Origin of the sequence: Marinobacterium sp. MBR-111 (assembly GCF_040547585.1) — a bacterium.
Classification (GTDB): Bacteria; Pseudomonadota; Gammaproteobacteria; order Pseudomonadales; family Balneatricaceae; genus Marinobacterium; species Marinobacterium iners.
In genome coordinates this window covers 1-115,343 of sequence record NZ_JBEPQA010000008.1, presented here as the reverse complement: position 1 = coordinate 115,343, position 115,343 = coordinate 1, and the positions used below count along the sequence as shown (strand labels likewise).

Here is a 115,343-nt window from a genome sequence, read left to right as displayed (position 1 = left end):
TTTTTCCGATCGACTGCGCTCGGAGTGATCTGTATAAGTATAATAACTTACGACTACCAGGCACTTCGGAAGCGACTTTTTTAATCCAGGGCGCAGCAGAGGCCATTTTTCTCGATTCATCATGAAAAGAGTCAAGAAAGGTTTTAACCTCATCGGTTGTCAGCAGCTCACCTGAATAAAAACCATATAATTCTTCCACATCGGGCATTACTATAAGCTCACGTAAAAGCCCCATAGTAAACCGCCCGATTCCACTCATATCATGCGCAAGAACGCTGAGATTAACCAGAATTTTCATTCTGCCCCTCTGGCAGGAGTACAGCGCCCATAAATATCCGTAAATCTTACGATATCATCTTCACCAAGATAATGGCCAGACTGCACTTCAATCACTTCAAGGGGAATTTTCCCGGGGTTTTCAAGCCGGTGCTTTACTCCTACAGGAATATAGGTAGATTGATTTTCAGTCAGTATCTGCTCTTTATCACCACACACGACGTGAGCCGTTCCCGACACAACGATCCAGTGTTCAGCTCGATGGTAGTGCATTTGTAATGACAACTGCTCGCCAGGCTGTACTGTTATCCTTTTTACCTGATACCGATGGCCGGTATCGATGGTGTCGAACTCTCCCCAGGGGCGCAGAATATGAGTATGGTCTGAATATTCACGCCGATTTTCGTTTTTAAGCCGTAAAACGACGTCTTTCACCTGCTGGGTGTGGGTTTTGGCCGCTACAAGTATTGCATCTTTTGTTTCAACCACGATGCAGTCTTCCAAACCCAGTGCTGCCACGTACCGGTGGTGTGCATGTACCAGACTATCCTGAGTATCCAGCAGGCACACGTCACCTACCGCGCTATTCCCATGGTCATCTTTTGGGCTGATATCACTCAGGGCGCTCCAACTGCCGATATCATTCCAGCCTGCATCCAACTCCACTACATATGCATTGTCTGTTCGTTCCATAACGGCATAGTCAATGGAGTTTTCGGGGCAGGCAATAAAATGCTCAGCATTGGGGCGAATAAAATCTGGATCAACCTGGGCTTTTGCCATTGATTTTCGGCACTGATCAAGCATTTCAGGCTCATATTTCTGAAGCTCGTCCAGATACACTGAGGCCTTGAACATGAACATTCCGCTGTTCCATAAATGTTTACCGCTGCTCAGGTAGTGTGTTGCGGTAACCAAATCCGGTTTTTCTGCAAAGCTGGAAATATGCCACACAGCATCACACAAAGATTCGCCTTTGCATATGTAGCCGTACCCTGTTTCGGGACTTTGAGGTGAGATACCAAAGGTAACCAGGTGACCTTCAGCCGCCAGTACACAGCCGGTTTCCAGCGCAGCAAGTAGCTCTTCGGGGCGTTCGAAATGGTGGTCAGCCGACAGAACCAACAACACAGGGTCACCCTGCTCGACCAACGATAACGCGGCCAGTGCTACAGCCGGGGCTGTATTGCGCGATGCAGGTTCAAGAATAATTCGGCTAAAGAGGCTTTCGTGGCGAAGCTGTTCGGCCACCTGAAAACGATGCGACTCGTTACTGACGATCAAGGGCGTGTCATGTTGTACCGGCCCTAACCGTAAGAGTGTTTTTTGCAGAAGTGTATGACCACTGCCATCCAAATCCAGAAACTGTTTTGGCGTATTCTGACGTGACAGGGGCCAGAGCCGGCTTCCGCTGCCGCCTGCCATGATAACCGGTGTGAACATGTTAAGTCCTGAAATTGATGAATTCACTGCAAGAGGTTAATGCCCGCAAACATGGCAAATCCGTTGCACCTGAAGCATGCTACTGTGCGCGTAGGGAATATAAACTTCAATATTTGTTAAGTCAGCACCACTTTTTTATCGTGGCGACAGTGCGGTTTAAGCTGTCAGCAAGCGGCTCAAGGCAATCATGTTTTTCAGCCTGCTGCGAAAGTGTAGCTCTTGCTTGCCGAATGGGTTCACTTCTTTTGCGACTGCGCAGATCATCTTCGCTGATGTCATACTGGTCACACACTCGGCTGATCAGGTCATCGACCGTTACCGTTGAGGGTTTCACCGTTTCGACAACTGCCGAATCGGGTTGTACCTGAGGCTGCGCTTTTGGCTCAACTTTTGTTTGGGCCGGCTGGAGATGCTTAATAACTGAGCGCTTGTGTATCTCAAGCAAGGCTTTCAAGTCAGCGGATATTGTCTTGCTGCTGTTCGGTGCATGAGCAGCCGTCCACAAAGTGACACTCCGCGTCTGCCCACCTCCGGCAAAGTTGAGTTTAAGCGGTTTGATAACCTCAAGCTCTTTAAGCTCTTGCATCAGTTTTGCCGTTGCGGCAAAAGAATTCTGAACAGGCTTTATTGCCTGTATTATTTGATTCAGCCTTTGTGTCGGCTTACCCCGTGAGGTGATCAGCTTTTCACCGTCAGCCGCAAAATGAGGTGCATCAGGGTATAGTGTCAAACGATTGTTTTTGCCGTCGTTCGTCCAGCCAAACGGGTAAAGTCGTATCACATCAGGCAACACTCCCTGCCATCGACCTGATGTGTCCAAAGCGCTTTTCTGATGGCTTCTCATCAACATACACAGAGAGGGAGTGCCGTCATCTGAACACGAAAACAGTATGGGGTAGTCTTGTGCGACTTGAGAAGCCTCGTCAGCATGTATTGGCAGATACAACAAACCAGCCGCAAAGCTATAGTTTTGGGTCGGCAGGAACTTCAGATGTTTGTGTCGCTCCAGCGACAGGACTTCTGCCCGTGCAGCGTTGCGCTGGATTGCTTTTGGCGTATTCAATGTCTGCTCTCTCTGCTTCAATGACTACACTGTTCAACTTGTCAAGTTTACAGATAGCCATTAAGCGAGTCCAGCGCACATAAAAACCCCAAGCTGCTGCTAAGACATACAGCTTATATCAGTTAGCAAAAACCGGATGCCATCACAGCATCCGGTTTTTATACACTAACCACCCGATATCGAGTGGCAGGACAGGCAATCAGACTTCCAGGAAGTCCAGAATACCTTCGGCGGCCTTGCGGCCTTCATCAATCGCGGTCACGACCAGGTCAGAACCTCGCACCATGTCACCACCGGCGAACACCTTGGCATTGCTGGTCTGGAATGCGAAGCGACCCACTTCCTGCGGCTGAGCCACTGTTTTGATACGACCGTCTTCGTGCAGATCAATACTGAAGTCCGCAAACCAGGGCGCCGGGCTCGGACGGAAACCGAAGGCAACCAGCACAGCATCAGCAGGCAGGACTTCTTCAGAGCCCGGTACCACTTCAGCGCGGCGACGACCGTTTTCGTCAGGCTCACCCATCTGGGTTGCCACAACTTTAACGCCTACAACCTTGCCGTTTTCGCCCACGACTTCAACCGGCTGACGGTTGAACAGGAACTTGACGCCCTCTTCGCGCGCATTTTCCACTTCGCGCTTGGAGCCCGGCATGTTCTCTTCGTCACGACGGTAGGCGCAGATGACCGATTCGGCACCCTGGCGGATAGAGGTACGGTTACAGTCCATGGCGGTATCACCACCACCCAGCACAACCACTTTCTGACCCTTGACGCTAATGTATTCAGACGGGTCCTGCTCATAGCCAAGGCAGTGATTCACATTGGAGATCAGGAACGGCAGCGCGTCATGCACACCGTCCAGATCCTCACCGGGGAAACCGCCTTTCATGTAGGTGTAGGTGCCCATACCCATGAAAACAGCGTCGTACTCATCCATCAGCTGCTGCATGGTCACGTCCTTCCCTACCTCGGTGTTGAGGCGGAACTCGACACCCATCTCTTCAAAGATCTGGCGGCGACGGCTCATGACACTTTTTTCCAGCTTGAACTCTGGAATGCCGAAGGTCAGCAGGCCGCCAATCTCGGGGTAGCGGTCAAACACGACCGGCTTAACGCCGTTACGGACCAGAACGTCGGCACAGCCAATACCGGCAGGGCCTGCACCGATCACGGCAACCTTCTTGTCGGTCCACTCGACATTGGACATGTCAGGTTTCCAGCCCATGGCGAAGGCGGTATCGGTGATGTATTTTTCTACCGAGCCGATTGTGACGGCACCAAAGCCGTCATTCAGCGTACAGGCACCTTCACACAGGCGGTCCTGCGGACATACACGACCACACACTTCCGGCAGCGAGTTGGTCTGATGACTCAACTCTACCGCTTCCATGATGTTCCCCTCGGTCACCAGCTTCAGCCAGTTGGGGATAAAGTTGTGCACCGGGCACTTCCATTCACAATAGGGGTTGCCACACTCCAGGCAGCGGTGCGCCTGGGAAGAGGCATCCTTGGGCTGGAACGGTTCATAAATCTCGGCAAACTGCTGTTTGCGAATACCGGCCGGCACTTTTTCCGGCCCCTGACGGCCAACGTCAATAAACTGAAAATCGTTCTTCAGACGGTCAGTCATTTTACCACCTCGTCCGATACCCGCCGCAGGGGCAGGTACCGCAGTTAGTCTTTCTCTGTGCTTACTCGGGACGCACACGCACTGTGTTCAGGAGATCATTCAGACTTGCAGCCTTGGGCTTGATCAGCCAGAACTTGCCGCAATAGTCATAGAAGTTATCCAGAATCTCCTGACCCCAGGCACTGCCGGTTTCGGCCGTGAACTCCTCAATCACCGAGCGCAGGTGGTTCTTGTAGGACTCCATCTGCTCGGTCGCAATGCGGTGGATATCCACCAGTTCATGGTTGTACTTGTCGACAAAGGTGTTATCGCGGTCCAGTACATACGCAAAGCCACCGGTCATACCGGCACCGAAGTTGTAACCGGTCTCGCCCAGTACTGTCACCATTCCCCCGGTCATGTACTCACAGCAGTGATCACCGGCACCTTCAATGACGGCATGGCAACCGGAGTTACGTACCCCGAAGCGCTCACCGGCACGGCCGGCCGCAAACAGCTTGCCGCCCGTTGCACCATAGAGACAGGTGTTGCCGAGAATGGCGGTATCCTGGGACTTGAACGTTGCTTCAGCAAACGGACGTACCACCACCTTGCCACCGGCCATGCCCTTGCCGACATAGTCGTTGGCATCGCCTTCCAGCAGCAGATGCTGGCCACCAGCGTTCCAGACGCCGAAGGACTGGCCGGCATGACCACGGAAGCGGAACACGACCGGCTTGTCTTCCATACCCAGATTGCTGTGATGACGCGCAATCAAACCAGATGTGCGCGCACCAACGGAGCGATCACAGTTGGTAATTTCAAGCTCCCATTCGCCACCGGACTTGCTCTCGATCGCGGCCTGCGCCAACTCCAGCATGCGGGTATTCAGGCTACCCGGATCGTAAGGCTCGTTACGCGCCTGCTGGCAGGTATGCGGATACTCTGCCGGTACACCGGCCGTGCCGATGATAGGTTCCAGATCCAGATGATTCTGCTTGTCGGTTACACCCGGCAGAATTTCCAGCAGGTCAACACGGCCGATCAGTTCGTCAAAGCTGCGTACGCCAATCTGAGCCATCAGCTGACGGGTCTCTTCCGCCACAAAGCGGAAGAAGTTTTTCACCATTTCAACGGTACCGCGGAAATGCTCATCACGCAGATCCTTACGCTGAGTGGCAACACCTGTCGCACAGTTGTTCAGGTGGCAGATACGCAGGTATTTGCAGCCCAGTGCAACCATCGGCATGGTACCGAAGCCGAAGCTCTCCGCACCCAAAATGGCTGCCTTGATCACGTCCAGACCGGTTTTCAGACCACCGTCTGTCTGCAGGCGAATCTTGCCACGCAGGTGGTTGGCACGCAGTGCCTGATGCGCATCGGCCAGACCCAGCTCCCAGGGGGAGCCCGCATAGTGGATGGAGGTCAGCGGAGATGCCGCCGTACCGCCGTCATAACCGGAGATGGTGATCAGATCCGCATAGGCCTTGGCCACACCGCAGGCGATGGTGCCAACACCCGGACGGGAGACCAGCTTGACGGAAACCAGCCCTTCCGGGTTGATCTGCTTCAGATCGAAGATCAGCTGTGCCAGGTCCTCGATCGAGTAGATATCATGGTGCGGAGGCGGTGAAATCAGCGTCACACCCGGCACGGAGTAGCGCAGGCGCGCGATCAAGGCATTCACCTTGCCGCCCGGCAGCTGGCCACCTTCACCCGGTTTGGCACCCTGGGCCACCTTGATCTGCATGACATCAGCGCTCATCAGATACTCCGGTGTAACACCGAAACGACCGGATGCAACCTGCTTGATCTTGGAGCGCTTGTTGGTGCCATGGCGGGCAGGGTCTTCACCACCTTCACCGGAGTTGGAGCGACCGCCCAGCTCGTTCATTGCCACCGCCAGCGCTTCATGCGCTTCCGGCGACAGCGCGCCGAGAGACATGGCGGCGCTGTCAAAGCGCGGGAAAATGTTTTCGATCGGCTCAACCTGATCCAGCGGGATGGGTTTCAGGCCTTTCTTCAGGCCCAACAGGTCACGCAGGGTCGCAACACCACGCTGATTCACCAGCTCGGCGTAACGCGCATAAGCATGTTTGTCACCGGTGGTAACCGCTTCATGAATGGTTTTGACCACATCCGGGTTGTAGGCATGGTACTCAGCGCCATGCACATACTTGAGCAGACCACCCTGCTGAATCGGCTTGCGTGCACTCCAGGCCTCCTGCGCCAACAGCGCCTGCTCCTGCTGGAAGTGCGTAAAGCGGGCGCCTTCGATACGGCTGCACACACCACGGAAGCAGAGATCGACCACTTCACTGGACAGGCCAACGGCTTCAAACAGCTGAGCGCCACGGTAGGAAGCAATGGTGGAGATACCCATCTTGGACAGGATCTTCAACAGGCCCTTGTTAATGCCCTTGCGGTAGTTCTCGTGCGCCTGCAGTGGCTCCAGCGGCAGCTCACCGGTGCGGCAGAGATCGTTCAGCACGCGGTAGGCCAGGTACGGATATACCGCCGTTGCACCGAAGCCGAACAGCACGGCAAAGTGATGCGGGTCGCGTGCGGTACCGGTCTCAACAATCAGGTTGGTTTCGCAACGCAGGCCTTTTTCAACCAGATGGTGATGCACGGCACCGGTTGCCATGGCGGCATGGATCGGCAGTTTGCCGCGCTGCAGATAGGCATCGGTCAGCACCAGCAGTGTCACACCGTTGCGAGCAGCATCTTCGGCCTTGGCACACAGGTCACGCAGCGCCTGTTCCAGCCCGATCTCAGGGTCATACTGCAGATCCAGGTCAAGCGAGTCGAAGCCATCCAGCTTGCATTTGCGCATGAACTGGAACTTGCTCGCCGACAGCACCGGGGTCGTCAAAATCAGGCGACGCGCATGCTCAGGCGTTTCTTCGAACACGTTCTGCTCGGCACCTATACAGGTTTCCAGCGACATCACGATCGCCTCACGCAGAGGGTCGATCGGCGGGTTGGTTACCTGAGCAAACTGCTGACGGAAGTAGTCATAGGGTGAACGAATACGGCTGGACAGCACTGCCATCGGCTTGTCGTCGCCCATGGAGCCAACTGCTTCCATCCCGGTCTCACCCAGTGGGCGCAGGATCTGGTCACGCTCTTCAAAGGTGACCTGATACATCTTCATATGCTGCTTGGTTTCTTCCGGCGACATTTCGCGGAACGATTGCGACTCCTCCTGGAAGCTCATGGTCTGTTCCAGGCGAATCGCATTGTCCTTCAGCCACTGCTTGTAGGGCTGCCCGGACTTCAGCTTGTTGTCCACATCCTTGGTGTGCAGCACTTCACCGGTCTGGGTATCAATTGACAGGATCTGACCCGGCCCGACACGGCCCTGTGCCACAATATCTTCCGGCTTGTAGTCGAACACACCGATTTCAGATGCCGTGCAGATGTAGCCATCGCGGGTCATAACCCAGCGTGACGGACGCAGACCGTTACGATCCAGCATGCACACCGCATAGCGACCATCGGTCATGACCATACCGGCCGGACCATCCCAGGGCTCCATGTGCATGGAGTGGAAGTCATAGAAGGCACGCAGGTCGGAGTCCATGGTTTCAACATTCTGCCAGGCTGGCGGAACGATCATGCGCACGGCACGGTACAGATCCATACCCCCTACCAGCAAGAACTCCAGCATATTATCCATACTGGACGAGTCGGAGCCTGTGGTATTGACGATCGGCTGCAGCTCTTCAATATTCGGCAGCATTTCGGTCGAGAACTTGGTACGGCGCGCACGGGCCCAGTTACGGTTGCCATCAATGGTATTGATTTCACCGTTGTGTGCCAGGAACCGGAACGGCTGTGCCAGCGGCCAGCGTGGTGCGGTGTTGGTTGAGAAACGCTGGTGGTAAGTACAGATAGCCGTTTCGAGGCGCGGGTCGTTCAAGTCCTGATAGAACACCGGCAGGTCGACCGGCATCATCAGCCCTTTATAGGAAAGCACCTTGTCAGACAGGCTGCAGATGTAAAAATCGGGATCATCGGAAAGCGCGATTTCAGCCTTGCGACGTGCAGTAAAAAGACTGATTGCGAATTCACGCGGGCTTTTGCCGTTGGGATGAATAAAAATTTGTTCGATCTGGGGAAGGGTATCTTTAGCGATAGGACCAAGACAGCTGTCATTGGTGGGGACTTGTCTCCAGCTCAACACTTGCAACCCTTCGGCCTGCAGCGCTGAGCCAAGTTGCTCGCGGGCTACAGACGCCTGCTGCGCCTCAGGAGACAGAAAGACCATCCCCACTGCATAGTGTTCGCCCAGCTCGACGCCCAGCTCTTCGGCAGCAACGGTTCGCAGGAAACCGTCCGGTTTCTGCATCAGCAATCCACAGCCGTCCCCGGTCTTGCCATCAGCAGCAATACCTCCGCGGTGTGTCATGCACGCCAGTGCCTGGATCGCCTTGTCCAACAGATCATGGCTGGCCTGACCCTGCATATGGGCCATCAGGCCGAAACCACAGTTATCCTTGAACTCCCCGTGGCGATAAAGACCTTTATTCATACGCCGACCTCGCTAAAACTCTTTTAAATCAAGAAGTTATCTAACTTCCTTTCTCCCGCTGATCAAATTGTGGGCAAAAAGGGGAAGCAATTCTACCTATGGAAGAGGTCGGACTCAAGAAAATTGTTGCCAATATTGCACCATGATAGTGCAAAACAGCAAAAATAGTTGCATTATGCGCCCTATATTAGGGCACATATAATTACAGCCAGGATACCCCCTTGCTGCAGAATTACTTTTTGCGGATATCCGCCTTTACCCCGGCAATCGAGCGTGCCCAAGGGCGGAGTTTACGCAGGGATTCGGGCAAACCTGCCACTGCGTTGGTTGCCGCCGCCCGGTCAGCGTACTGACCATACACAACCACATGCCAGGGGGCACCCTTGAAAATAGTCTGGAAATAATAGAACCGCTGTGGCTGCTCTTGCGCCTGAATAAAGTCTCTGACGCTGGTTTCTGAACGCGCACCCATGACCTGAAGGGTGTAGCCCTGCTCCGGCCAGCCAAGCAGTTCTTCTTCTCTCAACCATTGCTGGGCCACACCACCTGTTTCGGCCACGATTTGTGGTTTTGGCTCTGGCTTGGGTTCCGGTTTTGGTTCTGGTTTTGGCTCTGGCTTGGGTTCCGGTTTTGGATCTGGCTTGGGCTCCGGTTTTGGCTCTGGCCTGGGCTCCGTCAGAGCCGGGGGCTCGGATACAGCCGATCCATCCGAGACAACACTTACATCAGTTCCACCTTGTTCTGCATCGATTGCCGCAACTTGGCTTTCAGGGCCAACTGCTGTAACTGATTCAGTGTTTTCTGATGCTCGATCTGGCGCAGCGGGTGACGGGTACTCCTGAGCATTCTCAAGTCGCGGCTGAGGCTCCGGCCTTACAGGCAGGGGAAGCGTAATTCTCTCCGCCACCACTGGAGTACTATCCTCATCAGGAAGGTACTGCCAGACAGCGACACCAAACACCAGTAGAAGCACCAGAATGGCCGCACTGATATGCCTGGGCGGCAGAAGCAGCCGGTTGTTGCTGCCTGGAGACTTCAAACGGCCGCTACGCAGCAGCTCAATTACCTGCTCACGCAACCTCCCGGGGTACCCTTGCGAGCGCTCAATCAGCGCTGCAAACTGTCGCTTCCCCAGATCAGTGCCGTCATCAGGTAACAGGGACTCGACAAAATCAGCCGACTCATCCGGGGTGAACGGTTCAAGCCTTTCCACATGCAGGTGGCTTTCCAGCTGTTCAGCCAACCCGAGCCCCCGAAAACGCTCTTCAAACTCTGTAGTACCGGTCAGCAGAACTCGCGGCGGAACCCCTTTTTCAAAGGTAGCAAAGTTCACCAGCAGCTCAAGAGCGTTATTGGTCAGAAAATCGGCATCATCTATCAACAGGATCAACGCCAAACCATCTTCACGCAGTTGGCGCGCCAACACATGCATCTGTTTCAGGCGCTGTCGATTATCAGCTGCAGATTCAAAGTCGAGAGCACCCGTCAACTGTTGCAGCAGACTGGTCACATCAGTTGTTTCATCAAGCTGCAGCCTGACGGCACGCCCCAAAGTCCTGTTATCATCAGGCACAAGCTGTTCAAGCAAGGCTGATTTACCAACACCGTTTTCACCAATAATCAACATGACAAAATCGGAGAAGCGCACCAGGTGTTGCAGCTTATCCCTCTGCTGCAGGCGAGATTCCGGTTCATAGTAATGGGTCGGGATACTCATGACGTCCTGTCCTGTTATCCGATCCGCCCCAGTGACTGGCCACAGATCAGAGTTTGTTCAAGTTTGTTCGCAGCAAAGTCAGCCGTTACGACACCCTGTCCAAGCTGCTGCAACAGAACAAGACGCAAGTTTCCATCAATCACCTTTTTGTCCACCGCCATCAGCTCTATAAATCGCTCACAGCTCATCGTTTCGGGTGGTGCGACAGGCAACCCTGCCGCTATCAGAAGGCGTTCGACACGGGCAAGCTCTGCTTCGCCTATCCAACCCTCTCGGGCTGAAAGGTTGGCGGCCATCAGCATCCCGGCCCCAACCGCTTCACCGTGTAACCAATTACCGTACCCTTGGTCGGTTTCGATGGCATGGCCGAAGGTGTGCCCGAGATTCAGCAGCGCCCTGATACCTGACTCTCGCTCATCCTGCGCTACAATCTCAGCCTTGATTTCACATGAGCGATAGATGGCGTACGCGAGCGCTTCAGGATCACGTGCTCGCAGCGCCGGCATGGCGGACTCCAACCAATCGAGAAATTTGGCATCATGAATCAAACCGTACTTGATCACTTCCGCCAGACCGGCAGACAGTTCACGCTCCGGTAGACTGCCAAGTACATCTGTCGCCGCCAATACAGCCTGAGGCTGATGAAAAGCTCCGATCATGTTCTTGCCAAGTGGATGATTTACGCCTGTCTTGCCACCAACAGACGAGTCGACCTGCGACAGCAATGTCGTAGGCACCTGGATAAAATTCACGCCTCGCTGGTAACTCGCCGCCGCAAAACCGGTCATATCACCCACAACACCACCGCCCAACGCAACCAGCGTAGTTGTTCGGTTATGCCGTTTTTCGAGCAACGCATCAAAGATTAGATTGACATGCTGCAGATCCTTGTATGCTTCACCATCCGGCAGGATTACGCTATCCACCTGTTTACCCGGAAACTGCTGCAACAGCGCGTCAAGATAGAGCGGAGCAACAGTCTCATTGCTGACCACCATCACCTGGCGGCCGTTGACATACGGTAGCAGCAGGTTTTGCTGCAACAGACCCTGGCCGATAAAAATGGGATAACTGCGGACGCCAAGATCGACCGTCAATGTCTGCATGAGAACAGTCTCCGGAAACAGAGTGAATCAGATTTTTTTCAGCGGCTGCTGTCGCTTCAGGAAACGAATAATATCATTTACCACGCCACGTGGGTGACGTCGATCAGTACGAATCAATAGATCGCAGCAGTCCCTGTAAAGCGGGTCACGCTGTTCAATCAGTTGCTCCAGTACAGCTCGCGGGTTTTCTGTCTGCAAAAGAGGACGATTGCGGTCTTTTGCAGTACGCTCCAGTTGCTGCTCAATTGATGTCTGCAAGTAAACGACAGTACCTCTGCCTTGCAGGTTCCGTCGGTTAGCCTCACGCAAGACAGCACCACCACCGGTTGCCAGAATGATGTCATCTAACTGGGTCAGTTCATCAATGGCAGTTTCTTCACGTTGACGAAAGCCCTCTTCGCCTTCGACATCGAAAATCCACGGGATATTGGTTCCGGAGCGCGTCTCTATTTCACGGTCAGAATCGTGAAATTCCAACCCAAGCTCTTGAGAAAGCAAACGCCCTATGGTGCTTTTGCCAGCACCCATAGGGCCAATAAGGAAAACGTTCAAATTTTTACAACTCTGTTCTTATCGTCTGAGCGACTCTCGGATCATCTCGGGAGTAATAAAGATCAAGAGTTCGCGCTTTTCAGCATTGTTCGAGCGGGTTTTGAATAGATTACCAATGACTGGAATATCACCCAGCACTGGGGTCTTCGAAACATTGTTTCTTGATTCAGTCTCAAGAATACCTCCGAGCACCAGTGTTTCGCCATCGCCAACAACAACTGTGGTAGACAGCTCCTGCTTGTTGATGATGATGTTATCAAACAAAGTGCCACCTAAAGAGTCCTTATTAATCAGAATATCCATGGAGATTTTCCCACCAGGAATAATTTGAGGGGTAACTTCCAATTTAAGCACAACATCCTTGTACTCAATCGAAACAGTGCCATCCTCTGTTTTCTGAACAGGAACCTCTTGACCCGCCTGAATGATGGCTGTTTTGCCATTCGTTGTCAGCACTTTCGGCTGAGACAGGATATCAACCTTATTGTCAGTCTGAAGAGCGGACAACTCTGCCGACAACAGTAATGAATTGTTAATAAACCCAATAGCTATCGAAGATTGCGGTGTCACCCCCATATCTACCATCAGATTACCAGGAATAGTATCTGTCGAGTCGACAAAAGGTGTTGAAGGTGCGTTTGGTGACCCACCTATCTTCCACTGATGGTTATCACCGCCGCCGACAACACCAGCCCCCCACCGGATACCCAACTCCTTGGTATTGTTCACCTCTGCTGTTACGAGCCTCGCTTGTACCATAATTTGCTCAATTTCAACATCAAACCGCTTAATGGTACGCCTTATTTGCTCCATCTGCTTCGCAGTGTCGCGGATCATCAGAAGACTGGTTTCATCATCTGCAACAACGAACCCCCTTTCAGATATCAGTTGCGCTTCTGTTAAACGCTCCCGAATTTCAGAGGCCTTGCGATAGTCGATCTGGATAAAATCAGTCACTAAGGGTGCGAGTTCTTTCTCCTGCTGCTGGCTCTGCATTTCCAACGCTTCACGCTCAGAAATCTCAGACGCAGTACCCACAAGCAATACATTACCTGCCTCACGCTTATCCAAACCTTTGGTTTTCAGCACAATATCCAGCGCCTGATCCCAAGGCACGTTTTTCAAACGCAGCGTGATACTTCCTTGAACATTATCGCTGACCACCAGGTTCTTCTCGGCGACTTCGGCAATGATCTGAAGCACCGTGCGAACTTCAACATTTTGGAAGTTCAGGTCGATTTTCTCGCCGGTATAGGGGAACAAATTTCGCTGCTCATCCTGCTCCTGACGGGTAAGAGGCTTGAAATCCACAACCAGCTGGTTACCACTCTGATATGCCATATAATCATAGGGCTCAGCCGAAGGCTTGATCAGGATAGTGGCATTTTCGCCCTTCACCATCGAGTCGATGAACAACACTGGTGTAGCAAAGTCCTGTACATCCAGGCGCTGCTCAAGTGCATCAGACAGCCCTGCACCCAGCAGATTTATAACGACATTATTACCCTCTTCAACGATATCAAGGCCAGACTGAGAGTCTGTTAAATCAATAGTCACTCGACCACGATTGCCATCGATGCGCTGAAAGTCGATGCCCCGGACTCGGGTGCGATCATCTGCTGCTGCCGGCATGCGGGCCCCTTCATGCGGCACAGCTGCTGGCGCTGCAGTAATTACTGGCGCACTGGTTCCGCGTACGATATCTGCACTCTGACCACCCAGTTCAATAAACAGACTGTTGTTTTCGGTATAGGTTTTGTAGCTGGCAGAACCCGTCAGGTTGGTAACGATGCGCAGGCGCCCGTTGGCTTCTGCAAAGTGCAGGCTGTCAACATCACCTGATTTGACAGAGAGCATCTTGCGTGCCATTTCATTACGTGCGCCCCAGAAGTCCATCACTAGCCGTGGAGGGCTCTCGATCATGTAGGCCTTGGGTACCGGTGGCGGAACATCAAAATCGAGCCGTACTTCTACCTTTTTACCGGGCAGAGAGACGAAGGAGGCACTCTTCAGTGCTGCATCCTGGGCCTCTGCCGTACGCCCAATGAGGGCCAGCGCCAGCACACTCAGCAGGAGCCAGAAACAAGCCTGGCGTCCGGTCTGCATCCGGTGGTTTTCGGTCCGTCTGTATGTATTCACGGTCTGCATCCTTATCAATCCTGCTCTTCAATATTCAGAGTACGGGGACGTTTCATCCAACCGCCTCGTCCGTTGGAGATAATTTCTACAAGTTCCAGCCTGCGCTCGCCAACCGAGACAATTTCACCATAGTCATTGCCTAGGTAGTTGCCAGTTGTAACCCGATGCACCTCATTGTTAGGGTCCTTGATCAATGCCCACAAGACTTCGCTCCTCGGAACGGTGATAGTACCTACCATCGTCAGCTTATCCACAGAGAAGCCTTCCAGGTACTCCTTGGGCCGTTCGGCATCAGGAGCAAGGTTATCTTCCGCCGTAAAGTCTCGTTCAGAGCCATCGTTTCGAATCAGTGGCCTGAAGGGGTCCCGAAGACTTGCCCCCTCATACACAAAGCTTTCATAGGGCTTGAATGTTGGAAGAGGTTCGACCTTGCCACTGGGGTTCGCTCGCTGCTCCTGGGTGTAACGCTCCAAGTCTTCGGTGTCATCCACCCAAATACAGCCTGACAAAGGCAACAACAGCAACAGGGTCAGCCCAAGACGCACTACCTGTCCTTCCTTATTTCGTATCATCATAGCGGTATGTCTTCGCGCTGATTTCCATGGTCAAACCGTTATCTCCGCCGGGTTTGAGCGAAAAGTCGTGCAGTGTGACAATACGTTTGATCGCAGCCACACCGCTGACAAATTCACCCATCTGGTGATAGTTGCCACGCACCAGAATGCGTATGGGCAACTCGACGTAGAACTGTTCGCGCTTCTCAGGCTGCAAGGCGATCAAGTCAAACTCCAGACCCGCTGAGCGCCCTATTTCAGTAATGTCTTCCAGCAGACCGGGTACCTCTTTGTCAGTCGGAAGCTGCTTCAGCAGCTCGGCGAACCGACTCTCCACATCCGCCATCTGTTTGCGCAAAGCATCAAGGCTGGCGACCTGAAAAGCCTTGCGCTGATATTCCTCTTTCAGCTCCTGCTCTTTGGTCATTTCACGCTCCACGGCAACGTGCTTATCCTTGATCAGTACGTAAATGCCAGCCCCCACAATAATGGCAAATACAAGAATGTAGACAATAGCCTTGATACCAACGGGCCAGTTACCCGCCTGATTGACATCAACATTATTGACATCAAAGCCTTGGAAGGCTTTTTTGAGACCGCTCATTTGCATCAGTTGGCCTCCTCTGCTTTCGGGCGGGTCATACCTGCCTTCATATTGAAGCGCTTCAGGCCTTCAGACTTGTCGACTCGGCTCAAGTCAGGTTCGCTGAACCAGATTGACCCATCCAAGCGTCGCATCAAGGAAGATACGTCATTGTTATCTTCAGCAAGGCCATCGATAGTAATAACCTCTCCTCGGCGCACAAGACTCTGGTAGTAGATGCCGTCTGGCAGCACCCGAACCATTTCATCGAAGTTTCGCACTATAACCGGGCGATTGCCCTGCAACTGCTGGATCGCATTGAGTCGCTCCAGAAGACGTTCACGCTTGGCACGAAGCTCTTGAATTTCCTTGATTTTCTGGTCCAGCTTGACGACTTCGGCACGGAGGTAATTGTTACGCACATCCTGCCGATCAGCTTGAAGGTCGTAGTAGTAACTGACGCCCAGCACGACAACCACACCGAGCAGCGCCGCACCGACCATATTGCCGATAAAACGCTTCTGCAGCTTTTCGTTGCGTTCTTCGCGCCAGGGTCTTAGGTTAATACGCGCCATACATAATCCCTGTGATCCCTAAATTTCGAAGCTTCGTTGAGCCAGCCCGCACGCCTTCAAGAGAGTTGGGGCATCCTTTTCCAGTCGGGCCGTATTGATCTTGGGTCCGATCTGCATGGTATCGAAAGGGTTGGCAACCCGTGTTGTCACACCGATCTCTTCTTCAATCATTTCGGACAACCCCTTCAGACCTGAAGTGCCACCAGCCAAGTAGAGCTTACTCAGCTGCCCCTGGGAACCGGAGGAATAATAAAACTGCAGCGCACGCGACACCTGTTGCACCACACTCTGACGGAACGGCAAAACCAGGATCTCCATGGTTTCGGCGTCGAGCTTTCCAGTACTGAGGAGCCTCTCAACTTCAGCCACTTCAATACCCTTATGCTGATGGACCATATTGGTCAGATCATTACCGCCGAACGCCTGCTCGCGGTTATAGATGATGCGATTGCCACGAAACACATTGAGCGTCAAAGTGGCTGCGCCTATATCAACCACTCCAACAACGGCATTCGCGTCTATTTCTGACTCAAGCAAAGGCAACGTGCGTTCAATAGCATAAGTGTCGATATCAACCACTGCACAGTTCAGACCTGAGCCGTTAATGGCATCTTCACGACTATCCACATCATCACGACGACAGGCCACGAGTAGTATTTCGTTCAGCCCAGGAGCCTTGTTAACTGGACCGAGCACTTCAAAGTCCAACGCAACCTCGTCCAGCGGGTAAGGAATGAACTGGTCTGCCTCAACCTGTACCTGATCCTCTAGGTCCAAGCCTGCAAATGCATTACTTATCTCAAGACGCTTGGTTATGACAGCGGAGGAAGGCACTGCAGTAACGGCGTGCGTCAATCTGACGCCACACGTCTTGAGGCCACGCTCAATTGCATCCGATACTGCCGAAGGGATCTCCACATTACCATCAACGACCGCCGTAGGTGGCAACGGCGCTATCGCATAGCCTTCAATCTGATATGACTGTCCATGTTTTGTGAGTGCTACCAACTTGACAGAAGAGGACCCGATATCCACTCCCACCCAGCCAGCAGACTTTTGCTTGAATAAGCTGAGCACGACATTTTCCTTATATCAATCAGGTGAAGTCCCGCAAACGCTAACAATGTAGCCTGATTCGGGCGCGATTTAAACTGTCGGTTTACTGTAGACCAGCTGGCATACACCTATATAATGACCCAGCTCTATTTTTTTACCGAATTTTTCTAAGGTTAGCATGCGAATTTTAAGCCGCTTGTTCAAATGGTTCCTCATCTTGTCGCTGATCGGCGTCCTTCTTGGCACCGCCGCACTTGCAGGAGTCTATTACTATTTCAGCCCGCAATTACCGGATGTGCAAACTTTACGCGACGTAAAGTTTCAAACGCCACTACGGATCTTCTCGGTCGACGACAAACTGATCGCCGAATTCGGCGAGAAAAAACGCGTACCGGTCAGCTACGAGCAGATCCCGACCGACTTCGTTCACGCATTACAGGCGGCTGAAGATGCACGGTTTTTCGAGCATTTCGGCATCGACATCAAGGGTTTGAGCCGGGCAGCCTTTCAGTTAGCCTCAACCGGTGCCATCCAGAGTGGCGGCTCGACCATCACCATGCAGGTGGCGAAAAACTTCTTCCTCACTCGCGAACAGACATTCAAACGCAAGTTTATCGAGATTCTACTGGCTCTGCAGATCGAAACCAAGCTCAGCAAGCAGGAAATCATGGCGCTCTATGTAAACCAGATTTATCTGGGGCACCGCGCCTACGGCATCGAAGCAGCCGCCAACACCTACTATGGATCGAGCATCGACCAGCTCAATTTGGCTCAGCTTGCCATGATTGCCGGTCTTCCCAAGGCTCCCTCCGCGTTCAACCCGATCACCAACTCTGCTCGTGCAACCACCCGACGCGACTGGATTCTGGGACGAATGCTTGAGCTGGGCTACATTGACAGCACACGACACGCCGAAGCCATCGCCTTTGTGGACAATGCACGCTACCACCGCAGCGATATCGAGCTTGATGCCCCCTATATTGCCGAGATGGTACGCCAGCAACTGTTTGAGCGGTATGGCGAAGCACTGTATACCGATGGCTACCGCGTCTGGACAACGGTGTACAGTCACCAGCAACAGGAAGCGACTGATGCTCTGCGACGGGGACTCCTCGCCTACACCGATCGTCACGGCTACCATGGTGCTGAAGCCAGCCTGGATCTAGACAGCCTCAGCAGTGAAGCTGACCAGCTCAACCAGCTGCGCCAATACCCCACCTTTGCTGGCCTGGAGCCAGCATTGGTCAAGTCCGTGACGAACAACTCCGCTCAACTGCTGCTGGGTAGCGGCGAGCCGGCCGAACTGAAATGGGACGGCATCAAATGGGCACGCCCTTTCCGCAGCGTACACTGGACCGGGCCGGCTCCCCAAAAGGCAACCGACGTACTTTCGGCAGGCGATATCATCCGCGTGATGCCCGATACCGACGGCACGTTGCGCCTGACCCAAATGCCGCAGGTTCAAGGCGCTCTGGTCGCCCTGAACCCTCAGGATGGCGCCATACGCTCACTGGTTGGCGGCTTCAGCTTCTATCACAACAAGTTCAATCGCGCGACTCAGGCCTACCGCCAGCCAGGCTCCAGCATCAAGCCCTTCTTGTATACCGCTGCGCTTGAGAACGGCTTCACACCCGCCTCCATCATCAATGATGCCCCTATCGTGTTTCACGATGTAAGCCTTGAAGGCAACTGGCGCCCTGAAAATGACAATGGCGAGTTCAACGGCCCCATGCGCCTGCGCGAAGCCCTGTACCGATCACGCAACCTGGTATCGATTCGCATCATGCGCGCACTGGGTATCGAACAGGCCCGTGAATACATGCTCAGGTTCGGCTTCGAGCCCGATAAACTGCCTGCCAACCTCTCACTCTCGCTTGGCAGCGCCAGCGCCACTCCATTGCAGATTGCACGCGGTTATGCTGCCATTGCCAATGGCGGCTATCTGGTAGAGCCCTATCTGATCGATAGAATCGAGAATGCCGAAGGCGAAGTGCTGGAGCAGGCCAATCCCGTAACGGTATGCCACAACTGTGATGCACCCAACATCGAAACCACAACTGCAACAGCGGTTTTGACCGATACCTCCGAGCCAATGCCTGCTGCAGCATCACAGGGCTCTACAAACGCACCCACACCTGTTGCACCTCGCGTCATCAGCGAGCGCAATGCATTTCTGATCTACGATGTGATGCGCGACGTAATTACACGTGGCACTGGCACGCGAGCTCGCGTCCTGGAACGCTCAGACCTGGCAGGCAAAACCGGTACTACCAATGAGCAAAAGGACACCTGGTTCAGCGGTTTTAGCCCCGACCTGGTAACAACAGTTTGGGTTGGCTTTGACCAGCCATCTCCTCTTGGGCGAGGCGAGTACGGCAGCAGTACTGCCCTGCCGATCTGGATCGACTATATGGAAGAGGCACTTGCCGGGCTGCCTGACCGCCCTCCCGCGGCACCCGAAGGCGTTGTACGCATCGCCATAGACCCGGCCAGCGGCCTGCGTGCCTGGCCCGGTCAGGACAATGCCATTGGCGAATACTTCCGCACCGAAGATGTTCCCTCAGAGACAGCCCGCAGCCCTGAGCAGCAGATGCAGGCACCACCGACCGAGGCCATCTTCGGCTATTAGAACAACGCCTGCATTGGACATAAAAAAACCGCCTACTGGCGGTTTTTTTATGTCCGTATTCAATCCGTGATCAGATGTCTTTCACGCTCTGAATCGGGTAGTGCGAGGGCATCGGCAGACGCGCAACACCTGTGTCGACAGCGGCTTGGGCAACCGCATTGGAGATTGCACCCAGCAGACGCGGGTCAGTCGCCTTCGGCAGGATATACTCACGACCGAATTCCATCTCCATAAGGTTGTAGGCATTCAGCACTTCCTGCGGAACCGGCTGCTTGGCCAGATCAGCCAGCGCACGCACGGCTGCCGCTTTCATCTCTTCGTTGATGGCGGTTGCACGAACGTCCAGCGCGCCACGGAAGATGAACGGGAAGCCCAGCACGTTGTTCACCTGGTTCGGGTAGTCGGAGCGACCGGTTGCCATGATCACATCAGAGCGAGTCGCGCGCGCCAGATCCGGCTTGATTTCAGGATCCGGGTTGGCACAGGCGAAGACGATCGGGTTATCCGCCATCTTCAGCAGGTTTTCCGGTGACAACAGGTCCGGACCAGACAGGCCTACAAATACGTCAGCGCCGGTGACGGCATCTTCCAGCGTGCGCTTGTCGGTCTCGGTCGCGAAAGCGGCCTTTTCAGGAGTAAGATCATCACGACCCGAGTGGATAACACCCTTACGGTCGATCATGTAGATATTTTCGACCTTGGCACCCATATTGATCAGCAGCTTCATGCAGGCACTGGCAGCAGCACCGGCACCCAGACACACGATCTGCGCATCCGCCAGTTTCTTGCCGGCCAGCTCCAGTGCGTTGATCATGCCGGCAGCGGTTACGATCGCTGTACCGTGCTGGTCATCGTGGAAAACCGGAATCTTGCAGCGCTCGATCAATACGCGTTCGATCTCGAAGCACTCTGGCGCCTTGATGTCTTCAAGGTTGATGCCACCGAAGGTTTCGGCAATGCGCGCAACAGTATCGATGAACGCCTGCGGGCTTTCTGCATCGACTTCGATATCGATGGAGTCAATACCGGCAAAACGCTTGAACAGCAGCGCCTTGCCTTCCATGACCGGTTTGGAAGCCAAAGGTCCCAGATCACCCAGCCCCAGAATGGCGGAACCGTTGGAAATAACAGCAACCAGGTTGCCTTTGGCGGTGTAACGGTAAGCCGCATCAGGGTCCTTCGCGATTTCACGCACAGGCTCGGCCACACCCGGAGAGTAGGCCAGAGAAAGGTCGCGGGAAGTCTCAGCGGAGGTGGTAAGCTCTACACTGATCTTACCCGGACGAGGGAACTCGTGGTAATCGAGGGCGGCTTGTTTAAAATCTTGAGACATGGTTGCTGTTTCCAACTAAGGTTGTAAATAGACGGTCTTGCATCATATATAAAAGCCATATAGACAACAACCGCACTTTAGGCGATGCAAATATAGACTTCAGTTGGCCTGAAGGTGCCGGTCTGCGGTAATTCTGAGCAGCCAGCGCTGCTGGCCATGACTCAGCCGATTCTGCCGCTGCAGGCGATCCTGTACCCAGCCACGCGCTTCGATCCGCTTGCCCACCTGCATTTGAGCATGGTCCATCCCAAGCGCTTCCGGCAAAAACAGGGCCAGGTGATCATCCAGATCGATGTAGTAACCGGCACGGGCTTGAGTGATTCGACTGATACGCCCACTGACCAGTGCAAAACCGGACTTATCAATTTCCATTGCAGCACGAGGCGCGCGCTGCCACACACCTTCAGATGCAATGCGTGCAGGCGTTTCTGCGCTGAAAAGACAATCGGCAAGACGGGTATTGGCACCCACAGCCAGAGCAAAGCCCAGCCCCTGCTGCAGCATTCTTTCCGCTATCAGCTCATCGCGCCAATACAGGTGTGCCAGCAACCGGCCATAGCGGTCCTGACGCTCAACCCCGGGCAGAATGTAGACCTGCTGACCCTTTACGCGCCGCTCAAGCCAACGACCCGCCTCACGCGCACCGGGCTGATCAGGGCGCCCGTCACGCCCGATTTCAGGTGTATCAATCCCGATCAGCCTCACCCGCTGCCCTGACTTCAGACGGACAGTATCTCCGTCATATACGTGCACGACTTCGGCATCAAAGCCACCCGGCAGCAGCGGGCATTGTGCCCAGGCCGCAGGAGACAACAGAAGCCAAAACGCGGATACAAAAAAGGCACCCACATGGAGTGCCTTTTTTGATGTGCGCTGGCGCAGTCGATTAAGACTTGAAGCCACGACCACCGAAACGCTTCTTGAAACGGTCAACACGGCCGCCGGAAGTCGCTTCCTTCTGCTTGCCGGTGTAGAACGGGTGGCACTGGCTGCACACGTCGACCAGCATGTCCTGACCCATGGTAGAGCGGGTGTTCATCACGTTGCCGCAAGAGCAGGTGATGGTAACTTCGTTGTATTCCGGATGGATACCAGCTTTCATCTTGAACCTCGATAAAATTGGCGTGCCGCCACCCGGTCGTATTCATTGACGCCAGGCACCGCACATTTAATAGTCAGCGCTCCAATAGCAGAGCACCGCGATGCTTACAGTTAAGGCGCGAAATTATACGCAGCCGACCCTCTGCGAGCAAGCCAATTCGCGCGCACCGTTCAACCATTCCCAGTAACGCTCAAAAGCCCTAGACTCGGGGCCACAGCATTGCCGACCGACACCCTTCACTGACAGGACCCCGATCTTGATCTACCGCGTCGCCATTCCAACGCCTCTGCACAGGCTGTTCGACTACCGACCGCCCCTGAATGAGACCTGCGCCCAGCCGGGCTGCCGAGTACGGGTCCCCTTTGGCCGGCGCGAGGCCATTGGCATTCTGGTTTCAATCGAGCACACCAGTGAGTTCCCCCTCGACAAGCTCAAACCGGTCAGCGAGGTTCTGGACCAGACGCCGGTATTCAGTGATGATCTGTTTGCGCTGGTGCGCTGGGCAGCCGGCTACTATCAACACCCTCTTGGCGATGCGCTGCAACAGGCCCTGCCGGTGCTGCTGCGCCAGGGCCAACCTGCACGTTTTGCGCACCAGACACTGTGGCACGCCGCACCCGATGCAACACTGGAGGCCATCACTGCGCGCGCGTTCCGCCAGCGAGAGCTGCTGCAACTGCTGCTGGAACACCCCGGTGGCATCAGCGCAGATGCTCTGCGTGCCGAGGGCGGTGATCCGGCACTGCTCAAATCGCTGCAGCAGAAGGGACTCGCACAATCATTTGAACATCACCCGGACCTGCCGCATGCTGACCTCACCGACGGGGTTATCCGTGAAGCGCCACTGACACTGCATGATGAGCAGGCACAGGCGGTTGAGGCCATTCGAGCGGCACAGGGTTTCAGCCCTCTGTTGCTTGAGGGCGTCACCGGATCAGGCAAGACCGAGGTCTATCTGCAGGCGATTCAATACTGCCTTGAGCGCGGCCAGCAGGCACTGGTACTGGTGCCGGAGATCGGCCTGACGCCACAGACCCTGTCCCGTTTCAAGGCACGTTTTCGGGTGCCTGTACTGGCACTGCACTCCGGCATGACCGACCGCCAGCGCCTGGATGCCTGGCTTTGGGCACGCGAAGGCAGCGCCCGCATTCTGATCGGTACGCGCTCAGCCATTTTCACGCCCCTGAGCCGTCCCGGCCTGATCATTGTGGACGAAGAGCATGACAGCTCGTTCAAGCAGCAGGACGGCTTTCGCTACCATGCCCGCGACCTGGCGATTTTCCGTGCCAACCAGCTCAAGATCCCCGTTGTACTGGGCAGCGCCACTCCGTCACTGGAAAGTCTGCAGAATGCACGCAGTGGTCGCTATCAGCATCTGCACCTGACCCGTCGCGCCGGCAATGCCACCCCTCCCGTATTCAAACTGCTGGACATTCGACAGCAGACGCTGGACGCTGGCCTCTCGGCAGCGCTGATCAGCCAGATCCGATCACATCTTGACCAGGGCACCCAGGTGTTGCTGTTCCTGAACCGACGCGGCTTTTCACCGGCGCTGATCTGTCATGACTGTGGCACTCCGGTCGACTGTACCCGCTGCGATGCGCGCATGACCCTGCACCGTCAGCCCCCTCACCTGCATTGCCATCACTGCGATCGTCAGACACCCATTCCACGCTCTTGTGCTCAGTGTGGCAGCAACCAGCTGCGACCCGCCGGCAGCGGCACCGAGAGGGTAGAAGACCGCTTGCAGGTACACTTTCCTGACATCCCCGTATTGCGGGTCGATCGCGACAGCACTCAGCGCAAGCACGCGCTGGAGCGAATCATGCAACAGGTACATCAGGGCGAGCCCTGTATTCTCGTGGGCACCCAGATGCTGGCCAAAGGGCATCATTTCCCCAAGGTAACGCTGGTAGCAGTGCTGGATGCGGATGCGGGTCTGTTCAGCGCGGACTTTCGTGGCATGGAAAAAACCGCCCAGTTAATTCTGCAGGTCGCCGGCCGTGCCGGTCGCGCCGATCACCCCGGTGAAGTAGTACTGCAAACCCTGCATGCAGAGCATCCCATGCTTAATACGTTGGTACACGCCGGCTATGAAGCCTTTGCCAGTGAGGAGTTGCGGCTGCGGCATGCCGGATACCTGCCACCCTTTTCCCATCACGCCCTGATCCGTGCCGAAGCCAACCGACAGGGGCTGGCCGAGAGCTTTCTGATCAGCCTGCGTGAACTTGCTCAACAGCAACAGCTGCTGCCCCAGGGCGTGCAGTGCATCGGCCCTTTTCCCGCGGTAATGGAAAAGCGTGCCGGCCTGTTCCGCGCCCAGATGCTGATGCAAAGCCCGCACCGTCCCGCACTGCAGCATGCGTTGCCACTGCTGACCGGGCTGATGCAGGCACACCCTGAGGCACGCAGGGTACGCTGGAGTATCGACGTTGATCCGATTGACAGCTACTGATTGGCAATTAACCACAGCGAGGCCGTATAATACTCGGTTTATTGCATCATTCTGATCTTCGAATCCAGCCAGAGTACCCCAATGAAAGAACAGATTGCCCAGTTGATCGAAACGGCACTTGCCTCCCTGATAGCTGACGGCACCCTGCCGGCCGATATCGCTCCGAGCATTCAGGTGGAGAACACCCGCGACAAGTCGCACGGTGACTTTGCCAGCAACATCGCCCTGACTCTGGCCAAACCCGCCCGACGCAACCCGCGAGAGCTGGCACAGCAGATCTGTGACGCACTGCCGACCTCCTCCAATGTCGAAAAAACCGAGATTGCAGGCCCGGGGTTCATCAACTTTTTTGTCAGCCAGGCGTCGATCTTCACCGTTGTGGGTGACATCCTTGCGCAGGGCGACGCGTTCGGTCGTGGCACTCCCGACTCAGGTCCGCGCATGCAGGTGGAGTTTGTATCCGCCAACCCAACCGGCCCGCTGCACGTAGGCCATGGGCGTGGCGCGGCCTACGGTGCCACCGTAGCCGATCTGCTGGAAGCGGCAGGTATCGAGGTTGAGCGCGAATACTATGTCAACGATGCCGGTCGCCAGATGAACATCCTCGCGGTCAGCATCTGGCTGCGCTATCTGGAACTGAACGATCAGGAACTGACTTTCCCCAGCAACGGCTATCAAGGCTTCTACATCCGCGATATCGCCCATGACCTGTTGAAAGCACATGGCGACCGCTTCAATGTCCCCGTTGCCGAGCTGTTCTTCGACATCGTTGCCGATGAACCTGCCGGTGGCGACAAGGAACTGCATATCGATGCCCTGATCGAGCGCGCCCAGCAGATGCTGGCTGATGACTACGATCGTGTCTTCAACGCCGGTCTTGACGCTATTCTGGGTGATATTCGTGAGGATCTGTCCGAATTCGGTGTTGATTATCAGGTCTGGTTCTCCGAGCGATCTCTGACCCACAGCGGCGATGTTGAGCGTGCACTGGAGCAACTGGAAGCGAGGGGCTATCTGTATGAGCAGGAGGGCAACCTCTGGTTCCGTTCCACTGACTTCGGAGACGACAAGGACCGCGTGGTCAAGCGTGCGAATGGTCAGACCACCTACTTTGCCTCCGACATCGCCTACCACATGAACAAGTTCGAGCGCGGCTTTGACCAGGTGGTAAACATCTGGGGTGCTGACCACCATGGTTACATCACTCGCGTAAAAGCGGCCATTCAGGCGCTGGGCTACGATCCCGAAAAGCTGGTGGTCAAACTGGTGCAATTCGCCATCCTCTACCGTGGCAGCGAGCGTGTACAGATGTCTACCCGCTCCGGCTCTTTCGTGACCCTGCGCGAGCTGCGCAATGAAGTGGGTAACGATGCCTGCCGCTTCTTCTATGTGACCCGCAAGGCCGATCAGCACATGGATTTCGATCTGGAGTTGGCCAAATCCGAGTCCAAGGACAACCCGGTGTACTACATTCAGTACGCTCACGCCCGTGTCTGCTCGGTACTACGCAAGCTGGAAAGAGAAGGCATGGCCTGGGACCAGGCCGCCGGCCTTGAAGCACTGGAGCGGCTGGAGAGTGAAACCGAGAAGGACCTGGTAATGCAGCTGGGCAAGTACCCGGAAACCCTGCAGCATGCCGCACTCAATTTCGAGCCGCATGTGCTGGCCAACTACCTGCGCGACCTGGCAGGTGATTTCCACACCTGGTACAACGGCCACAAGCTAATCATCGATGACACCGAGTTGCGTAACGCCCGCCTGACGCTGAGCGTTGCCGTACGTCAAGTGCTGGCCAACGGCCTGAAGCTGCTGGGTGTATCTGCACCGGAGCAGATGTAAGCATGGCGAAACAGGACTACGGCCAGAAACGTCGCAGCGGCAGCAGCGCCAGTCGCAAGCCGGCACGCCAGCCAGCACCGCGGCGTGCACCTCCTCCGCCACCACCCCGGCGACTACCCTTGGGCCTGACGCTGGTTACTCTGGCGGTGGTAGCCGGGCTGGCTTATCTGCTGTACTTCCTGCTGAATACGCCTCCGGACGCTGCCGCACCGGCAACAGAACCGGCCACCAAAGCGGTTCAGCCAGTACCTGCCAAACCGGCAGTCAAATCCGAGCCCGTGCCGGTGGTCGAGCCGAAGGAAAGCCGCTTCGAGTTTTACGAGAAGCTGCCCAAGGCAGAAATAGTGGCACCCAAGGTCGAGGCCTACAAGTCAACGCCCAAGGACGCCGTTATGGAGCACCGCTATCTGCTGCAGGCAGGATCCTTCCGCGACCCGGCCGATGCCGAAAGAATGCGGGCACGGCTGATCCTTGAAGGCCTGCCGGGTGTACGTACTGACCGCAGCGAAGGCAGCAACGGTACCTGGTATCGAGTACGCATCGGACCGTTTGATAACCGTACCGCCATGAACCAGGCCAGCAACCGACTTGGCAAGCTGAGCATCATCCCGATGGAAGTCCGGATCGACTGATCCGGGCTTCCCCCTTGAAATCCGCCCGCATGCATCCATATCTCTTTCAATTATCGGGCTGAAGGATTTTTTCTGTTATGACAACGATAGTATCAGTACGCCGTGGCGATCAGGTTGTGGTCGGCGGTGACGGTCAGGTCTCACTTGGCAATACCGTAATGAAAGGCACTGCACGCAAGGTCAACATGCTGGCCAAGCACAAGGTCATCACCGGCTTTGCCGGGGGCACTGCCGATGCCATCACCCTGCGCGACCTTTTTGAGCAGCAACTGGACAAACACCAGGGCAATATTGTCAACGCCGTGATTCATCTGGCGCGCGAATGGCGCTCCGACCGGGTTCTGCGTCGGCTAGAAGCTCTGATGCTGGTGGCCAATCACGAAAAAACCTACCTGATCTCCGGCAACGGTGACGTGATCGAACCGGAAGACGGCGTCATCGCCATCGGCTCCGGCGGCAACTATGCCCTCGCTGCCGCCCGTGCACTGGTGGACAACACCGATTTGAGTGCCCGTGAAATCGTGGAAAAAAGTCTGCATATTGCAGCCGGCATCTGTGTCTTTACCAATGACAACCTGACCATCGAAACCCTGGCCAACAGCCGCGAGGAGAAGTGAATATGTCCAACATGACCCCGCGCGAGATCGTGCATGAGCTTAACCGCCACATCATCGGTCAGGACGATGCCAAGCGCTCTGTCGCCATCGCGCTGCGCAACCGCTGGCGCCGCATGCAGCTGAATGAAGATCTTCGACCGGAAGTAACGCCAAAAAATATCCTGATGATCGGCCCCACCGGCGTGGGCAAGACTGAAATAGCCCGCCGCCTGGCCAAACTGGCAAACGCTCCGTTCATCAAGGTCGAAGCCACCAAGTTCACCGAAGTGGGCTACGTGGGCCGTGACGTGGAAACCATTGTGCGTGACCTGACCGAGATGGCCGTCAAGATGGTGCGCGAGCAGGCGATGGAACAGGTGCGCTTCCGTGCTGAGGAAGCCGCTGAAGAACGCATTCTGGACGCCCTGCTGCCGCCAGCCCGCCCGACCGGTTTCGGTGACGAACCGCAGCCGAGCAAGACCGACAGCGCCACTCGCCAGGTATTCCGCAAGAAACTGCGTGAAGGCCAGTTGGATGACAAAGAGATCGATGTCGAAGTGGCTCAGCCACAGGTGGGCGTCGAGATCATGGCACCTCCGGGCATGGAAGAGATGACCAGCCAGCTGCAAAACATGTTTTCCAACCTGGGGCAGGAGCGCAAAAAAAGCCGCCGACTGAAGGTCAAGGAAGCGTTCAAACTGCTCACCGACGAGGAAGCCGCAGCTCTGGTCAAGGAAGAAGAGACCAAGCAGAAAGCGGTCGAGATGGTGGAACAGAACGGTATCGTGTTCCTCGACGAGATCGACAAGGTATGCAAGCGCTCCGACAACGGCAGTGGTGACGTCTCACGCGAAGGGGTACAGCGCGACCTGTTGCCGCTAATCGAGGGCTGCACCGTCAGCACCAAATACGGCATGGTGAAAACCGACCATATTCTGTTTATCGCCTCCGGTGCCTTCCATCTGGCACGCCCGTCCGATCTGATCCCCGAGCTGCAGGGCCGCCTGCCGATTCGCGTCGAGCTGAATGCTCTGACACCCGAAGACTTCCGTCGCATTCTCACCGAACCCAAGGCCTCATTGACCGAGCAGTACAAGGCGCTGCTGGCCACAGAAGGGGTCAGTGTCGATTTCAGCGATGACGGCATCGCCCGCATTGCGGAGCTGGCGTTCCAGGTCAACGAGAAAACCGAGAATATCGGTGCGCGTCGTCTGCACACCATGATGGAACGACTGCTGGATGAGCTGTCCTACATGGCCTCCGACAAGTCGGGTGAAACCGTTCTGATCGATGCCGCGTATGTGGATGAGCAGCTTGGTGAACTCAGCCAGGATGAGGACCTGAGTCACTATATCCTTTGACAACCATCTGTAATGACACGACCGGGGCTGCTGAGCCCCGGTCTGCCGGAGCCCCACCATGATCGTACAGGTTCCCCTCCCCTCCGATATCCGCCTGCACCTGAAGTCACGCACCCTGGAGCTGGTCTATGCCGATGGTACTTTTGAACTCACGGCCGAGTTTTTGCGGGTACACTCACCCTCTGCCGAAGTGCGAGGTCACGGTATCGGCAACGGCGTACTGCAGACCGGCAAAAAACATGTGGGTATCAAAGGTGTTGAGCCCGCTGGCAACTATGCACTGAAAATCACGTTTGATGACGGTCATGACTCCGGGCTGTACACCTGGGAATATCTGCATGATCTGGCTCATAATCAGGCTGACTACTGGCAGCGCTATCTGGAGCAGCTCAAGGCTGCCGGCGCCTCCCGCGACAACGGCCTGATCGCACGCGGTTAAGTGGCAGCCAGCGGCGTGCGACAAACGCCGATACGCGGAGTAGAATGATCCCATCAGAGTAAACGTCGGACAGAACAGCATGTCAGAGCAGAAAGAGAACAAGACCACTCACTTCGGCTACCAGGATGTACCCGTTGAAGAGAAGGTAAAACGCGTGGCCGATGTATTTCACTCGGTTGCAGGCAAATATGACCTGATGAATGACCTGATGTCCGGCGGTGTTCATCGTCTATGGAAACGCATCACGATCGATCAGAGCGGTGTGCGCCGGGGCCATAAGGTGCTGGACATTGCCGGCGGCACCGGTGATTTGACGCGCAAGTTTGCCCGCATGGTCGGCCATGAGGGCAAGGTTGTACTGGCCGACATCAATGATTCCATGCTGAAGGTGGGCCGCGACAAGCTGCTGAATTCAGGCGTGGGCGGTAATGTGGAATATGTTCAGGCCAACGCCGAATGCCTGCCGTTTGATGACAACACCTTTGATGTCATCACCATCGCCTTTGGTCTGCGCAACGTGACCGATCAGAATGCGGCGATCGCCTCCATGCTTCGGGTCCTCAAACCCGGCGGCAAGCTGATGATTCTGGAGTTTTCCAAAACCAATAACCCGGCTTTTACCAAACTGTATGACTTTTACTCCTTCAACATCCTGCCGCAGATCGGCAAGGTGGTTGCAGGTGATGCCGACAGCTACCGCTACCTGGCCGAATCGATCCGCAAGCATCCAGATCAGGAAACGCTCAAGGGGATGATGGAGCAGGCCGGCTTCGTCAACTGTCGCTACCAGAACATGACCGGCGGCGTGGTCGCGCTGCATACCGGCATCAAGCCCTGAGCGGAGGTCTCTGCATGGTAACGGGGATGATCGGTGCAACCCTGCTGACACTGGCAGAAGAAAGTCTCAACCGGATTCTGGCTCAGGACCCGGTAACCCTGCAGCGACTTGCAACCCTGTCTGGCCGCGAAATCGCCGTTCATTGCACCGCTCCCGAATTTCAGGTCTATCTGCTCCCTCACGCACAGGGCATCGACCTGCTGGGGCAAAATGCCACGGCAGCCGATGTTACTCTGCACGGCTCGGCACTTAACCTGATGCGCCTGCCCTCGGCCGGCAATGCGGTTCTGTTCGGGCAGGGCGTTCGTATCGAGGGCGACAGCGGCCTGGCACACACACTGCAGCAAATTCTGGCCGATAGCCAAATCGATTGGGAAGCCTGGCTTGGAAATCTGATCGGCGATACGGCGGCACATCCGCTGGCACAATTGATGCGCAATACCGGTCAGCAGCTGCAGCGCACGGGCTCAGGCTTCATGCACAGCCTGGAAGAGTACCTGCACGAAGAAGCCCGATTGCTGCCCACACGAGTCGAGATCGAAATCGCACAGGACGAGGTTGATGCCCTGCGCGCCGCCACTGACCGACTGGACGCCCGTATCAGCCGACTTGAACGGCTGCGTGCCTCAGCCAAAGACTGACCCGCCTCGATGCCCTTCCCGAGACCCTTTGCATGAACAGGGCAATAGCCGGTAGTGATCGCCTTAGCGCACTGGATGCACTGCGCGGACTCGCTGCATTGGCCGTGGTGCTGTTCCACTACATCTACTGGTATGACCGTCTCTATGAGCATGACTTTACCCCCTGGGCACTGGTTGAAGCCGGTCGCTACGGGGTACATCTGTTCTTCATGCTCAGCGGTTTTGTCATATTCATGACCCTGGAGCGCACCCCGGCCCCACATCTGTTTGCCATGGCTAGGGCCTTTCGCCTGTTGCCAGCACTCTGGGCAGGCATAGCACTTACCTTTGCCAGCGTTCACTGGCTGGGGCCGGCAGACAGAGCAGTGGGACTCGGCACGGCACTGCTCAACACTACCCTGCTGCATGAGTACCTGGGCCTTGAACATGTAGACGGCGCCTACTGGAGCCTTGTGATCGAAGCCACCTTTTACGTCTGGATCGCACTGCTGCACTACGGGGTGCGTGACTGGAAGCGTATTCGTCCAGTGTTATGGGGATGGGTGCTGATCAGCTATGCAGCGGTACTGACATGGAAACAGATACCTGACAGCCTAGCGCTCATCCTCAAGGATTTGCTGTTCACTCGCTACGCTCCGCTGTTCATCAGCGGCATGCTGATCTACCGCTGGTACCGTCATGGCCGCCCAAACCTTGCTGAGCAGGCACTGCTGGCACTGGCGATAGGGCACAGCCTGCTCAGCTACAAGACACCATTCAACCTGGTTGTATTTGCCAGCTACGGCATTTTCATGCTGGCCGTAATCGGGCGGCTGGACTGGCTGTGTCGAGCTCCCCTGCTCTGGCTGGGACGCCTGTCCTACAGCCTGTATCTGGTGCACCAGAACATCGGCTACGGCATTATCTCTGCCGCCGACCGTGCAGGATTGCCCGGCTGGGTGGGAATTATACTGGCGCTGGTCGCGGCCGTTGGATTGGCCATGCTGATTAACCGGCTGATCGAACAACCGGCTCTCAGTTGGTTCAGAGGGCGATTCCGCCCCCATGCAGAAGCGGAAAGCACCGGAAGGGTTTAATTCAGAAGGGTTTGACCACAACGAAGATCAGAATTGGGATGAATATCAGCAGCGGCAGTTCATTATAAAGTCTGAAATACCGCCCGCTGCGTTTAAGCTCACCGCGCTGCATCTGTTTCAGATAGGCACGACACCAGAAGTGGTAACCGATCAGAAAACCGACAAACAGCAGTTTCGCGTGTAACCAGCCACCGCTCCAGCCATATCCCAGCCAAAGCCAAAGTCCCAGCGCCAGTGTAAACACGGCCATGATCGTCATGAAACCATAGAGCTTGCGCGCCATGATCTCCAGCCGGGATACATCCTGCCCGGCTTCACGCCCTTCAACGTAGTGCACGAAAATACGCGGCAGATAGAAAATACCGGCCATCCAGCTGGTCATTGCCAGTATATGAAGCATTTTGTACCAGAGCATGATGTCTCCTTGATTGATCCTGCCACTATCTGAACATGCGCCGCCGTACGGAACGTATCAGTGATTGTTGACCCGGGTATCGACCCGTAAAAGATCAACCAGTTCCACCCGCAGTTCGTCGCCCGGTCGTACCGGCCCAACCCCTGCCGGCGTACCGGTCAGCACCACATCGCCTGGCTGCAGCGTAAACCATTGGCTGATGTAGCTCAGCAGCTTCAGCACAGGAGTGAGCATCCGGGCGCTGTTACCATCCTGACGCACCTCACCGTTGACGCTTAAACGGATCTGCACATCGGTCAGATCACCGGCTGTCGCCGGCGACAGAAAGGCGGACAGTGGACAGGCGCCATCAAATGCCTTTGATTTCTCCCAGGGATGCCCTTTCTGTTTCAGCTGGTCCTGTACTTCACGCAGGGTCAGATCCAGCCCTACACCAATACCGGCAATGGCACGTTGGGCACGCTGTTCATCCGCCTGAGTCAGAGTTTCGCCAATCAGCACCGCCAGTTCAGTCTCGAAATGCACGGCGCCCAAACCGGCAGGAATATCGAAGGGCTCTTCCAACGGTACCAGCGAGGTGACCGGTTTGATAAACAGAATCGGCTCGGTCGGCACCGGGTTGTTCAGCTCTTTGGCATGGTCGGCATAGTTGCGTCCGACACACACCACCTTGCCTGTGGGTAACTCAATCAGGCTGGCATCGGCGTTGCGGTGTTGATAACTCATTTCGTCTGCTCCGGCTGGACATCTAACGCAATCTTAGCAGAATCACGCCCTGTCTCGACCGCCGACTTAAGTGATCGCAACCATATACTGAGCCCGAAGGTCAGCAACAGGATCAGCCATGAGCCCAGAATAACGCCTGGCCAGCCGAGCCACTCCCAGAACGGGTTCAGGTAAAAGCCACCAGCACTGGCGCCGCTGTAGTAAAACAGCAGATAGAGAGAAGAAGCACTGGCACGGGCACGTTGTGCATTCTGACTCACCCAGCTGCTGGCACTGGAGTGAGCAAAGAAAAAACCGAAACTATTGACCAGCAACCCCAGCACGATCATCAACAAGGAGTCGACCAGTGTCAGCAACGACCCCAGCATCAGGATCAGGGTACCCGCTGCCATACAGACCGGCTGCGACCAGCGCTGCCCAGCCCTGCCCGATATGGAAGAGCCGAACGTGCCGCTCAGGTAAGTCAGAAACAACATGCCCAGAAGGCTTGCCGGCAGGTTATAAGGCGCATCGGCCAGTACAAAGGTGATATAGCTGTACTGATTCACGAAGATGAAGAAGTTGAAGCCGCCAATCAGGTACGCCAGCAACAGCAGTGGGTTACGCAGATGCCCGCCCAGATCAGCCGCCATCTGGCGTGGCCGCAGCGGGCGCGGCTCAAAATGTTGCGACGGTGGCAGCAACAGGGCAAACAGCAGCAGACAGATGATGCTCAGCAGTGTCATGACCAGAAATGCTTCAGACCAGCCCAGCCAGTCACCCACAAAGCCACCTATCAGGCGGCCGCTAATCCCGCCAAGACTGTTGCCACCGATATAGAGCCCGACTGCCAGCAACATCGCCTTGCGGCTGAACTCATCTCCCATCCATGCAATGGCGATAGCCGGCAGGCCTGCCAGCAGTATCCCCTGCACTGCACGCAACACCAGCATGCTGGTGTAATCTTTGGTAAACGACAGCAGCAGTGTCAGCAGCGTTGCGCCACTCATGGTTAACAGCATGATCCAGCGACGTCCCAGAGCATCCGATAACGGCCCCCAGAACAGCAATGACAGCCCCAGCGTCAAAGTGGTGACGGTAAAGGTCCATCCCGCCGCCAAAGGTGACACATCAAATGCCTGCGCCAGCATCGGCAGCAGCGGCTGGGTCACATAGACATTGGCAAAAATCATGAACGACCCCAAACAGAGCGCCAGTGTGGCACGCCAGAACAGGGGATTGCCGGACTCGATCATGCAGTACTCCAGATGGTAAAAACTGGTGTCACCCTAACAGCCGGGATATGATCAATAAAATATATAGTTATTATCCAATACATAAGAAACTCTTATATGGATGTCCGCAGTCTACGTTACTTCATGACCGTGGCTGAACTGGGCGGCTTCAGTGCTGCTGCCGAGCAGCTGCATGTCGCTCAACCCGCCGTCAGCATGGCGATTCGCAAGCTGGAACAGTCGCTGCAACTGCAGCTGTTTCATCGCAATGAACGCCGTGTCAGCCTCACCGATGAAGGTCAGGTGCTGCTGCGTCATGCCCGAGCCATTCTGCAGGCGGTACGGGATGCCGAGCGCGAGATGCATGAGCTGCATGCGCTGGAACGCGGTGAAGTGCGCGTCGGTGTGCCCGGTATGTTGGGGTCCTATTACTTCCCGCCCATTTTGATGGCTTTTCGCCATCGTTACCCACAGCTGCGGCTGGAAGTGGTTGAAGCCGGAACGCGGCAGCTGCAGCAGATGATTCATCGCGGCGAGATCGATATGGGCGTCATCGTGGCGGATACGCCGCCGGATGATCTGGAAACCCACAGTTTCTTCCAGGCCCAGATGATGGCCATCATGCCGACGGATCACCCATTGGCCACGCGTAACAACATCAGCTATGACGCCTTTTTCACTGAGGAGCTGGTCCTGTTCAAGGAAGGATACTTTCACCGTGAAGTGATCGACCGGCTCAGCGCCGAAGCCGGCGTCAGCCCCCATATCGGTTTTGAAACCAACCTGATTCCATTGATCAAACAGATCGTCAGCCACGGCTTTGGCATCACCACCCTGTTGGAGATGGTAGTAGCCGACGACCCACAGCTGATCGCCTTGCCCTTTGAGCAGCCGGTCTGGCTTGATCTGTCTTTGGCCTGGCGTAAGGGCCATCTGCTGTCACGTGCCAACCGCACCTTTGTCGATTTCGTATTGGAGCAGGCCGGCAACGGCTGATGACAGCCGCTGCCGTCAGGATTATCATGCTGTCCCATTATCCCGGCCTCATGGCCTCTGTTTTAAGGAGAGCACATGCTCAGCACCAACAGCTACTTCGACGGCAAGGTCGTCTCCATCGCGTTTGAAACTCCTGCAGGCCCCGCCACATCCGGCGTCATGGCCACCGGCGAATACACTTTCGGTACCAGCCAGAACGAGCGCATGATTGTCACCGCAGGCGAGCTGATCGTGCGCCTGCCGGGCAGCGAAGAGTGGACCTCATTTCCGGCCGGAACCGAGTTCAACATCACGGCCGGCGACTCCTTCGACCTGCAGGTCAAGACACCGACCGCCTACCTTTGCTACTACAGCTGAGCGTACCGGAGCCGGTCTGTCCGGCTCCCTGCTGCATTTTCATTCAAGCACGGCTGAATATTTTTCCCGCCTGCAACGCACTGTCCCGGCACACAAGCGGTGCAGGTTTATGCTAGAATCCCCGCTTTAATTTTCCCGGCTGGTCGACTTACCGCCCAGCTGCAGCATGAGTCACAGACGATGAGCAAAACTACTTCTCTGGATAAGAGCAAGATCCGGATTCTGTTGCTGGAAGGCGTGCACCAGTCCGCGATCGACACGCTGAACGCGCAGGGCTACACCAACATCGAATTCCACACCGGATCACTGCCCGAAGAAGAGCTGATCGAGAAGGTGCGCGACGCCCATTTTGTCGGCATCCGCTCCCGCACCCAGCTGACCCGTAAGGTATTCGAAGCGGCCGAAAAACTGGTTGCCGTGGGTTGCTTCTGCATCGGTACCAACCAGGTCGACCTGCAAGCTGCCACTGAAGGCGGTATTGCGGTATTCAACGCGCCCTACTCCAACACTCGCTCCGTGGCCGAGCTCGTACTGGCCGAAGCGATCATCCTGCTGCGCGGCGTGGCCGAAAAGAACGCCAAGGCACATCGCGGCGTGTGGCTCAAAAGCGCCAACAACTCCTATGAAATCCGTGGCAAGAAGCTGGGTATCGTCGGCTACGGCAGTATCGGCTCCCAGCTGAGCGTGCTGGCCGAAGGCCTGGGCATGGATGTCTACTTCTATGATGTCGTCACCAAGCTGCCGCTGGGCAACGCCAAACAGGTCAGTTCAATGCCTGAACTGCTGGGCATGTGTGACATCGTCACCCTGCATGTACCTGAACTGCCGTCGACCAAGAACATGATGGGCGCCACCCAGTTTGACCAGATCAAACAGGATGCGATCTTCATCAACGCCGCACGCGGAACCGTGGTCGATATTGATGCCCTGTGTGAAGCTCTGAAAGCCGGCAAACTGCTGGGCGCCGCCATCGACGTATTCCCGGTCGAGCCGCGCACCAACAATGACGAGTTCATCAGCCCGCTGCGTGAGTTCGACAATGTGATCCTGACCCCGCACGTGGGCGGCTCCACCATGGAAGCACAGGAAAACATCGGTTATGAAGTGGCCGAAAAGCTGATCAAGTACAGCGACAACGGTTCTTCCATCACCTCTGTCAACTTCCCGGAAGTGGCACTGCCGGAGCATCCGAACAAGCACCGCCTGCTGCACGTACACGAGAACATCCCGGGGGTGCTCAGCCAGATCAACACCGTGTTCTCCGAAAACGGCATCAACATCTCCGGCCAGTACCTGCAGACCAACGACAAGGTTGGCTACGTGGTGATCGATGTGGACGCTGACTACTCCAAACTGGCACTGGAAAAACTGCAGCAGGTCAACGGCACCATCCGCTGCCGCCGCCTGTTCTGATCATCTTTCCGGTGCTGTTTTGAAAGGCAGGCCTCCTCGGCCTGCCTTTTGCGTTTGGAACGTGTTCAACCTTAACCACCTTCCCTGCCACACCAAACCGTGTCACAGTCAGCTAAAATTCACTGAGTCACGCTAGAATGCTCGAAAGGGCATTGTGCCTTCCTGTTCCTAGACCCTGTGCGGACTTCCTGGATGATCCGATCAATACTGCTGACGCCGATAGTGTTTCTTCTGCTGGGGCTGGCCACCTCTCTTTCGGCGGCAACGCCAGAACTGGTAACGCAGCTGGAAAGACAAATTGAGCAGCTCAGCCAGGATGAAAGTGGCCAGCCCCCATTGCGCGATATTTATCAGCGCACCCTGAGCGCCATCAAGGATCAGCAGCAATATCAGCAACGTGCCGAAGCCCTGCAGCAGCAGCTCGAACGTCAACCCGCCGCACTGGAAGAACAGCAAAGCCAACTGGAACGTCCCCTTACACCGATCGACATGCAGTCATTGCAGGCTCTCGATACGGTCAGTCTTGAGCAACGCTTGACCCTTAAGCGGGCCGCTCTGCTGCAGCTGGAGCAGCGCCGTGACCAGCTGTTGCAGCAGACAGAACTCAATGAGCAGAAGCTGGTGTCCCTGCGTGAGCAGCTGGCAGACTTGAAACAGACATCACCTCGCATTCCTGACTTTCCCGGTGACGGCGACCGCCAGCTGACCGATGCACGTCTGCAGCTGAAAAATGCACTGCAGGAACGCCACAACAGCCAGATACAGGCACTGGAGCTGGAGTTGCTGGCACTGCCGGGTGAAAGCGAACGCGCCCGGCTGGAACTGCGTCATTTGCAGCAGCAGCTGACCGCCGAGAGCGAACAGCTGACGCAGATGCAGCAGCTGTTGGAGCAGAAGCGACAAGATGAACTGCAAAACACCCTGAGCAACCTGATTCAGGCAGGTGCCGAAGCCACGCAGCCCGGGCCGATACGGGAGTTGATCGAGCGCAATCGCGAACTGACCGAGCAGCTGGGGCAGCTCAACGAGCGCAGTGCCGCCGCTACCCGCAGCCGCAATGCGCTGGAGCAGGAGTTGAACCTGGTCAGCCAAAGTCTCAAAACCGTCCAGCAACAGCTGGAGCTGGACAGTTACAGCGCCAGCTATGAGTTGCGCCGTTTCACCCAGTCCCTGTCACGACCGGTCGACACGCTGTCCACACGGCAGATGCTGAATTCCTTACGCCTTGGCAGTCTCGACTTCAACCGTTTGCGGGCACAGCAGGATGCACAGACCAACACCGAACAGGCTTCCCTGTCCGCTGCACAACAGCAACAGCTGACGCAGCTGCAAGCCAGTCAGGAAAACCTGCTCAGCCGGATACAGGAGCGCCGGCAACAACTGATCGGTGAGTTGTCACAACTTCTAACCGTTCAGGAACAGCTCAATGAGCGTATTTCACAGGCTCGAGGCCTGATTGCACGCCAGTTGCTGTGGCTGCCGGTGGTCACCCCCATATCTGCCTCCTGGCCTGGGCAGGTTGTCTCCGGCTTCAGCTTGCTGTCACAGCAACTGAAGCCCATGCCACAAACCGCGGTTTGGAATGAGACTCCGCAACTGGGGTTGAGCGTGATCATGTTCGTCATGAGCCTGTTGTTGGCATTCTGGCTGCAGCGCTATCAGCGCCAGAATCGCGCCCGCTGGGTACGCGAGCTGGGCAACGTAGTGCATGACCGTTTTGCCCGCACATTGCGTCTGTGTCTGCTCGCTCCTTTGATTGCGGCCCCCTTGCCGCTGCTGTTGATTCTGTTACGCGAACACAGCCTCAATCCATCGCACCCCGATCACTTTGCGCTGCAACAGCTGATGCTGCTCTGGGCTGCCAGTCTGCTGTTGTACGGCACTGTACTGCAGTGGCTGAGGGTCCCTGATGGCCTTTTCTGCGGTCATTTTGCAACCCCCGAAGCGCTTGCCAAACGCCTGAAACGACAGCTGCATCTGCTGTTCTGGCTTGGCACCCCGTTACTGAGTCTGTGGCTGCTGATCGACAGCTACAACTCTCCCGAACTGCAAACCGGTCTGGGGCGGCTGATCTTCCTGCTGCTGACACTTTCCCTGATTCTGTTCTGGCGCGGTATCTGGCGTGTCAGCCATGAGTTGAATCAGATGACACAGGGCCGACGCTGGTGGCAGAGCGCCCACCTTTGGATCGCGATGTTGATTCTGTTCAACATCGCCATGTTCCTGCTCGGTGTCTGGGGCTATATCCTCACCGCACTGTTCTTCATGCTGATCCTGCTGGTGGTGATTCTGCAGGTGCTGGGCGCCTTTCTGGTGTTCAAGCTCGGCCTGCGCTGGCTGTTGATCGCCGAGCGCCGTCTGGCGTTTAGCCGCGCCCGCGCTCGCAGGGCCGAGCTCGTGGCCGCACGCGAAAACAGCGAAGACAACAGTGCACCGCTAAAGGAAAACTATCTTGATCTGCAGACCATCTCCGATCAGTCTCGGATACTGCTGAAAAGCCTTACCCTGCTGCTGCTGGGCATCATGCTGTGGCTAACACTGGGCGACTTCCTGCCGACACTGCAGGTACTGGAAAGTGTACAGCTCTGGAGCAGCCTCTCTCAGCAGGGGGCGGAACAGATACTCACCCATGTCACGCTGCGTGATCTTATCCTGGGGTTACTAGTGCTATGGATCAGCATTATGGCGGCCCAGAACCTGCCGGGGCTGCTGGAGCTGCTGGCCCTGCGCCACCTCGATCTGACACCCGGTACCAGCTACGCCATCACCACCCTGCTGAAATACACCCTGATTCTGGTTGGGGTGCTGGTTGCCATCAGCCAGTTCGGGCTGGAATGGGGCAAGCTGCAATGGCTGATTGCCGCTCTGGGTGTGGGTCTGGGCTTTGGTTTGCAGGAAATTGTGGCCAACTTTGTCTCGGGCCTGATCATCCTGTTTGAAAAACCGGTCCGGATCGGTGATACCGTCACGCTGGGCAATGTCACCGGTACCGTGTCACGCATCCAAATACGCGCTACCACCATCACCGACTGGGACCGCAAGGAGGTGATCATCCCCAACAAGACGTTCATCACCAATCAGCTGATCAACTGGTCACTCAGCGATGCCATTACTCGGGTCGTAATCAAGATCGGTATCGCCTATGGCAGCGACGCGGAGCTGGCCGAAAAACTGCTCCTGGAAGTCGCGCACAACAACCCGCGCGTGCTTGATGATCCAGAACCCGATGCCTATTTCAGAGAGTTCGCCGACAGCAGCCTGCAGATCGATCTGCGCGTATTTGTCAGCACTATGTCCGATCGCATCCCGGTTACGGATGAGCTGAACAAGGCAATCAACAAAACGTTCAATGAAAACGGCATCGAGATCGCGTTCCCGCAGCTGGATGTACACCTGCACCGCGCCAAGCCGACCCCAGGCCCCGAAACTGCCTGAGCTGCAGCGGAAGCGAGTGCATCAACCGGCCTGCGGGCCGGTTGTTCTAAATTTACGACAAGCAGGGGGCGGTACAGTGCAGATGCACACATACCGGAATACACACTGACCGTCTTGTAAAAAAACAACCAAACATTCGCGAAAAACTGTCAACAACCCGCGATCTTTCACTAAAACCCCACCATTGAGCCACTTCTTCATACTTTAGGCGCAAACGCGGGACAGGCGCGTTTTTTTGCGCTATTTTCGCAATGCACAATCCTTTGATGGACAGTTATTCCTGCTGCTGCCGGACTGCACCGGAGCAGATGATTCAATCAATTGGGGCAAGAAGATGAGCCAACGGGTACAGGTCGGTGGCCTGCAGGTCGCCAAAGAGCTTTACGATTTCATCAACACTGAAGCACTGCCGGGCACCGGCGTCGAGGTGGAGCAGTTCTGGAGCCGCTTCGACAGCATCGTGCACGACCTCGCACCGCGTAACCGTGAGCTGCTGGCCAAACGTGATGCCTTGCAGGCACAGATCGATGCCTGGCACCGCGACAACCGTGGCACTGCCTTCAGTTTTGATGCCTACAAATCCTTCCTGCAGGAGATCGGGTATCTGCTGCCCGAAGGTGAAGACTTCACCGCCACCACCGAGAACGTGGACCCGGAAATGGCTACCATGGCCGGCCCCCAGCTGGTCGTACCGGTGATGAACGCCCGTTACGCACTGAACGCGGCCAACGCCCGATGGGGTAGCCTGTACGATGCACTGTACGGCACCGATGCCATATCGGAAGCGAACGGTGCCGAGAAGGGGCAGGGCTACAACCCGGCTCGTGGCGCCAAGGTAATCGCCTTCGGTCGTGACTTCCTTGATCAGAGCGCCCCGCTCAAGGATGCATCGCACAAGGATTCGGCCGGCTACAGCATTCAGAACGGCCAGCTGTGTGTTGTGCTGCGTGATGGTGGTGAAACCGGTCTTAAGGACAGTGCCCAGCTGATCGGCTACAACGGCAGCGCCAGCAACCCGACCGCCATTCTGATCCAGCACAACGGTCTGCATTTCGAAATCCAGATCGACCGCGACAGCCAGATCGGCAAGTCCGATGCCGCCGGCGTCAAGGACATCCTGATGGAAGCGGCGCTGACCACCATCATGGACTGCGAAGATTCGGTTGCCGCCGTGGATGCCGAAGACAAGGTACTGGCCTATCGCAACTGGCTGGGGCTGATGCAAGGCACCCTGACGGAAGAGATCCAGAAAGGTGACAAAACCTTCACTCGCCGCATGAACCCGGATCGCGAGTACACTGCTGCAAATGGCGGCAGCCTGGCGTTGAAAGGCCGCAGCCTGATGTTCGTGCGCAACGTGGGCCACCTGATGACCAACCCGGCCATCATCGACCGCGACGGCAACGAGATCCCTGAAGGCATCATGGATGGCGTGGTCACCACCCTGATTTCACTGCACGATATCAAGGGCAACGGCCCGTTCCGCAACGCCACCACCGGCTCCATCTACATCGTGAAGCCGAAAATGCACGGCCCGGAAGAAGTAGCCTTCGCCAACGAACTGTTCAGCCGTGTGGAAGACGCCCTTGGCCTGCCCCGCTTCACCATGAAGATGGGCATCATGGACGAGGAGCGCCGCACCACCGTCAACCTGAAAGAATGTATCCGTGCCGCCAAGGAACGCGTGGTGTTCATCAACACCGGCTTCCTCGACCGTACCGGTGACGAGATCCACACTTCTATGGAAGCCGGCCCGATGATTCGCAAGGGCGACATGAAAGGCGCGGCCTGGATCAAGGCTTACGAAGACTGGAACGTCGACACCGGCTTGGCCTGTGGCCTCAGTGGTCGTGCCCAGATCGGCAAGGGCATGTGGGCGATGCCTGATCTGATGGCTAACATGCTGGAACAGAAGATCGGTCACCCGCTGGCCGGTGCCAACACCGCCTGGGTTCCGTCCCCGACGGCCGCTGCCTTGCACGCCCTGCACTATCACCAGGTGGACGTGTTTGCTCGCCAGCAGGAGCTGAAAAGTCGCACCCGCGCCAGCCTGGACGATATTCTGACCATTCCGGTGGCACAGAATCCGAGTTGGAGTGCCGAAGAGATTCAGCAGGAGCTGGACAACAATGCTCAGGGCATCCTCGGTTACGTGGTGCGCTGGGTCGATCAGGGTGTGGGCTGCTCCAAGGTGCCGGACATCAACGATGTGGGCCTGATGGAAGACCGTGCAACCCTGCGTATATCCAGCCAGCACATTGCCAACTGGCTACACCACGGCATTTGCACTGAAGAGCAGGTGATGGAAACCCTGCAGCGCATGGCTGCGGTGGTAGATCGTCAAAACGCCGGTGATGCCCTGTATCAGCCGATGGCGCCCAACTTCGATGACAGCATCGCGTTCCAGGCTGCCTGCGAACTGGTGCTCAAGGGTTGTGAACAGCCCAGCGGCTACACCGAGCCGGTGCTGCACCGTCGTCGTCTGGAGCTGAAGGCCAAGCAGGCCGGCTGATCCAGCTTCAATCGTGCATGCAACAAAAGCCCCGCAGGCGAGAGTCGGCGGGGCTTTTGTTTATGAATAAACGCTATGCCTGATCAGTCCCTGAACTTGTCATGGCAGGCCTTGCAGCTTTGTGCCACACGCCCCAGCAGCGGCCTCAGTTGTTCGCGCCCCTGCCCCTGTGAAGCCGCTTCATTCAATGTCATCAGGCGAACCTGCATCTCACTCATCAGGTTGTCGAAGCGCGATTTTGCCTCCCATATCTGCCATGACGCTCTTGTTTCCACGTGGCTGCTTCGACCGCTCGCCGGATCCGTGAAGCCTTCCCCCGTGAGATGACTGAGGAATACCAGCCGTTCAGAACGCTGCGCGAACTCTTCGGCATCAAACGCCACCCGCCCCTGCGCCATCGCGGCCAGTGGCCCAAGATTCCACTCCATCGCCGTGAACACACCCTGGCGGTACTCAATGGCGGCGTCCAGATCCGACTCGGCCATCACGGGTGGTATCGACACACCCAACACCACACCCAGCAAGACAGCTTTAATGTTCATTCGCTTCACCTTAAATCGCACGATCAAAATACAGATCTACACCACCCAGCTCGGCGACCTCCTGCAACCACTGTTGCAACCGTGGCGGAAACGTCAGGCCTTTCACCATCGTGAGATACTGCAACGGCGGAAAATTCATAACATCGTTCCAGCTCAAGGTGTGGCCTTGCTCTGACGGCAGCGTTAACGGCGGCAGTTCCGCCAACACACGCTCGATAACAGCCTTATGCGCTTCGGTTTCAGCCAGCGCCTGCTCAAAGCTGTGCCCCAACATCGCTTCCTTGTTGTGACGGAAGTAGTCCCGCGCCGATTCAGTTGCGAAGGTTTTCATACCGATGTGAGTCACTCGGGGAAATGTCAGCGCCCAGCTGTGCGCCTGAACCGGCTGCAGCCGAGGCTGGATCGCTTCAGCCAGTTGCAATGGGCGCAGCGTTTTGGGCCCGTCCCCCAGCTCATCCAGCAGCTTGGCAATATCCATGCTCTCACCTATGGCCACACCCTGATGCTCAAAGATCGGCACCATCTTCTTGCCGATCAGACGCTGGCAGCTCGCCTCATCATCATTGAGCAACACCACCTGCTCAAGATCGCTGACCTGTCGGTAGTGCGCCACCATCAGGGTGCGAATGCAAAAGGGGCAGTGGTCGTAAACGTACAATCGTGACACAGGCTATCTCCAAGGCTACACAAACGCGTTATGCTGAGAGTATATCCGAGCGTTGAGCCAATGACCCCACAAGGGAGTACAGGGATACCCCATGAGGATTCGCATCACTCACCAAAGAATCACACTGGTACTGCAGCTGATACTGTTGCTGGAGGCAGTGCTGGCCGTCTGGAGCCAGCGCTGGTTTACCGCCTTTCTCAGCAGCATGATCATTCTGATCACACTTCTGCCACTGGTGTTTGAGCGCCGTTTCAGAATTCATATTCCACCGGATCTGCAGCTGGCCGCAATCTGCTTTGTGTTTGCATCCCTGTTTTTGGGTGAGATTCGTGATTACTACACCCGCTTCTGGTGGTGGGATATGGCGCTGCACACGCTTTCCGGCTTTCTGCTGGGAATTGTCGGCTTTTTGCTGGTGCACATCATGAATGAGATTGATGACATCCATGTCCATATGAAGCCCGGCTTTGTCGCCTTTTTTGCCTTTATGTTTGCCCTCGGCATGGGTGCGCTCTGGGAAATTCTCGAGTTTGCCATGGACTCCCTGCTCGGCATGAACATGCAAAAGCCAATGCTGGGGGACCCCTCCGGATTGACCGACACCATGTGGGACCTGATCGTGGATGCTGTCGGCGCACTGGTCATTTCCATACTGGGCTGGCGCTACTTGAAAAATCCGGGTCAGAAATCGCTGCTTGAACGCTGGATCGACGCTTTCGTCGCCCGCAATCCGCAGCTGTTTCGACGCTAGATCCAGCCCAGCAGCTGCCACCAGAGATAATCCAGTGGCAACAAAACCACCACCGTCAGCGCGGCCAGAATCAGACACAGCCGAGCGGCATGCCCGATTGAGATCCCCGCCAGCGGCATCGCCATCATCAGTGGCACGGATTGATAGGTGAACACGATGGTCGAAAAGCCAAACACCTGGGTCATCAATACCGCCTCCAGGCTGAAACCCGTCATCTGACTGATCTGCCCGGCTAGCGGGGTCAGGGTAGCAGGCACTCCCGCAAGGGTGGCTACCACCCCGGTCAGCATCGCCGCCAGCGACAGGGAGAAAAAGTTGACCGCATCACGGCCCGGCTCCAGCGGCAACCAGTCGAGCACCCGTTCCCCCACCACCTGGCTGATCTGGCTGTAGTTGATCAAGCTGGCAATGCCCAACAGCCCGGCCACAACCAAAATCGAGCTGATATTCACCTTGTCATTGAAACTCTTGGGCGACACCATTCCCACGCCGGGCAGCAACAGAACGGTAGCCGCCGCCAGCCCGATCCAGGCCGCCGAGATGTGGTGTATGGAATCTGTCAGCCAGAATCCGAGCGTTGTCAGCATAATCAACATCAGTCGGCTTTCTCTGAAGCTGAACCCTCCGTTACGGCTGACCGGCGCTGTGCGCCGAGGGGTATCCGGATACAGCAGCAGGATCACCCCAATCAACAGCATCGCCTTCAACAGACCCAGCACCGGGAAATGCAGCAACAGATACTCGGTGAACATCGGCGTCCATCCGTGGATACTCTCGGCTGAACCGATCATGATCATGTTCGGGATATTGGCCGGAAGAATTGCAAAGGTGGGCAGGTGACAGCCAAAGGCCGCTGCCAGCAATACGCCGTAATGGCCCTTGCTGCCTCTGGCAAAACCGCAGTTTTCAGCGATCGCCAACGCAATCGGGATGAAAAGCACCACACGCCCCACTGAAGAAGGCATCACAAACCCCAGCAGCACTCCCATGAAGACGATGCCGGTAATCAGCTGTGCATAACTGCTGTCCAGGTAACGAGTGAAGCGGTCAGAGATGCGCCGTGCCAGGCCGGTTTCCGCTATCGCGATACCGATCACCAGACCTGAAAAAATCAGCCAGCAGGCTGTCGAGGTCAGGCCCGAAAAAACGACTTCCGCCGGTGCCAGCGACAGCAGCATGGCCAGCACCAGTACCAACAGAGCACTAACGAACTCCGGCAGTGCACCGGTGGCAAACAGCACCATACCCGACATAATCAGCAGAGCCGACAGCTGCTGCTGGCCGGTAAACAGCTCTGCAACCGGTGTGAGCAACAGCAGAGCTGACAGCAAGGGGATCAGGATCAGTGCAATCAGTTGTGAGCGCTGCAGAGGGATGGTCATGTTAGCTCTCTATCCGGTGACTGGACTCTGGTGATTGTGACAGAGAAGCGCTAGAGTTTAAGTCGACAAATTGACAATCAATATAGAATATCGGACATATAAGCCTGCGTCATACTCTTGCACCCACACGTTTTCGGTCAAAACTGGGCATGATCGTCGACCCGGCGCGGCCGATACTCGGCTTGCATGACCTGATCCTGAGCAACTTTGAGTTCGATTTTCACAGCCATCCCCGTGGTCAGCTCGCCTATGCCGCCTCTGGCGTGATCAAGGTCCATACCGACAATGGCAGCTGGATCGTGCCGCCCTCTCAGGCCGTATGGATACCCGGCGGTATTCGCCACTCTGTAAGCCCGGAAGTTACCTCGGAGCTTCGTCATCTGTTTATTGATCCCTCCTGTCTTCACCGCTTCCCCCACCAGTGCAGTGTGGTCGAGGTTTCACCCCTGCTGCGCGAACTGATACTGCGTGTAGCCGATTTCGGCGAGGATTACCCTCCGAACAGTGCAGCCAGCCGCATTTGCGCTGTCATCCTCGACCAACTAGAGGCACTGGAGCCGTCACGGCTTCACCTGCCCATGTCCAGTGACCGCCGCTTGCAACGCGTGATGCAGCACATGATTGACCAGCCTGAGACCGATACCCGTCTCGGTTACTGGGCCACCAAAGTCGGCGCCAGCGAGCGCACCTTGCGGCGACTGTTCATTCGCGAAACAGGCATGACCTTTCAGCAGTGGCGTCGCCAGCTGTTGCTGCATGAAGCCGTGGACCGTTTGGGGCGGGGTGAGTCGGTCATGAACGTGGCGCTGGAGCTGGGCTACCGCAGCCCAAGCGCTTTTGTGGCAATGTTCAGGAAAGCGTTGGGGAAATCACCGGGGCAGTATTTCAGAGGGGTATGATCAAGGGCCTGCCCTGCTGGCAATCGAGCTTCACTGTTTGGTGCGGCACAAATTCCGATTGACCCTACCCCGCATTGTGATACCGTACTAGTACATGAATACAATCCACTTGAATGAGCTGCTCGATCACCTGCTGCAAATGCGGAGTCGGGACTCCCTTGAAGAAGCCCTGCGCGATCTGCTGACTCCGGCTGAACTGACCGAGGTCTGCAACCGGCTGCAGATTCTGCGCATGCTGGAAGCCGGCGTGCCGCAGCGGGAGATTGCCAAGCAGCTCGGCGTCGGTATCGCCACCGTCACTCGCGGGGCGCGTGCCCTGAAGATCAAACAGCAACAGAGGCTAACATGAGCCAGAAACCGGCCCGCATCACACTGCCGCGCAAGCCACATTACGTCACACTGGCGGCAGACATCGACTTCTTTGGTCTGTTCAAGAAGATTGAGAAACGCTTCGACAACTGCTTCATGCTGGAGTCACTGGGCGAGGAGAGCTTCATCTCGCGCCACTCCATCATCGGCTTTGATCCGAAGCAGATCCTCTGGGCTACCAAAGGCGAGTTGCATGTGCAGGGCCGCGACGGTGAAGTACAAAGCTACGCCAGTGACAACCCCTACTATCTGCTGCGCGAGATCGTGCCGCAGAACATCATTTCGCGGAAGTATGCCGGCGGCCTGACCGGCTATATCGGCTACGACTGCATGAACTACTTTGAGCCAAGCCTGAACCTGCAACACAGCGACATGTTCGATGTGTTCCGTTTCGGCGTGTTCAAGGATGGCTTGATCCTCGACAAGATGACCGGCGAGGTGATCTATTTCCACTATGATGACAGCCGCATGGCGATGATCGAGCAGATTCTGGCCGAACCTGCAGTGGAAAACGGCCCGCTGACGGTAACGCCCATGGGCGAAACCATGACCCAGGCCGAGCATGCCGCTGCGGTGATGAAGGTGAAGCAGGACATCATCGACGGCAAGATTTTCCAGTGCGAGGTGGGGTTCAAGAAGCGCTTCCGTCTGGAAGGCGACAGCATCAACCTGTACGAACAGTTGCGCGAGGTGAACCCCTCGCCGCAGATGTACTACGTCAAATTCGGCGAGCAGAAGCTGATCGGCGCCAGCCCCGAACTGCTGTTCCGTCTGCGTCAGGGCGAGATGGAAACCTTCCCGCTGGCCGGTACCACCAAGCGTGGTGCCAACGCGGTGGAAGACACCCAATACGCCCGTGCTCTGCTGAACGATCCGAAAGAGATCGCCGAGCACAACATGATCGTGGACCTGCACCGCAACGACATAGGCCGCGTGGCCCGCTTCGGCACGGTAAAGGTGCGCAGCCTGATGGATATCAAGCGGTTCAGCCACGTACAGCACATTTCCAGCGAAATAGTCGGCATTATCGCTGAAGATCACGACATGTTCTCGGCACTGGCCAGCAACTTTCCTGCCGGAACTCTGACCGGTGCGCCCAAGATCGAGGCGATGAAGATCATCGATGATCTGGAATCGGACGGTCGTGGTCCCTACGGCGGTGCCGTAGGTCACTTCTCGTTCAACGGTGACTGTACCTTCGCCATCCCTATCCGCACCGTATTCGCCAACGGCGAGAACGCCTACGTGCAGACCTGCGGCGGCAACGTCTATGACTCCAACCCGGAGGACGAATACGAAGAGATCCGGCGCAAGTTCGCCGGCACCAAGAAGGTTCTGGATCAGTTCACCGCGGAGGCCAAGGCATGAAGGTCTATATCATCGACAACTACGACTCCTTCACCTACAACCTCTACCAGTATATCGGCGAGATTCTGAGCACCGAGCAGCATCAGGGGCGTCTCGACAGTTTCGAGATTGTGGTCAAGCGCAACGATGAAGTAACCCTGACCGATTTACGTGCCGCCGCGCCGGACCGCATCATCATCTCCCCAGGGCCGGGCTCGCCGGAAGACCCGGCCTACTTTGGCGTCTGTGCCGAGATAATCCGCGAGCTGGGGCCGCAAATCCCGTTGCTCGGCGTGTGCCTCGGCATGCAGGGCATCGTGCATGTGTTCGGCGGCAAGGTGGTCAAGGCGCCGCTGCCGATGCACGGCAAGATCAGCCCGATCCGTCACACCGCCGAAGGCGTGTTCGCCAATACCCCGGATCAGCTGGAAATCATGCGCTATCACTCCCTGATGGCCGAGGCGGAAAGCCTGCCGGAGTGTCTGGATGTGACCGCCGTGGTGGGCGACCTGCCTGTGGACAGTTTCACCGACCATGCCCGCATCCATCAGGGCGGCGACTTCGAGATCATGGGGGTTCGCCACCGCGAGTACCCGATACACGGCATCCAGTTCCACCCCGAATCCTTCGCCACCGAAGGCGGCAAGGAACTGATCGCCAACTTCCTGTTTCAGGCCTGAGCCTGCCCCCGCCACTCCGTCTGGGTCTTGTGACTCGACGGGGTGGCCCAACCCCCCGGTTGCTGCGTAAGCAGGCACACCCGTCCGGTTTACATCCGTTTTGAACAGTACGGCTGAGCGTCCTTCCGCGCTACACTCAGGTTGTTACGCATGCCGAGAACAAGGAGTATTCGTGCAACCAATCATTCAAATCCAGGGCATCGGCAAGACCTATGCTTCGGGATTCACTGCACTCAAGTCGGTCGATCTTGAGATCCACCGCGGCGAGATTTTCGCCCTGCTCGGGCCCAATGGCGCTGGCAAAACCACTTTGATCAGCATTATCTGTGGCCTGGTCAACGCCAGTTCCGGCAGGGTATTGGCCGATGGCGTGGATATTGTCGAAGACTACCGTCGGGCACGCAGCCTGATCGGGCTGGTGCCCCAGGAACTGACCACCGATGCCTTTGAAACCGTCTGGGATACCGTCAGTTTCAGTCGCGGCCTGTTCGGCAAACCCGCCGACCCCGCCTACATCGAAAAGATCCTGCGCCAGCTGTCGCTGTGGGACAAGCGCCGGTCGATGATGCGGGCGCTGTCCGGCGGCATGAAGCGCCGAGTGATGATCGCCAAGGCGCTGTCCCACGAGCCGAGCATTCTGTTCCTCGACGAACCCAGTGCAGGCGTTGATGTGGAGCTGCGCCGCGACATGTGGGAGATCGTGCGCGGACTGCGCGACAACGGCGTGACCGTGATCCTGACCACCCACTACATCGAGGAAGCCGAGGAGATGGCCGACCGCATCGGCGTCATCAACCGTGGTGAACTGATGTTGGTCGAGGAAAAGGAGACGCTGATGCAGCAGCTGGGGCAGAAACAGCTGCACCTGTATCTGCAGACGCCTTTGGCGGCGCTGCCCGAGGGGTTGCATGCTTTCAACCTGACTCTGAGCGAAGACGGCAGCCAACTGACCTATACCTTCGATGCCCATCATGAAACCAGCGGCATCGCCGAGCTGCTGCGCAACCTCAGTGCCGAGGGTATCGATCTCAAGGATCTGCAGTCGCAGCAGAGTTCACTGGAAGAGATCTTCGTCAGCCTCGTCCACCGACCGGAGCAAGCCCAATGAATTTCAACGGCATACGCGCCATCTACAAGTTTGAGATGAACCGCACCCGACGCACGCTGATGCAGAGCGTCATCTCCCCGGTGCTGTCCACCTCACTGTATTTCATCGTCTTTGGCACGGCCATCGGCTCGCGCATGGGCGAGATCGACGGCGTCAGCTACGGCGCTTTCATCATCCCTGGCCTGCTGATGCTGTCACTGCTGAGCGAGAGCATCTCCAACGCTTCCTTCGGCATCTTCTTCCCCAAGTTCTCCGGTACAATCTACGAGGTGCTGTCGGCACCGGTATCACCGCTTGAAATCATCACCGGCTATGTCGGTGCCGCGGCGACCAAATCGCTGATCATCGGCACCCTGATTCTGCTCACGGCGCGATTGTTCGTCGACTACAGCATCGCCCATCCTTTCTGGATGCTCGCCTTCCTGCTGCTGACCGCCCTGACTTTCAGCCTGTTCGGCTTCATCATCGGCATCTGGGCCAACGACTTTCAGCAGCTGCAGGTGATCCCACTGATGGTGATCACACCGCTGACGTTCCTCGGTGGCGCCTTTTACTCAATCAACATGCTGCCCGAACCCTGGCAAACACTGACCCTGTTCAATCCTGTGGTCTACCTGATCAACGGTTTCCGCTGGGCCTTTTACGGCGTCGCCGACGTGCATATGGGCATGAGTCTGGGTATGACGCTGATGTTCCTGCTGATCTGCCTGACAGCGGTCTGGTGGATCTTCCGCACTGGTTATCGTATCAAGCCGTGACAGGCTGAATTTATTGAGCGGTGGATTGCGCGGTTTCAGTACACGGCTAGTGCCGCCAACCACCGGCGTAGTAACATCAAACCTCAATTCACCCTGAACAACATTGGAGCGTTGCAGATGAGCATAACCCTGGCCCCGACCCTGACACTGGCCAACGGTGTCGAGATGCCCCAGCTGGGCCTCGGCACTTGGCCGATGAACGATGCCGAAGCCGCCGAAACGGTTACCACCGCACTGGAGCTGGGCTACCGCCTGATCGACACTGCCGAGAACTACCAGAACGAGCGTGGTGTAGGTCAGGGCATTCGCAACGCTTCTGTGCCGCGTGATCAGGTGTTCGTAACCACCAAGTTCAACCGCGAGTGGCACGGCTTTGAGGGCGCCAAAGACGCCTGCGAAGCGAGTCTGAAACGGCTGGAGCTGGACTATATCGACCTGCTGCTGATCCATTGGCCCAACCCGGATCAGGACCGTTTCGTAGAAGCTTATCTGGGACTGGTAAACCTGCTGGACCGTGGACTGGTGCGTGCCATCGGCACCTCCAACTTCAAGCCGGCTCACCTGCAACGACTGCTGGATCTGGGTCTGAAACCACACCTGAACCAGATCCAGCTTGACCCCTATCATCGTCGTGATGACCTGATTGCGCTGCACCAGCGCCACGGTATCGTCACTGAGTCCTGGCGCCCGCTGGGCTGTGGCAATGCCATGTTGGCAGACCCCGTCATTCTTGCCATCGCGGAGCAACACCAGCGGACACCCGCCCAGATCGTGCTGCGCTGGGCAGTTCAGCAGGGCTTTGCTACCACAACCAAGTCATCCAATCCGCAGCGCATGGCCGACAATCTGAACATTTTTGACTTCAGCCTGACGACCGAAGAGATGTCCAGCTTGAACAGCCTCGGTCACGATGATCCGGATATGCTCGACGCAGACCATTTCGGTCACTGACCCTCTGCAGACCGCCTTTGCCTGCCGCAGGCGGTCCCTTTCCTGCAACCTTCGTCACACACTGTCGCTTTTGGCCTGTTAATTGCTGTATGCCTCATAGGCAACGGCTAACAGATCGCCAGCTGCACTTTTACAGGGCACGGCTGACGCTCCATGCCGAAAGAGCACCAAAGGTGCACATACCGCGCACGCATCAGCACCATCAGAGTGCGTCGCTTCTGCATGATAGGCAGGTCAGGCTATGACGATGGATTGGAAATCGTATGACCCGAACGGGTACTTTGATGAACTGGTAGGCCGAAATGGCAGCATTCGCCCCCCTGCACGGCAACTGATCCACTACCTTGAGTCCCTTCCTCCTGAAGAGATCGAATCGCGCCGCCAGATGGCAGAGGCCACCATTCAGGAGATGGGTGTCAGCTTCACGGTCTATACCGAGGAAGGCAACATCGACCGTGCCTGGCCGTTCGACATCGTGCCCCGCACCATTTCGGCCAAACAGTGGCGTACCACCGCCGCCGGGCTGGAACAACGCCTCAAGGCACTGAATCTCTTCATCAATGATCTCTACCATGAACAGCAGGTCCTGAAGGACGGCATCATCCCAGCCGAGATCATCACCGAATCGCGCAACTTCCGCCCCGAGTGCATCGGTATCACACCACCACTTGGTGTGTGGGCGCATATCTGCGGTACCGATCTGGTGCGTGACGGTGACGGCGAGTTCTACGTGCTGGAAGACAACCTGCGCGTGCCATCCGGCGTGTCTTACATGCTGGAGAATCGCGCCATCACCAAACGCGTCCTGCCCGAATTGTTCGAAAAGGACGATATCCTGCCCATCGACGGTTACTGTGCCAGCCTGTTCGACATGTTGGCGTCCCTGTCGCCCCGGGATGTCCGCAAGCCCGTCATCGTGGTGTTGACCCCCGGCATCTTCAACTCGGCCTACTTCGAGCACGCATTCCTTGCCCAGCAAATGGGAATCGAGCTGGTAGAAGGGTCAGACCTGATGGTCGGTGACGATGATTGTGTCTATATGAAAACGATCAGCGGCCCTGAGCAGGTAGATGTCATCTATCGCCGTATCGATGATCTGTTTCTGGACCCGTCCGTGTTCAACAAGGACTCCGTACTGGGCGTTCCCGGTTTGATGCGCGCCTGGCAGAAAGGCAAGGTCGCCCTGGCCAATGCGCCCGGTGCCGGCGTGGCCGATGACAAGGTTGTGTACGCCTACGTGCCCGAGATCATCCGCTATTACCTCAACGAAGAACCCATCATCAAGAATGTTGAAACCTTCCTGTGTGACGACCCAGAGCATCGTGCCTACGTGCTGGAGAATCTGGACAAGCTGGTAGTCAAGCCCGCCAATGAGTCCGGTGGCTACGGCATGCTGGTGGGGCCTCACTCCACCAAGAAGGAACAGGCCCAGTTCGCCAAACTGATTCAGGACAACCCACGCAACTACATCGCACAGCCCACTCTGGCGCTTTCAACCGCCCCCACGCTGGTCGATAACGGCAGTCTGGAACCGCGTCATCTGGATCTGCGCCCTTTCATCCTGCAGGGACGCGACACCTACGTCACCACCGGAGGACTGACCCGCGTCGCCATGAAGAAGGGCTCACTAGTGGTGAACTCCTCTCAGGGCGGGGGAAGCAAGGATACCTGGATTGTCGATGGGGGGGAGGAATAAGCCATGCTGTCAAAAGTTGCCGAACGTCTTTACTGGGCCGCCCGCTATCTGGAGCGTGTTGAAAACACGGCCCGCCTGGTCAGTGTCTATGACAAGCTGCTGTTCGATTTGCCACGAGAGGTCGATATCAGCTGGTATTCCTTGGTCGAGCTCAACAGTGCCAGTGATCTCTTCAGTGAGCGCTACCGCATTCGTGACGAGCACAACGTGGTCAAGTTCATTCTGGCCGACGATACCAACCCCAGCTCAATGCTGTCGGCGCTGCGTATGTTGCGTGAGAACATCCGCACCAGCCGCGATGTACTGCCGGTGGAAAGCTGGGAACAGATCAACGAGCTCTACCTGTATGCCCAGAACAACATCCGTCTGGGCATCAATCGCAGCAAACGCTACGAATTTCTCGACCAAGTCGTCAGTCGCTGTCAGATGCTGTTCGGCATGCTGTCCGGCACCATGAGCCACGACGCACCTTGGCAGTTCGTCAAGCTGGGGCGTGATCTGGAGCGATCCGATATGACCACGCGCATTCTGGATGCCGGTGCCGCGGCCCTGATCGCGGCCAACGGCGATGCCAGCGTCAACCTGCGTCAGGTGGTCTGGGGTAACGTACTGCGCTCCGCCAGCGCCTATATGAGCTACCGCCGCAGCGTTCGCATGTCGGTCACCGGCCCGGATGTGGCCTGTTACCTGCTGGAAGATGCGCACTTTCCGCGTAGTGTCGAGGCCTGTCTGACCCAACTGGAGATTTCCGCCGGCAAACTGCCGCAGGGGCATCACGTGGTGGAATTGATTCGTGAGATCAATCCCAGCGTCTATCCGATCACAACCGAGGCAGATCTGGGCCCGGCGTTTCGCAGCTTTCTTAACGATCTGCAGATACAGCTCTGCCAGCTCAGCAACCGGATTTCCCAGACCTGGTTTCCTGCCTGAGTCTGCACAGAGGCCCTTATCGTGACCATACGCATAGCGATCAACCACGTTACCGAATACCGCTTTGATCGTCCGGTGAGCCTGTCACCGCATCAACTGAGGCTGCGCCCGGCCCCGCACAGCCGTACCCATATTCACGGCTATACGCTGCGCATCGAGCCGGAAACGCACTTCATCAACTGGCAACAGGACCCGTTCGGAAACCATATCGCTCGCCTGGTCTTCCCGGAGAAAACGACGTCACTGAAGGTTGAGGTCGAGGTGATTGCGGACATGACCGTGATCAACCCATTCGATTTCTTTGTTGAAGAGTATGCCGAACACTATCCGTTCAGTTACGACAAGGCACTAGAAAAAGAGCTTCAGCCCTATCTGGAAGTGACAGAAAACGGACCTCTGTTGAGTAAATGGGTTAAATCAGTATCACGTGAAAAGACGTCCATCATCAATTTCCTGGTCAGCCTGAACCAGCGGCTGGAGCAGGAGATCGACTACGGCATCCGCCTTGAGCCTGGCGTACAGACACCGGAAGAAACTCTGACGCTCAAGAAGGGCTCCTGCCGCGATACCAGCTGGCTGATGGTACAGATACTGCGCCAGCTGGGACTGGCCGCCCGCTTTGCCTCGGGTTATCTGGTGCAGCTGAAGCAGGATCAGGAGGCACTGGATGGCCCCTCGGGCGCCGCACAGGACTTTACCGACCTGCACGCCTGGTGCGAGGTCTTTATCCCCGGTGCGGGCTGGGTTGGTCTCGATCCAACTTCAGGGCTGTTCGCGGGTGAAGGGCACATACCACTGGCCTGTACCCCATCTCCCGAGTCAGCCGCACCGATGACCGGCGCGTCTGACACCTGTGAAGTGGAGTTCAGCTACAGCAACAGGGTCACCCGTATTCACGAAGATCCCCGTGTCACCAAACCCTACAGCGATGACCAGTGGGCGGCCATTGACGCGTTGGGCCAGATGATCGACCGGGAGCTGGAGGCCGGTGATGTTCGCCTGACCATGGGGGGCGAGCCGACCTTCGTATCCATTGACGACATGGATTCGGCACAGTGGAACATTGAAGCGCTGGGTGATGACAAGCTCAGCCTGGCCAAGGATCTGCTGCTGCGGCTGCGCCGCCGTTTCGCGCCCAACGGTCTGTTGCACTACGGACAGGGCAAGTGGTACCCCGGTGAGGAGGTCCCGCGCTGGGCGCTGGGCTGTTTCTGGCGCACGGATGGAGAGCCTCTGTGGCACGACACCGAGTTGCTGGCACGCGTTGACCGGGATTATGGCCACGGGCTGGATGAGGCACGCCGCTTCATGCACACCCTGTGTCGCAATCTGGGGCTACCCTCGCGCTATCTGGTCGAGGCGTTCGAAGACAGCCTCTACTATCTGTGGCAAGAGCAACAACTGCCCGCTAACGTGGACCCGAAAACGTTCGACCTCAAGGACGACATGGAACGTAAGCGTCTGGCACGCCTGCTAAGTCGTGGTCTGGACACGCCCACTGGTATGGTGCTGCCGCTGGGCTGGAATTACAGCACTCAACGCTGGCGCTCAACACCCTGGCCGCTGCGCAGCGAACAGCTGACCCTGATTCCGGGAGACTCTCCGCTGGGGTTCCGTCTACCGCTGGGCAGCCTGCCAACGGCGGCAGAAGACGAACTTTACTTTGAGCCCGATGCAGACCCCTTTGCCGAAAAGGCTCCGCTGCCCGGCTATCGTCCTTTTGCCGACATGACGTCGGCGGCACAGCCCAACCCGGCTGACAGCCGCCAGATGATGGATATCCCGGCCGATCAGGAAAGCGACAGCGAGACACCGAGGGTCTGGACCGATGTTCTACGCACGGCACTGTGCATTGAAGCCCGCGAGGGACGTCTGCACCTGTTCCTGCCACCGATCAGTCATCTGGAACATTACGTAGACCTGATCAACCATATCGAACACACCGCGGCCGAACTCAAGCTGCCGGTGGTCATCGAGGGCTATGAGCCACCGCGTGATCCCCGCCTGCAAAAACTGCTGGTCACACCTGACCCCGGCGTTATCGAGGTGAATATCCACCCGGCCAGCAGCTGGCAGGAGCTGGTGGACAACACGACCGCTCTGTACGAAGAGGCACGCCTGGCCCGACTGGGCACCGAAAAATTCATGCTGGATGGTCGCCACGGCGGTACCGGTGGCGGCAACCACGTCACACTGGGCGGGGTGACACCCGCCGACAGCCCGTTGCTGCGCCGGCCTGACCTGCTGCGCTCGCTGGTAACCTATTGGCAGCATCATCCCAGCCTGTCGTATCTGTTCTCGGGCATGTTCATCGGCCCGACCAGTCAGGCGCCCCGTGTGGATGAAGGCCGTGACGAAGCACTTTACGAGCTGGAGATCGCGTTCCAGCAGATGCCGGATGGTCTGGTAGAACAGCCCTGGCTGGTAGACCGGTTGATGCGCAATTTGCTGGTGGACATCACCGGCAACACGCACCGCTCCGAGTTCTGCATCGACAAGCTGTATGCAGCCGGCTCGGTATCGGGTCGTCAGGGCATTCTGGAGTTCCGCGGTTTTGAAATGCCGCCGCATCCACAGATGTCGCTGGTCCAGACTCTGCTACTGCGCGCGCTGGTCGCTCGCTTCTGGAAACAGCCCTACCACAAGCCACTGGTACGCTGGGGAACTGAACTGCACGATCGTTTCATGCTGCCGCACTATGTGTGGTCAGACCTGAAGGATGTGGTCAGGGACCTGCAGTATCACGGTCTGCCGTTCCAGCTGGAATGGCTGGCGCCGTTCGAGGAGTTCCGCTTCCCTCACTACGGCCGGGTTCAGATCGATGACATGGAGCTTGAGCTGCGCTGGGCGATCGAGCCCTGGCATGTGCTGGGCGAGGAAGTGTCCAGCTTTGGCACCGCGCGTTACGTGGACTCGTCAGTGGAACGACTGCAGGTACGCTTGAGCGGCCTGACCGAGGGACGTTATCTGCTGGCCTGCAACGGTCGCCGCGTTCCCCTCAGGGCAACCGGGGTACAGGGCGAATACGTGGCCGGCATCCGCTATCGTGCCTGGAGCCCGCCCTCGGCCCTGCACCCAACCATCGGCGTGCATGCCCCACTGGTGTTTGATGTGATTGATAGCTGGAACGGTCACTCCATCGGTGGCTGCACCTATCACGTCAGCCATCCGGGGGGACGCAGCTACGATACCCAGCCAGTCAACGCCTTCGAGGCCGAGGCGCGTCGGGTCAATCGCTTCCACAATTACGGCTACACGCCGGGCCCTGTTACGCCGCCGCCATTTTACGGCGCTCTGCGTGAATTTTTCCCGCATGATGTGGCACCACGCCCCATGGCACCACCGCTGGAGGAACTGCTGGCCGAGTACCCGCATACTCTCGACCTGAGGCGAAGTTCTTGAACTGTGCAAAAAAACACCTATGATGCCCGCTGACTCCAAGCCAGAGGCCCCTGTACAGTGGCAACCGACAATTTGACTCCGCCGCCGTCGCCTGAACCGCTGCTGCAGTATGCACCGCGGGACGGACGCTTTGATGAGGCGTTTGCCGCCGACAGCCGTATCCGGCCTCACTGGCAATATGTACTGGATGCCCTGAGCCGGCTTGGCATCGCAGGGTTGCAGAACCGTCAGCACAAAGCACAACGCATCCTGCGTGACGATGGTGCCAACTACAACATGGTGGGCCAGCCCCAGAAAACCCGTGTCTGGGGGCTGGACCCGGTACCACTGCTGATCGGCAGCGAAGAGTGGAGCCGAATTGAGGCGGGGCTGAGCGAGCGGGCCGAACTGTTCGATCTGATTCTGCGCGATCTGTATGGTCCGCGTGAACTGATCCGCAACCGCATACTGCCGGCGGAGCTGATTCTGTCTCACAGCGGTTTTTTGCGCGCCTGCCAGGGACTCAACATGCCGGGCGAGCAGCAGCTGATCCTGCATGCGGTGGACATGGTGCGTGGCCCTGACGGCCAGATGCAGGTCGTTGCCGATCGCACTCAGGCTCCAAGTGGTGCCGGCTACGCGCTGGAAAACCGCACCGTGATGTCACGCATCTTGCCAAGCCTGATCCGCGACAGTCAGGTGCATCGCCTTGCCCTCTTCTTTCAAGCACTTCGACGCAAGCTGAACAGCCTGGCGCCCAATGGCGGCACTCCCAGAGTCGTCATTCTGACCCCCGGGGCCTACAGCGAAACCTATTTCGAGCACACTTACCTGGCCAACTATCTGGGGTATTCGCTGGTACAGGGAGGCGACCTGACCGTACGTGATGGCTTCGTGTGGATGAAGTCCCTGGATGGCCTGCACCGCGTAGACGTCATCCTGCGTCGCGTGGATGATATTTGGTGCGATCCGGTCGAGCTGCGCGGCGACTCCCATCTCGGCGTGCCCGGGCTGCTGGAGGCTGTTCGTGCCGGCAATGTGGTGGTTGCAAATCCGCTGGGTTCGGGCATTCTGGAAAATCCGGCCCTGCTCAAGTACATGCCACGCATCAGTGAATTTTTCCTCGGTCATCCACTCACCCTGCCCAGTGCCCGCACCTGGTGGCTGGGTGATCCAGCCGACCGTGAGTATGTTCTGACCCACCTGCCGGAATTGATCATCAAACCCACCAGCCGCCGCCCCGGACAGCAAAGCGTGTATGGAGCACAGCTGGATGAAAAGGGACTGGCACACTGGCATCGTGAACTGACCCGCAACCCCGCTCAATGGGTCGCACAGGAAGCCAATCTTCCATCGACATCACCCACTCTTCAAAGAGGTGGGCTGCGCCCCAGCCCAACGGTACTGCGCGGCTTTGCCGTAGCCGACGAAGGTTCCTACACCGTGATGTCCGGTGGTCTGACGCGAGTGGCCAGCTCTGACCGGCAGATGGTGGTCAGCAATCAGCTCGGTGCCACCAGCAAGGACACCTGGGTACTGGCTTCTGAGCCTCAGCGCCTGACCACGCTGCGAGAGCAGCAAACCTCTCTGCTCAGCGGCGAACAGAGCAGCGATCTGCCCAGCCGTGTGGTTGAAAACCTGTTCTGGATGGGACGCTACTCAGAACGCGCCGAGTCAGCCACGCGGCTGCTGCGTACCACCTTCATGCAGCTGAACAGCGCCAGCACTCTGCCGGACAGCGTGCGACACCAGCTGTTGCAAAGCGTGACCGAAGTCACGGGCACACAGCCTGGTTTCAGCCCACAGGACCCACAGACCTTCGATGACCCTGAAACCGAGCTGCTCAAAGTCATTCTCGACAGCGGCCGCTTCGGCAGCGTCTGCAGCAACGTACAGGCCATGCTCAGCTGTACAGAAGAGGCCCGCGAAATGCTGTCCGGTGATACCCACCGAGTCCTGAGCGACTTGAGGGACACCCTCAATGATCTGCCGGCTCAGCTGCAACCGGACAGTCTGGCAGCCCCTGAAGAAGCGTTGGACCCGCTGATTACCAGCCTGCTCGCTCTCTCAGGCCTGAGTCAGGAAAGCATGATTCGTGGCTTTGGCTGGCGCTTCCTCGAAATGGGCCGACGCCTGGAGCGTACCCTGCAAACCACCCTGCTGCTGCGCGCCCTGCTGGTGCCGGTACTGGACGACGATGCCGAAGAACAGCTGCTTGAAGCCGCCCTCATGTGCGGCGAAGTGCTGGTCACCTACCGTCGCCGCTACCGCAGTCAGCCCGAGCTGCGCAACGCCCTGGTGCTTCTCCTGCTTGATCGCAGCAACCCGCGCTCGCTGCAGTATCAGCTGGACCAGCTGACTCAGCATCTTTACGAATTGCAGGGTGGTGCCTCAACGTCTCTGCTGAGCGAAGAGCGCCGCACATTGCTGGAGGCCCGTACCCTGCTGCAGCTGTCCCGTGCCGAGCAACTGGCCGAGCTGGATGATCAGGGACAGCGCCAGGCTCTGGATACGCTGCTCAGCCAGCTGTTTGAGCGTCTGACGGCAACCGCCACCCTGATTGCCGGCCATTACTTTGAGCATCAGCGCAATCCGCAGCAGCTGGTGAATACCCGATGGGGTGACGAGGAATGATCTACCGTATCCGCCACATCACGCGCTACACCTATGAGCAGCCGGTCAGCCAATGCTTCAACAAGGCACATCTGCTGCCGCGCAATACGCCCTCCCAGCGCTGTCTGGACAGCCGTATTGAAGTGACGCCCAAGACAGGCTGGCTGCGCGAACACCTGGACTATTTTGGCAATCGCTACTGCTATTTCATGCTGCAGGAACCGCACAAGCTGCTCGAAATCGACATCACCAGCCGCATCGACGTGAACCCGGGACAGCCGGAAAGTGCGCTGGACCTGGGCTGCAGCATCAGCGAGGCCCGTGCGCGCATCGATCTAGCCGCTGACGAAGAGACCCTTCTGGCGCGGGAATTCCTGCTGGATTCACCCATGGTTCGCGCCAGCAAGCAACTGCGTGAGTATGCGGCGCCGAGCTTTGCCACCGAGCGCACCCTGCTGTCAGCCGTTCGCGAGCTGACCCAGCGCATCTATGAAGACTTCACCTACGACCCGGAGTTTTCCACAATCGCCACGCCACTGCATGATGTGCTCAGACACAAACGTGGTGTCTGTCAGGACTTTGCCCATCTGGCGATCGGTTGTCTTCGTGCGCTGGGCTTCCCGGCCCGCTATGTCAGCGGCTATCTGGAAACACTGCCGCCCCCCGGTCAGGAAAAGCTGGTGGGGGCCGATGCCTCTCATGCCTGGTTTGCCGTGTATTCGCCGGGTGATGGCTGGTTTGAGTTCGACCCCACCAATAACAACATGCCCGCCGGGCAACATATCGTAACCGCCTGGGGCCGCGACTATGCAGACGTTACGCCGCTGCGCGGCATCATATTTGACGGTGGCGGCGAACAGACGCTGGAGGTTTCGGTGGATGTTGCCCGCCTGCCGGGCTGATCAGCCCCTGTTGCCGGAAGCTCGTTGTCCGTCGCTTGCCACAGCGGAGCTCAGTGCGATACTGGATTAATACGCCCAAACTGGCTAAGGTGGGTGGAAAGTAACCATGGCTGCAAGGCATGCTCAACGGTTCAATGCATAAACATCAATGGCGACTCTCGATCGGCCAACACTGGTCGCGCAGTATCCGTGGTATCGCCATCCCCCCTCCCCGCGTCAATGGACAGATCTGATCTGGCCACGCTTGCTCACATCTCCACTTTTTACGGCTAGGACATTGGCTCGGCATCACATGCCGACTGCTCTTGGCCCCTGTGTGGCTGGCCAGATCACTCACCCAAGGTTTCAATTTTCACCTGACATGAGTTGTCTGCCTTATGAACGCTGCAATCAAGAACACCCGAAAAACCATGACCGCCGGCGAAGCCATGATTGAATCCGCCGTTGCCAACGGTGTGGACACAATATTCGGCATTCCGGGGGCGCAGATTTACCCCCTGTTCGACGGCATCTACAAGCACGACCTTGACCTGATCGTGCCCCGCCACGAACAGAGCGCCGCCTACATGGCGATGGGTTACGCCAAGTCCACCGGCAAGACCGGCACCTTTGCTGTAGTCCCCGGCCCCGGCATCCTCAACACCACCGCGGCCCTGTGTACCGCCATGGGCAACTGCAGCCCTGTGGTAGGTCTGACCGGACAGGTACCGACGTCCTTCGTCGGTCAGGGTCGAGGCCATCTGCATGAACTCAAGGATCAGGCCGGCACCCTGAAATCAATCATCAAGGACGCCTTCTCGATCCATCAGGCTGCAGACACCGCTGCGATCATGAACCGGGCCTACGAGACCGTGCGCACGGGGCGGCCGGGACCGGTGACGGTGGAAATGTGCTGGGACACCATGGCGACTGAAAGCGAGTTCGCCTCGCCCGCCCCGGTCACTGCCCAGCCGCCCGCGTCCGAGATCAGCCCCGAGTCACTGAAATCGGCTGTCGCAATGATCGCCAAGGCACGCAAGCCGATGCTGATGTGCGGTGCCGGCGCCCTGCACGCCTCCGAAGAGGTCACCGCGCTGGCCGAGCTGCTCAATGCACCGGTCACCGCCTTCCGCAGCGGTCGCGGTGTCGTCGCCGAAGATCATCCGCTGGGCCTGTCCGCCGTCGCCGCACGCCAGCTGTGGGATGACTGCGACCTGCTGATCGGCATAGGTTCACGTCTGGAGATGCCCTACATGCGTTGGGGCAACTACATGCAGTATGAACGCAAGCCGAGCAGCGGCCCCCAGCTGATCCGCATCGATATCGACCCGGCACAGATGGAGATTTTCAGCCCGGACCTGGGTCTTGTGGGCGACTCGGCGCAGGTGTGCCGTGCGCTGCACGACCAGCTGCTGGACAAGGTATCCCCTAACCCGGATCGGCTGGAACAGATCGCGCGCGCCAAGGCGGTGGCCTGGAATGCGTTGCAGAGCGTACAACCGCAAATGGCTTATCTCGATGTGATCCGCCAGGTGCTGCCGCGTGACGGTTTCTACGTTCCCGAACTGTCCCAGATGGGCTTCACCACCTGGGTTGGCGGCCTGCCGGTGTACCAGCCACGCACCTACGTTGAAGGCGGTTTCCAGGGTACCCTGGGATATGGCTTCCCCACCGCGCTGGGGGTGAAAGTGGCCAACCCGGACAAGGCCGTGGTCTCCGTCAGTGGTGATGGTGGATTCATGTTCGGCGTGCAGGAACTGATGACCGCCGCCGAATTCAACATCGGGCTGGTCAGCATCGTGGTTAACAATCGCTCCTACGGCAATGTGCGCCGCGATCAGCAAATGGGGTTTGGCAGCCGCTTCAGCGGCTCCGAGTTGAAGACACCGGACTTCGTCAAACTGGCGGAAAGTTTCGGGGTACGCGGCTACCGCGTCGACAGCCCCCAGGCTCTCAAGCCGGTCCTGGCCAAGTGTATCGAACTGAACCAGCCCTGCCTGATCGAAATCCAGTCTGAGCGCGGCCTGGAAGGCTCCCCCTGGCCGTTCATCCATCCGCAGGGACCGCTGGAGTCCGTCTGATACCTTGAGCCAAACGACTCCCGAGCCCGCCGGCAGGCCTTTCAGGCCTGTCGTTGGCCCTGGGCGCAACTAGCGAGGTGTTTTGCGGCCGGTCAACATGGCGGCCGTCCATCGTCCCTGGGTTACCGAGGCCTGCACCAGCTCTTCAACCAGCTCGGCAATTTTTTCCGACAGGAAAGAAGGTTTGCTGTTGCTGCGTTCGGCCAGATATAACGTCCGGGTCGGCTCGGGGTTCACAATCCGCCGCACCACCAGTTCTCCCCTCTGCAACTGTTCAGAGACCAGGACCTGAGGCGCAACGGTACAACCGATGGCCGCTTCCAGCCCGCCGATGGTGGCGGCAACAGAGGCCAGACGCACCGTACTGGCCCGTTCCAGCGAATGCAGCAGTTGCGGTTTATCCATCAGGGCACGCGAGAAGGTGCCACTCGACAACAGCATCAAGGGGTAGCGCGTCAGGTCCTTGAATTCCAGCGGGTCGGGGGCATCGCCCAGCAGACTGGGATGGCCGATGAAATAGAGCTGCTCATCCAGCAACGGCTTCTGCCGGATACGCTCATCCTGCGGCGGATTATACAGCAGCGAGAACTCGCATTGTTCCGTCACCAGATGATCAAACCCGAGTCCCGAAAGCGCTTCCTTCAGCACCAGGATAACGGCCGGATAACGCTCCCGTACGGTTTTCATCAGCTCAACGCCAATCACCTTGATCACGCTGTATGGCATCCCTACCGTGATCTCGCCGGACAACACCTTGCCACCACTTTTGACATCATCCTCGGCCATAGTCAGGCGCTTGAAGATATCGATCGCATGCACGTACAGGCGCTCGCCGGCAGCCGTCGGATCCATGCCACGGGGACGACGTTTGAACAGGGTCGTGCCCAGTTCATCTTCCAGTCGTGACAGATGATGGCTGACGGCCGACTGGGCCACGTTGCAGTGATCCGCCGCATGGGAGAGGTTGCGGAGTTCGTAGATCGCGACGAAGTATTTCAGCTGTCTCAGGTCCATGGTTCTTTTTTTTAGATGGCATCGTTATGAATAATATATTTTTAAGATTCTAGGTACGACGCTATAACTTGTCCATCAGTCAACTGGAGACAGGTATGAATAACAATAAACCCCTTTCTGGAGTCCGCGTCGTTGAAATGAGCCATATGATCATGGGGCCATCCTGCGCCATGTTCCTGGCTTTCATGGGTGCCGAGGTCATCAAGATCGAGCCGCCTGAAGGTGACAAGACCCGCAACCTGACCGGTATGGGACGAGGCTTTTTCCCGACATTCAACCGTGGCAAGAAATCCGTCACCCTCGACCTCAAGGCTGAATCCGACCGCGCTCAGCTGCACCAGTTGCTGGCAAGCGCCGATGTTTTCATCGAAAACTTCCGTGACCAGTCCCTGGAAAAAATGGGGCTCTCCCCTGCCCAGCTGCAGGAGAAACACCCCGCTCTGGTCATCGCCTCCTGCAAGGGCTTCCTGCACGGCCCGTATGAAAACCGTACCGCCATGGATGAGGTTGTACAGATGATGACCGGCATGGCCTACATGACCGGCCCGACCGGCAGACCGCTGCGTATCGGTTCGTCCGCCAATGACATCATGGGAGGCCTGTTCGGCGCTTTCGCCGTCGTATCCACCCTGCTGGCGCGTCAGCGGGACGGCAAGGGGCATGCGCTGCGTATCGGCCTGTTCGAGAACTGCCTGTTCCTGGTCGCCCAGCACATGGTCCAGTTCGACCTTGAAGGTACCGAAGAGCCGCCGATGCCGGAGCGCAATTTCTCCTGGCCGGTGTACGACATCTTCGACACCAGCTCCGGCAAACAGATCTTTATCGGCGCCGTGACCGAAGGCCAGTGGCGCGCCCTGTGCAAGGTACTGGGCCTGAAGGAGCTGCTCGACGATGAGCGTCTGCAGAACCGCCCCGACCAGATCAAGGCACGCAGTTGGACCATCCCGCTGATCGCCAAGGCTGTCGCTACCCAGTCTTTCGAAGACCTGGCCGTTGCGCTTGAGGAGCAGGGGCTGCCGTTCTCTCCCATTTCTCGTCCAGCCGAAATGTATGACGACATTCATGTAAACCGCCCCAACGGCCTCTTTGTATCACACGATCAGGAGCGCAGCTTCCGCGCCCCGGGCCTCCCTGTCGAGATCGATGGCAACCCGTTCCTGCCGGACAATCTGGATCTGCCCGAGATCGGGGAGCACAACGCCGAATTTTTTACCCCTAACCCGGCACAGGCCTGAGCAGGAGTCACACGCATGAGTCGCATAGAGACCCTCTACCCCAAAAACCGGGTTACCATCCGTGAAGTCGGCTTGCGCGACGGCATCCAGATGGCCGAGGTTTACCCCGATACCGAGCAGAAAACGCGCTGGATCAAGGCCGAATATGACGCTGGCGTACGCCATTTCGAGATCGGTTCTTTTCTGCCGGCCAGCCGTTTCCCCCAGTTTGCCGACATCCGCGAGATCATCGACTATACCCACAGCCTGCCCGGTGCCGTAGCCATTGCCCTGGTACTGAACGAGCGTGGTATAGAGGACGCCCTCAAGGCCAATGTGGATGAGCTGACCGTAGTCATGTCTGCCACAGAGGAACACAATCAGGCCAATGCCCGTCGCAGCCGCGAAGACAGCATTCAAGCGATCCGGCATGCGGTTGAACTGCGTGACAGGATCAACCCGAAAGCGGTGATCAATGCGGGGATCTCAATGGCCTTTGGCTGCTCCATTGCAGGCCAGGTCGACCCCGATGAAGTAGTCCGCATTGCCCAGGCCTGCCTGGATGCAGGTGTGGACAGTGTAGGTTTAGCCGACACCGTGGGATACGGCGGGCCGGTAGAGGTCAAAGCCGTGTGCGAGCGCATGACCCAGGTGCTGTCCGGGATTCCCTATGTCGTACACCTGCACAACACCCGTGGCACCGGCCTGGCCAATGCGGCGGCGGCACTGGAGGCCGGCGCAACCATCTTTGATGCCTCCCTCGGCGGTTTGGGCGGCTGTCCCTTCGCCCCGGGCGCAACCGGTAATGTGGTGATTGAGGACCTGGCCTATCTGACCGAGAAGATGGGATTCGCGACCGGTATCGACATTGATCGACTGGTCCAGGCCCGCGCACTGATCCAGGAGAGCATGCCGGACGAGCCCATGTACGGCGATATCGCCAAGTCAGGTTTACCCAAGAATTTTGCCTATTGCTCATGATGCCCGAACTCTGACGGGCCAGCCGAACGTTCATACGCGAGACGATAATAAAACCCAGGAGCGTAACCATGAAAACAACAATAACCACATCCTTGCTGAGTGCCTCTGTCCTGTTCTCAGGAGCAGCTGCTGCAACCGAAACCATACGCTGTGCGCATCAGTTCCCGCCCACACACACCATCGGCCAGGCCATTGACAAGTGGGCCGCCGAAATCGAAACCCAGTCCAAGGGTGAACTCAAGGTTGAAGTCTATCCCGCCAACAGTCTGGTTTCCGCCAAGGAGGTCATCCCTGCCGTTGCCAAGGGAGATATCGAGTGCGGCTTTGCCATCAACTTCAGTTGGGGGCGTACCCTGCCGGCCATGCTGGTGACCACGGCACCCTTTGCCTTCAGCGACGTGGAAGTATGGAAGCGATGGCCCACCTCCGAGGCAGCACACTTCCTTGAGCGCAAGCTGGAAAGCAAGGGGCTGAAAAACCTGACCTGGATGTTCCAGACCAATACCTCGGTGTTCACCACCAACGGCAAATTTCTCAACACTCCGGCAGACTTCGAGGGCGTCAAGATCAGAGGCGTAGTACCTCCGTTCAATGCCGGGCTGGAAAAGATGGGCGCCTCACCGGTCTCCATGTCCGGCGGAGAAGTCTACCAGGCGCTGTCCACAGGGGTTATCGATGCGGCCCTGACCGATATCGCAGCCGCCGTCAGCCGCAAGTACTACGAAGTACAGGATCATATGACGGTATTCCCGATCATTTCGGTGTACGCACATGGCTTTGCCAATCCTCGCTGGTACAGCAAGCTTTCGGACGAAAACAAGCAGGTATTGCAGGCAGCGGGTCTGAAGGGGGCTGAGTGGGCTCTGGAACTGTCCGAGGAAGCCGTTGCCGATGCGCCACAGCAGTTGCGTGACAAGGGCGTCAACCTTCACTACGCCACCGCCGAAGAACAACAGGCGCTGTCCGACGTCATGCTGCCGGCGTTCAACGCGTCCTTTGCCAAATGGGCCGGTGATGATACCGATGAGTTGATCAAGCTGATCGAAAAGCTGCATTAAACCCCCCGGGTGGTCACGGACATGAACATGTTATTCATTCTGCTGCGTGTATTACCCAGACTGGGAGGGGCACTCAGTGCCCTTCTCATTCTCGTGGTGCTTGCACTGATCAGCTACGCCGTACTCATGCGGTACTTCTTCAACGCACCTTTGACCTGGTCGGACGAGATGCTCGGATACCTGATGGTAGCGACGGCGTTCCTCGGTCTGAGTTCGGTGTTGCTCGATGACCGGCACATCGCGATCGACCTGCTGACACCCCGCTTTTCAGGCCCGGTGCAGAAAGTCTGCAACCTGTTGGGGTATGCGGTCGTGTTTAGCGTGGCCGCTGTCTTCTTGTATGCCTCTTGGGAAACTCTGAGCTTCAACCGCGACTTCGGGCTTTACTCGGTGGGCGAATTGGATGCTCCCATCTGGGTGACACAGATTCCCATGGCCATAGGCTCGGCTCTATTGGCACTGGCGGCCGCCACCAAATTTCTTGAGCGTCTGTTCAACATCACCCCGGAGAGCCGCTCATGACCACGATCCTGATTTTTGTCGGCCTTTTGGCACTACTGCTGGCCGGCGTACCCATTTTTGCGGCCCTGGCCGCAACCGGCATCGCCGTGCTGGCCTTTTTTGGTGAAAATGTTACCGCCATCGGTGATACCCTCTATGCCACCATGGACAAGAGCATCCTGGCGACCATCCCTCTGTTTGTCTTCATGGCACAGGTGATGATCCGGGGGCACGTGATCGACGACCTCTACCAGTTTGCCCATAACCTGATCGGCCATATCAAGGGCGGTCTGGGCGTGGCAACCGTGCTGTCCTGTACCATTTTTGCATCCATCTCCGGCTCCTCAGTGGCTACCGCCTTGTCTATCGGCTCCAGCGCTATCCCACAGATGGAAAAGTACGGTTACCAGCGCAAGTCAGCGCTGGGGGTTGTCGCCGCCGGTGGTACTCTGGGGATTCTGATCCCGCCCTCGGGCCCGATGATCCTCTACTCCATCGTCACGGACGCCTCCATCGGTGCGCTCTTCCTCGCGGGCCTGATCCCCGGGTTGCTGATCGCTCTGCTGTTCTCGGCGTACTGCGTTATCAGTGCCTACCGGGGCAAGATGTCTTCACCCGAATATCCGGGTCATGCCACCGTGCTGCAAAGTGCCAAAAAGGCGTTCTGGGCGTTAATGATGCCGCCGTTCGTCATGGGCGGTATCTATCTGGGCGTTTTCACCCCCGGTGAGGCCGCTGCAGCCGGCTCGTTCTATGCTTTGATCGTCGCCACCTTCATCTACCGCCGTTTCCGGTTCAAGGAACTGAAACAGTCGTTGATGGAAACCATGCAGGTCTCGTTGATGGTGTTTGCCATCATTCTGGGTGCCCACATCTTCGGGCATGCGATCACCATCATCCGCCTGCCGGCCGAAATCGCCGAGTGGGTTATCGGTGTCGGTTTCTCCAAGTGGGGCTTCATCCTCATGGTCATGGCCATCATCTTCGTGATGGGCATGTTCCTGGAATCGATCGCGATCATCCTGATCACCACACCGATTCTGCTGCCAGCCATGGTCGCGCTGGATATTGACCTGATCTGGTACGGCGTACTGCTGATGGTGAATCTGGAACTGGCGATGATCACCCCACCGGTGGGCATGAACCTGTTCGTGATCAAGGGCATCACTCAGGCTCCGCTGTCCGAGGTCATTTCAGGCTCGATTCCCTATGTCCTGCTGATGCTGGCAGGCCTGGCGCTGCTGATCCTGATCCCCGATATTGCGACTTTTCTGCCCTATGGTGCCGGGTATGGGCAGTAACCCGAACTATCACCTCTGGAGGCTCTCGATCGGCCAACACTGGTCGAGAAGCATCCGCGGCCTCGCCATACCGCCCCCCTTACCGGTCGAACTTTGCTGATTCTGGCCACTTTGGCCAGCACCTATAGACCTGAGCGGAACACCCGCCACTGACCCTGCCCGACACGCATGACGTGGCGGTCGAGCTGCCCCTCGGGTCCGGGAAGAGAACCCCTCATACGAGTATAAATATCATGACCAACATGACCGGTGGCGAAGCCATTATCGAATCTGTCGTCGCAAACGGCGTGGATACCATTTTCGGTATCCCCGGTGCACAGATCTATCCCCTGTTTGACGGTATCTACAAACAAAAGCTCAACCTGATCGTGCCACGCCACGAACAGGCCGCCGCCTACATGGCGATGGGATATGCCAAATCGTCTGGCAAGACCGGTACTTTCGCCGTGGTCCCCGGCCCCGGCATTCTCAATACGACGGCGGCGCTCTGCACCGCGATGGGCAACTGTAGCCCGGTGGTCGGTCTGACCGGCCAGATTCCCGGCAGTTTTCTGGGCAAGGGGCGCGGCCACCTGCATGAACTGAAAGACCAGCCCGGCACCCTGAGATCGATTATCAAGGATGCCTTCAGCATTACCGATCCCCGGCAGACCGAGGCTGTCGTTAACCGGGCCTATGCCACAGCGGCACAGGGGCGACCGGGACCGGTCACCGTGGAAATGTGTTGGGACACCATGGCGGCACCGGCCGAATTCGAACCGCCTGCTGCGGTTGTACCGACAGCTGACACGCCGGACATAGACCTGGACAGCCTCGCAGCGGCCGCCCGCATGATCGCCCAGGCCCGCAAGCCGATGATCATGTGCGGCGCCGGTGCCCTGCATGCGTCCGAAGACGTCTCCGCACTGGCCGAGTTGCTCAACGCTCCGGTAACAGCCTTCCGCAGTGGCCGCGGCGTGGTAGCAGAAGACCATCATCTAGGCGTTGCTTCACTCGCGGCTCGCCAGCTGTGGGATGACTGCGATCTGCTGATCGGTATCGGGTCACGGCTGGAGATGCCCTACATGCGCTGGGGCAACTACATGCAGTACGAGTCCAAGCCCTCCAGCGGCCCCAAACTGATTCGTATCGACATCGACCCGGCTCAGATGGAGACCTTCGCTCCGGACCTGGGCATCGTCGGTGACTCGGCCCATGTGTGTCGCCTGCTTGTTGACCGACTGCAAAGTCTGGTTTCTCCCGCCCCGGATCGGCTGGACGAAATTGCCCGCGCCAAGGCAGTCGCCTGGAATGCATTGCAAAAGGTCCAACCACAGATGGCCTATCTGGATGTCATCCGCCAGGTACTGCCGCGTGACGGCTTTTATGTGCCGGAGCTGTCCCAGATGGGCTTCACCACCTGGGTCGGTGGCCTGCCGGTGTACCAGCCACGCACCTTTGTCGAAAGCGGTTATCAGGGCACTCTGGGGTACGGTTTTCCGACGGCACTGGGCGTGAAAGTCGCCAATCCGGATAAGGCTGTGGTATCAGTCTGCGGTGATGGCGGCTTCATGTTCGGCGTGCAGGAGTTGATGACGGCGGTTGAATTCAACATCGGTGTAGTCACCATCGTGGTCAACAACCATTCCTACGGCAACGTCCGCCGCGACCAGGAAATGGGCTACGGTGGCCGTTTCTGTGGTTCGGAGCTGCAGACCCCGGATTTCGTCAAGATGGCCGAAAGCTTCGGTGCCCGTGGCTACCGTGTCAGCACCCCGGCGGAACTCAAGCCAGTACTCGCCACATGCATCGAACTGGATCAGCCCTGTCTGATCGAGATTCAATCTGAACGCGGTCAGGAAAGCTCCCCCTGGGAGTTTATCCACCCGCAGGGCACCCTGTAATCAGCGCCGCCAAGGGAAGACCAGCATGAAACACTATCCAATGATCCTTAATGGCCACGCCATTGACAGTAACGACCACCTGCCGGTGGTAAACCCTGCAACCGGTGAAATCTTTGCCACCTGTGCCCGGGCCAGTGATCACCATGTCGATACCGCCGTCCATGCCGCCAAAATAGCCTTCGACGCCTGGTCAAAACGGCCGGATGCGGAACGCAAAGCGCTGATCCACCAGCTCGGCACCCTGATTGAACAACACAAGGACGAACTGATTGAACTGGTCGTCCGCGAAACCGGAAAACCGGTGGTCGGGCTGGGTGGCGCAGGTGCCACCATGGAAGTAATGGGAGCCTCGGCCTGGTCTCATGTCACCGCCGATATCGACCTGCCGGACGAGACCATTCAGGATGACGAAATGGCACTGGTCGCGGTGACACGCAAGCCGTTAGGCGTGGTGGCCTCGGTCACGCCCTGGAACTGGCCACTGCTGATCGCCATCTGGCACCTGATTGCCGCCATCCGCGTCGGTAATACGGTAGTGATCAAACCTTCGGAGTTGACACCGCTGGCGACAGCCCGTTTCGTCGAACTGGCCAACGACGTCCTGCCACCGGGTGTACTCAATATCGTGATGGGTGAAGGCAATATCGGCCAGCGCCTGACCTCGGCACCGGCCGTCAGCAAGGTGGTCTTCACCGGCTCCACCGCCACCGGGAAGCGCATCATGGCATCGGCGTCCAACAGCCTTAAGCGGCTGGTGCTGGAACTGGGTGGCAACGATGCCGCTATCGTGCTGCCGAACACTGACCTGGACCGCGTGGCCGATGATATTTTCGCAGCCGCTTTTCACAACAACGGCCAAACCTGTGCCTGCCTGAAACGGCTTTATGTGCATGAGCGGCAGTACGATGAATTGTGCCAGCGTCTGGTAGCCATTGCCCGCGGCATCAGGGTCGGCAATGGACTGGACGCGGATACGGAACTCGGCCCGGTTCAGAATGAGGCCCAGCGCCGTATCGTTGAAAATCTGGTTGCCTCAGCAGTACGTGAAGGCGGTCAGGTTCTGTGCGGCGGTGAACGTGGTGAAGGCGCGGGATACTTCTACCTTCCAACCCTGGTAGCCGGCCTCACCAACGGCTGTGAGCTGGTCGATCAGGAACAGTTCGGCCCGGTGCTGCCCATCATCCGTTACGCTTCCGTCGAAGAGGCGATCAAGCTCGCCAACGACAGTCCCAACGGGCTGGGCGGTTCCGTCTGGGGGGATGATCTGGTGGCTGCCGAACAGGTGGGCCGCCTGCTGGAGTGTGGTACTGTCTGGATCAATGGCCACGGCGGGGTGCAACCGGATGCGCCCTTTGGTGGTGTAAAAGAGTCCGGATTCGGGGTCGAGTTTGGCCGCTACGGCCTGGAAGAGTGCACCTCTATCCAGACCGTCAAAATTCACCGTCAGTAATCGATACAGGCTGCCCACCTGGCGGCCAGGCCCTTTTACTGGATATCCAATCGAGCTGAGAAGAGTTAACCATGGCGATATATGAATACGACAGGCAGCGCCCCGAGATGGACAGTGATACCTACGTGCACGAGCAGGCCACCCTGATCGGACAGGTCAAACTGGCCCCCGGCGCCAGCGTCTGGCCACAGGCGGTCCTGCGCGCCGACAACGAGCCGATCCATATTGGCACCGGCAGCAACATTCAGGACGGTGCCGTGCTGCATACCGATCCGGGGTATCCACTCAACATCGGTGCAGGGGTCACCATCGGCCATCAGGCGATGCTGCACGGCTGCACCATCGGCGACAACTCGCTGGTCGGCATCCAGGCGGTGGTTTTGAACGGTGCCAGGATCGGCAAGAATTGCCTTGTCGGCGCCGGAGCCCTGGTTACCGAAGGCAAGGAATTTCCGGATAACTCGCTGATCCTGGGCAGCCCGGCCAAAGCGGTCAAAACCCTGGACGACCAGGCGATCCAGGCACTGCGTGACAACGCCCGACATTACGAGGACAAGTCGCGTGCCTATCCATCGCTGTTGAAGCGTCTCGACTCGCCAAGCTGATCCCGCCACCAGACGTTGGAGGCGAAGCCGGTTCCGATTCGGCTTCCCTCTCCTCCCGACTCACGATGTCCCCCTGCTCTGACCTCACCCGACCAGTTTGACCGGTCCTGACACCCTTTGGCAGCCATGGCAAACAGCGTTACGACAAAAAACATGCCTCTCTATATGATAATAATTTGTATTTGAATTTAGATTTTTAGCCTTTATCATAGCCTATCAAACGTTGCTGCCCCCATCTGGAAACAAAACCGTTCCTCACCGGTGTCATCAACGTCGACACCAGCAAGACAACAACAGGCATAACAATGGCACAGGATTTTTCCAAACGACTGGCGGCAGCAGGTCTGTCTTTCCCGCTTATGGCAGGCAGCGGCCTGGCACTGGCCAACACTGAAACAGAACCGGCCCGCATGAGCCAGGAAACGCTGGTAATCACCGGCTCCGGTGCCCAGGTCCATCTGACCGACGAGTTTGCTGGTGGTCAGGTGGCACGTGGCAGCCGTAACGGCATTTTGGGCAATATCGACTACATGGACTCGCCGTTCAGCAGCACCGCCTACACGGCGGATTTCATCGACAATCAGCAGGCTGGCAGCGTCGGCGAAGTGCTCGCACGCGATCCTGGTGTCCAGCTGACCAAAGGGTACGGCAACTTTCAGGAAGTCTACATGTTGCGTGGTTTTCCGACCTACTCGGATGACATCACCGTCAACGGTCTGTACGGCATTCTGCCGCGTCAGATGCTGTCCACCGCCATGGTGGAGCGGGTCGAGGTGTTCCGCGGCTCCTCTGCTTTCGTCAATGGTGCGGCTCCCGGTGGCAGCGGTGTCGGCGGCTCGATCAACATCATTCCCAAGCGTCCGGGTAACCAAGCGATTACCGATCTCAGCCTCGGCTATGAAGATGACACCCGTTACACCACCGCCGTCGATGCTTCGCGTCGTTTCGGTGAGGATGAACAGTGGGGCGTCCGGGTCAACGGCCTGACCACCAACGGCGAAGGTTCAATCGAAGATGAAGACCGCTCCCTGGATGCGCTGTCGCTGGCCACCGATTATGAGTCCGACAATTTTCTGATGAACGCCAACCTGGGCTATCAGAAGGATCGTCTCGACACCCCACGGCCGCAGGTAACTCCGACCGGTGCCCTTCCCGATGCCCCGGATGCCGACAGCAATTACGCTCAGGACGGCACCTACTCCGAAGAGGAGGACCTGTTCGGTACCCTGCGCGGCGAATGGCAGCTGTCCAATAACGCCTCCGCCTGGATCGCCGGCGGCTTCCGCGAAAGCGAGGAGCACAATGTTCTGATGAACCCCAGAAGCACGGCTAATGGCACGCTGAGCGGTTACCGTTTCGACAACGCTCGTGAAGACTCCGTCCGCTCTGCCGATGCCGGTATACGCCTGTTCATGGATGGCGAACTGGTGTCACACGAATTTGTCGTCTCGGCAGCCATTAGCCGTCAGGAAGTGCGCAACGGCTGGAACTTCAGCAGCTTCACCCGCTCACCGATGGGCTCTCTGGACGCTCCGGATACCGATAACCTTCCCGCGATGACCCCATTCTACCCCGGCGGCAGCCTGGATAATCCCCAGCGTGACGAAGTCTCCATCCAGCGCAGCCTGGCCCTGGCCGATACATTGCGCATGCTGGACGACCGCCTCGCCCTGACCCTGGGCCTGCGTTACCAGGATCTGGAGACACGTGACTACGACATCAACACCAACGACGCCCTGTCCGAGCAGTCCGCACACGCCTGGACCCCGGCGCTGGGTGTGGTGTACGCCCTGAACCCGGAAGTTTCCCTGTACGCCAACTATGCGGAAAACCTGCAGAAAGGCTCATCGGCCAGCTCAACCTATGGTGCCCAGCCTGTCACCAATGCCGGCAGCATTCTCGATCCCTTCCGCGGCGAACAGATGGAAGCGGGTGTGAAGCTGGATCTGGGCAACCTGGGTGCTACCTTCAGCCTGTTCACGGTGAACCGCCAGAACGGCATCTATCGTGACAACGGCAACGGCAGCTACACCTTTACCAATGACGGCGAACGCGTCAGTCAGGGCGTGGAGATCACCACTTTCGGCGAGCCCGTGCCCGGCCTGCGCCTGCTGGGCGGCCTGACCTGGATAGATGCCACCTATGAAGATACCCAGGACGGCATTAACGACGGTAAAACGGCGATCGGCGTGCCCGAATGGCAGGCCAAGTTGTCCGGCGAGTACAGTCCTGCCAGCCTGAACGGCATCACCTTTGATGCGGGCCTGATCTACACCGGCAGCCAGCAGGCCGACCTGGCCAACACGCAGAAGATCGATGCCTGGACCCGAGTTGATACTGGTGTGCGCTATGTCACCCAAGTGGGCCAGCAGCAGCTGACCCTTCGAGCCCGTGTCGAAAACCTGTTCGACGAATCCTACTGGAGCAGCGTAGGTGGTTCGGGTGACAGCTATAACTACCTGACGCTCGGCAGCCCGCGTACTCTTTCACTCAACGCCACCCTGAGCTTCTAAGCGGTACTGAACATGCACTATACCGCCATGCAAACCTGGGCCTGGGTGCACAAGTGGAGCAGTCTGGTCTGCACGGCATTTTTGTTGATGCTGTGTCTGACCGGGCTACCGCTGATCTTCCATGACGAGATCGATGAATTCTTTTCCCCGTCCGATTGGCAGCCCGCCAATCCGGGGGCGGAGCTGATGTCGCTGGACCAGATTGTCCGCATTGCGCAGGACAACCGCCCCGGAGAACGGCCGCTGTACCTGAGTTTCGATATCGACCGGCCGGTGGTCAATGTGACCACCGCACCGCCAACGGACAGCAACCAGCCGGACTTTCACCTGATGCCCTATGACCTCACCAGCGGCGATCAGGTCCCCTTTCCGGAAGATGCCAGCTCGGCAGTGATGCACTTCCTGTTGCAACTGCATACAGACATGTTCCTGGGGCTGCCGGGCATGCTGTTTCTGGGATTTATGGGCCTGCTGTTTGCAGTCGCCACGGTCTCGGGCATCGTGCTCTACGCGCCGTTCATGCGCAAGATTCCGTTCGGGACCCTGCGACGTGAAAAGTCCCGCCGACTGCTCTGGCTGGACTATCACAACCTGCTGGGCGTGGTGACGATTGTCTGGGCACTGTTGGTCGGTCTGACCGGGGTGGTGAACACTCTGGAGGAACCGATAATCGATGGCTGGCGCAACGCCGAACTGGATGACCTGATCAAGCAGCATCAATCCGTCGAAAGCATCGAGCACTGGGCCTCGGTGGATGAGGCCGTGGCCAGCGCCCTGACGCTGGCACCGGATATGGAACCCCAGTTCATCGCGTTTCCCGGCGCACGCTATTCCACGCCCGGGCATTTCGCCGTGTTTCTGCACGGGCGCACGCCGGTGACCGAACACATCATCTTGCCAGTACTGGTCAACGCCCGTACCGGCGAAGTTGAAGGGCGCCGCGAGATGCCCTGGTACGCCAAAACTTTGGCCCTGTCGGGGCCGCTACACTTTGGCGATTACGGCGGGATGACGCTGAAAGTGATCTGGGCTCTGCTTGATCTGGTCCTGATCGCCGTGCTGATTTCCGGCCTCTATCTCTGGCTCAAACGCGGTACTGGCCGCTCCAAAGTCACAAGCGATCTACAATCACTTGAGGAACAAACGGCATGATCTGGCGAATCTTTGGCTGGCCGATCATCATCGGCCTGGTGTCCGCCGCCGGCTTCGCCACCACTCTGCTGGCCAGCTCGGAACAGGATCTGCTGCCGGCACTGGCCTGCGGCGCGGGACTGCTGCCGATACTGATCTTCCTGTTGCGCCAGCCCCCACGTCGCTAGTCGGTACCTGCCGGGTCCCTCACTCCTCGTCGTAGCCCTTGAGCAGGCGACGCAAATACCAGAACAGTCCCACTGCCAACAACGGCACCAGCAGGCTCAGCCCCAGCGACAGCTGGCGTTCCAGTTCGGTATCGCCCAGGATGTTTCTCAGCGTACGGTCGATCAGGTCGAAGGCGTAGTAGGTCACCACGATGACGGTGAAGCTTTCCAGTTTGGCCTGCATGCGGATCTGACGACGGGCACGCTTGTTCAGCCCTTCCAGCAGGTCCTTGTTCTGCCCCTCGATGGAGAGATCCACCTGAGAGCGGACCAGGTCGGTGGAACGGGCGATTCGCTTCGACAGCCGTTCAATACGTTCACCGGTCGCCTTGCAGGTACGCCGGGCCGGGTCCAGCCGCCGATCCATGAACTGCTCGATGGTCTGAATCCCCTCCAGCCGTTCCTCGCGCAGCTCTTCGATGCGACTGTACATCAGGGCAAAATAGGCTTCTGAAGCCGCCAAACGGTTGGCACTGCGGGCGGACAGATCCTCCACCCGCGCCGCCTGCTGCATCAGCTGGTGTATCAGCTCTGCCGGTTCACGGCGTGCTTCGGCAATCGAGGCCACGGTTTCCGCCAGTGCCTGATCCAGCGCGGTCACCTCGGGCATCACCTCATTGCTCAAGGGCAGTCCCAGCAATGCCATATGCCGGTAGGTGTCGATTTCACAAATACGCTGCAACAGCCGCCCACAGCGGTAGTCGATCATCTTCGGCTGCTGCAGCACCAGCACACGACTCATGCGACTGTCAGAACGTTCACGAAAGTCAGTGAACACCTGTCCCGCCGCCCCCATCACCGAGGAACCGGACACCTGGTGATCGTTGAAGTGCTGCTCCAGCAACGGCTCCGGATCAGTTCCTACATCGGGTTGGCAGATCACCTCCACACCACAGAGATAGGCTCCCGGTAGCTGTTCGCGTTCCTCATCGGTGAAGGCGGGAGGTTCTGTGGTTGCCAGCGCATAGAGGGTCAGACTGTAAAATTCGCCATGCGGTTCAAAGCGCAACGCCCAGCGGTCATTCCGCGTGAAGAAAAAGCCTTCGCTATTCTGCGGCAACGGCAGGCTTTTCAGGCTGGCCAGCTGTCGTACACTGCGGTTCACCGCTTCCTCTGCCACACCCTCGTACAGAATTGCCTGGTGACACAGCGCCAGTGGGCCGCTGAGTTTATGAAACGGGCGCGCATGGACTTCAGCAACGATTTGGTCACGCAGTGAATGGTCGTGCATACTGGCGAAGCTCCCGGACAGCAGGGTGAAAGTGTTAACAGGCAGCATACCAGACACGGATTAAGGAGTTATGCACGGATGTCTTTGGATGAAACGCACACCCTGCAAGACTGAGCACCAGGTTATACACGGGTCCCTACAGCCAAAACTAGACACTTGGTCTAATTATTCCGATAATTCGTGCATCCGTTACAGAACGAGCCCACATGAATTTGACAACACCCGAACGCCCGGCACGCCGCCGCGGCCGGCCACCCAAGAACAGCGCCCGCCCCTACTCCGAAGTGCGCCAGGCACTGGTTCAGTCGGGGCTTGCCATGCTGACCGAGAAGGGCTACAGCTCCGTCGGTATCGACGAGATCCTGCGTTCTGTCGATGTCCCCAAGGGGTCCTTCTACCACTACTTCAAGAGCAAGGAAGAGTTCGGCCAGGAGCTGATTGGCGCCTACGGTCAATATTTTGCCCGCAAGCTGGACCGCTTTCTGCTGGATGACGCCTTTGCACCGCTGCAACGCATCCGCAACTTCGTGCAGGATGCCAGCGAGGGCATGACACGCCACCAGTTCCGACGTGGCTGCCTGATCGGCAACCTGGGCCAGGAAATGAGCCTGCTGCCGGAGTCCTTCCGGGGACAACTGAAAGCGGTGTTCGAGGACTGGCAACAGAGAACAGCGGACTGCCTGAGAGCGGCTCAGGCATGTGGCGAGCTATCGACCGCTCAGGATTGCGACCAGCTGGCCGAGTGGTTCTGGATCGGTTGGGAAGGCGCAGTACTCAGAGCCAAGCTGGAGGCGTCACCCGAACCCTTACAGCGCTTTGCCAGCGGCTTTTTCCAGCTGCTGCAGCCCGGTGCCGATTAAGCCGTCACTGACTCAGTTCCACTTTGAAGGGCCGCTGACAGAATTTTGCGAGAGACTGGCCACGCTCTTCCATTTCGCTGAGCGCTCTTTTGCGCATCAGGATGACCCGTTGTCCATCGTCCATGATCACAACCAGACTGAAACCATGTCGCTCGAGAAAGGTTTTAGTCACGCAAAACCCCGCAATCCGATCCAGCGGCAACTCTGACCGCGCAATGGGATACAGGCTACTGAGATGATGCGTCAGCGTCCCCTTGTTCTTGTCGATCAACAGGTAATGACGCACACACAATCCATGCAAGGCCAAAGTCGCTACCAGGGCCCAGCTCAGAATAACCGGAAACTCACTGGAGAGGCCCAGGTACACCATCAGCAGTGCCGCCAGCATGAATGGAATCGCGACAATCCGGAGTTTGCGCGTCAGAACAAGCTTACCGATATTAGGTGACGACGACGTCCAGGCACTCATCCTAGGCCCCTCCCTTGTTCGCAAGCAGGCTCAATATCACACCCAACACAAGAAAGACCGGGAAAGGCAGTGCCAGCTTGAGAAATATCCGCTGATCCCAAACAGAAGCGTATTTCGTCTGGGCGTCCGTGATGGAGGCACTGGATTCGTACTCAGCTCTACTGTCAGCCAAGGGAGATTTGGAGCCGTGAGCGACCTTTTCAGGATCTGCATCGTTAAGTGAGCTCGTTTCCCGTTGGCTTTGAAGTTCAATTTCTTCTGGCCACTGGGACACGCGATCAAACGCGGGCACAGCGAAATACTGGTGAATGAATCTTGCCAGCTGACGCGTCTCGTCGAGGCTGCCGATGGTGTATTTTTGACCGGCAATCTCAAGCAGGCAGCCTTCCGAGAGTTCCGCGATGGGCGCGACCACCGCACGCTGGTTTGCCAGCGCCCCTTGCGACTGCACGGATCTGCCAAGCCCCCACCAGGACTTTTCAAGTTGTATCGTACGACCGGCAGCATCCAGCACCAGGTGTCGTCGTACACCCAACGCAAGAGCCGTAAAGAAGATGAGAAAAACAGAAGTGCCGATGTAGAAAACCTGCTCGATGCCATCAAGCACGACCGACATCAGCAAGGATCCCAGCAAACAGACCAGCGCAATAGCACCCCAGATAATCCACTTCACTTGGCCTGAGGTTCTGAAATAGAACTGGTTGTCAGACGTTCGCTTCAGGTGCATTCGAGCACCCTTGCTTAACGCGAGATAGTCCGCCTGTTGCGACATAGCCCTTCCCTGAGTCATTGATGGTCACATTCTGGCCGAGCATCTTAACACGGGATCGCCCTGTCAATTCACAGGCCTGATTGATCTCCTCAATGTCAGCAGGCGATGACTGAAGCGACTGGCTTTATAGATCGCGATCTGTCCCCGGACTCATCCAGCAATGCTCGCAGCGACTGACATATCCACCAAAAATGAAGATCACCAGGCGCATCCTGCCCCTGGTGAATCAACTCAGCGCGGCTGGCGACCGAGGTTGTAGAACTCGGCATTCGGGCGCATGCTGGTCACGTTGGCCATACGGTTCGACAGGCCGAAGAAGGATGATATCGCCGCGATATCCCAGATATCGTCCTCGTCAAAACCCTGCGCCTTGAGAGCCGCAAAGTCCTCTTCAGCCACCGCGTAAGCCTGCATCGACACCTTGACGGCGAAATCCAGCATCGCCTTCTGACGTTCGGTGATATCAGCCTTGCGATAGTTGACCGCCACCTGATCGGCAATCAGCGGGTCCTTGGCCCGGATGCGCAGGATGGCCCCGTGGGCCACCACGCAGTACTGGCACTGGTTCAGGTTGCTGGTCGTCACCACGATCATTTCACGCTCGGCAATCGTCAGATTGCCCGGCTTTTCCATCAAGGCATCATGGTAGGCAAAGAAGGCACGAAATTCCTCCGGCCGATGTGCCAACACCAGAAACACGTTAGGAACAAAACCGGCCTTTTCCTGCACCGCCAGAATCCGCTCACGGATATCTTCCGGCATATCAGACAGCTCCGGCACCGGGAAACGGCTGATGGCCTGTTGTTTCACTTCACTCATTACGACTCTCCTGATTGTCGGGACTCGATTGTCGGGACTCTCATCCCTGATGATTACTCGCCGGCAACCGGCACTACGATGCGGCCGCGGATCTGGCCCTTCATCATCAGCGCGGCCTGATCAATCACCTGCTCGAAAGGCACATCGGTGATCAGGTTTTCCAGCTTGTTGATATCCAGGTCCTGTGCCAAACGCTGCCAGGCTTCCAGACGTTCGGCCTTGGGAGCCATCACGCTGTCAACACCGACCAGCGTCACGCCACGCAGAATGAACGGCGCCACTGTGGCCGGGAAGCCCATACCGGCCGCCAGTCCACAGGCCGCCACCACACCACGGTATTTCATCGCAGCACAGACGTTGGCCAGCACCTGGCCACCGGCCACGTCGATGGCACCGGCCCACTGCTCTTTCGCCAGAGGACGGCCTTTCTCGCTGTACTCGGCACGGTCTACGATGCTGGACGCTCCCAGCATCTTGAGGAAGTCGGCTTCTTCCGGGCGACCTGTCATGGCCGCCACGTCGTAACCCAGTTTTGCCAGCACAGCCACGGTCACACTGCCGACGCCGCCAGCGGCACCAGTGACCAGGATCGGGCCATCTTCAGGTTTCACGCCCTGTTTCTCCAGCGCCAGCACACAGAGCATCGCCGTGTAGCCGGCAGTCCCCAGCCCCATCGCCTGACGCTCAGTAAACGGCGCCTGCAGCGGGATCAGCCAGTCGCCCGGCACACGGACTTTCTCGGCCAAACCGCCCCAGTGCTTCTCGCCCACGCCCCAGCCGTTCAGGACCACATGATCACCTGGCTTGAAATCCGGGTTGTCAGACGATTCGACCACGCCGGCAAAGTCAATGCCCGGCACCATCGGGTAGGACTTGGCGATCGGCGCACTGCCGGTCAGCGCCAGCGCATCCTTGTAGTTCATGGTGGAATACGCCACCCGCACGGTCACGTCGCCCTCGGGCAACTGGGCATCATCCAGTTCCTTGAAGGCAACGGTCTGCTGGTCTTCTGCCTTGTCGAGTACGATCGCTTTGAACATAGATCCTCCTGCGGATTGAGCATTTCGGCCGGGCGGCCATAATTAGACGACTGTCTAATTAATGCCAGTAATCAGTCTTGCTGTCCACCTATTTTGGACACTTTCATGCGATTGTGCATAACCGATGTTGACGATTTTGGATGTTTGCACTAATTTCTGTAATGACAGAAATAAATGAAAGGCACCATCATGCAGCTCAGTCCGACCATGCAAACCTTTATTCTTCACTGGGGAGAGATGGGCTCTCGCTGGGGGGTGAACCGTACCGTGGCACAGATTCATGCGCTGCTCTATTTGGCTGGCGAACCCCTGACAGCTGAAACCATTACCGAAACGCTGGGTGTGGCACGCTCGAATGTGAGTACCAGCCTGCGAGAGCTGCAGTCCTGGGGACTGGTTCATACCTCCCAGAAGCTGGGCGACCGACGCGACTATTTCGCCTCTCAGCAGGATGTGTGGGATATCTTCATGACCATCATGGAAGGCCGCAAGCAACGCGAGCTGGACCCAACGCTGACCACCCTGCGCAGCTGCTCGGTTGAAGGCAAGGAAGACAGCGAAACACCCGCCGAGGTACAGGCTCGTATCGATGACACCCTTGAGTTTCTGGAGCAGCTGATCAAGTGGTATGGCCAGATGAAATCGGTCGACCGCAATACGCTGATCAAGCTGATGAAACTGGGTGCCCGTGTGCAGAGCCTGATGAGCAAGTAAAAAATTTACCCGTTTATTTCTGTTTTGACAGAAATAACAAAAACCACTACGCAACGGATCTGCACTGGAGGTACCTCATGCGTGTACTGCTGACCGGCGCCACCGGCTTTATTGGCCAACACTTGCACCGCGCATTGTTGGCAGAGGGACATGAAGTGGTCGCCTGCTCCCGTCAGCGCCCTGACCTGCCGTGCCTGGACTTTTTCCCCTGTGATTTTTCACACGACCTGAGTCCCGAGGACTGGCTTTCCCGTCTGAGCGGCCTGGATGCTGTCATTAATGCGGTGGGCATTATTCGGGAGCGCTCGGGCCAGCGTTTTAATGCCCTGCATACGCAGGCCCCCAAGGCCTTGTTCGGCGCCTGTGCTCAAAAGGGCATCACCCGGGTCATTCAGATTTCGGCCTTGGGAGCTGATGGGCAGGCCGAAACCACCTACCATCTGAGCAAGCGGGCGGCCGATGACTTTCTGGCCCAGCAACCACTGAACTGGCTGATTCTACGCCCTTCTCTGGTGTACGGACCCGGCTCTGCCAGCAGTGAACTGTTTGCCGGCCTTGCCGCACTGCCGCTCACGCCTCTGATCGGTGACGGGCAACAACTAGTGCAGCCAATTCATATCGATGATCTGGTCAAAGCGGTGCTGACCGCCCTTACTAACCAGGCGCCTTCTCGGCAACGGATCGATTGTGTCGGCCCCACAGCCCTGAGTTTCAAAGACTGGCTCAACGGCTGGCGCCAGTGGCTGGGTAAAGTCACCGCTCCATCGATACGAGTACCCTTCATCCTCGCCCAGTCAGGTGCCCGTGTGTGTGCACCCTTCAGCCGCCTGCCGGTGGATACAGAGAGCTTGCAGATGCTGCAACGGGGTAATACGGCCCCGGTCGAACCCTTTAAGCAGGCATTTGGATTTACGCCTCAGCCATTCGAGCACAGCATCGAACAGACGCCAGCCAGTCGTGCCGAGCGCCAGCAGGCCGGGCTATTCTTCCTCTGGCCATTACTGCGCTTGAGCCTGGCCTTCATGTGGATCTGGACAGGGCTGACCTCGGCCCTTTGGTACCCAGTGGATGAGAGCTATCAGATGCTCGCTGCAGTAGGCTTGTCAGGTGTCGCCTTGCCCATCGCTCTCTACGCTGCTGCGCTACTGGATACGCTGCTGGGATTGGCGCTGCTGCTGAATTATCGGCTTCGGCTCGTTCTGCTGTCCCAAGTCGCCATGATGCTGGGGTATAGCCTGATTCTCACCTTTTGCCTGCCCGAATTCTGGCTCCACCCTTTCGGTCCAATCAGTAAAAACCTGCCACTGATTGCCGCCAGTCTGATGCTGTATGTTCGCGAAGGAGACGCACAATGAGTATCTATTTAATCCTGAAATCAGCCCATATCCTCAGCGCTTTTCTGCTGTTCGGCACCGGTCTGGGCAGCGCTTTTTACAAGTACATGAGCTACCGCAGCGGACAGGTTCCCGCCATTGCCGAAACCGACCGGTTGGTGGTGCTGGCCGACTGGTTGTTCACCACCCCGACCATTCTGATTCAGCCACTTACCGGTGTGGCGATGTTGTGGGTTATAGGCCTGCCGATCACCACCCCCTGGGTGATGCTTACCTTCGCCCTCTATCTGCTGGCGGGCCTGTGCTGGTTGCCTGTGGTGTGGTTGCAGCTGAGGATGAAAGCGCTGTCCCGGCAGGCGGCTGCGGATAATGCGCCGCTGCCGGACAGCTACCATCACTACAGCCGCTACTGGTTCTGGCTGGGGGTGCCCGCCTTTTTAGCCATGGTCATCGTAGTCGGATTAATGGTGTTCAAGCCGTACTTCTGACGACAGATACCCGCGATCAGGCACTCTCGACCGCAAGCGTTTCACTGGACTCACGATGCCCCAGCTCTCTGACTGTCGCAGCCCAGCTCTCGCGCTCTGCTTCGCTGGAGAGAATAAGCGAGCCGAAAAGACTGTGTTCAACGGGCGCTACGCCACAGAGCTGCAGGGTGTAGCGTCGCAATTGTTCGGGCACAGGAGCGGCCTGCTGTTCCAAATTACTCCAGCAGGAAATTGCGCTGGCCTTCCCCTTCCAGTGCCTCGGCGTCACCGGATTCGTCTTTCAGCTCGACACCAGAGAGTTTGCGCCGCAGGGACTCCCTGACCAGCCAAAGCAGGCGTTCGGCCGCATCCTGCGGCGAGATACCGGCCGGACGGATATTGGAAATGCAGTTGCGTGCGGCATCGGTCAAACCGACGCGCGGGTTGTAGGTGTAGTAGATGCCCAGACTGTCCGGCGAGCTGAGCCCCGGTCGCTCACCCACCAGCAGAATCACTACTCGACTGTCCAGCAACTCACCGACTTCGTCCCCCACCGCGACTCTGCCCTGCTGCACGATGCAGACCGGTGATCGGGTCAGTCCTTCAGCCGCCAGGCGCTGATCCACTTCGGCCGCGACCCGTGCCGCATGACGCTGTACCGCCGTGGACGAAAGACCATCGGCGATCACGATGGTCGCATCGCTGGCGGGTTGCTGTTCGCTCAGCTGTTTCAGCAAGGCCGCCGAGTCGGCATCCAGCCGTCGTCCCTTGTCCGGCCGTTGCAGGTAGGTTGCGCGATCCTCCGCCTGACTGTGCAGCAACAGGCTCTGCAGCCCGGCCTCCGCCAAGTCAGATTGAAGCTGCCTCACATCCAGCGGGATATGTACGGCATCCCGGGCGCGGGCATGGGCCTGCTGGAACTCCAGCTGGGGCGCCGTGGGCTGGCTGATGCCACTGCGACCCAGCCCGATGCGGGCATCGGTATGGCGGCGCAGGCTGGCCCAGCTGTTGGATGTTACGATCTGATGTTTATCCACAGGATTCTTTTCCACAATCAGGCCTCCTTACAACCGGTCCTGAAGATGGGCAAAGGGCGGCGGCAGCGTCGAACCGCTGGCCAGCCGATTGTCCTTACCGAAAATGCCCATCTTCTCCAGCCAGGCGGCAAACTCAGGTGCCGGCGGCTTGTTCAGTACCTCACGCACGTAGAGGGCGTCGTGAAACGAGGTGGTCTGGTAGTTGAGCATGATGTCGTCAGAGCCGGGTATGCCCATGATGAAGTTGATACCGGCCACGCCCAGCTGGGTCAGCAGCATGTCCATGTCATCCTGATCCGCTTCGGCGTGGTTGGTGTAGCAGATATCACAGCCCATCGGCAGGCCCAGCAGCTTGCCGCAGAAGTGGTCCTCCAGCCCGGCGCGGATGATCTGTTTGCCGTCGTACAGGTACTCGGGGCCGATAAAGCCGACCACGGTATTCACCAGCAACGGATCGAAACGGCGCGCCACGGCATAGGCGCGGGTCTCGCAGGTCTGCTGATCGACGCCATGATGGGCGTTGGCCGACAGCGCGCTGCCCTGACCGGTTTCGAAGTACATGACGTTCTCGCCCACGGTGCCACGCCCCAGCTCCAGTGCCGCCTTGTGCGCCTCATCCAGGATCGACAGGCTGATGCCGAAACTGTCATTGGCCGCCTGAGTACCGGCGATCGACTGGAACACCAGATCCACCGGCGCGCCCCGATTGATCGCCTCCAGGTGGGTGGTGACATGGGTCAGCACGCAGGACTGGGTCGGAATTTCGTAGCGCTGGATCACGTCGTCGAGCAAGTGCATCAGCCGGGTCACTGCATGGTAGTTGTCGGTGGCCGGGTTGATGCCGATCACCGCATCGCCATTGGCATAGAGCAGGCCATCCAGCACGCTGGCGGCAACGCCGGCCGGGTCATCGGTGGGGTGGTTGGGCTGCAGCCGCGTGGACATTCTGCCGCTCAGACCGATGGTGTTGCGAAAGCGGGTGACCACTTCGGTTTTCTGCGCTACCAGAATCAGGTCCTGTATTCGCATGATCTTGGACACGGCGGCCACCATCTCCGGCGTCAGCCCCGGCGCAAGTGCGCTCAGGCTCTCGCGGTTGGCATGATCGGACAACAGCCAGTCACGGAAGTCACCCACCGTCAGATGCGCCACCGGCGTGAAGGCGGCAGCATCATGCGTATCGAGAATCAGCCGGGTGACTTCGTCCTGTTCATAGGGGATCAGCGCCTCGTTCAGGAACTGTTTCAGCGGCACTTCGGCCAGACAACGCTGCGCAGCCACCCGCTCGGTGGCGTTCTCCGCCGCGATGCCCGCCAGACAATCACCGGAGCGCAGCGGCGTCGCCTTTGCCATCAGGGTTTTCAGGTCCGGGAAACAGTATCGAGTCTGGCCGATATCGACGTGATAGTTCATGCGATTTACCCCGCCGTTGCCCTGATCGACTGTTCAAGCCGATCCAGAAACAGGTCCGCTTCAGCCCGTGCAATACAGAGCGGCGGACGGATTTTCAGCGTGCTGCCGGTCTTGCCTGCGGCACCGATCAACACACCGTTACGCTTGAGGGCATTGATGACCGCCGTGGTCCGGGCCGCATCCGGCGCGCCATCCCGGGCCGGGTTGCACAGGTCAAGGCCGATGAACAGACCCGCACCCCGCACCGCAGCCACCTCCTCAAAGGTAGACTGCAGTCCCTCAAACTGCTGCTTCAGGTAATCACCCTGCTGACGGGCATTGGCGATCAGTGCTTCCTCTGCCAGTACATCCAGCACCGCCATACCGGCAGCCACCGCAACGGTCGAGCCGCCGAAAGTATTGAAGTAGCCCACATCCTCATTGAGGGCAGCCAACAGCTCTTCCCGCGCTGCCAGCCCGGCCATCGGGAAGCCGTTCCCCATCGGTTTGCCCATGGTGACCACGTCAGGTGTCACCTGGTGACGGGCAAAGCCCCACATGCCTGTGCCGGTGCGACCGAAACCGGGCTGTACTTCGTCCGCAATCAACAGCGCGCCCTGAGCCTGCAGCCATTCAACTGCCGGCTTGAGGAAACCCGCCGGGTCGGCGTAGACACCATCACTGGAGAAGATCGAATCCACCAGCAGCGCTGCACAGCCGTACCCCAGCGCATCCAGACGCGCCACACCGGCGCGCACCTGATCGGCAAACCAGGCGGAAGGGTCGGCCTGCTCAGGCATCTGCGAAATCGGGATGACATGTACATGCTCAGGCAGCGAGCCTTTTTTGAAGGATGAGGGCGACACCTCGGTCACGGCTGAGGTGTTGCCGTGGTAGGCCGCCTCGGTAACGATGATGCCCTGATGCCCGGTCCACTGACGTGCCAGACGCAGGGCCATATCGTTGCTTTCACTGCCGGTACACATCATCACCAGACGGTTCAAAGGCGGTGGCAGCGTGGCCAGCAGGCGCTCTGAATACCGGTGTATGCCTTCATGCAGATATCGGGTGTGTACATTCAGCGTGCCCATCTGCTCGGCCACTGCCTGCACCACTCTTGGGTGACAATGCCCGACAGAGGGTACATTGTTGTACACATCCAGATAGCGCTGCCCCTGATCGTCAAACAGCCAGACCCCTTCGCCCCGAACAATGTGCAAGGGTTCCTCGTAGAACAGCATTGAGGTGGGGCCAACGGTTTCCAGACGCTTGCGCACCAACGCCCCGATTCGCTCATCGGCCTGCTGAAGACGGTCGAAACTGAACGCATTCTGATCCAGAATTCCACGGATATCGCTCACGGTAATGTCTCCTCGCTTCAGCCATTATTCTGTAGATACTGTCGGGCCAGCTGGGCCGTCCCTTCAATGTAACCATCAATCAAGCCCTGTGCCGCCTCGCTATCGGCATGCGAGGCCAGCCAGGCACTGAGCATGATGCGCCGGATCATGACGAAGGTGTCCAGCATCGCTTCATCCGCCGCGGTAAATTCGGCGACCGAGCGATAACCCTGTACCCAGGCCTTGCGCAGCTGCGGGATGATCGGGTCCAGCTCGTAGAAGCTGATCGCGGCTGCAAAGTCATAGGCATACCAGCAGAAGCCGCTGTCATCGAAGTCAATGATCGACAGTCGGTCTCCGTCCACCAGCAGGTTGGCCAGACGCAGATCCGCATGCACCAGCCCATAGCGATCAGCGCTCTGCCCATAGTCCATAATTGCCTGCTCAATGTGCCCGATCGCTTGATTAATCAGGGCTTCATCACCCGACGTCAGCCCCGGGGCATCACGCCAGTCGCCCCACAGGCCGTCAGGGGCGATCATGGTGTCCAGATTCCAGCGCTTGCGCACGAACCAATCCGGCGGCTGCCAGTCTCGGCTGTGCTGATGTAGCCTGGCCGTCATCGCCCCCAGCTTCTCGAACCAGTGGGGCAGGCTCTGCCCAACATCGGGCTCGGCCCCCTTCACATGCTCAAAGCCCACGGCAAAAAAGTCGCGCCCTTCGGCATTCAGGCTGATAACCGGACTGCCGTTCTGGGTCTCCAGCGGCGATGGTGTATGGATCCGCCCCGAGGCACGCAGGTCATTAATCCATGCCAGTTCGGATTCAATTTCCTCACGTACATGATAATCAGGCCGATGCACGCGGATGATTATTTTTCGATCCGTGTGACGATCACGGGAAATAAAAGTGGCATTTTCAGACGTCGTCAGTAAATCGATATGAGCGTCAGCCGGCATCTGCCAATATTCAAGACACTGCCCCAGTTCTAACCTGAGAGTATTCACCAGAGTATCGGTATACATCTGATTATCTCCATCCTGTAAAAACATTTACTGCCAGAAAACCCGCACCCAAAGGTGCGGGCCAGATATTCAGGCGCGAGAAGTATCAGCCTGCAGCGGCAACTCAGCTTCAGGCAGGTGAACACCGTCCATTTCATCAAGATCGTGTTCCGCATCGAGAATCAGTGCCAGCTCCTCATCGGCGGATTTAGCGACCAAATGACGTCGACCGTAGGCGAAGAAGTAGACGGCACCGATGACGAACAGCACCAGGGTGTAGTTGAAAGCGCGCGGATCAAAGGCGTAGACACCGGTCATCGCCACCAGCGACAGCACCAGCGCAATGGATGAGGTGAAGATGCCACCCGGGGTCCTGTAGGGGCGCTTCAGCTCGGGACGGCGCAGACGCAGCAGGATATGGCTCAGGGCCATCAGTGCGTAGGAAATGGTCGCCCCCACCACTGCCATGCCCAGAATCAGGTCACCCTCGCCGGTCAGTGAGACCAGAAAACCGAAGATGCCCGGCACAACCAGCGCCCAGGTCGGCGCCTTGCGCTTGCTGGTCAGGGAAAGCTCCTTGGGCAGGTAGCCGGCACGAGAGAGGGCGAACACCAGACGGCTGTAGCCGTAGATCACTGAGAAGAAGGAGGCGATCAGACCGGCCAGGCCCAAAACGTTGATCGCAGTCGCCAGGCCACTGCTGCCGGTTGCCTTGAGCGCATCCACCAGCGGTACACTGCTGCTGCCGATCACATCAGCGCCGGCGGCACCCGCCAGCAGGAACATGACCAACGCCGCGGTGAACAGCAATACAATCATCGCGCCGATGATGCCCTTGGGCATGTCACTAGCAGGGTCGCGCGCTTCTTCCGCTGCCAGAGGCACCCCTTCCACAGCAAGGAACAGCCACATGGCAAACGGCAGTGCGGCCCAAACGCCATACCAGCCGAACGGAAGTATTTCACTGGCACCGGCCGCATCGGTCGGCGCGATATTGAACAGGTTGGCCGTCTCAAAATCACCGATCAAGGCAATCGCCGTGGCCAGAATAGCCACCACCGCCAATCCGCTGATTACCATCATGGTTTTCAGCGCCTCACCGACACCGGCCAGATGGATGCCGATGAAAATGGCGTAAAACAGCGCGTAAACCCAGGGACCGTTGATCCCCAGCAACTCCTCAACGGCAGCGCCGATGAAGATCACGATCGCCGCCGGTGCCAGTGCGTACTCAATCAATACCGCCAGCCCCGTGAGGTAACCCCCGGTAGTGCCCATGGTCTGGCGGGCAAAACTGTAGCCGCCGCCAGCCGCCGGAATCGCCGCCGACATCTCGGCCAGCGAGAGCACCAGCGCAAAGTACATGGTCGCCATCAGTGCGGCCGCGATGGCAAATCCACCCCAGCCCGCTTCAGCAAGGCCAAAGTTCCAACCGGCAAAGTCGCCGGATATAACGTAGGACACCCCAAGACCTGCCAGCAGGACCCAGCCCGCAGTCCCCTTTTTAAGCTGGCGCTTGGCCAGATAGTCCTGATCGATTGTATTAGCCATGAGCATTCCCCTGATCAATAACTATTTAAATTGTCGATGCCCATTCCCTTTCGCTGCCTCCCAACGAAAGGGAATGGATATTGCTAGCACTTTCAGCGTAACGAGAGCGTGCAAGCGCCAGTTATCAAAAATTGGCAAATGTGCATGGGCAGGAGTGAATACGATGGTGCGGACTTGGCAGAATCAAAATACGGCGTCCATACTGGATCGAAAAAATAATAAAGAGGCCAAGGTGCACCAAAATAAACAAAAAGCACCACAAAGGTGCATATCCGTTTCAGATGACATTAATGAGCAGGCCTTTCATCTGACCGACTGGAGTCAGGAATATAACCAGTACAGCAGCGGCCGTTTTCAGGGCCGTGTCGAAGAGTGTCAGTTTGACGGTATCCAGCTGATCAACGAGTACACCAATCAGGCATTACATCAGCACTGCATGGTCTGGCCTGATGCCTTCTGGCTCGGCATTCCGACCAATCGTGAACACTTTCGCATCAACGGCCAGTCCGTCGAGCAGGAAGATCTGCTCTGGCGTCACGGCAGTACCCCCTTCGAACTGGTGACTCCGGCAGACTGCAACATCTTCAGTATTGTGGTTCAGCAAGAAGAACTGTTCGGCCTGGCCGCGCGCCAGGGCATCGCTACTCAGTCCAGTGTCTCCGGTGGCAACCCGCGTCTGCGCGGCAGCCGACATCAGATCGAGGAGCTGTCGCTGCTGGTCACACGGATACTGGCAGCAGCCGACGAGGGCATGGATACCGAAATCCACAAGGACCTGCTGATACAGCAACTGCTGAACCTGCTGGACACGGCAGAAGTTAACGAGCGGGTCATCCCCAGTTACCGGCATCGCAAGGCGGTCGTGGATCGAGTGCGGGAATATGTGGATGCAAAGGGTGATTTGCCGGTCACAATGACGTCTCTGTGTGACCTGGCCTGTGTCAGTCGGCGTACCTTGCAGTACAGTTTTGAAAGCATTCTGGGTATCAGCCCGGTGCAGTTCCTGCGTGCGACCCGCCTCAACCGGGTACGTCGCAAATTGTTGTCTGCCGAAGGCACCTCAATCTCCGATGCAGCCGCCAGTCAGGGCTTTTACCATCTGAGCCAGTTCGCTACCGACTACAGACGCCTTTTTGGCGAGCGCCCCTCAGAAACCCTCAGACGTATCGCCCACTGAAAGCCAAGGGAGGCCGAAGCCTCCCTCTTAACGGTTTACAGGTGTTTGTCGAACGCCTCTTTCTCGTGCTTCATAATGCTGGCGTTCAGAAACAGATAGAGCCCTACGGCAGCAGCCAGACTGATGGCAATGCCGGTTGGGCTGTCAGCGAACGTGAAGTAGGCGGATACGTTTTCCCAGCTGGTGATTGGACTTGAAAACATGATGTGCTCCTCGGTGCCATTCGCACCCTTGTTGACTCATCTTTCGTTCATGGGGCGCTGCCAAGACAGCGCCATTTCAGTGAAAGCTCAGACCAGTTTTTCCTGACCCGGCTCCAGCGTGTTCTCGATGATCGCCTGTGCCGGCAGTGACTCTGGGTAGGGCTTGGCCGGGATTTCGACCAGGTCCAGACCGAGCACTTCGACCTGAGGCGGTACACGCAGGGCATTCAGTTTCTTCAGCACGTAGGAGATGCCCCAGCCCGGAATGAAGCCGGTCAGTGCCATCACGATGCCACCAATCAGCTGCCCGGTTAGAGTAATATCAGGCAGGTCACCCACATTCGGGTAAGAAGAGGCAAACACACCGACCATCACGACACCGTAAAGGCCACAGAAACCGTGTACTGCCACCGCACCCACGGCATCATCCACGCCCATCTTCTCGATCATGCGGCCCACAACCGGCATCAGTGCACCACCGCTGGCGGCGATGACAAAGGCCAGACCCGGGTAGTAGAGATCCAGCCCCGCAGCCACGGTGATGATCCCTGCCAGGCCACCGGACATGGTCCAGAACGGCTCACGCGAGGTCAGGTAGGCACCGATGACACCACCGGCAAAGCCCATCAAGGTGTTGAAGCCGAACGCGGACAGGTTGGTCGGGTTGCCATAGATCGTGGTCCAGCCGGTATCACCACTATTAAAGATGATGCAGCCACCCAGGAAGCCAAAGAAACCGACGATGATCATCATCAGGCCGATCAGTGACATCGGCAGGCTGTGTGGCGGGATATACATCGCAACACCGTTCTGGAACTTGCCAACGCGCGCACCCAGGTTCATCAGCACACCCAGCGCGAAGAAGCCGGCAACCCCATGTACCACACCAGACGCACCCACATCGTGGTAGCCCAGCTTGGTCAGCAGCCAGCCATCCGGGTGCCAACCCCAGGCACCAGCCAGAATCCAGACAGCGGAACCAAGAATGGCCGCCAGGATCAGGAAGGCACTCAGACGGATACGTTCGATCACGGCACCGGACAGGATCGAGCCGGTGGTAGCACCAAACAGGGCGAAGGCGGCGAAGAAGATGCCGGTACCCATATCCTTAACGTCAGGCCCCATGCTCACACTCCAGGGCAGCGCCGCAGAAGCATCAATCGGAATCAGGCCGTTCGGGAAGGCATTGTAGATCCACCAGCCGAAGAAGTAGAAGGTTGGAATAATGACCGAAAGGGTCAGAATATTCTTCATCCCTGAGGTCAGGGCGTTCTTGACGCGGGAAGCGCCAATTTCATAGGCGAGGAATCCGGCATGGATCATGAACATGATGGCAGTACACCACCAGTAGAACACTTCCACATTCATCGCTTGGTGCATTTCGAAAGTCGCCTTGAGCGACTCCACGGTTTCCACAGTCATAGGCTTGTCCTCGTTTATGCGGAAAGGGTCCGCTTTTGTTTGCTGCGTCGCAGCATATAAGCCCGAACATCCTTGCTCTTCAGTGATATTTATTTCCTGATAAGAAAAAGCAAACCATGTGCCAAAAGTATCCACAACCCATAAAATATAGAAATAACATTTATAAGATATTGTTTTATAACGTTTTAAAAACAATTAACTCTTGAGTGAAAAATTATTTTCTCGGATAAAACACCCTGTGGATAATTACCGTGCTTTATACGAGGGCTTTTCGCACTTGCGTGCACCCGTATTGTTCATTTAGTAGCCAAGCACAAAAAAAGCGCCCACAAAGGCACTGCTGTCCCATAGTTTTTGATCATAAAGGGATCCTCATTTGAGGGTCCCTTTTTTCTGGCTTTAGTGGAGGAGGATTAAGCAGCGCCCACAAAGGGCGCTTTCATGAAAGATATTTTCAGGGGTATCAGCTTCTCACTTTGATCCGCTCCGGATCATGGAAAGGCAGTGCCTGAACCTGAGCCGGCAACCGCTTCTGCAGTCCGTCCAGCTGACCCACTTCCAGTCGGGTACCCGGTTCAGACCAGGCGGGCTGAACCCGACAGAGTGCAATCATTTTGCCCAGCAAGGGCGAGGCCGTTGCGCTGGTTATCTGACCAACCGGCATGCGCCCGTCGTACACCAGATCACCGTGGTGAACAGGCTCATTGCCATCCAGCACCAGCCCCACCAGCTTCTGCCTGCTCTCAGGCGACTGCCGCTGCAGCGCCGCTCGCCCGCTGAAGTCTTCTTCCTTGGTTTTCATCGGCACGGTGAAGCCGATGCCGGCCTCGTAGGGGTTGGTCTGGTTGCAGAATTCGTGCTCAGCAAAGATCAAGCCCGCCTCGATTCGCAGCATGTCCAACGCGGCAAACCCCAGTGGCGCCAGACCATGGGGCTGGCCGGCCTGCCAAATCGCATCCCATACCGCTGCGCCGTCATCGGGATGACACCACACCTCAAAACCCAACTCACCGGTGTAGCCGGTCCGCGAAACCATCAGCGGTATGCCTTCCGGCCCGCCCAAACGGCCAATGGTGAAGTGGAACCACTTCAATTCGCTCACCGGTGTCCGGTTTTCCGGCTGCCAGATCAATTCCGACAGCAGCGCTCGGCTGTTGGGCCCCTGTACGGCCAGGTTATGCAGCTGGTCGGTCGACTCACGAATACTGACCCGATCTCCGCGCTGGGCGGCCAGCTCACGCAGCCAGGTGCCGGACCAGGGATCGCCGCATACCCAGCGGAAGGCCTGCTCCCCCATGCGGAACAGCGTGCCGTCATCCACCATGCCACCGGTCTCGAAACAGGCGGCCGAGTAGACAATTTCACCCACCGCAAGCCGGCGCACATTACGGGTCAGGGCATACTGCAACAGCGCTTCGGCATCGGGGCCAACCACTTCGAACTTGCGCAACGGCGACAGATCCATGACAGCGACGGACTCACGACAGGCCAGATATTCGGCACGCGCGCCCCAACCTTCAAATTCGGTCGGCACCCAATAGCCGCGGTATTCATCAAAGTGCTTGGTCAGTTTCGAAGTACGGCTGTGAAACGCGGTCTGTTTGGTCATGCGCGGCAACTCCTCAGGCACCACGCGATGGGCAATGGCGCGCTCGAACTGGTTTTCCGCGCCATAGACGCGGACATGGATATCGGTGGGTATCCAGCCATTGGCCGGATCGATGTCATCAGGGCAGGCTGAAGACGCGCATATCAGGTCCCGATTCGCGCGCAGCAGGACGTAGTCACCGGGACGCGACCAGGGCTCATCCATACCTACCGTGCCGCAGGGCTCGATCAGCGTGTTGAAGAAAAAATTGATGGCAGGCCAGCCAGCGCGGGGCGCCACGCCATACTCCCTCAATGCACGGTTGAAATTGTCCGTACAGCTGACATGACCGAAGTAGCCACTGTCCTCGTAATACTTGGGCGTGCAGGCCAGCAGGAAGCTGTCGTGGCGACCGACCGTGTCCTGTACCAGCTCCAGCATCGGCTGCAGGCGGTTGTCGGCAAATCGTGAGTACAGCCCCGGCTGGGGCAAGGCGTGTCCCGCCAAGGTCCGTGTCGCCACCGCATCCAGCGTAATCTCTTCGCCTCTTTCCAGCGCCTCGGCATCGAAGGCGATGAAGTCGGAGCATTGCTTGCCCGCCACATCAATAATCTGAATCCACTCACCCGCCTTGACGCGGTATACACGTGCGCTGCTGTGTGGGACATGCACCTCCTGCACCGGCTCACTCAGCGGATCGGGCAGCTCAGTCATCTCGCCCGGCAAACGCCAGAAGGCAACATTCAACTCTGTCGCAGTGGTTTGCTCCTGCGGCATCATGTCAGCCCCCGGCGCAGCCAGCACCAGATGGATGGCCCCTGTACGCTCCGTGGCTTCAATCATGCACGGCAACTGATCGGCATCCAGATGAAGCCCTTGTTGCAGATGGGATTCCGTCACGCCCCATGCCAGCAATCTTTGCCGCAGCCTGTCACCCGAAGGGCGAGACTGTTGCAGCTGCGCTTGCACCTCAGGCATACCGGACGTGGCCTGTCCCAACTCCAGACGCTCACGCGCCGAGCCGGGGCCTTCATCAAGCATGAACAGCTCACAGCACTGCCCTTCGTCCGGACTGTCAATCTGCAACCGCTCACCCGGCAACAGTGTTAACCGTATTGCCTGTTGCGCCGCGATACGCTTGCGGCTCGTAGCCGGCGGCTCACCCGTGATCAAATGATCATGAAATTGCGTGTTCATACCTTCACCCCTGGCCACTCACATTCACATGGCCTGCGCCACCGTTCGGTGCACAGGCCGGCGCCATGCCCTGTTGTGTGGCTCTTTTCCCATCGGAACAACGGCGCCGGCCACATCAACCATGGGTAAAAATTCTTTACCTGTAGTGACTTTCGGGCAATTCATCAAAGGAGCTACCTCTGTAGGGGTAGACCTTAATATGCTGGCATGATCCGTGCATTTTCACTCACGTTTAGACCCAATTCGAACAGGAGGATGGCGTGACGGTTAGTTTTTCACGCTGGTTCGGGCGCGTTCAGGCAGGCGGAAAGGCTGAACAGCCGCGGTATTATCCACAACGCGAACTGTTGCACCGGGTAAGCCTGACCCTTGTTCGCTGTCCGAACCTGGAAGACACCTTGCCCGACCTGCTGAGTCAGGTGCTGCTGGACGCCGGCTGCTCAAGCCCCGTGTGGCTTGCGTGGCGCGTCACTGCCGATGTGCACTGGTCCCTCAATGGAACCGGGCCCCAGCCTTCCCCGCTTGAAACCGCCCGACTGAAATATCAGCTGGACCTCGCCACTCGTGGCAACCGATTCCAGCTGCAGCCCGAAGACACTCTTGCCCGGCATGAAATCACGGGGCTGCGCATCCCCGACAGCGAAGGCGGTCTGCAGCTTTGGCTGTTGGCTCCCCTCTCTCTTGCCACATCAGGCGAAGACCGACGACAGTTGCTACGTGATCTTGGTCAGGCGGTGCATGCCGGGCTCGACATCAGACTGGAACACGAACGGCAACTGACCGCCCTGCGCCAGGAAGTACAACAGAACCTGGCCGCCAGTTTGCACGACTCCGTCGCCCAGCAGCTTTGTTATCTATGCCTTCAAACCGGCCGTCTTGAACAGCAGGCCACTCAGCTGTCAGCGGATCAGCTGCAGGAGCGTCTGTCCGATATCCGGTGTCAGACCCGTCAGGCCTACCGACAAACACGGGAATTGATCAGCAGCGCCCGCATCCGCCTGCAGCACAGCCTTCATCAGGAGCTTCTGTGTGCCGTTACCGATTTCGAGCGCAACTCCAGTCTGCTGTTTGAGCTTGATAACCGCCTCACCGGATACCCTTTGCCCGAACCGGTTGCCGTGGAATTGCTGCTGATCATCCGTGAGGCGTTGAGCAATGTGGTCCGGCACGCTCACGCCCAGAAAGTCAGGATTCAACTGCTGCCACATGGCAAGAACGGATTCCATGTTCATATTCAGGACGATGGTCAGGGACTGCCGGCACAACGCAACGCCGACAGTTTCGGTCTGGGCATCATGGAGGAACGCGCGCGTCGCATCGGCGCTCGGTTCCGTCTTGAGTCCACCCCCGGCAACGGGACCTGCATCGAACTGATCGCCGAGGAACTATGCCCATGACAGACGTCAACGTAATGCTGGTGGATGATCACCCGCTGTTTCGACGGGGGGTTGCCGAGCTGCTGCAGGACAGCGGCCATTTCCGTGTGACGGCCCAATTCAGCCACCCCGATCAAGTGCTGGAGGCGGTGAACGACTCCGTACCGGATCTGGTGCTGCTGGATCTTCACATGCCCGGCCAGAGCGGCCTTGAATTGCTGCAGGCAATCAAGGAGCGCCACAGCGGCGTCAAGGTTGTGATGCTGACGGCGTCCGATGACCCGACACATTTGATGGATGCCCTGCGTCTGGGGGCCGAAGGCTACCTGCTCAAGGATACGGAGCCTGGCCTGATACTGGAGCGGCTGGAATCGATCCTTAACGGGCAGCTGGGTCTTGATGACGAGATGATGCTGTTATTGCGCGAGGGTTTGCGTCGACAGGACAGTCTGCAGGATACCGGACGTTCGCTCCCAACCAGCGCTTCCCCAGCGGACGAGCACTGGTATGCAACCCTGACCGAGCGAGAGCGTGAAACCCTGGTCTGGATATCACGCGGCCTCAGCAACAAGTTGATCGCCCGCGAGATGGGCATCAGTGACAGCACCGTCAAGGTGTATGTCAAAAGTCTGCTGCGCAAACTGCACCTGCATTCCCGACTCGAACTTGCCGCATGGGTGCACACTAATCCACTGCCGGATAACATCCTATGCTGAGCCAAATGCTGGATCTTATTCGTCCCTCGGGCCGATCTGCACAGGCGAGCGGATACGAGCCTGAGTACGTATTGAACAACCTTGAAACAGCCATTTTGGTCATCGATGCCAATGGCCGCATTCTGCAGGCCAATCGATGCTGGAAGGAACTGAGCCGTGGCAACCTCAGCATGCTCTTTCACGAGTACCTGCACCCGGGCGACCGTGCTCAGTGGCAACAAGCATTGATCCGGCTGGAGCGTTCGGTCTGCCTGCGACTGCTGACCACCGAACAGCGCACAAGCCGCTGGTTTGAGCTGAAACTCTCGGCCCTGAACCCGGAGACGGGCTGGCCGCTCACCATAACCTTGCTGGACATCAGCGAGCGCATGGACGAGTCACGCCAGCGGGAGGCGCACTGGCGCAGCCTGCATCAATTGCTGCAGCACCTGCCCGCGATGCTCTACCGAGGACGCAACAATCGTCACTGGACCATGGAGTATGTCAGCGCAGGCTGTCGTGAACTTACGGGGTACAGCCCGGAGGTACTGACCAACCAGTCTTGCCTCAACTACGGCGACCTGATCCATCCGGATGACTCCGGCCCTGTCTGGGAGCAGGTTCAGGAAGCCCTCAGCCGATGTAGCGAGTTTGAGCTGCACTATCGGTTGCAGCATGCGGATGGGCATTTTGTGCCGGTCAGCGAGAAAGGCTGTGGGCTGTATGCCGACAACGGCTCAATACTGGGGGTTGAGGGTATTGTCGTAGCCTTTGCCACCCCACCGGACTACCCCCGAATTTAACCCGACGGGGGTACCTTCAACGGGGAATTTTTCCCAACGGTTCACGCGGGTAATTTGGTTATCAAGGGTCACGCTGATGTGGCCGCTCTGATCCCGACAACAGGATTCTGTGGAGATAACCATGAAGAAACGCGTAGCCATTATTGGCGCAGGCCCGAGCGGTCTGGCCCAACTGCGAGCCTTCCAGTCAGCCGAAGCCAAGGGTGCCGACATACCCGAACTGGTCTGTTTCGAGAAGCAGTCCGACTGGGGCGGCATGTGGAACTACACCTGGCGCACCGGCCTGGACGAAAACGGCGAGCCGGTCCACGGCAGCATGTACCGTTACCTCTGGTCCAACGGCCCCAAGGAATGCCTGGAATTTGCCGACTACACCTTCGAGGAGCATTTCGGACGTCAGATCGCCTCCTATCCGCCGCGCGAAGTGCTCTGGGACTACATAAAAGGCCGTGTCGAAAAGGCCGATGTACGCCAATACATCCGCTTCAACACCCCGGTGCGTAACGTTAGCTATGACGACAGCACCAAACTGTTCACGGTTGCTGTCCATGACCACAGTACCGACACCACCTACAGTGAGACCTTCGACTACGTGGTCTGTGCCAGTGGGCACTTCTCCACGCCGAAGATGCCGGAGTACGAAGGTTTCTCCACCTTCGGTGGCCGCGTCCTGCATGCGCACGACTTCCGTGATGCATTGGAATTCAAGGACAAGGATATTCTCATCGTCGGCGCCAGCTACTCGGCCGAAGATATCGGCTCTCAGTGCTACAAATACGGTGCACGCTCCATCACCAGCTGCTACCGCACAGCGCCCATGGGCTTCAAATGGCCCGCCAACTGGGACGAAAAACCGGCGCTGACCCACGTCGACGTGGATACTGCCTACTTCAAGGATGGCAGCAGCAAAAAGATCGACGCCATCATCCTTTGCACCGGCTACCTGCACCACTTCCCCTTCCTTGCCGACGACCTGCGCCTCAAAACCGACAACCGCCTCTGGCCGCTGAATCTCTACAAGGGCGTAGTCTGGGAGGACAACCCGCAGTTCTTCTACGTGGGCATGCAGGACCAGTGGTACTCCTTCAACATGTTTGATGCCCAGGCCTGGTTTGTGCGTGACATTATCCTTGGCCGCATTCCGCTGCCCGCCAAAGAGGACATGACTGCCGACAGTCTGGCATGGCGCGAGCGGGAACTGGCACTGGAAACCGCTCAGGAGATGTACGAGTACCAGGGTGCCTACATCCTCCACCTGATCGAACAGACCGACTACCCCACGTTCGACATTGATGGCGTCAACCGCACCTTCCTCGAATGGAAGCAGCACAAGAAGGACAACATCATGACCTTCCGTGACCACTCCTATCGCTCACTGATGACCGGCACCATGGCGCCCCCGCACCATACCCCCTGGCTGGATGCACTGGACGACTCGATGGAAGCCTACCTGGCCGACGCTCCGTTGCAGGAAACCTCGCGCAAGGCCAGCTGATTATCCACCCGGTGCTGGCCTGGCCGGCACCGTATAGAGGACTCTGACATGAGCAACACCCCCGTTACCCGTTTGCCCAACCGCCAGGCCAAGTCGATCACCGACCCCTTGCCGGGTTGGACCGCCGTGGCCGGTGACCCCAGCATGACCACCTGGATCGAATACACCACCGATGACGGCAGCATGATCAGCGGCTGGTGGGAAGCCACCCCCGGTACCTGGCATGCCAAATATGAGAGCTGGGAATTTATTCATCTGATGGAAGGCTCGGCGATCATCACGCCAGAAGGCGGCGAGCCCGTGGAAGTAGGCCCCGGCGACGCCTTCGTCATTGAAAAGGATTTTGTTGGCACCTGGGAAATTACCGCCCCGATCGTGAAGCACTTTGCGATCAAGCTGAAATAAGCGCTCACCTGTTAAAGCCCGACCGCCCGGCAGCAGGACCACACACCTCTGCCGGGCACCCTTACACTTCGTTGTTCCTCTCTTATGTGCCGCTTGGCTGAAACCCCTGTGCCTCTAATTCTGATCCAATACGACCACACACCGGTTATTGGCAAAAGCCCCCTTTGCACTGAGAGTTCAACGGGTCATTGCAACACTCAGCACATTACGAACGGTAGCGGGAATTGGCCAGTCATTCCGAGTACCACGGTACCTGTGGACAAGCTGCCTTAAGTTTCTGTGGTTACATACAGTGTATTGAAGGCCTTGAGCCGATGGTGCTTGTTTTGTCACGTGACTGTGCTTATTTGTGACTGGCAACAGGCGGGAAAATCGTTCAGTATCAGGAAACTATGGATCGGCCGTTGCAGGATACTGCGCACGGCATAGCTGCAAAACGCGCATGCTCGTTTTCACCGGAAGAGAATGACTGTGATATCTCGATTTATCCATTCTCTTCAGGTACCTACAACAGCTCTACAGTCTTCGACTGAGAGCAAATATGCGCATGCGCAGTATTCTAAGGAAGCTGCGAATAAGTCCGCCGCATGGGATAATGCCCGCTGCATACGATTGAGGACGCACCGATGGATCAGCAACTTACATTCGCGGACAGCGAGTTCAGCAACAAGCGCCGTCAAACCCGCAAGGAAAAGTTTCTGGGCCGAATGGACAAGCTGATCCCGTGGGCGCGTCTCGAAGCCGTCATCGAGCCTCACTATCCCAAGGCTGGAAACGGCCGTCGACCGTACCCCTTGTCCACCATGTTGCGCATTCACTGCATGCAGCAGTGGTATAACCTCAGTGACCCCGCCATGGAAGATGCGCTGTATGAGATCGCGTCCATGCGGCTGTTTGCTCGATTGTCATTGGACAAGGCCATCCCCGATCACACCACTATCCTGAACTTCCGTCATCTTTTGGAGCGCCACGGTCTGGCTCGACAGATTTTTGAAGAGGTAAACCAATGGCTGTCTGAAGCCGGAGTTCTGCTGAAAGAGGGCTCACTGGTCGATGCCACCATCATCGAAGCTCCCAGCTCCACCAAGAACAAAACGGGCGAACGCGATCCCGAGATGCACCAGACTAAAAAAGGGAATCAATGGCACTTCGGGATGAAGGCTCACATCGGGGTTGATGCCCGCACCGGCATCACGCACAGTTTCACGACAACTGCGGCCAATGAGCACGACCTTAATCAGGCCGACCAGCTTCTACACGGTGAAGAAGCATTCATCTTTGCTGATGCGGGTTACAGGGGCGCCGAAAAGCGAGACGAGCTGAAAGATGTCAGTGCGGACTGGTACATCGCAGAACAGCCAGGGAAGCTGAAGACACTGAAAAAACACCCTCGGATCAATAAGGTCAGAATCCGCACCGAGTATCTGAAAGCCAGTATCCGTGCGAAAGTTGAGCATCCGTTTCGGATCATCAAGTGCCAGTTTGGTTTTGTAAAAGCCCGCTACCGTGGCCTGAAGAAAAACGACTGCAAGTTGGCCATGCTGTTCGCGCTGGCCAATGTTGTGCGGGTGGATCAGATGTTGAGAGCACGGGGTTAATCCGTCTGCACTGCCTGAAAAGGTGGTTGCAGCTGGTTAAAAAGGGCTAAAAGTGTTGAATTTTCGCCTCTGAGGCGGTGACAACGACATTTCAGAGCCTTGGATCGGGCTTATTCGTAGCTACCCAAGGTTCCTATTGGTTGCCACAATAATACGCACATCAACTATGCGCTCCTCTGTAGAGCCTACAGGAGTAAAGCTGCCATCTTGAAGTACCCGTAGTAATCGAACTTGGGCTTCTAGTGGAAGCTCTCCGAATTCGTCCAAAAACAGGGTGCCACCATCTGCTTGATCAAACACCCCTGGCTTGCTGGTTGTTGCACCTGTGAATGCACCTTTGCTATGGCCAAACAAGGTGCTATCAATAAGCTCCGAAGGAATTGCGCCGCAATTCAAAGATAGGAAAGGCTGCTTTGAGCGTGGGCTGGTGTTATGAATAGCCCGAGCAAATAGCTCCTTGCCAGTGCCTGTTTCACCATGAATCAATACCGGCACTTCTCTCATCGCAAGAATCGCTGCACGCTCCTTCAAACGTTCCATCTGAGGATCTTGGGTGATTATGTGGTCAAACGCAGCCGTAGAAGGAGCCTCACAAGCAATAAGGCTCGTCAGGCGATCATCCAGAGCGTCAGCAACGGACGGTAAAAAGTCAGCAGCTATGTCGAAAGGAAGCTCAACGACTTGAACTCCCTGCTGCAGGGACGATTGCAAAAAACGAACTCGATACTTCGTCTTACCCGTAAGGATCGAAACTGACGTCATTGCGGGCGTGCCCGACGTCAATTGAATATAAATCGGTGACCTTGGGTGCTTCTCTACGATGTCAGAGAGCGTGGCATCCAAGACTTTGTAGATGTCAGCAAAGTGAATGGGGCTCTGAAGCTCAGCCTGAACGGAAACGAATTCCGTCCTGAAACTTTCTTTTAGCCGATGTAGATAATTTCTCACCTCATCCAGCGGTTGGTTATGAAGCAAATAGGCATAGCTGAAGTCCTGGTGGCGAAGCACACTGGCTAACGGCCCATCAATAACCTCGTCCGAACCACCTCTGATGTCTGCAGTGCCAATCCAAGATACAAGAACGTCAGCCATGTTAGATAAAGTATCTTCTGTAGATATAAAAAATTCATCATCAGGCATTTCTGCTCAGGAAGCAATGTGCGTACAGGTATGGCTTCAGGATCACTAGACTACTACTGACGAATGCCGATGGGAAATTTTACGGATTTCCCCCTGGCGAACTATGCTTCTGAATACTGGTCTGGTATCGGTGTTCAGAATGTCTCTCCAAAACTTCCCCAAGGCTTTACCTGACGAACTACTCGGTAGTGTTCTAGCTCGAAGCGTTCATCAACTGGGCGTTAAAGATGACAAGGTGGCACTTAAGCTGCTCTTTGGCTCCCGAAATGTAGTTCCGTCTGGGTTGATGCAGGGGCACATCGATATGCTTCTGGAGCATGTAGGGCATATTTGGCCAATATCATCATCAGAAGTCATTCAGCGTCATTCACTACTTCCGCTATTCAGGCCTTTCTCTACTCATGAAAAGTACAGCAAATTGCTTGCTGACCTTTGCTCTGGACGAATGAATTTTGGCATGTTGCGTTCGGGTATCAACGCTTCGCGTCTAAAATGGACAAATACCTTCAGAGTTTGTCCCGTGTGTTGGCATGAGCAGCGGGCAGAATACGGTTTTGCAGTTTGGTCTCGTGTCTTGCAGTGCCCAGGTGTGGAATGCTGCCCAGATCATAAATGCCTTTTGGTTGATAGCAAAATATCAATGCCGTCAGAGCGGAGGCATGAGCTGGTTGGAGCTCATCAATACCGACTAGAGTGCTCGCTGGCGGTTGCAGCTGAACAAAGGTTAGTACAGGTTGCTGACTGCATTAAGCAGCTCCTGGATTTGAATTATCCGTTTGTTACTCCTGGCCATTGGACGGGTTTCTACCGTCAGATTGTTAAGGACAAGGGTCTGGTATTGGGCGGCCGCGTTGATCATGATGCTATACGTTCCGAGGTATTGTGCTACTGGGGGGAACAGCAACTTGAAAGATGGGGCCTCGAACTTTCAGGTGACTCAAACTGGTTGTTGTCCATGTTTAGAACGCACCGACGACCCTTCAATTATCTCCAGCACTTGGTTGTATTACAGGCGTTTGAGCAGCCTACGAATCTCGAAAGGCTGTTTCAGCAAGTAGCATCATTTCCTGCTGAGCCATTAGCGCGCAGGCATTATGAGAATAGCCGGGCTGATTACAGTCGCCAGGAGTACAGGGAAATATGGAGGCAGCTCCTCGCTGATGCATCATCTTTGAAAAGCATTAGATCTTCTGCCGAAGGGGCAAGAGTCTACTCGTGGCTGTATCGATATGACCGTGAGTGGTTGATGAAAAACAAACCTGCAGCGATGGCTAGGAAGCCACGTAATCATATCGACTGGACTGCTCGTGATCGTGACTATGCACGCCGTATATGCCGCCTGGAGAGATCGTTGCGGCATCAAATTGACGGCCCGAGACGATCACAGGCTTGGTATCTTCGCCAAATGGGTCTGAAGAGCTCCTTTAGGATGAAATCTCATCTTTTGCCGCTTTGTAGATTGCTTCTTAATCGTTATGCTGAGTCCGTTGATGAGTACCAAACGCGTCGTCTTGCGAGCTGTGTGCTTCGGTTAATGGAAGAGAAAAAGGAATTCCAACTGTATGAAGTTGAACGCCTTGCTGGGCTCAGTAAAGAGCGGTGTCGAAAAGCTGCAAGGCAAATTATCCGAGATCATATCGCCTGCTGGTCGGGCATTGCGCAAGTTTCCAGCAGACTCCAAGCTTGAAGCTGTTCGGGGGATCTATTCCCGCAAGTTACTTGGGCTTAGGCAACAGGCGGTAGTGGATGTTAAGTTTGAGCATCATCCGTTAACGGCAGTGCCTATTGAAGTAATCGGTATGTTGGTGCCGGGCAGCAAATTTAAAGATAAAAAGAGAATCCCTCCCAAGGACTCCCAGTCTCGATCAATCAGCATTGATAGGGTCGAAGAAGCCGTACTCCTTGATCATGAGTATTGGCACAGAGTTCATTCAATGGATGGCAGCAGTTGCCTCATTCGCAGTATAGAGCTGGCTCGGGTTTTGTTTTTCCATTCGCCTCATCTGATTCGCTGTGCTCTTCGGCCAAATGGAATGGATTCATTGGTTCGGATTGGCCGTGGTGATGAAGTCATTGAAGTGAGTTTCACAGAGATGGCTGACTTTCCTGCCTCACAGCTACACAATAAGCGAATTCAGTCTCATTTATCATGGCTTTTTCTGTCCCAGTCAGCCAAGCAGTCCTTCGGTAGTATCTACCAAGAATGGGTGATGTCAGATGAAGAGAGATGGATGTTCAGGTTTTCACCTCCGCCGATGCATGGCTGGCAAATCTCAGTCATGAGGTGTGCCCATAGCGTTGACCCGTTTCTTGAAAAAGTATCCGAGATACGTACAGTCAACGTAGAAGATTTCTGCCTACAGCAGAAAGTCATTTTTCGTCACCCGAAACTGCGTTATCCAGTGACTCTTGATGAAAGCCGCAAGTCACGCAAACGCAAACCCACAGACGAACATCCGGAGCTTGATTTACCATCAGTGCCAGGTATGGCGGAGGGCATGCACCAGGTTGATGATGGTAATTTGAAATTCAATATACCTTCTGGTCCCATGACGGAAGTTGATGGTGGCCTACCAAGACCCGAAGGGTCAGGGACCCGCGAAGCAGAGGCAGGCATTTCACAGTCAACGGGGGCAGGACCTTCTGAGCTGGATGGCGATGCCCAAGAGTTGAGCCTCCGCTTGAATCAGGAGGCTGATCCGGAAGAAGAACAACAGCCTGATGAACTGATTGCGAGCGAACCCACAGGGCGTTTTTCAAACTTTGAAAAAGCCATCAACATCTTGGTTCATGAATGTAACTACGAGCTAACTGGTTCAATCGGCTGCTACGAGTTTCCTTTACCAAAGACACGTAGCAAAAAGATTCTAAGGACAGAGGATGGCAGACCCATACAGTACTACTTGGCAGGCCTTCGATGTAACGATCTGTCCATATGCATCTTGGAGGCTGACGTTGAGAGCTTGCTAGTACATGAAGAAGCTAACCCAGAGTCCGTTAGTACACTTCTGGCTATTGTGCGAGGGGAGCCCACGCAGTCAGTGTCTCGTATAGTGCAGTCATTTTCTGACAGTGGAGTGACTTGGAAAGAGTCTGACTTACGTACACATTGCCTAGTTTTTCATCGTTGCGATCATCCTAAACGATACCGGTCAGTGGATACAGAGGTGGCTGGCAAGATCACCAGGCAACGTGTTCCGCGAGAAAACGATGTATTTCTTCGATCTTGGGTGGACATCCTGCAGAGAGGCATTCAGAAAATCACTCAGAAATACAATGATGCACAGAAAGATTCAGATATCAGGGAGTAGAAGTGCCGGTCTGCAGTCAAGCTTGGCTGCGATCTGATATAGCTTCTCTACAGTGATGTTTACCTCCCCCCGCTCAATGCGCCCCATGTAACTGCGGTCTACACCGCAATCGAGTGCCAGACCGTCTTGAGAAATTCCGAGCTGCTTTCTTTTGGCTCTGATGTTTGCCCCTAGCTCCTTAGCAAGTGTACTCATGACTACTCCACTAAAAGAGGAGTAATCTTTACCTTTGCGGCTTATATTGCCACGGATTATAATCCTCATTTTGACTTCAGAGCTTCACTATCATGTCTTCTTCTATCGTTTTGGATCAGGTTCTCTATGGGCTCCTCATGGAAGAGGAGCTGCGCGGTTTCACTGTCCTACAGCTCAGGCAAGAGTATGCCGACAGAGTTAACCTTAACGGTGTAGGACTCCCCAGGCTCCGGGTCTACATCTACGATCAGGTCCGCCGACTGGAAAGGGTTGGATGGGTCAAAATTGACCATGAAAAAAAGAAACGAAATCAGCTGTTCCATGTGTTGCCTAAGCCTGAGCATGTAACTGTGAAAACGCAGTCCCCATCTTTGGGGATGAAGGTGAAAGAACCAGCCGAACTGGAAATGACGATGCCTCCGCATCAACCAAGGAAAACAAGCGACCAAGTTGAAATAGTTGCTCCGAATCTGGGTGACTCCACTGAGAGGCTTGAGGGGCAGCTTAGAGAGGCTAAATTGGACTTCTTGACGGCTTTGGGTGAGACCGAGAGCTACAAGAAAATTATTGATGATATGCCGGAGTTACGTGATCGGTTGGCAACTGACCTAGCTAGTGCCAGAGATAAAAGTACAAAGTTGCTTGGTTGTATTCGTGCACTTGAGACGGCGATCAAGAGACTGGAGGCAACAGCGTGAGATTGCGTGATTGGCAGAAAGAATGTGCAGATCATGCCATGCAGCGGTTTGAACTCAGTTCTCACTATTTCTGCCAAGCGACCCCTGCCGCTGGCAAAACCATACTGGCTGCAGAAATCGCTTCTAGGCTCTTAGGCAAGCAGAATATCGATCTCGTCGTCTGTTTCGCTCCATCTTGTCAGGTAGTAAACGCGGTTCAGCGCACTTTTGAAAAAGTACTAGGCCGATCTTTTGATGGGAGAATAGGTGCGGCAGGTGTAGCTGTGACTTACCAATCATTAGATCATCAGGGGGCATCATTTTGGCGTTTGTTCGATCAATACAGGGTATTTGCCGTATTTGATGAAATTCATCATTGTTCCGCAGGATCTGATGCACTGATACCAAACAGTTGGGGGCAGAGGGTCGTTCAAGAGATTCAGGATCGAGCAACTTATACGCTGGCGCTATCAGGTACCCCGTGGAGATCAGATGAACAAGCGATTGCGCTAGCACGTTATTCTGATCCAGATGGTCGGCTAATGGTGGACTATCAATACTCGATGCGACGGGCTGTTTCCGAACAGGTGTGCAGAAGGCCTGAAATAACGCTGGTTGACCACGATCTCGTACGATTAGTCGAGTCAGGATCTGAGGAGCAAAAATATTCAAGCTTGAGGCACTTGTTGCGGCATACAGATGTCACCTATGAAGCATTGGTGACACATGAGGTGCTCAACAGACACCTGCTGGAGCTTGGTAACTGTCAGCTTGACGCTTTCCGATCCAAAACTCCTGATGCTGCTGCTCTTGCTGTGGCGACCTCTATTGATCACGCGTACCAGCTGGCTGGTTATCTGGTTGAGCTGGGGGAAGACCCTGTTATTGTTACAACGAGAACAGCAGATGCAAATGCTGAAATCGATCGTTTCAGACATAGTACGCAGCGGTGGATTGTTGCAGTTGGCATGATCTCAGAAGGTACTGATATACCCCGGTTACAGGTCTGCTGTTACCTGAGCAGGGTCCGTACAGAGCTGTATTTTCGCCAAGTGCTGGGCAGGATATTACGTCGTCGGGCAGCACGTGATTATTCATCCAGCCTGTTGATGATTGCAGAAACAGAACTGATTAAGTTTGCCAAAAGAGTGGATGAAGACTTACCTGATGAGCTTGGGGTGTTGAAGTTTCAGACACTGGGTGCTAGTGGTGTAAACGAGCCAACATGTGGTGATGGGGGTGATACAGCTGAAGGTAATGTGGCAGACATTGATGTTTCCGGATTAGATGGTGCTAATGTTCATGAAGAGGCTAAAAGCGGGTTAGCAAAATCAGCAGACATGTTGCATGTGACTTTTGATGGCATGTTTCGGCATCAGCTGCTGGCCTTGTTCTGAGGCTTCTAACATTAGGGCTCTTTCGGGTGTAATTTTAATGGGTAAGCGGATTAAATGGTTGATCTTACCTTTGCATGAGAGTGAGACAGACCGGCATCTCATCGGATTATCTGGTTGATGCTTCACCTACTGCTGGTGCATGTTTCCTTCGCTAATTCCAGCAAGAACCCCACACGCCTCAACTTCCCGGTCATCGTTGCAACTCGCTCTCAGTGAAACGAGTTGTTTCTCAAGCGCTTGCAGAGCGGTTATCTGCGACCGCACATGAGAGATGTGATCATCGAGCAAGGCGTTGACGGCGGTACAAGGCTGATGAGGGTCGTCCTGATAGCTCTGTAGTTCGTGAATCTCAGCCAGTGACAGGCCCAGGATTCTGCAGCGACGGATGAAGGCCAGCCCCTCACCATGCTTCTCGGTATAGACACGGTAACCGTTGTCCTGCCGATCAGGCGGCGGCAACAAGCCCTGCTGTTCATAGAAGCGGATCGTCTGTGTTTCGACCCCTACCGTATCCAATGGGATGGACTCCTCCTCACCTAACCGGCATCTACGTGCCAAAATGGTGAGTGAACCGTCAACCATCGTAAAGATGAGGAGAAGTCCAGATGAATATTATCCGCGTTGGTGTTGATATTGCCAAGTCAGTGTTCCATGTCCATGGCGTTGACCGTCACAGTCAAACCCAATGGCAAGGTAAATATTCTCGAAGCAAGTGGCTTGATGCCCTCAGCCGAAAGGTACCGGCCGGCGCCGAGATTGGTATGGAGGCGTGTGCCTCATCTCACCACTGGGCACGAGAGCTTCAAAAGCGAGGCTATCACGTCCGGTTGATCGCAGCCCAGTTTGTCAAGCCCTACGTCAAGAGCAACAAGAATGACCGGGTGGACGCGGAAGCGATCTGCGAGGCCATGAGCCGCCCAAACATGCGGTTTGTTGCTCCCAAGACGGTTGCTCAACAGGATATTCAGGCCGCACACCGCATTCGGGAAGAGCTTGTTGGACAACGAACAGCCAAAGCCAACCAGATTCGTGGGTTGGTGGGTGAGTATGGAATTGTGGCACCGGTGGGCATTCAGCAGCTGCGTCGTGCTGTGCCTGATTGGCTGGAGGATGCTGAGAATGGGCTGACGGATAGCTTCCGTGTTTTGCTGAGTGGTCTGGCGGAAGACCTCAGGTATCTGGATACCCGCATCAAGGCGCTTGATGAGCGGATCACTGAGAGTGCCAAAGAGGACCCTGTGGCCAAACGCTTGATGACATTGCGTGGTGTCGGGCCGCTCACCGCGAGTGCCCTGTCAGGCGCTCTTGGCGATGGAAAGGCCTTCCGCAGAGGGCGGGACTTCGCGGCCTCGCTGGGGCTGACCCCTAAGCAGCATAGCACCGGCGGTCGCGATCGATTGCTGGGCATCAGCAAGCGTGGTGACAGTTATTTACGCAAACTACTCGTTCATGGAGCCCGGGCCGTGTTGCGCCATGTTGAGGGCAAAGACGACGGACTGAGTCATTGGTTGAGAGGCCTTGCCGCTCGGAAGCATGTCAATGTTGCAGTGGTCGCATTGGCAAATAAAACTGCTCGTATCGCCTGGGCGCTGACGCACAATGGCGCTGCATATGACGAAGGACTTGCAGCAGCCGGAGCTTGAGTCAGCCACATGAAGACTGAGCGCTACGAGACATAACCGGGAAATCAGTAAGAGACGTTCACACCACGATTGTATGGCATTTTGATTGATGGCGAACAGGTTGAACCGGCGCTGGGAAACCCCTTTAACGGCTAGAGCCTTGAGCTCGTGTATCCGATTGGGAATCAGTGCGCGGATAGCCCATCAGGGTCCGATGCCCATGAAACGGCATCATTAACGAGACCGAATACACGTAGGCAGTCGTACCTTAGTCGTTATCGAACAAAGTGCTTGCAATAGAGGAGGAGTCCATACACGCCGTTAAAACGACCCACTTGCCCTTAACTGTACTGCGCCACTTTTTTTGAAGTCCGCTCCAGTTCAACATTCCAAGGCAGCAGTCGCTCCAGCTTTTCCAGGGTGTCGGCGTTGGCGATGCGCTCCAGCACATGCCGGATGTAGGCCGAGGGTTCCAGGTCGTTGGCTTTGGCCGTTTCGATCAGGGAGTAACAGGTAGCACTGGCGTGAGCGCCCTGCGGAGTATCCGCGAACAACCAAGCTTTGCGCCCCACGGCGAACGGGCGGATGGCATTCTCGGCCAGTACGTTGCTGATGTGCAGGTCACCCCGCTCACAGTAGCCGATCAGGGTGGGCCACTGGTTCAGGGTATATTCCATAGCTTTGCGAGTTAGCCCGCCTTTCATCACACGTCCTGCGTTGGCGTCCAGCCAGGCCTTGAACGCTTCCAGTCGAGGCAGGCTCGACGCCTGACGGATCCGGTAGCGTTCAGCCACGCTCAGGTCCTTGATCTGACGCTCGATGGCATACAGTTTGTTGATATGACTGAGTGCTACATCCGCTTTGGACAGTTTGGCCTGTTTGCCTTTACCCGCTGGCTTGGCCGCTTTGGTCGCTTCGATGAACTTGCGGCGGGCGTGATCCCAGCAGCCAATGCGGATCAGCTCATTGGCTGAACAGATCTGCGCATAACCGGAGTAACCATCGGCCTGCAGGACACCCTTGAAGTCATCAAGCAGGCGTACGGGTACCGCTCCGCTTCGGGAAGGATCATAGGCGAACAGGACGGAAGGTTGGCCGGGTGGTCCGCCCCGGGTCACCCACATCCATTTATCGGATTGGGCAGCCTTGCCATCCTCTTTTAGTACCTGAATCCGGGTTTCGTCAGCCTGCAGGTAGGCCGCACTGTTCTGCGCTTCCCGCATCAGATGGATCAGCGGTTTGAACACCTCATCCAGACGGATGATCCAGTGCGCCATGCTGGTGCGACTCAGCTCATGGCCCAGACGCTTGAACATCTGCTCCTGACGGTAGAGCGGCAAGCCATCGGCATATTTCGAGGTGATCAGGTAAGCCAGCAGGGCCGGAGTAGCGATGCATTTGCCCAGCGGGTGTACTGGGCGAGCCGCAGCTACGATACGCTCATCACCGTCTTGCTCGAACACCGCTTTTTCCTGCCAGTATTCCAGTACTTTGAGCTGAGCCGGGATATAGTCCAACTCTTCCTTCACCTTGGTGAAGAAGGTTTTGACGGCCCCGGCCTTCTCTTCATCACTCAGCAGCAGCTCGATGCGCTCACGCAGCAAGCTATCGGAGAAGCCGCGCTGACGGCGTTTGGGTGTAGACGTGGCAGCAGGAGTATCGTCTTCAGCAACTTCAATATCGTCCGGGAGCTGATCCCGCAGCTGATCGATCTCGGCTTCCAGTTCCGGCTCATCGAAGAGGTGGATCTGGTGCGCCGTTTTTTCACTGCTGGCCGCGAACCGCTGGATGCGCTGCAAGCGCAGCATCTCTTCCAGCAGCAGGATGTATTGCTCGCGCTTTTGGATGTGCTGCTCTTGATGTTGGAGTTGCTGCTGTAGCCCAGCCACCATCGACAGCAAGTCAGCGGTCGATAAACTGCTGATATCAGGCGTCTTTGAGGTGGTTTTAGGCTGTGATTTCATGAGCAAAATTGTATCAAAAACAGCCAGTTGGCGCATCCAAAATTGACTACCCAATGGCTTCATAATGCAGCGTTTTATGACCTTGCAGCAGGCTGATATCATAGCCATCGAGCAACCAGTTGATCTGCTCGCCGGTCAGCGGCATCAGCTCATCGGCCGGGCTTGGCCACTTGAATTTCTCTTCGGCCAGCGCCTTGTAGTAGAGGATAAAACCGTTGTCTTCCCACATCAGGCACTTGATCTTGTTACGCTGCCGGTTGGTGAAGGCATACAGTGCACCGGTAAAGGGGCTATGTCCCAGCTCCTGCTCAATCAGCACCGCCAGGCCATTGGCCTGCTTGCGAAAATCAATGGGCTCACGGTACAGATAGATCTCCGGCATTGACCGAGAGGGACGAAGATACCGTGGCTTCATCAGAGCTGCCTCAGGATCGCACCGAGCAGATCGACATTACCGGCATGCAGGCCGGTAATGGCCATGCCACCGGGAAGCCTCAGGGTCAGTATCACTCGATACCGGTGAAGCGGCCACCTGGGTGACGCGAGCAAAGCCGGATGTTGGCACACGCTCGGTATCGGTCGCATCATCTGTGCCTTCGAGCTTGCGGCGCCAATAGACAAACTGGTGATAGGACAGCGATTGCTGTTTGCAGAAGGCAGCGCCGGATAGCCCGGTATCGCGCCAGTGTTCAATGTGCTGTTGCCAGTAGTGTGTGCGCTCGGCTGAGTTCATGCTGGATTCCTCGCGTAGGTGACGATGGAATCAGTGTGCGACGGTTAGTGGCTGGAAAAAAGGGGCTGATTTAAGGGCGCTTACCCCCTACCAACTGCGCCAACTGACCAATGCGCATCAGCCTCCTCCCCAACGGATTCTTTACTCTATTGACCTTATAGTAGCTTTATAGTTTTAAA

99 protein-coding genes (1 of these 99 running past the window's edge) are annotated in these 115,343 nt (G+C 56.9%); 56 read left to right on the top strand and 43 right to left on the bottom strand.

The window, feature by feature from the left end; genetic code table 11:
* From ABIE61_RS08140 to pilM, 13 genes are all read right to left on the bottom strand, one after another.
* Positions 1 to 298: the beginning of a glycosyltransferase family 4 protein gene (locus ABIE61_RS08140; protein WP_354408386.1), read on the bottom strand. Its footprint begins 857 nt before the window's first position; the window shows 298 of its 1,155 coding nt (coding positions 1-298); its start codon is at positions 296 to 298; its stop codon lies off the left edge, out of view.
* Positions 295 to 1,701: a mannose-1-phosphate guanylyltransferase/mannose-6-phosphate isomerase gene (locus tag ABIE61_RS08135; protein WP_354408384.1), complete on the bottom strand. Its 1,407-nt coding sequence runs from the start codon at positions 1,699 to 1,701 to the stop codon at positions 295 to 297. The genes ABIE61_RS08140 and ABIE61_RS08135 overlap by 4 nt, the downstream gene beginning before the upstream one ends.
* Before the next feature lie 139 nt (positions 1,702 to 1,840).
* Positions 1,841 to 2,782: a SapC family protein gene (locus tag ABIE61_RS08130; RefSeq protein ID WP_354408382.1), complete on the bottom strand. Its 942-nt coding sequence runs from the start codon at positions 2,780 to 2,782 to the stop codon at positions 1,841 to 1,843.
* A gap of 199 nt (positions 2,783 to 2,981) precedes the next feature.
* The gene (locus ABIE61_RS08125; protein ID WP_354408379.1) at positions 2,982 to 4,415 is read right to left on the bottom strand and encodes a glutamate synthase small subunit GltD family protein; all 1,434 of its coding nucleotides are present in this window, start codon (positions 4,413 to 4,415) and stop codon (positions 2,982 to 2,984) included.
* A 61-nt stretch (positions 4,416 to 4,476) separates the two neighbouring features.
* Complete coding sequence (gene gltB, locus ABIE61_RS08120; RefSeq protein ID WP_354408377.1) at positions 4,477 to 8,931, bottom strand: glutamate synthase large subunit; 4,455 nt, start codon at positions 8,929 to 8,931, stop codon at positions 4,477 to 4,479.
* Between the two features lie 232 nt (positions 8,932 to 9,163).
* A complete protein-coding gene (locus ABIE61_RS08115; RefSeq protein WP_354408375.1) occupies positions 9,164 to 10,648 on the bottom strand; it encodes an SPOR domain-containing protein in 1,485 nt (494 codons plus the stop codon).
* A 14-nt stretch (positions 10,649 to 10,662) separates the two neighbouring features.
* Positions 10,663 to 11,754, bottom strand: coding sequence for a 3-dehydroquinate synthase (aroB, locus tag ABIE61_RS08110; RefSeq protein WP_206836928.1), 1,092 nt, complete (start codon positions 11,752 to 11,754; stop codon positions 10,663 to 10,665).
* Between the two features lie 27 nt (positions 11,755 to 11,781).
* Entirely contained in the window at positions 11,782 to 12,306 is a 525-nt protein-coding gene (aroK, locus tag ABIE61_RS08105; RefSeq protein ID WP_354408372.1) for a shikimate kinase AroK, read from the bottom strand.
* Between the two features lie 18 nt (positions 12,307 to 12,324).
* The gene (locus ABIE61_RS08100) at positions 12,325 to 14,454 is read right to left on the bottom strand and encodes a type IV pilus secretin PilQ (protein WP_354408369.1); all 2,130 of its coding nucleotides are present in this window, start codon (positions 14,452 to 14,454) and stop codon (positions 12,325 to 12,327) included.
* A gap of 5 nt (positions 14,455 to 14,459) precedes the next feature.
* A complete protein-coding gene (locus ABIE61_RS08095; protein WP_206836934.1) occupies positions 14,460 to 15,020 on the bottom strand; it encodes a pilus assembly protein PilP in 561 nt (186 codons plus the stop codon).
* Positions 15,004 to 15,609 (bottom strand): type IV pilus inner membrane component PilO, encoded by a 606-nt coding sequence (locus tag ABIE61_RS08090; RefSeq protein WP_206836937.1) that lies wholly within the window; start codon positions 15,607 to 15,609, stop codon positions 15,004 to 15,006. The genes ABIE61_RS08095 and ABIE61_RS08090 overlap by 17 nt, the downstream gene beginning before the upstream one ends.
* Complete coding sequence (locus tag ABIE61_RS08085) at positions 15,609 to 16,157, bottom strand: PilN domain-containing protein (RefSeq protein WP_206836940.1); 549 nt, start codon at positions 16,155 to 16,157, stop codon at positions 15,609 to 15,611. The genes ABIE61_RS08090 and ABIE61_RS08085 overlap by 1 nt, the downstream gene beginning before the upstream one ends.
* A gap of 18 nt (positions 16,158 to 16,175) precedes the next feature.
* Entirely contained in the window at positions 16,176 to 17,234 is a 1,059-nt protein-coding gene (pilM, locus tag ABIE61_RS08080) for a type IV pilus assembly protein PilM (RefSeq protein WP_354408366.1), read from the bottom strand.
* A gap of 196 nt (positions 17,235 to 17,430) precedes the next feature.
* Here pilM and ABIE61_RS08075 point away from each other — a divergent pair, with 196 nt between their 5' ends.
* Positions 17,431 to 19,842 (top strand): penicillin-binding protein 1A, encoded by a 2,412-nt coding sequence (locus tag ABIE61_RS08075; RefSeq protein WP_354408363.1) that lies wholly within the window; start codon positions 17,431 to 17,433, stop codon positions 19,840 to 19,842.
* A 70-nt stretch (positions 19,843 to 19,912) separates the two neighbouring features.
* On the opposite strand, the gene ABIE61_RS08070 is transcribed toward ABIE61_RS08075, so the two are convergent.
* The 3 genes from ABIE61_RS08070 to rpmE form a co-directional block, all read right to left on the bottom strand.
* The gene (locus ABIE61_RS08070) at positions 19,913 to 21,175 is read right to left on the bottom strand and encodes a malic enzyme-like NAD(P)-binding protein (RefSeq protein ID WP_354408360.1); all 1,263 of its coding nucleotides are present in this window, start codon (positions 21,173 to 21,175) and stop codon (positions 19,913 to 19,915) included.
* 99 nt (positions 21,176 to 21,274) lie between these two features.
* Complete coding sequence (locus ABIE61_RS08065) at positions 21,275 to 22,108, bottom strand: thermonuclease family protein (protein WP_354408357.1); 834 nt, start codon at positions 22,106 to 22,108, stop codon at positions 21,275 to 21,277.
* Positions 22,062 to 22,277, bottom strand: coding sequence for a 50S ribosomal protein L31 (rpmE, locus tag ABIE61_RS08060; protein ID WP_091827249.1), 216 nt, complete (start codon positions 22,275 to 22,277; stop codon positions 22,062 to 22,064). Before rpmE ends, ABIE61_RS08065 begins: the two co-directional genes overlap by 47 nt.
* Before the next feature lie 256 nt (positions 22,278 to 22,533).
* On the opposite strand from rpmE, the gene ABIE61_RS08055 reads away from it, so the two are divergent.
* The 9 genes from ABIE61_RS08055 (at position 22,534) to ABIE61_RS08015 (ending at position 32,154) form a co-directional block, all read left to right on the top strand.
* Positions 22,534 to 24,732, top strand: a complete 2,199-nt coding sequence (locus ABIE61_RS08055; RefSeq protein ID WP_354408354.1) for a primosomal protein N' — start codon at positions 22,534 to 22,536, stop codon at positions 24,730 to 24,732.
* 81 nt (positions 24,733 to 24,813) lie between these two features.
* The gene (argS, locus tag ABIE61_RS08050) at positions 24,814 to 26,571 is read left to right on the top strand and encodes an arginine--tRNA ligase (protein ID WP_354408351.1); all 1,758 of its coding nucleotides are present in this window, start codon (positions 24,814 to 24,816) and stop codon (positions 26,569 to 26,571) included.
* A 2-nt stretch (positions 26,572 to 26,573) separates the two neighbouring features.
* Entirely contained in the window at positions 26,574 to 27,203 is a 630-nt protein-coding gene (locus ABIE61_RS08045; protein ID WP_354408349.1) for an SPOR domain-containing protein, read from the top strand.
* Between the two features lie 77 nt (positions 27,204 to 27,280).
* Positions 27,281 to 27,820 carry an ATP-dependent protease subunit HslV gene (gene hslV / locus ABIE61_RS08040; RefSeq protein ID WP_091827227.1) on the top strand — a complete coding sequence of 180 codons (540 nt, stop codon included), beginning with the start codon at positions 27,281 to 27,283 and terminating at the stop codon, positions 27,818 to 27,820.
* Between the two features lie 2 nt (positions 27,821 to 27,822).
* Positions 27,823 to 29,160, top strand: coding sequence for an ATP-dependent protease ATPase subunit HslU (hslU, locus tag ABIE61_RS08035; protein WP_354408345.1), 1,338 nt, complete (start codon positions 27,823 to 27,825; stop codon positions 29,158 to 29,160).
* A gap of 58 nt (positions 29,161 to 29,218) precedes the next feature.
* The gene (locus tag ABIE61_RS08030) at positions 29,219 to 29,599 is read left to right on the top strand and encodes a gamma-butyrobetaine hydroxylase family protein (protein WP_354408342.1); all 381 of its coding nucleotides are present in this window, start codon (positions 29,219 to 29,221) and stop codon (positions 29,597 to 29,599) included.
* Between the two features lie 79 nt (positions 29,600 to 29,678).
* On the top strand, positions 29,679 to 30,437 hold the full coding sequence (gene ubiE, locus ABIE61_RS08025; protein ID WP_091827224.1) for a bifunctional demethylmenaquinone methyltransferase/2-methoxy-6-polyprenyl-1,4-benzoquinol methylase UbiE: 759 nt from the start codon (positions 29,679 to 29,681) through the stop codon (positions 30,435 to 30,437).
* 14 nt (positions 30,438 to 30,451) lie between these two features.
* Positions 30,452 to 31,078 carry a ubiquinone biosynthesis accessory factor UbiJ gene (locus ABIE61_RS08020; protein WP_354408338.1) on the top strand — a complete coding sequence of 209 codons (627 nt, stop codon included), beginning with the start codon at positions 30,452 to 30,454 and terminating at the stop codon, positions 31,076 to 31,078.
* A gap of 32 nt (positions 31,079 to 31,110) precedes the next feature.
* Complete coding sequence (locus ABIE61_RS08015) at positions 31,111 to 32,154, top strand: acyltransferase family protein (protein ID WP_354408335.1); 1,044 nt, start codon at positions 31,111 to 31,113, stop codon at positions 32,152 to 32,154.
* Between the two features lies 1 nt (position 32,155).
* On the opposite strand, the gene ABIE61_RS08010 is transcribed toward ABIE61_RS08015, so the two are convergent.
* From ABIE61_RS08010 to ABIE61_RS08000, 3 genes are read right to left on the bottom strand one after another with little or no spacing between them, the layout of a single operon-like run.
* Positions 32,156 to 32,569, bottom strand: coding sequence for a CopD family protein (locus ABIE61_RS08010; RefSeq protein ID WP_354408333.1), 414 nt, complete (start codon positions 32,567 to 32,569; stop codon positions 32,156 to 32,158).
* Positions 32,570 to 32,626: 57 nt separating this feature from the next.
* Positions 32,627 to 33,295 carry a fumarylacetoacetate hydrolase family protein gene (locus ABIE61_RS08005; RefSeq protein ID WP_091827220.1) on the bottom strand — a complete coding sequence of 223 codons (669 nt, stop codon included), beginning with the start codon at positions 33,293 to 33,295 and terminating at the stop codon, positions 32,627 to 32,629.
* Positions 33,292 to 34,530 carry an MFS transporter gene (locus tag ABIE61_RS08000; RefSeq protein ID WP_354408329.1) on the bottom strand — a complete coding sequence of 413 codons (1,239 nt, stop codon included), beginning with the start codon at positions 34,528 to 34,530 and terminating at the stop codon, positions 33,292 to 33,294. Before ABIE61_RS08000 ends, ABIE61_RS08005 begins: the two co-directional genes overlap by 4 nt.
* 96 nt (positions 34,531 to 34,626) lie before the next feature.
* Here ABIE61_RS08000 and ABIE61_RS07995 point away from each other — a divergent pair, with 96 nt between their 5' ends.
* From ABIE61_RS07995 to ABIE61_RS07975, 5 genes are all read left to right on the top strand, one after another.
* Entirely contained in the window at positions 34,627 to 35,505 is an 879-nt protein-coding gene (locus tag ABIE61_RS07995) for a LysR family transcriptional regulator (RefSeq protein ID WP_354408327.1), read from the top strand.
* A 75-nt stretch (positions 35,506 to 35,580) separates the two neighbouring features.
* Positions 35,581 to 35,862: a pyrimidine/purine nucleoside phosphorylase gene (ppnP, locus tag ABIE61_RS07990; RefSeq protein ID WP_354408325.1), complete on the top strand. Its 282-nt coding sequence runs from the start codon at positions 35,581 to 35,583 to the stop codon at positions 35,860 to 35,862.
* A gap of 180 nt (positions 35,863 to 36,042) precedes the next feature.
* Positions 36,043 to 37,275 carry a phosphoglycerate dehydrogenase gene (gene serA, locus ABIE61_RS07985; protein WP_354408323.1) on the top strand — a complete coding sequence of 411 codons (1,233 nt, stop codon included), beginning with the start codon at positions 36,043 to 36,045 and terminating at the stop codon, positions 37,273 to 37,275.
* A 192-nt stretch (positions 37,276 to 37,467) separates the two neighbouring features.
* Positions 37,468 to 40,710: a mechanosensitive ion channel domain-containing protein gene (locus tag ABIE61_RS07980; protein WP_354408320.1), complete on the top strand. Its 3,243-nt coding sequence runs from the start codon at positions 37,468 to 37,470 to the stop codon at positions 40,708 to 40,710.
* A gap of 334 nt (positions 40,711 to 41,044) precedes the next feature.
* The gene (locus tag ABIE61_RS07975) at positions 41,045 to 43,222 is read left to right on the top strand and encodes a malate synthase G (RefSeq protein ID WP_354408406.1); all 2,178 of its coding nucleotides are present in this window, start codon (positions 41,045 to 41,047) and stop codon (positions 43,220 to 43,222) included.
* 83 nt (positions 43,223 to 43,305) lie between these two features.
* Here the strand turns inward: ABIE61_RS07975 and ABIE61_RS07970 are convergent, their stop codons facing one another.
* Both ABIE61_RS07970 and grxB read right to left on the bottom strand, forming a co-directional pair.
* Positions 43,306 to 43,764 (bottom strand): c-type cytochrome, encoded by a 459-nt coding sequence (locus tag ABIE61_RS07970; RefSeq protein WP_354408317.1) that lies wholly within the window; start codon positions 43,762 to 43,764, stop codon positions 43,306 to 43,308.
* A 10-nt stretch (positions 43,765 to 43,774) separates the two neighbouring features.
* Positions 43,775 to 44,431: a glutaredoxin 2 gene (gene grxB, locus ABIE61_RS07965; RefSeq protein WP_354408315.1), complete on the bottom strand. Its 657-nt coding sequence runs from the start codon at positions 44,429 to 44,431 to the stop codon at positions 43,775 to 43,777.
* Positions 44,432 to 44,522: 91 nt separating this feature from the next.
* On the opposite strand from grxB, the gene ABIE61_RS07960 reads away from it, so the two are divergent.
* Entirely contained in the window at positions 44,523 to 45,182 is a 660-nt protein-coding gene (locus tag ABIE61_RS07960) for a DUF2238 domain-containing protein (protein WP_354408313.1), read from the top strand.
* Here the strand turns inward: ABIE61_RS07960 and ABIE61_RS07955 are convergent.
* Positions 45,179 to 46,564, bottom strand: coding sequence for an SLC13 family permease (locus ABIE61_RS07955; RefSeq protein WP_354408311.1), 1,386 nt, complete (start codon positions 46,562 to 46,564; stop codon positions 45,179 to 45,181). The two genes, ABIE61_RS07960 and ABIE61_RS07955, sit on opposite strands and share 4 nt — an antisense overlap.
* A gap of 149 nt (positions 46,565 to 46,713) precedes the next feature.
* Here ABIE61_RS07955 and ABIE61_RS07950 point away from each other — a divergent pair, with 149 nt between their 5' ends.
* From ABIE61_RS07950 to ABIE61_RS07890, 13 genes are all read left to right on the top strand, one after another.
* On the top strand, positions 46,714 to 47,463 hold the full coding sequence (locus ABIE61_RS07950) for an AraC family transcriptional regulator (protein ID WP_354408309.1): 750 nt from the start codon (positions 46,714 to 46,716) through the stop codon (positions 47,461 to 47,463).
* A 94-nt stretch (positions 47,464 to 47,557) separates the two neighbouring features.
* Positions 47,558 to 47,812 carry a Trp family transcriptional regulator gene (locus ABIE61_RS07945; RefSeq protein ID WP_354408307.1) on the top strand — a complete coding sequence of 85 codons (255 nt, stop codon included), beginning with the start codon at positions 47,558 to 47,560 and terminating at the stop codon, positions 47,810 to 47,812.
* Positions 47,809 to 49,200 (top strand): anthranilate synthase component I family protein, encoded by a 1,392-nt coding sequence (locus tag ABIE61_RS07940; RefSeq protein ID WP_354408304.1) that lies wholly within the window; start codon positions 47,809 to 47,811, stop codon positions 49,198 to 49,200. The genes ABIE61_RS07945 and ABIE61_RS07940 overlap by 4 nt, the downstream gene beginning before the upstream one ends.
* A complete protein-coding gene (locus ABIE61_RS07935) occupies positions 49,197 to 49,859 on the top strand; it encodes an anthranilate synthase component II (RefSeq protein ID WP_354408302.1) in 663 nt (220 codons plus the stop codon). Before ABIE61_RS07940 ends, ABIE61_RS07935 begins: the two co-directional genes overlap by 4 nt.
* Positions 49,860 to 50,031: 172 nt before the next feature.
* Complete coding sequence (locus ABIE61_RS07930) at positions 50,032 to 50,967, top strand: ABC transporter ATP-binding protein (protein ID WP_354408299.1); 936 nt, start codon at positions 50,032 to 50,034, stop codon at positions 50,965 to 50,967.
* Complete coding sequence (locus tag ABIE61_RS07925) at positions 50,964 to 51,725, top strand: ABC transporter permease (protein ID WP_354408296.1); 762 nt, start codon at positions 50,964 to 50,966, stop codon at positions 51,723 to 51,725. The genes ABIE61_RS07930 and ABIE61_RS07925 overlap by 4 nt, the downstream gene beginning before the upstream one ends.
* 117 nt (positions 51,726 to 51,842) lie before the next feature.
* On the top strand, positions 51,843 to 52,676 hold the full coding sequence (locus tag ABIE61_RS07920; RefSeq protein WP_354408294.1) for an aldo/keto reductase: 834 nt from the start codon (positions 51,843 to 51,845) through the stop codon (positions 52,674 to 52,676).
* 241 nt (positions 52,677 to 52,917) lie between these two features.
* Positions 52,918 to 54,372, top strand: coding sequence for a circularly permuted type 2 ATP-grasp protein (locus ABIE61_RS07915; RefSeq protein WP_354408291.1), 1,455 nt, complete (start codon positions 52,918 to 52,920; stop codon positions 54,370 to 54,372).
* 3 nt (positions 54,373 to 54,375) lie between these two features.
* Positions 54,376 to 55,302: an alpha-E domain-containing protein gene (locus ABIE61_RS07910; protein WP_091827184.1), complete on the top strand. Its 927-nt coding sequence runs from the start codon at positions 54,376 to 54,378 to the stop codon at positions 55,300 to 55,302.
* Between the two features lie 21 nt (positions 55,303 to 55,323).
* Positions 55,324 to 58,704: a transglutaminase family protein gene (locus ABIE61_RS07905; RefSeq protein WP_354408288.1), complete on the top strand. Its 3,381-nt coding sequence runs from the start codon at positions 55,324 to 55,326 to the stop codon at positions 58,702 to 58,704.
* Positions 58,705 to 58,761: 57 nt separating this feature from the next.
* On the top strand, positions 58,762 to 61,317 hold the full coding sequence (locus ABIE61_RS07900) for a circularly permuted type 2 ATP-grasp protein (protein ID WP_354408285.1): 2,556 nt from the start codon (positions 58,762 to 58,764) through the stop codon (positions 61,315 to 61,317).
* A complete protein-coding gene (locus ABIE61_RS07895) occupies positions 61,314 to 62,198 on the top strand; it encodes a transglutaminase family protein (protein WP_354408283.1) in 885 nt (294 codons plus the stop codon). Before ABIE61_RS07900 ends, ABIE61_RS07895 begins: the two co-directional genes overlap by 4 nt.
* A 377-nt stretch (positions 62,199 to 62,575) precedes the next feature.
* The gene (locus ABIE61_RS07890; protein WP_354408281.1) at positions 62,576 to 64,258 is read left to right on the top strand and encodes a thiamine pyrophosphate-dependent enzyme; all 1,683 of its coding nucleotides are present in this window, start codon (positions 62,576 to 62,578) and stop codon (positions 64,256 to 64,258) included.
* Between the two features lie 69 nt (positions 64,259 to 64,327).
* Here the strand turns inward: ABIE61_RS07890 and ABIE61_RS07885 are convergent, their stop codons facing one another.
* Entirely contained in the window at positions 64,328 to 65,272 is a 945-nt protein-coding gene (locus ABIE61_RS07885; RefSeq protein ID WP_354408279.1) for a LysR family transcriptional regulator, read from the bottom strand.
* Positions 65,273 to 65,367: 95 nt separating this feature from the next.
* Here ABIE61_RS07885 and ABIE61_RS07880 point away from each other — a divergent pair, with 95 nt between their 5' ends.
* From ABIE61_RS07880 to ABIE61_RS07830, 11 genes are all read left to right on the top strand, one after another.
* Positions 65,368 to 66,507, top strand: coding sequence for a CaiB/BaiF CoA transferase family protein (locus ABIE61_RS07880; protein ID WP_354408276.1), 1,140 nt, complete (start codon positions 65,368 to 65,370; stop codon positions 66,505 to 66,507).
* Positions 66,508 to 66,522: 15 nt separating this feature from the next.
* A complete protein-coding gene (locus ABIE61_RS07875; RefSeq protein WP_354408273.1) occupies positions 66,523 to 67,467 on the top strand; it encodes a hydroxymethylglutaryl-CoA lyase in 945 nt (314 codons plus the stop codon).
* Between the two features lie 68 nt (positions 67,468 to 67,535).
* Positions 67,536 to 68,525: a TRAP transporter substrate-binding protein DctP gene (gene dctP, locus ABIE61_RS07870; protein WP_354408272.1), complete on the top strand. Its 990-nt coding sequence runs from the start codon at positions 67,536 to 67,538 to the stop codon at positions 68,523 to 68,525.
* Between the two features lie 27 nt (positions 68,526 to 68,552).
* A complete protein-coding gene (locus tag ABIE61_RS07865) occupies positions 68,553 to 69,047 on the top strand; it encodes a TRAP transporter small permease (protein WP_354408270.1) in 495 nt (164 codons plus the stop codon).
* On the top strand, positions 69,044 to 70,327 hold the full coding sequence (locus ABIE61_RS07860; RefSeq protein ID WP_354408267.1) for a TRAP transporter large permease: 1,284 nt from the start codon (positions 69,044 to 69,046) through the stop codon (positions 70,325 to 70,327). The genes ABIE61_RS07865 and ABIE61_RS07860 overlap by 4 nt, the downstream gene beginning before the upstream one ends.
* A gap of 233 nt (positions 70,328 to 70,560) precedes the next feature.
* A complete protein-coding gene (locus ABIE61_RS07855) occupies positions 70,561 to 72,210 on the top strand; it encodes a thiamine pyrophosphate-dependent enzyme (protein ID WP_354408266.1) in 1,650 nt (549 codons plus the stop codon).
* A 25-nt stretch (positions 72,211 to 72,235) separates the two neighbouring features.
* Positions 72,236 to 73,660 (top strand): aldehyde dehydrogenase family protein, encoded by a 1,425-nt coding sequence (locus ABIE61_RS07850; RefSeq protein WP_354408263.1) that lies wholly within the window; start codon positions 72,236 to 72,238, stop codon positions 73,658 to 73,660.
* A 71-nt stretch (positions 73,661 to 73,731) separates the two neighbouring features.
* A complete protein-coding gene (locus ABIE61_RS07845; protein WP_354408260.1) occupies positions 73,732 to 74,265 on the top strand; it encodes a gamma carbonic anhydrase family protein in 534 nt (177 codons plus the stop codon).
* A 305-nt stretch (positions 74,266 to 74,570) separates the two neighbouring features.
* Entirely contained in the window at positions 74,571 to 76,778 is a 2,208-nt protein-coding gene (locus ABIE61_RS07840; protein ID WP_354408258.1) for a TonB-dependent receptor, read from the top strand.
* 12 nt (positions 76,779 to 76,790) lie between these two features.
* Positions 76,791 to 77,930, top strand: coding sequence for a PepSY-associated TM helix domain-containing protein (locus tag ABIE61_RS07835; RefSeq protein ID WP_354408256.1), 1,140 nt, complete (start codon positions 76,791 to 76,793; stop codon positions 77,928 to 77,930).
* Positions 77,927 to 78,097 (top strand): hypothetical protein, encoded by a 171-nt coding sequence (locus ABIE61_RS07830; RefSeq protein WP_206837091.1) that lies wholly within the window; start codon positions 77,927 to 77,929, stop codon positions 78,095 to 78,097. Before ABIE61_RS07835 ends, ABIE61_RS07830 begins: the two co-directional genes overlap by 4 nt.
* 19 nt (positions 78,098 to 78,116) lie before the next feature.
* On the opposite strand, the gene ABIE61_RS07825 is transcribed toward ABIE61_RS07830, so the two are convergent.
* Positions 78,117 to 79,367: a DUF3422 family protein gene (locus ABIE61_RS07825; protein ID WP_354408254.1), complete on the bottom strand. Its 1,251-nt coding sequence runs from the start codon at positions 79,365 to 79,367 to the stop codon at positions 78,117 to 78,119.
* Between the two features lie 206 nt (positions 79,368 to 79,573).
* Between ABIE61_RS07825 and acuR the strand changes: the two genes are divergently transcribed.
* A complete protein-coding gene (acuR, locus tag ABIE61_RS07820) occupies positions 79,574 to 80,227 on the top strand; it encodes an acrylate utilization transcriptional regulator AcuR (RefSeq protein WP_091827178.1) in 654 nt (217 codons plus the stop codon).
* 4 nt (positions 80,228 to 80,231) lie between these two features.
* Here the strand turns inward: acuR and ABIE61_RS07815 are convergent, their stop codons facing one another.
* From ABIE61_RS07815 to acuI, 4 genes are all read right to left on the bottom strand, one after another.
* Positions 80,232 to 80,696: a hypothetical protein gene (locus ABIE61_RS07815; RefSeq protein WP_354408252.1), complete on the bottom strand. Its 465-nt coding sequence runs from the start codon at positions 80,694 to 80,696 to the stop codon at positions 80,232 to 80,234.
* A gap of 1 nt (position 80,697) precedes the next feature.
* Positions 80,698 to 81,468 carry a hypothetical protein gene (locus ABIE61_RS07810; RefSeq protein ID WP_354408249.1) on the bottom strand — a complete coding sequence of 257 codons (771 nt, stop codon included), beginning with the start codon at positions 81,466 to 81,468 and terminating at the stop codon, positions 80,698 to 80,700.
* Between the two features lie 231 nt (positions 81,469 to 81,699).
* Positions 81,700 to 82,287 (bottom strand): peroxidase-related enzyme, encoded by a 588-nt coding sequence (locus tag ABIE61_RS07805; protein ID WP_354408247.1) that lies wholly within the window; start codon positions 82,285 to 82,287, stop codon positions 81,700 to 81,702.
* A gap of 53 nt (positions 82,288 to 82,340) precedes the next feature.
* Positions 82,341 to 83,327, bottom strand: a complete 987-nt coding sequence (gene acuI, locus ABIE61_RS07800) for an acrylyl-CoA reductase (NADPH) (RefSeq protein WP_354408245.1) — start codon at positions 83,325 to 83,327, stop codon at positions 82,341 to 82,343.
* Between the two features lie 174 nt (positions 83,328 to 83,501).
* Here acuI and ABIE61_RS07795 point away from each other — a divergent pair, with 174 nt between their 5' ends.
* The 3 genes from ABIE61_RS07795 (at position 83,502) to ABIE61_RS07785 (ending at position 85,863) form a co-directional block, all read left to right on the top strand.
* Positions 83,502 to 84,041, top strand: a complete 540-nt coding sequence (locus ABIE61_RS07795; protein ID WP_217633016.1) for a GbsR/MarR family transcriptional regulator — start codon at positions 83,502 to 83,504, stop codon at positions 84,039 to 84,041.
* A 77-nt stretch (positions 84,042 to 84,118) separates the two neighbouring features.
* On the top strand, positions 84,119 to 85,396 hold the full coding sequence (locus tag ABIE61_RS07790) for an SDR family oxidoreductase (RefSeq protein ID WP_354408242.1): 1,278 nt from the start codon (positions 84,119 to 84,121) through the stop codon (positions 85,394 to 85,396).
* The gene (locus ABIE61_RS07785; protein ID WP_354408239.1) at positions 85,393 to 85,863 is read left to right on the top strand and encodes a DUF2269 family protein; all 471 of its coding nucleotides are present in this window, start codon (positions 85,393 to 85,395) and stop codon (positions 85,861 to 85,863) included. The genes ABIE61_RS07790 and ABIE61_RS07785 overlap by 4 nt, the downstream gene beginning before the upstream one ends.
* Positions 85,864 to 85,879: 16 nt before the next feature.
* Here ABIE61_RS07785 and ABIE61_RS07780 read toward each other — a convergent pair whose 3' ends face one another.
* The 6 genes from ABIE61_RS07780 to eat all read right to left on the bottom strand — a co-directional run bounded on the left by ABIE61_RS07780 (position 85,880) and on the right by eat (position 92,166).
* Complete coding sequence (locus ABIE61_RS07780; RefSeq protein ID WP_354408236.1) at positions 85,880 to 86,077, bottom strand: hypothetical protein; 198 nt, start codon at positions 86,075 to 86,077, stop codon at positions 85,880 to 85,882.
* Between the two features lies 1 nt (position 86,078).
* Positions 86,079 to 86,894 (bottom strand): ethanolamine ammonia-lyase subunit EutC, encoded by an 816-nt coding sequence (gene eutC / locus ABIE61_RS07775; RefSeq protein ID WP_354408234.1) that lies wholly within the window; start codon positions 86,892 to 86,894, stop codon positions 86,079 to 86,081.
* Between the two features lie 12 nt (positions 86,895 to 86,906).
* Positions 86,907 to 88,292 carry an ethanolamine ammonia-lyase subunit EutB gene (locus ABIE61_RS07770; RefSeq protein WP_354408231.1) on the bottom strand — a complete coding sequence of 462 codons (1,386 nt, stop codon included), beginning with the start codon at positions 88,290 to 88,292 and terminating at the stop codon, positions 86,907 to 86,909.
* Between the two features lie 5 nt (positions 88,293 to 88,297).
* The gene (locus ABIE61_RS07765) at positions 88,298 to 89,632 is read right to left on the bottom strand and encodes an aspartate aminotransferase family protein (protein WP_354408228.1); all 1,335 of its coding nucleotides are present in this window, start codon (positions 89,630 to 89,632) and stop codon (positions 88,298 to 88,300) included.
* A 17-nt stretch (positions 89,633 to 89,649) separates the two neighbouring features.
* Positions 89,650 to 90,636 carry a phosphotransferase enzyme family protein gene (locus ABIE61_RS07760; RefSeq protein ID WP_354408225.1) on the bottom strand — a complete coding sequence of 329 codons (987 nt, stop codon included), beginning with the start codon at positions 90,634 to 90,636 and terminating at the stop codon, positions 89,650 to 89,652.
* Between the two features lie 69 nt (positions 90,637 to 90,705).
* Positions 90,706 to 92,166 carry an ethanolamine permease gene (gene eat / locus ABIE61_RS07755; RefSeq protein ID WP_354408224.1) on the bottom strand — a complete coding sequence of 487 codons (1,461 nt, stop codon included), beginning with the start codon at positions 92,164 to 92,166 and terminating at the stop codon, positions 90,706 to 90,708.
* Between the two features lie 232 nt (positions 92,167 to 92,398).
* Between eat and ABIE61_RS07750 the strand changes: the two genes are divergently transcribed.
* On the top strand, positions 92,399 to 93,343 hold the full coding sequence (locus tag ABIE61_RS07750; RefSeq protein ID WP_354408221.1) for a helix-turn-helix domain-containing protein: 945 nt from the start codon (positions 92,399 to 92,401) through the stop codon (positions 93,341 to 93,343).
* Between the two features lie 35 nt (positions 93,344 to 93,378).
* Here the strand turns inward: ABIE61_RS07750 and ABIE61_RS07745 are convergent, their stop codons facing one another.
* The 3 genes from ABIE61_RS07745 to ABIE61_RS07735 all read right to left on the bottom strand — a co-directional run bounded on the left by ABIE61_RS07745 (position 93,379) and on the right by ABIE61_RS07735 (position 97,753).
* Positions 93,379 to 93,546 (bottom strand): hypothetical protein, encoded by a 168-nt coding sequence (locus ABIE61_RS07745; protein WP_175527669.1) that lies wholly within the window; start codon positions 93,544 to 93,546, stop codon positions 93,379 to 93,381.
* Positions 93,547 to 93,633: 87 nt separating this feature from the next.
* On the bottom strand, positions 93,634 to 94,968 hold the full coding sequence (locus tag ABIE61_RS07740; protein WP_354408218.1) for an ammonium transporter: 1,335 nt from the start codon (positions 94,966 to 94,968) through the stop codon (positions 93,634 to 93,636).
* Positions 94,969 to 95,431: 463 nt separating this feature from the next.
* Positions 95,432 to 97,753, bottom strand: a complete 2,322-nt coding sequence (locus tag ABIE61_RS07735; protein ID WP_354408216.1) for a DUF1989 domain-containing protein — start codon at positions 97,751 to 97,753, stop codon at positions 95,432 to 95,434.
* A 260-nt stretch (positions 97,754 to 98,013) separates the two neighbouring features.
* Here ABIE61_RS07735 and ABIE61_RS07730 point away from each other — a divergent pair, with 260 nt between their 5' ends.
* From ABIE61_RS07730 to ABIE61_RS07705, 6 genes are all read left to right on the top strand, one after another.
* Complete coding sequence (locus ABIE61_RS07730) at positions 98,014 to 99,150, top strand: sensor histidine kinase (protein WP_091827162.1); 1,137 nt, start codon at positions 98,014 to 98,016, stop codon at positions 99,148 to 99,150.
* Entirely contained in the window at positions 99,147 to 99,845 is a 699-nt protein-coding gene (locus ABIE61_RS07725; RefSeq protein WP_091827161.1) for a response regulator, read from the top strand. Before ABIE61_RS07730 ends, ABIE61_RS07725 begins: the two co-directional genes overlap by 4 nt.
* Entirely contained in the window at positions 99,839 to 100,627 is a 789-nt protein-coding gene (locus ABIE61_RS07720) for a PAS domain-containing protein (protein WP_254775038.1), read from the top strand. Before ABIE61_RS07725 ends, ABIE61_RS07720 begins: the two co-directional genes overlap by 7 nt.
* Before the next feature lie 121 nt (positions 100,628 to 100,748).
* A complete protein-coding gene (locus ABIE61_RS07715; protein ID WP_354408214.1) occupies positions 100,749 to 102,122 on the top strand; it encodes a trimethylamine monooxygenase in 1,374 nt (457 codons plus the stop codon).
* Between the two features lie 48 nt (positions 102,123 to 102,170).
* Positions 102,171 to 102,527, top strand: coding sequence for a cupin domain-containing protein (locus tag ABIE61_RS07710; protein ID WP_354408211.1), 357 nt, complete (start codon positions 102,171 to 102,173; stop codon positions 102,525 to 102,527).
* Between the two features lie 626 nt (positions 102,528 to 103,153).
* Complete coding sequence (locus tag ABIE61_RS07705; RefSeq protein ID WP_354408208.1) at positions 103,154 to 104,125, top strand: IS5 family transposase; 972 nt, start codon at positions 103,154 to 103,156, stop codon at positions 104,123 to 104,125.
* A gap of 120 nt (positions 104,126 to 104,245) precedes the next feature.
* Here ABIE61_RS07705 and ABIE61_RS07700 read toward each other — a convergent pair whose 3' ends face one another.
* Positions 104,246 to 105,265, bottom strand: coding sequence for a sigma-54 factor interaction domain-containing protein (locus ABIE61_RS07700; RefSeq protein WP_064788841.1), 1,020 nt, complete (start codon positions 105,263 to 105,265; stop codon positions 104,246 to 104,248).
* Positions 105,266 to 105,404: 139 nt separating this feature from the next.
* On the opposite strand from ABIE61_RS07700, the gene ABIE61_RS07695 reads away from it, so the two are divergent.
* Together ABIE61_RS07695 and ABIE61_RS18845 are read left to right on the top strand one after the other, a co-directional pair.
* A complete protein-coding gene (locus ABIE61_RS07695; protein ID WP_165374924.1) occupies positions 105,405 to 106,952 on the top strand; it encodes a TnsD family Tn7-like transposition protein in 1,548 nt (515 codons plus the stop codon).
* Positions 106,834 to 108,576, top strand: coding sequence for a Tn7-like element transposition protein TnsE (locus ABIE61_RS18845; RefSeq protein WP_502915048.1), 1,743 nt, complete (start codon positions 106,834 to 106,836; stop codon positions 108,574 to 108,576). The genes ABIE61_RS07695 and ABIE61_RS18845 overlap by 119 nt, the downstream gene beginning before the upstream one ends.
* Here ABIE61_RS18845 and ABIE61_RS07690 read toward each other — a convergent pair.
* On the bottom strand, positions 108,559 to 108,771 hold the full coding sequence (locus ABIE61_RS07690; RefSeq protein WP_354408205.1) for a helix-turn-helix domain-containing protein: 213 nt from the start codon (positions 108,769 to 108,771) through the stop codon (positions 108,559 to 108,561). The genes ABIE61_RS18845 and ABIE61_RS07690 overlap by 18 nt on opposite strands.
* 92 nt (positions 108,772 to 108,863) lie before the next feature.
* On the opposite strand from ABIE61_RS07690, the gene ABIE61_RS07685 reads away from it, so the two are divergent.
* Both ABIE61_RS07685 and ABIE61_RS07680 read left to right on the top strand, forming a co-directional pair.
* A complete protein-coding gene (locus ABIE61_RS07685; RefSeq protein WP_354408203.1) occupies positions 108,864 to 109,469 on the top strand; it encodes a VspR family transcription factor in 606 nt (201 codons plus the stop codon).
* Entirely contained in the window at positions 109,466 to 110,845 is a 1,380-nt protein-coding gene (locus ABIE61_RS07680; RefSeq protein WP_354408201.1) for a DEAD/DEAH box helicase, read from the top strand. The genes ABIE61_RS07685 and ABIE61_RS07680 overlap by 4 nt, the downstream gene beginning before the upstream one ends.
* A 126-nt stretch (positions 110,846 to 110,971) precedes the next feature.
* Here ABIE61_RS07680 and cadR read toward each other — a convergent pair whose 3' ends face one another.
* On the bottom strand, positions 110,972 to 111,361 hold the full coding sequence (gene cadR, locus ABIE61_RS07675) for a Cd(II)/Pb(II)-responsive transcriptional regulator (protein ID WP_354408199.1): 390 nt from the start codon (positions 111,359 to 111,361) through the stop codon (positions 110,972 to 110,974).
* Positions 111,362 to 111,450: 89 nt separating this feature from the next.
* Here cadR and ABIE61_RS07670 point away from each other — a divergent pair, with 89 nt between their 5' ends.
* The gene (locus ABIE61_RS07670) at positions 111,451 to 112,488 is read left to right on the top strand and encodes an IS110 family RNA-guided transposase (protein WP_354408197.1); all 1,038 of its coding nucleotides are present in this window, start codon (positions 111,451 to 111,453) and stop codon (positions 112,486 to 112,488) included.
* Between the two features lie 320 nt (positions 112,489 to 112,808).
* On the opposite strand, the gene tnpC is transcribed toward ABIE61_RS07670, so the two are convergent.
* The 3 genes from tnpC to tnpA are packed head-to-tail and all read right to left on the bottom strand — an operon-like array spanning position 112,809 to position 115,164.
* On the bottom strand, positions 112,809 to 114,431 hold the full coding sequence (gene tnpC, locus ABIE61_RS07665; protein WP_354408196.1) for an IS66 family transposase: 1,623 nt from the start codon (positions 114,429 to 114,431) through the stop codon (positions 112,809 to 112,811).
* A gap of 46 nt (positions 114,432 to 114,477) precedes the next feature.
* On the bottom strand, positions 114,478 to 114,846 hold the full coding sequence (gene tnpB, locus ABIE61_RS07660) for an IS66 family insertion sequence element accessory protein TnpB (protein ID WP_354408193.1): 369 nt from the start codon (positions 114,844 to 114,846) through the stop codon (positions 114,478 to 114,480).
* Between the two features lie 36 nt (positions 114,847 to 114,882).
* Positions 114,883 to 115,164, bottom strand: a complete 282-nt coding sequence (gene tnpA / locus ABIE61_RS07655) for an IS66 family insertion sequence element accessory protein TnpA (RefSeq protein WP_354408192.1) — start codon at positions 115,162 to 115,164, stop codon at positions 114,883 to 114,885.
* Positions 115,165 to 115,343 lie beyond the last annotated feature (179 nt).

Bases quoted from the DNA above. Each gene is read 5' to 3' on its own strand.
- ABIE61_RS08135 (WP_354408384.1), bottom strand. From the start codon at position 1,701: ATGGCAGGCGGCAGCGGAAGCCGGCTCTGGCCCCTGTCACGTCAGAAT.
- ABIE61_RS08125 (WP_354408379.1), bottom strand. From the start codon at position 4,415: ATGACTGACCGTCTGAAGAACGATTTTCAGTTTATTGACGTTGGCCGT.
- gltB (WP_354408377.1), bottom strand. From the start codon at position 8,931: ATGAATAAAGGTCTTTATCGCCACGGGGAGTTCAAGGATAACTGTGGT.
- ABIE61_RS08115 (WP_354408375.1), bottom strand. From the start codon at position 10,648: ATGAGTATCCCGACCCATTACTATGAACCGGAATCTCGCCTGCAGCAG.
- aroB (WP_206836928.1), bottom strand. From the start codon at position 11,754: ATGCAGACATTGACGGTCGATCTTGGCGTCCGCAGTTATCCCATTTTT.
- ABIE61_RS08100 (WP_354408369.1), bottom strand. From the start codon at position 14,454: ATGCAGACCGTGAATACATACAGACGGACCGAAAACCACCGGATGCAG.
- ABIE61_RS08095 (WP_206836934.1), bottom strand. From the start codon at position 15,020: ATGATGATACGAAATAAGGAAGGACAGGTAGTGCGTCTTGGGCTGACC.
- ABIE61_RS08090 (WP_206836937.1), bottom strand. From the start codon at position 15,609: ATGCAAATGAGCGGTCTCAAAAAAGCCTTCCAAGGCTTTGATGTCAAT.
- ABIE61_RS08085 (WP_206836940.1), bottom strand. From the start codon at position 16,157: ATGGCGCGTATTAACCTAAGACCCTGGCGCGAAGAACGCAACGAAAAG.
- ABIE61_RS08070 (WP_354408360.1), bottom strand. From the start codon at position 21,175: ATGTCTCAAGATTTTAAACAAGCCGCCCTCGATTACCACGAGTTCCCT.
- rpmE (WP_091827249.1), bottom strand. From the start codon at position 22,277: ATGAAAGCTGGTATCCATCCGGAATACAACGAAGTTACCATCACCTGC.
- argS (WP_354408351.1), top strand. From the start codon at position 24,814: ATGAAAGAACAGATTGCCCAGTTGATCGAAACGGCACTTGCCTCCCTG.
- ABIE61_RS08045 (WP_354408349.1), top strand. From the start codon at position 26,574: ATGGCGAAACAGGACTACGGCCAGAAACGTCGCAGCGGCAGCAGCGCC.
- hslV (WP_091827227.1), top strand. From the start codon at position 27,281: ATGACAACGATAGTATCAGTACGCCGTGGCGATCAGGTTGTGGTCGGC.
- hslU (WP_354408345.1), top strand. From the start codon at position 27,823: ATGTCCAACATGACCCCGCGCGAGATCGTGCATGAGCTTAACCGCCAC.
- ABIE61_RS08030 (WP_354408342.1), top strand. From the start codon at position 29,219: ATGATCGTACAGGTTCCCCTCCCCTCCGATATCCGCCTGCACCTGAAG.
- ubiE (WP_091827224.1), top strand. From the start codon at position 29,679: ATGTCAGAGCAGAAAGAGAACAAGACCACTCACTTCGGCTACCAGGAT.
- ABIE61_RS08020 (WP_354408338.1), top strand. From the start codon at position 30,452: ATGGTAACGGGGATGATCGGTGCAACCCTGCTGACACTGGCAGAAGAA.
- ABIE61_RS08015 (WP_354408335.1), top strand. From the start codon at position 31,111: ATGAACAGGGCAATAGCCGGTAGTGATCGCCTTAGCGCACTGGATGCA.
- ABIE61_RS08010 (WP_354408333.1), bottom strand. From the start codon at position 32,569: ATGCTCTGGTACAAAATGCTTCATATACTGGCAATGACCAGCTGGATG.
- ABIE61_RS08005 (WP_091827220.1), bottom strand. From the start codon at position 33,295: ATGAGTTATCAACACCGCAACGCCGATGCCAGCCTGATTGAGTTACCC.
- ABIE61_RS08000 (WP_354408329.1), bottom strand. From the start codon at position 34,530: ATGATCGAGTCCGGCAATCCCCTGTTCTGGCGTGCCACACTGGCGCTC.
- ABIE61_RS07995 (WP_354408327.1), top strand. From the start codon at position 34,627: ATGGATGTCCGCAGTCTACGTTACTTCATGACCGTGGCTGAACTGGGC.
- ppnP (WP_354408325.1), top strand. From the start codon at position 35,581: ATGCTCAGCACCAACAGCTACTTCGACGGCAAGGTCGTCTCCATCGCG.
- serA (WP_354408323.1), top strand. From the start codon at position 36,043: ATGAGCAAAACTACTTCTCTGGATAAGAGCAAGATCCGGATTCTGTTG.
- ABIE61_RS07980 (WP_354408320.1), top strand. From the start codon at position 37,468: ATGATCCGATCAATACTGCTGACGCCGATAGTGTTTCTTCTGCTGGGG.
- ABIE61_RS07975 (WP_354408406.1), top strand. From the start codon at position 41,045: ATGAGCCAACGGGTACAGGTCGGTGGCCTGCAGGTCGCCAAAGAGCTT.
- ABIE61_RS07970 (WP_354408317.1), bottom strand. From the start codon at position 43,764: ATGAACATTAAAGCTGTCTTGCTGGGTGTGGTGTTGGGTGTGTCGATA.
- ABIE61_RS07960 (WP_354408313.1), top strand. From the start codon at position 44,523: ATGAGGATTCGCATCACTCACCAAAGAATCACACTGGTACTGCAGCTG.
- ABIE61_RS07955 (WP_354408311.1), bottom strand. From the start codon at position 46,564: ATGACCATCCCTCTGCAGCGCTCACAACTGATTGCACTGATCCTGATC.
- ABIE61_RS07950 (WP_354408309.1), top strand. From the start codon at position 46,714: ATGATCGTCGACCCGGCGCGGCCGATACTCGGCTTGCATGACCTGATC.
- ABIE61_RS07945 (WP_354408307.1), top strand. From the start codon at position 47,558: ATGAATACAATCCACTTGAATGAGCTGCTCGATCACCTGCTGCAAATG.
- ABIE61_RS07940 (WP_354408304.1), top strand. From the start codon at position 47,809: ATGAGCCAGAAACCGGCCCGCATCACACTGCCGCGCAAGCCACATTAC.
- ABIE61_RS07935 (WP_354408302.1), top strand. From the start codon at position 49,197: ATGAAGGTCTATATCATCGACAACTACGACTCCTTCACCTACAACCTC.
- ABIE61_RS07925 (WP_354408296.1), top strand. From the start codon at position 50,964: ATGAATTTCAACGGCATACGCGCCATCTACAAGTTTGAGATGAACCGC.
- ABIE61_RS07920 (WP_354408294.1), top strand. From the start codon at position 51,843: ATGAGCATAACCCTGGCCCCGACCCTGACACTGGCCAACGGTGTCGAG.
- ABIE61_RS07915 (WP_354408291.1), top strand. From the start codon at position 52,918: ATGACGATGGATTGGAAATCGTATGACCCGAACGGGTACTTTGATGAA.
- ABIE61_RS07910 (WP_091827184.1), top strand. From the start codon at position 54,376: ATGCTGTCAAAAGTTGCCGAACGTCTTTACTGGGCCGCCCGCTATCTG.
- ABIE61_RS07895 (WP_354408283.1), top strand. From the start codon at position 61,314: ATGATCTACCGTATCCGCCACATCACGCGCTACACCTATGAGCAGCCG.
- ABIE61_RS07890 (WP_354408281.1), top strand. From the start codon at position 62,576: ATGAACGCTGCAATCAAGAACACCCGAAAAACCATGACCGCCGGCGAA.
- ABIE61_RS07885 (WP_354408279.1), bottom strand. From the start codon at position 65,272: ATGGACCTGAGACAGCTGAAATACTTCGTCGCGATCTACGAACTCCGC.
- ABIE61_RS07880 (WP_354408276.1), top strand. From the start codon at position 65,368: ATGAATAACAATAAACCCCTTTCTGGAGTCCGCGTCGTTGAAATGAGC.
- ABIE61_RS07875 (WP_354408273.1), top strand. From the start codon at position 66,523: ATGAGTCGCATAGAGACCCTCTACCCCAAAAACCGGGTTACCATCCGT.
- dctP (WP_354408272.1), top strand. From the start codon at position 67,536: ATGAAAACAACAATAACCACATCCTTGCTGAGTGCCTCTGTCCTGTTC.
- ABIE61_RS07865 (WP_354408270.1), top strand. From the start codon at position 68,553: ATGTTATTCATTCTGCTGCGTGTATTACCCAGACTGGGAGGGGCACTC.
- ABIE61_RS07860 (WP_354408267.1), top strand. From the start codon at position 69,044: ATGACCACGATCCTGATTTTTGTCGGCCTTTTGGCACTACTGCTGGCC.
- ABIE61_RS07855 (WP_354408266.1), top strand. From the start codon at position 70,561: ATGACCAACATGACCGGTGGCGAAGCCATTATCGAATCTGTCGTCGCA.
- ABIE61_RS07850 (WP_354408263.1), top strand. From the start codon at position 72,236: ATGAAACACTATCCAATGATCCTTAATGGCCACGCCATTGACAGTAAC.
- ABIE61_RS07845 (WP_354408260.1), top strand. From the start codon at position 73,732: ATGGCGATATATGAATACGACAGGCAGCGCCCCGAGATGGACAGTGAT.
- ABIE61_RS07840 (WP_354408258.1), top strand. From the start codon at position 74,571: ATGGCACAGGATTTTTCCAAACGACTGGCGGCAGCAGGTCTGTCTTTC.
- ABIE61_RS07835 (WP_354408256.1), top strand. From the start codon at position 76,791: ATGCACTATACCGCCATGCAAACCTGGGCCTGGGTGCACAAGTGGAGC.
- ABIE61_RS07830 (WP_206837091.1), top strand. From the start codon at position 77,927: ATGATCTGGCGAATCTTTGGCTGGCCGATCATCATCGGCCTGGTGTCC.
- ABIE61_RS07825 (WP_354408254.1), bottom strand. From the start codon at position 79,367: ATGCACGACCATTCACTGCGTGACCAAATCGTTGCTGAAGTCCATGCG.
- acuR (WP_091827178.1), top strand. From the start codon at position 79,574: ATGAATTTGACAACACCCGAACGCCCGGCACGCCGCCGCGGCCGGCCA.
- ABIE61_RS07815 (WP_354408252.1), bottom strand. From the start codon at position 80,696: ATGAGTGCCTGGACGTCGTCGTCACCTAATATCGGTAAGCTTGTTCTG.
- ABIE61_RS07810 (WP_354408249.1), bottom strand. From the start codon at position 81,468: ATGTCGCAACAGGCGGACTATCTCGCGTTAAGCAAGGGTGCTCGAATG.
- ABIE61_RS07805 (WP_354408247.1), bottom strand. From the start codon at position 82,287: ATGAGTGAAGTGAAACAACAGGCCATCAGCCGTTTCCCGGTGCCGGAG.
- acuI (WP_354408245.1), bottom strand. From the start codon at position 83,327: ATGTTCAAAGCGATCGTACTCGACAAGGCAGAAGACCAGCAGACCGTT.
- ABIE61_RS07795 (WP_217633016.1), top strand. From the start codon at position 83,502: ATGAAAGGCACCATCATGCAGCTCAGTCCGACCATGCAAACCTTTATT.
- ABIE61_RS07790 (WP_354408242.1), top strand. From the start codon at position 84,119: ATGCGTGTACTGCTGACCGGCGCCACCGGCTTTATTGGCCAACACTTG.
- ABIE61_RS07785 (WP_354408239.1), top strand. From the start codon at position 85,393: ATGAGTATCTATTTAATCCTGAAATCAGCCCATATCCTCAGCGCTTTT.
- ABIE61_RS07770 (WP_354408231.1), bottom strand. From the start codon at position 88,292: ATGAACTATCACGTCGATATCGGCCAGACTCGATACTGTTTCCCGGAC.
- ABIE61_RS07760 (WP_354408225.1), bottom strand. From the start codon at position 90,636: ATGTATACCGATACTCTGGTGAATACTCTCAGGTTAGAACTGGGGCAG.
- eat (WP_354408224.1), bottom strand. From the start codon at position 92,166: ATGGCTAATACAATCGATCAGGACTATCTGGCCAAGCGCCAGCTTAAA.
- ABIE61_RS07745 (WP_175527669.1), bottom strand. From the start codon at position 93,546: ATGTTTTCAAGTCCAATCACCAGCTGGGAAAACGTATCCGCCTACTTC.
- ABIE61_RS07740 (WP_354408218.1), bottom strand. From the start codon at position 94,968: ATGACTGTGGAAACCGTGGAGTCGCTCAAGGCGACTTTCGAAATGCAC.
- ABIE61_RS07735 (WP_354408216.1), bottom strand. From the start codon at position 97,753: ATGAACACGCAATTTCATGATCATTTGATCACGGGTGAGCCGCCGGCT.
- ABIE61_RS07725 (WP_091827161.1), top strand. From the start codon at position 99,147: ATGACAGACGTCAACGTAATGCTGGTGGATGATCACCCGCTGTTTCGA.
- ABIE61_RS07720 (WP_254775038.1), top strand. From the start codon at position 99,839: ATGCTGAGCCAAATGCTGGATCTTATTCGTCCCTCGGGCCGATCTGCA.
- ABIE61_RS07715 (WP_354408214.1), top strand. From the start codon at position 100,749: ATGAAGAAACGCGTAGCCATTATTGGCGCAGGCCCGAGCGGTCTGGCC.
- ABIE61_RS07710 (WP_354408211.1), top strand. From the start codon at position 102,171: ATGAGCAACACCCCCGTTACCCGTTTGCCCAACCGCCAGGCCAAGTCG.
- ABIE61_RS07705 (WP_354408208.1), top strand. From the start codon at position 103,154: ATGGATCAGCAACTTACATTCGCGGACAGCGAGTTCAGCAACAAGCGC.
- ABIE61_RS07700 (WP_064788841.1), bottom strand. From the start codon at position 105,265: ATGCCTGATGATGAATTTTTTATATCTACAGAAGATACTTTATCTAAC.
- ABIE61_RS07695 (WP_165374924.1), top strand. From the start codon at position 105,405: ATGTCTCTCCAAAACTTCCCCAAGGCTTTACCTGACGAACTACTCGGT.
- ABIE61_RS07690 (WP_354408205.1), bottom strand. From the start codon at position 108,771: ATGAGTACACTTGCTAAGGAGCTAGGGGCAAACATCAGAGCCAAAAGA.
- ABIE61_RS07685 (WP_354408203.1), top strand. From the start codon at position 108,864: ATGTCTTCTTCTATCGTTTTGGATCAGGTTCTCTATGGGCTCCTCATG.
- ABIE61_RS07670 (WP_354408197.1), top strand. From the start codon at position 111,451: ATGAATATTATCCGCGTTGGTGTTGATATTGCCAAGTCAGTGTTCCAT.
- tnpC (WP_354408196.1), bottom strand. From the start codon at position 114,431: ATGAAATCACAGCCTAAAACCACCTCAAAGACGCCTGATATCAGCAGT.
- tnpB (WP_354408193.1), bottom strand. From the start codon at position 114,846: ATGAAGCCACGGTATCTTCGTCCCTCTCGGTCAATGCCGGAGATCTAT.
- tnpA (WP_354408192.1), bottom strand. From the start codon at position 115,164: ATGAACTCAGCCGAGCGCACACACTACTGGCAACAGCACATTGAACAC.